This window comes from Pseudomonas sp. N040 (assembly GCF_015637705.1).
In the GTDB taxonomy this organism is placed as follows: Bacteria; Pseudomonadota; Gammaproteobacteria; order Pseudomonadales; family Pseudomonadaceae; genus Aquipseudomonas.
This window is the reverse complement of the sequence record NZ_JADOBE010000010.1, coordinates 1-114,436: the sequence shown is the minus strand read 5'-3', so window position 1 is coordinate 114,436 and position 114,436 is coordinate 1. Positions and strand designations below refer to the sequence as shown.

Annotated in this window: 105 protein-coding genes and 1 pseudogene (1 of these 106 cut by a window edge); 36 read left to right on the top strand and 70 right to left on the bottom strand. The window is 63.8% G+C overall.

Features of this window, described 5'->3' with window-relative positions; translation table 11 throughout:
• From ISX93_RS14990 to ISX93_RS14975, 4 genes are all read left to right on the top strand, one after another.
• Positions 1-1,071, top strand: partial view of an alpha/beta fold hydrolase gene (locus ISX93_RS14990; RefSeq protein WP_195779576.1) — the 3' portion only. Its footprint begins 675 nt before the window's first position; 1,071 of the gene's 1,746 nt are visible here — the last part of the coding sequence; its start codon lies beyond the left edge, outside the window; it ends in the stop codon at positions 1,069-1,071.
• Between the two features lie 101 nt (positions 1,072-1,172).
• Positions 1,173-2,405: a polyhydroxyalkanoate depolymerase gene (gene phaZ / locus ISX93_RS14985; RefSeq protein WP_195779575.1), complete on the top strand. Its 1,233-nt coding sequence runs from the start codon at positions 1,173-1,175 to the stop codon at positions 2,403-2,405.
• Between the two features lie 178 nt (positions 2,406-2,583).
• Positions 2,584-3,378, top strand: a complete 795-nt coding sequence (locus ISX93_RS14980) for a cyclase family protein (protein WP_195779574.1) — start codon at positions 2,584-2,586, stop codon at positions 3,376-3,378.
• Positions 3,379-3,530: 152 nt separating this feature from the next.
• Positions 3,531-4,559 (top strand): fumarylacetoacetate hydrolase family protein, encoded by a 1,029-nt coding sequence (locus ISX93_RS14975; protein ID WP_195779573.1) that lies wholly within the window; start codon positions 3,531-3,533, stop codon positions 4,557-4,559.
• A 124-nt stretch (positions 4,560-4,683) separates the two neighbouring features.
• On the opposite strand, the gene ISX93_RS14970 is transcribed toward ISX93_RS14975, so the two are convergent.
• Entirely contained in the window at positions 4,684-5,664 is a 981-nt protein-coding gene (locus ISX93_RS14970) for an AraC family transcriptional regulator (protein WP_195779572.1), read from the bottom strand.
• 178 nt (positions 5,665-5,842) lie between these two features.
• Between ISX93_RS14970 and ISX93_RS17310 the strand changes: the two genes are divergently transcribed.
• The 5 genes from ISX93_RS17310 (at position 5,843) to ISX93_RS14945 (ending at position 10,941) form a co-directional block, all read left to right on the top strand.
• Entirely contained in the window at positions 5,843-6,625 is a 783-nt protein-coding gene (locus ISX93_RS17310; protein ID WP_195779571.1) for a metalloregulator ArsR/SmtB family transcription factor, read from the top strand.
• 53 nt (positions 6,626-6,678) lie between these two features.
• Positions 6,679-7,683, top strand: a complete 1,005-nt coding sequence (locus ISX93_RS14960) for an ArsJ-associated glyceraldehyde-3-phosphate dehydrogenase (protein ID WP_195779570.1) — start codon at positions 6,679-6,681, stop codon at positions 7,681-7,683.
• A gap of 315 nt (positions 7,684-7,998) precedes the next feature.
• Positions 7,999-9,222: an organoarsenical effux MFS transporter ArsJ gene (arsJ, locus tag ISX93_RS14955; protein WP_195779569.1), complete on the top strand. Its 1,224-nt coding sequence runs from the start codon at positions 7,999-8,001 to the stop codon at positions 9,220-9,222.
• Positions 9,223-9,232: 10 nt separating this feature from the next.
• Entirely contained in the window at positions 9,233-10,675 is a 1,443-nt protein-coding gene (locus ISX93_RS14950) for a permease (RefSeq protein ID WP_195779568.1), read from the top strand.
• A 23-nt stretch (positions 10,676-10,698) separates the two neighbouring features.
• Positions 10,699-10,941 (top strand): thioredoxin family protein, encoded by a 243-nt coding sequence (locus ISX93_RS14945; protein ID WP_195779567.1) that lies wholly within the window; start codon positions 10,699-10,701, stop codon positions 10,939-10,941.
• Between the two features lie 133 nt (positions 10,942-11,074).
• On the opposite strand, the gene ISX93_RS14940 is transcribed toward ISX93_RS14945, so the two are convergent.
• From ISX93_RS14940 to ISX93_RS14920, 5 genes are all read right to left on the bottom strand, one after another.
• Positions 11,075-11,449 carry a hypothetical protein gene (locus ISX93_RS14940; protein WP_195779566.1) on the bottom strand — a complete coding sequence of 125 codons (375 nt, stop codon included), beginning with the start codon at positions 11,447-11,449 and terminating at the stop codon, positions 11,075-11,077.
• A 134-nt stretch (positions 11,450-11,583) separates the two neighbouring features.
• Positions 11,584-12,879, bottom strand: a complete 1,296-nt coding sequence (locus tag ISX93_RS14935) for a 2-hydroxychromene-2-carboxylate isomerase (protein ID WP_195779565.1) — start codon at positions 12,877-12,879, stop codon at positions 11,584-11,586.
• A 156-nt stretch (positions 12,880-13,035) separates the two neighbouring features.
• On the bottom strand, positions 13,036-13,452 hold the full coding sequence (locus tag ISX93_RS14930; protein ID WP_195779564.1) for a DUF1330 domain-containing protein: 417 nt from the start codon (positions 13,450-13,452) through the stop codon (positions 13,036-13,038).
• A 10-nt stretch (positions 13,453-13,462) separates the two neighbouring features.
• A complete protein-coding gene (locus tag ISX93_RS14925; RefSeq protein ID WP_195779563.1) occupies positions 13,463-15,121 on the bottom strand; it encodes a sulfatase-like hydrolase/transferase in 1,659 nt (552 codons plus the stop codon).
• A 284-nt stretch (positions 15,122-15,405) separates the two neighbouring features.
• A complete protein-coding gene (locus tag ISX93_RS14920; RefSeq protein ID WP_195779562.1) occupies positions 15,406-16,485 on the bottom strand; it encodes an MBL fold metallo-hydrolase in 1,080 nt (359 codons plus the stop codon).
• A 213-nt stretch (positions 16,486-16,698) separates the two neighbouring features.
• On the opposite strand from ISX93_RS14920, the gene ISX93_RS14915 reads away from it, so the two are divergent.
• On the top strand, positions 16,699-17,298 hold the full coding sequence (locus tag ISX93_RS14915; RefSeq protein WP_195779561.1) for a TetR/AcrR family transcriptional regulator: 600 nt from the start codon (positions 16,699-16,701) through the stop codon (positions 17,296-17,298).
• Positions 17,299-17,356: 58 nt separating this feature from the next.
• Here the strand turns inward: ISX93_RS14915 and ISX93_RS14910 are convergent, their stop codons facing one another.
• The 17 genes from ISX93_RS14910 to ISX93_RS14830 form a co-directional block, all read right to left on the bottom strand.
• Positions 17,357-17,926 carry a DUF1285 domain-containing protein gene (locus ISX93_RS14910; protein WP_195779560.1) on the bottom strand — a complete coding sequence of 190 codons (570 nt, stop codon included), beginning with the start codon at positions 17,924-17,926 and terminating at the stop codon, positions 17,357-17,359.
• Positions 17,927-18,008: 82 nt separating this feature from the next.
• Positions 18,009-18,905, bottom strand: a complete 897-nt coding sequence (locus ISX93_RS14905) for a radical SAM protein (protein ID WP_195779559.1) — start codon at positions 18,903-18,905, stop codon at positions 18,009-18,011.
• A gap of 11 nt (positions 18,906-18,916) precedes the next feature.
• Positions 18,917-19,885: a GTP 3',8-cyclase MoaA gene (locus ISX93_RS14900; RefSeq protein WP_195779558.1), complete on the bottom strand. Its 969-nt coding sequence runs from the start codon at positions 19,883-19,885 to the stop codon at positions 18,917-18,919.
• 96 nt (positions 19,886-19,981) lie between these two features.
• Positions 19,982-20,620 (bottom strand): TetR/AcrR family transcriptional regulator, encoded by a 639-nt coding sequence (locus ISX93_RS14895; protein ID WP_195779557.1) that lies wholly within the window; start codon positions 20,618-20,620, stop codon positions 19,982-19,984.
• 422 nt (positions 20,621-21,042) lie between these two features.
• Positions 21,043-21,834, bottom strand: coding sequence for a TatD family hydrolase (locus ISX93_RS14890; protein ID WP_195779556.1), 792 nt, complete (start codon positions 21,832-21,834; stop codon positions 21,043-21,045).
• Between the two features lie 68 nt (positions 21,835-21,902).
• Complete coding sequence (locus ISX93_RS14885; protein ID WP_195779555.1) at positions 21,903-22,259, bottom strand: PilZ domain-containing protein; 357 nt, start codon at positions 22,257-22,259, stop codon at positions 21,903-21,905.
• Positions 22,260-22,294: 35 nt separating this feature from the next.
• Complete coding sequence (locus tag ISX93_RS14880) at positions 22,295-23,281, bottom strand: DNA polymerase III subunit delta' (protein WP_195779554.1); 987 nt, start codon at positions 23,279-23,281, stop codon at positions 22,295-22,297.
• Positions 23,274-23,906 carry a dTMP kinase gene (gene tmk, locus ISX93_RS14875; protein ID WP_195779553.1) on the bottom strand — a complete coding sequence of 211 codons (633 nt, stop codon included), beginning with the start codon at positions 23,904-23,906 and terminating at the stop codon, positions 23,274-23,276. The genes ISX93_RS14880 and tmk overlap by 8 nt, the downstream gene beginning before the upstream one ends.
• Complete coding sequence (gene mltG / locus ISX93_RS14870) at positions 23,903-24,955, bottom strand: endolytic transglycosylase MltG (protein WP_195779552.1); 1,053 nt, start codon at positions 24,953-24,955, stop codon at positions 23,903-23,905. Before mltG ends, tmk begins: the two co-directional genes overlap by 4 nt.
• Positions 24,956-24,961: 6 nt before the next feature.
• Positions 24,962-25,777 carry an aminodeoxychorismate lyase gene (pabC, locus tag ISX93_RS14865; RefSeq protein ID WP_195779550.1) on the bottom strand — a complete coding sequence of 272 codons (816 nt, stop codon included), beginning with the start codon at positions 25,775-25,777 and terminating at the stop codon, positions 24,962-24,964.
• Positions 25,777-27,021, bottom strand: a complete 1,245-nt coding sequence (gene fabF, locus ISX93_RS14860) for a beta-ketoacyl-ACP synthase II (protein ID WP_195779548.1) — start codon at positions 27,019-27,021, stop codon at positions 25,777-25,779. The genes pabC and fabF overlap by 1 nt, the downstream gene beginning before the upstream one ends.
• Before the next feature lie 95 nt (positions 27,022-27,116).
• Complete coding sequence (gene acpP, locus ISX93_RS14855; RefSeq protein WP_090194993.1) at positions 27,117-27,350, bottom strand: acyl carrier protein; 234 nt, start codon at positions 27,348-27,350, stop codon at positions 27,117-27,119.
• Positions 27,351-27,545: 195 nt separating this feature from the next.
• Positions 27,546-28,289 (bottom strand): 3-oxoacyl-ACP reductase FabG, encoded by a 744-nt coding sequence (fabG, locus tag ISX93_RS14850; RefSeq protein ID WP_195779540.1) that lies wholly within the window; start codon positions 28,287-28,289, stop codon positions 27,546-27,548.
• 14 nt (positions 28,290-28,303) lie between these two features.
• Entirely contained in the window at positions 28,304-29,242 is a 939-nt protein-coding gene (gene fabD, locus ISX93_RS14845; RefSeq protein WP_195779538.1) for an ACP S-malonyltransferase, read from the bottom strand.
• A 104-nt stretch (positions 29,243-29,346) separates the two neighbouring features.
• On the bottom strand, positions 29,347-30,357 hold the full coding sequence (plsX, locus tag ISX93_RS14840) for a phosphate acyltransferase PlsX (protein WP_195779531.1): 1,011 nt from the start codon (positions 30,355-30,357) through the stop codon (positions 29,347-29,349).
• Positions 30,358-30,360: 3 nt separating this feature from the next.
• Positions 30,361-30,543, bottom strand: coding sequence for a 50S ribosomal protein L32 (gene rpmF / locus ISX93_RS14835; RefSeq protein ID WP_009406838.1), 183 nt, complete (start codon positions 30,541-30,543; stop codon positions 30,361-30,363).
• Between the two features lie 13 nt (positions 30,544-30,556).
• On the bottom strand, positions 30,557-31,084 hold the full coding sequence (locus tag ISX93_RS14830; protein ID WP_195779529.1) for a YceD family protein: 528 nt from the start codon (positions 31,082-31,084) through the stop codon (positions 30,557-30,559).
• A gap of 99 nt (positions 31,085-31,183) precedes the next feature.
• On the opposite strand from ISX93_RS14830, the gene ISX93_RS14825 reads away from it, so the two are divergent.
• Positions 31,184-31,762 carry a Maf family protein gene (locus tag ISX93_RS14825; RefSeq protein ID WP_195779527.1) on the top strand — a complete coding sequence of 193 codons (579 nt, stop codon included), beginning with the start codon at positions 31,184-31,186 and terminating at the stop codon, positions 31,760-31,762.
• Between the two features lie 21 nt (positions 31,763-31,783).
• Here the strand turns inward: ISX93_RS14825 and ISX93_RS14820 are convergent, their stop codons facing one another.
• The 3 genes from ISX93_RS14820 to rluC are packed head-to-tail and all read right to left on the bottom strand — an operon-like array spanning position 31,784 to position 34,359.
• Positions 31,784-32,731, bottom strand: coding sequence for a S49 family peptidase (locus ISX93_RS14820; RefSeq protein WP_195779526.1), 948 nt, complete (start codon positions 32,729-32,731; stop codon positions 31,784-31,786).
• Positions 32,721-33,413, bottom strand: a complete 693-nt coding sequence (locus tag ISX93_RS14815; RefSeq protein ID WP_195779525.1) for an HAD-IA family hydrolase — start codon at positions 33,411-33,413, stop codon at positions 32,721-32,723. Before ISX93_RS14815 ends, ISX93_RS14820 begins: the two co-directional genes overlap by 11 nt.
• Positions 33,406-34,359, bottom strand: a complete 954-nt coding sequence (gene rluC, locus ISX93_RS14810) for a 23S rRNA pseudouridine(955/2504/2580) synthase RluC (protein ID WP_195779523.1) — start codon at positions 34,357-34,359, stop codon at positions 33,406-33,408. The genes ISX93_RS14815 and rluC overlap by 8 nt, the downstream gene beginning before the upstream one ends.
• Positions 34,360-34,935: 576 nt before the next feature.
• Here rluC and rne point away from each other — a divergent pair.
• The gene (rne, locus tag ISX93_RS14805; protein WP_195779521.1) at positions 34,936-37,887 is read left to right on the top strand and encodes a ribonuclease E; all 2,952 of its coding nucleotides are present in this window, start codon (positions 34,936-34,938) and stop codon (positions 37,885-37,887) included.
• Between the two features lie 82 nt (positions 37,888-37,969).
• Here rne and ISX93_RS14800 read toward each other — a convergent pair whose 3' ends face one another.
• Entirely contained in the window at positions 37,970-38,785 is an 816-nt protein-coding gene (locus tag ISX93_RS14800; protein WP_219841033.1) for an alpha/beta fold hydrolase, read from the bottom strand.
• A gap of 126 nt (positions 38,786-38,911) precedes the next feature.
• Between ISX93_RS14800 and ISX93_RS14795 the strand changes: the two genes are divergently transcribed.
• A complete protein-coding gene (locus tag ISX93_RS14795; protein ID WP_195779517.1) occupies positions 38,912-39,349 on the top strand; it encodes a YqaA family protein in 438 nt (145 codons plus the stop codon).
• Positions 39,350-39,355: 6 nt separating this feature from the next.
• Here the strand turns inward: ISX93_RS14795 and murB are convergent, their stop codons facing one another.
• The 11 genes from murB to ISX93_RS14740 form a co-directional block, all read right to left on the bottom strand.
• A complete protein-coding gene (gene murB, locus ISX93_RS14790) occupies positions 39,356-40,375 on the bottom strand; it encodes a UDP-N-acetylmuramate dehydrogenase (RefSeq protein WP_195779515.1) in 1,020 nt (339 codons plus the stop codon).
• Positions 40,372-40,836: a low molecular weight protein-tyrosine-phosphatase gene (locus ISX93_RS14785; protein ID WP_195779514.1), complete on the bottom strand. Its 465-nt coding sequence runs from the start codon at positions 40,834-40,836 to the stop codon at positions 40,372-40,374. Before ISX93_RS14785 ends, murB begins: the two co-directional genes overlap by 4 nt.
• A gap of 24 nt (positions 40,837-40,860) precedes the next feature.
• Positions 40,861-41,625, bottom strand: a complete 765-nt coding sequence (gene kdsB, locus ISX93_RS14780; RefSeq protein ID WP_195779513.1) for a 3-deoxy-manno-octulosonate cytidylyltransferase — start codon at positions 41,623-41,625, stop codon at positions 40,861-40,863.
• Entirely contained in the window at positions 41,622-41,807 is a 186-nt protein-coding gene (locus ISX93_RS14775) for a Trm112 family protein (RefSeq protein WP_195779512.1), read from the bottom strand. Before ISX93_RS14775 ends, kdsB begins: the two co-directional genes overlap by 4 nt.
• Positions 41,808-41,858: 51 nt before the next feature.
• Positions 41,859-42,857 carry a tetraacyldisaccharide 4'-kinase gene (lpxK, locus tag ISX93_RS14770; RefSeq protein WP_195779511.1) on the bottom strand — a complete coding sequence of 333 codons (999 nt, stop codon included), beginning with the start codon at positions 42,855-42,857 and terminating at the stop codon, positions 41,859-41,861.
• 2 nt (positions 42,858-42,859) lie between these two features.
• Positions 42,860-43,297 (bottom strand): ExbD/TolR family protein, encoded by a 438-nt coding sequence (locus ISX93_RS14765; protein WP_195779510.1) that lies wholly within the window; start codon positions 43,295-43,297, stop codon positions 42,860-42,862.
• On the bottom strand, positions 43,294-43,983 hold the full coding sequence (locus ISX93_RS14760) for a MotA/TolQ/ExbB proton channel family protein (protein ID WP_195779509.1): 690 nt from the start codon (positions 43,981-43,983) through the stop codon (positions 43,294-43,296). The genes ISX93_RS14765 and ISX93_RS14760 overlap by 4 nt, the downstream gene beginning before the upstream one ends.
• 73 nt (positions 43,984-44,056) lie before the next feature.
• Positions 44,057-46,282, bottom strand: a complete 2,226-nt coding sequence (locus ISX93_RS14755) for a DNA internalization-related competence protein ComEC/Rec2 (RefSeq protein WP_195779508.1) — start codon at positions 46,280-46,282, stop codon at positions 44,057-44,059.
• A 62-nt stretch (positions 46,283-46,344) separates the two neighbouring features.
• The gene (locus ISX93_RS14750; protein WP_195779507.1) at positions 46,345-47,589 is read right to left on the bottom strand and encodes a lipoprotein-releasing ABC transporter permease subunit; all 1,245 of its coding nucleotides are present in this window, start codon (positions 47,587-47,589) and stop codon (positions 46,345-46,347) included.
• Between the two features lies 1 nt (position 47,590).
• Positions 47,591-48,274 carry a lipoprotein-releasing ABC transporter ATP-binding protein LolD gene (gene lolD, locus ISX93_RS14745; protein ID WP_195779506.1) on the bottom strand — a complete coding sequence of 228 codons (684 nt, stop codon included), beginning with the start codon at positions 48,272-48,274 and terminating at the stop codon, positions 47,591-47,593.
• Complete coding sequence (locus ISX93_RS14740) at positions 48,267-49,517, bottom strand: lipoprotein-releasing ABC transporter permease subunit (RefSeq protein WP_195779505.1); 1,251 nt, start codon at positions 49,515-49,517, stop codon at positions 48,267-48,269. Before ISX93_RS14740 ends, lolD begins: the two co-directional genes overlap by 8 nt.
• 272 nt (positions 49,518-49,789) lie before the next feature.
• Between ISX93_RS14740 and ISX93_RS14735 the strand changes: the two genes are divergently transcribed.
• Positions 49,790-50,512: a glycerophosphodiester phosphodiesterase gene (locus ISX93_RS14735; RefSeq protein WP_195779504.1), complete on the top strand. Its 723-nt coding sequence runs from the start codon at positions 49,790-49,792 to the stop codon at positions 50,510-50,512.
• A gap of 35 nt (positions 50,513-50,547) precedes the next feature.
• Here ISX93_RS14735 and sthA read toward each other — a convergent pair whose 3' ends face one another.
• The 9 genes from sthA to ISX93_RS14690 form a co-directional block, all read right to left on the bottom strand.
• Entirely contained in the window at positions 50,548-51,942 is a 1,395-nt protein-coding gene (sthA, locus tag ISX93_RS14730) for a Si-specific NAD(P)(+) transhydrogenase (protein WP_195779503.1), read from the bottom strand.
• 155 nt (positions 51,943-52,097) lie between these two features.
• A complete protein-coding gene (nqrM, locus tag ISX93_RS14725; RefSeq protein WP_195779502.1) occupies positions 52,098-52,331 on the bottom strand; it encodes a (Na+)-NQR maturation NqrM in 234 nt (77 codons plus the stop codon).
• Positions 52,328-53,353: an FAD:protein FMN transferase gene (locus tag ISX93_RS14720; protein WP_374987701.1), complete on the bottom strand. Its 1,026-nt coding sequence runs from the start codon at positions 53,351-53,353 to the stop codon at positions 52,328-52,330. Before ISX93_RS14720 ends, nqrM begins: the two co-directional genes overlap by 4 nt.
• 16 nt (positions 53,354-53,369) lie before the next feature.
• A complete protein-coding gene (gene nqrF / locus ISX93_RS14715) occupies positions 53,370-54,593 on the bottom strand; it encodes an NADH:ubiquinone reductase (Na(+)-transporting) subunit F (RefSeq protein ID WP_195779500.1) in 1,224 nt (407 codons plus the stop codon).
• Positions 54,594-54,603: 10 nt separating this feature from the next.
• Positions 54,604-55,212 (bottom strand): NADH:ubiquinone reductase (Na(+)-transporting) subunit E, encoded by a 609-nt coding sequence (gene nqrE / locus ISX93_RS14710; protein ID WP_195779499.1) that lies wholly within the window; start codon positions 55,210-55,212, stop codon positions 54,604-54,606.
• Complete coding sequence (locus ISX93_RS14705; protein WP_195779644.1) at positions 55,212-55,886, bottom strand: NADH:ubiquinone reductase (Na(+)-transporting) subunit D; 675 nt, start codon at positions 55,884-55,886, stop codon at positions 55,212-55,214. The genes nqrE and ISX93_RS14705 overlap by 1 nt, the downstream gene beginning before the upstream one ends.
• The gene (locus ISX93_RS14700) at positions 55,883-56,671 is read right to left on the bottom strand and encodes a Na(+)-translocating NADH-quinone reductase subunit C (RefSeq protein WP_195779498.1); all 789 of its coding nucleotides are present in this window, start codon (positions 56,669-56,671) and stop codon (positions 55,883-55,885) included. The genes ISX93_RS14705 and ISX93_RS14700 overlap by 4 nt, the downstream gene beginning before the upstream one ends.
• A complete protein-coding gene (locus tag ISX93_RS14695) occupies positions 56,664-57,875 on the bottom strand; it encodes an NADH:ubiquinone reductase (Na(+)-transporting) subunit B (RefSeq protein ID WP_195779497.1) in 1,212 nt (403 codons plus the stop codon). The genes ISX93_RS14700 and ISX93_RS14695 overlap by 8 nt, the downstream gene beginning before the upstream one ends.
• Before the next feature lie 3 nt (positions 57,876-57,878).
• Positions 57,879-59,216 (bottom strand): Na(+)-translocating NADH-quinone reductase subunit A, encoded by a 1,338-nt coding sequence (locus ISX93_RS14690; RefSeq protein WP_195779496.1) that lies wholly within the window; start codon positions 59,214-59,216, stop codon positions 57,879-57,881.
• Between the two features lie 208 nt (positions 59,217-59,424).
• Here ISX93_RS14690 and ISX93_RS14685 point away from each other — a divergent pair, with 208 nt between their 5' ends.
• On the top strand, positions 59,425-59,982 hold the full coding sequence (locus tag ISX93_RS14685) for a chalcone isomerase family protein (RefSeq protein WP_195779495.1): 558 nt from the start codon (positions 59,425-59,427) through the stop codon (positions 59,980-59,982).
• A 20-nt stretch (positions 59,983-60,002) separates the two neighbouring features.
• On the opposite strand, the gene ISX93_RS14680 is transcribed toward ISX93_RS14685, so the two are convergent.
• Positions 60,003-61,421, bottom strand: a complete 1,419-nt coding sequence (locus ISX93_RS14680; protein ID WP_195779494.1) for an amino acid permease — start codon at positions 61,419-61,421, stop codon at positions 60,003-60,005.
• 206 nt (positions 61,422-61,627) lie between these two features.
• Between ISX93_RS14680 and ISX93_RS14675 the strand changes: the two genes are divergently transcribed.
• The gene (locus tag ISX93_RS14675) at positions 61,628-62,746 is read left to right on the top strand and encodes a hypothetical protein (RefSeq protein ID WP_195779493.1); all 1,119 of its coding nucleotides are present in this window, start codon (positions 61,628-61,630) and stop codon (positions 62,744-62,746) included.
• Between the two features lie 373 nt (positions 62,747-63,119).
• Here the strand turns inward: ISX93_RS14675 and ISX93_RS14670 are convergent, their stop codons facing one another.
• Positions 63,120-64,097 (bottom strand): NAD-dependent epimerase/dehydratase family protein, encoded by a 978-nt coding sequence (locus ISX93_RS14670; RefSeq protein ID WP_195779492.1) that lies wholly within the window; start codon positions 64,095-64,097, stop codon positions 63,120-63,122.
• 145 nt (positions 64,098-64,242) lie between these two features.
• Positions 64,243-65,312, bottom strand: a pseudogene (locus ISX93_RS14665) (integron integrase).
• A gap of 202 nt (positions 65,313-65,514) precedes the next feature.
• Here ISX93_RS14665 and ISX93_RS14660 point away from each other — a divergent pair.
• The gene (locus ISX93_RS14660) at positions 65,515-65,823 is read left to right on the top strand and encodes a hypothetical protein (RefSeq protein ID WP_195779490.1); all 309 of its coding nucleotides are present in this window, start codon (positions 65,515-65,517) and stop codon (positions 65,821-65,823) included.
• A gap of 263 nt (positions 65,824-66,086) precedes the next feature.
• Here ISX93_RS14660 and ISX93_RS14655 read toward each other — a convergent pair whose 3' ends face one another.
• Positions 66,087-67,130, bottom strand: coding sequence for an IS110 family transposase (locus ISX93_RS14655; protein ID WP_195779489.1), 1,044 nt, complete (start codon positions 67,128-67,130; stop codon positions 66,087-66,089).
• A gap of 85 nt (positions 67,131-67,215) precedes the next feature.
• On the opposite strand from ISX93_RS14655, the gene ISX93_RS14650 reads away from it, so the two are divergent.
• The 5 genes from ISX93_RS14650 (at position 67,216) to ISX93_RS14630 (ending at position 70,001) form a co-directional block, all read left to right on the top strand.
• On the top strand, positions 67,216-67,575 hold the full coding sequence (locus ISX93_RS14650; RefSeq protein WP_195779488.1) for a hypothetical protein: 360 nt from the start codon (positions 67,216-67,218) through the stop codon (positions 67,573-67,575).
• A 102-nt stretch (positions 67,576-67,677) separates the two neighbouring features.
• Positions 67,678-68,082, top strand: a complete 405-nt coding sequence (locus ISX93_RS17340; protein WP_195779487.1) for a YceK/YidQ family lipoprotein — start codon at positions 67,678-67,680, stop codon at positions 68,080-68,082.
• A 230-nt stretch (positions 68,083-68,312) separates the two neighbouring features.
• On the top strand, positions 68,313-68,585 hold the full coding sequence (locus ISX93_RS14640; protein WP_195779486.1) for a CopG family ribbon-helix-helix protein: 273 nt from the start codon (positions 68,313-68,315) through the stop codon (positions 68,583-68,585).
• The gene (locus ISX93_RS14635; RefSeq protein WP_195779485.1) at positions 68,582-68,872 is read left to right on the top strand and encodes a type II toxin-antitoxin system RelE/ParE family toxin; all 291 of its coding nucleotides are present in this window, start codon (positions 68,582-68,584) and stop codon (positions 68,870-68,872) included. Before ISX93_RS14640 ends, ISX93_RS14635 begins: the two co-directional genes overlap by 4 nt.
• Positions 68,873-69,026: 154 nt before the next feature.
• On the top strand, positions 69,027-70,001 hold the full coding sequence (locus ISX93_RS14630; protein WP_195779484.1) for a sensor domain-containing diguanylate cyclase: 975 nt from the start codon (positions 69,027-69,029) through the stop codon (positions 69,999-70,001).
• 100 nt (positions 70,002-70,101) lie between these two features.
• Here the strand turns inward: ISX93_RS14630 and ISX93_RS14625 are convergent, their stop codons facing one another.
• From ISX93_RS14625 to ISX93_RS14615, 3 genes are all read right to left on the bottom strand, one after another.
• Positions 70,102-70,848 (bottom strand): class I SAM-dependent DNA methyltransferase, encoded by a 747-nt coding sequence (locus tag ISX93_RS14625; RefSeq protein ID WP_195779483.1) that lies wholly within the window; start codon positions 70,846-70,848, stop codon positions 70,102-70,104.
• A gap of 69 nt (positions 70,849-70,917) precedes the next feature.
• Positions 70,918-71,349, bottom strand: coding sequence for an ABA4-like family protein (locus ISX93_RS14620; RefSeq protein WP_195779482.1), 432 nt, complete (start codon positions 71,347-71,349; stop codon positions 70,918-70,920).
• Between the two features lie 203 nt (positions 71,350-71,552).
• Complete coding sequence (locus tag ISX93_RS14615; protein ID WP_308705344.1) at positions 71,553-73,007, bottom strand: glyceraldehyde-3-phosphate dehydrogenase; 1,455 nt, start codon at positions 73,005-73,007, stop codon at positions 71,553-71,555.
• Positions 73,008-73,238: 231 nt separating this feature from the next.
• Here ISX93_RS14615 and mfd point away from each other — a divergent pair, with 231 nt between their 5' ends.
• Positions 73,239-76,679 carry a transcription-repair coupling factor gene (gene mfd / locus ISX93_RS14610; protein WP_195779480.1) on the top strand — a complete coding sequence of 1,147 codons (3,441 nt, stop codon included), beginning with the start codon at positions 73,239-73,241 and terminating at the stop codon, positions 76,677-76,679.
• An 11-nt stretch (positions 76,680-76,690) separates the two neighbouring features.
• Positions 76,691-77,215, top strand: a complete 525-nt coding sequence (locus tag ISX93_RS14605; RefSeq protein ID WP_195779479.1) for a CsiV family protein — start codon at positions 76,691-76,693, stop codon at positions 77,213-77,215.
• A 129-nt stretch (positions 77,216-77,344) separates the two neighbouring features.
• Here the strand turns inward: ISX93_RS14605 and ISX93_RS14600 are convergent, their stop codons facing one another.
• The 4 genes from ISX93_RS14600 to ISX93_RS14585 are packed head-to-tail and all read right to left on the bottom strand — an operon-like array spanning position 77,345 to position 80,394.
• Positions 77,345-78,088, bottom strand: coding sequence for an S-methyl-5'-thioinosine phosphorylase (locus ISX93_RS14600; protein WP_195779478.1), 744 nt, complete (start codon positions 78,086-78,088; stop codon positions 77,345-77,347).
• A gap of 10 nt (positions 78,089-78,098) precedes the next feature.
• Positions 78,099-79,097 (bottom strand): beta-N-acetylhexosaminidase, encoded by a 999-nt coding sequence (gene nagZ, locus ISX93_RS14595; protein ID WP_195779643.1) that lies wholly within the window; start codon positions 79,095-79,097, stop codon positions 78,099-78,101.
• Positions 79,098-79,121: 24 nt separating this feature from the next.
• Positions 79,122-79,646: a L,D-transpeptidase gene (locus tag ISX93_RS14590; RefSeq protein ID WP_195779477.1), complete on the bottom strand. Its 525-nt coding sequence runs from the start codon at positions 79,644-79,646 to the stop codon at positions 79,122-79,124.
• 40 nt (positions 79,647-79,686) lie between these two features.
• Complete coding sequence (locus ISX93_RS14585; RefSeq protein WP_195779476.1) at positions 79,687-80,394, bottom strand: TetR/AcrR family transcriptional regulator; 708 nt, start codon at positions 80,392-80,394, stop codon at positions 79,687-79,689.
• A gap of 270 nt (positions 80,395-80,664) precedes the next feature.
• Here ISX93_RS14585 and lexA point away from each other — a divergent pair, with 270 nt between their 5' ends.
• Both lexA and sulA read left to right on the top strand, forming a co-directional pair.
• On the top strand, positions 80,665-81,273 hold the full coding sequence (gene lexA, locus ISX93_RS14580) for a transcriptional repressor LexA (protein ID WP_195779475.1): 609 nt from the start codon (positions 80,665-80,667) through the stop codon (positions 81,271-81,273).
• A gap of 277 nt (positions 81,274-81,550) precedes the next feature.
• A complete protein-coding gene (gene sulA, locus ISX93_RS14575; protein ID WP_195779474.1) occupies positions 81,551-82,027 on the top strand; it encodes an SOS-induced cell division inhibitor SulA in 477 nt (158 codons plus the stop codon).
• A 245-nt stretch (positions 82,028-82,272) separates the two neighbouring features.
• On the opposite strand, the gene ISX93_RS14570 is transcribed toward sulA, so the two are convergent.
• The 7 genes from ISX93_RS14570 to ISX93_RS14540 all read right to left on the bottom strand — a co-directional run bounded on the left by ISX93_RS14570 (position 82,273) and on the right by ISX93_RS14540 (position 90,427).
• Entirely contained in the window at positions 82,273-82,506 is a 234-nt protein-coding gene (locus ISX93_RS14570; protein ID WP_195779473.1) for a hypothetical protein, read from the bottom strand.
• Between the two features lie 119 nt (positions 82,507-82,625).
• The gene (locus ISX93_RS14565; RefSeq protein WP_195779472.1) at positions 82,626-83,144 is read right to left on the bottom strand and encodes a DUF6586 family protein; all 519 of its coding nucleotides are present in this window, start codon (positions 83,142-83,144) and stop codon (positions 82,626-82,628) included.
• A 130-nt stretch (positions 83,145-83,274) separates the two neighbouring features.
• A complete protein-coding gene (gene topA / locus ISX93_RS14560) occupies positions 83,275-85,884 on the bottom strand; it encodes a type I DNA topoisomerase (protein ID WP_195779471.1) in 2,610 nt (869 codons plus the stop codon).
• Positions 85,885-85,995: 111 nt separating this feature from the next.
• Positions 85,996-86,235, bottom strand: a complete 240-nt coding sequence (locus ISX93_RS14555) for a DUF1653 domain-containing protein (protein ID WP_195779470.1) — start codon at positions 86,233-86,235, stop codon at positions 85,996-85,998.
• A gap of 79 nt (positions 86,236-86,314) precedes the next feature.
• Entirely contained in the window at positions 86,315-87,490 is a 1,176-nt protein-coding gene (fadA, locus tag ISX93_RS14550) for an acetyl-CoA C-acyltransferase FadA (RefSeq protein WP_195779469.1), read from the bottom strand.
• A gap of 30 nt (positions 87,491-87,520) precedes the next feature.
• Positions 87,521-89,668 carry a fatty acid oxidation complex subunit alpha FadB gene (gene fadB, locus ISX93_RS14545; protein ID WP_195779468.1) on the bottom strand — a complete coding sequence of 716 codons (2,148 nt, stop codon included), beginning with the start codon at positions 89,666-89,668 and terminating at the stop codon, positions 87,521-87,523.
• 321 nt (positions 89,669-89,989) lie between these two features.
• Complete coding sequence (locus ISX93_RS14540; protein ID WP_195779467.1) at positions 89,990-90,427, bottom strand: hypothetical protein; 438 nt, start codon at positions 90,425-90,427, stop codon at positions 89,990-89,992.
• Between the two features lie 80 nt (positions 90,428-90,507).
• Here ISX93_RS14540 and ISX93_RS14535 point away from each other — a divergent pair, with 80 nt between their 5' ends.
• Positions 90,508-90,948, top strand: a complete 441-nt coding sequence (locus ISX93_RS14535) for a universal stress protein (protein WP_195779466.1) — start codon at positions 90,508-90,510, stop codon at positions 90,946-90,948.
• 24 nt (positions 90,949-90,972) lie between these two features.
• On the opposite strand, the gene ISX93_RS14530 is transcribed toward ISX93_RS14535, so the two are convergent.
• Entirely contained in the window at positions 90,973-91,656 is a 684-nt protein-coding gene (locus ISX93_RS14530; protein ID WP_195779465.1) for a DUF6901 family protein, read from the bottom strand.
• Between the two features lie 13 nt (positions 91,657-91,669).
• Entirely contained in the window at positions 91,670-93,577 is a 1,908-nt protein-coding gene (locus tag ISX93_RS14525; protein ID WP_195779464.1) for an ATP-binding cassette domain-containing protein, read from the bottom strand.
• A gap of 193 nt (positions 93,578-93,770) precedes the next feature.
• Between ISX93_RS14525 and ISX93_RS14520 the strand changes: the two genes are divergently transcribed.
• The gene (locus ISX93_RS14520) at positions 93,771-95,717 is read left to right on the top strand and encodes a transglycosylase SLT domain-containing protein (RefSeq protein WP_195779463.1); all 1,947 of its coding nucleotides are present in this window, start codon (positions 93,771-93,773) and stop codon (positions 95,715-95,717) included.
• Positions 95,718-96,069: 352 nt separating this feature from the next.
• Here the strand turns inward: ISX93_RS14520 and rlmKL are convergent, their stop codons facing one another.
• Positions 96,070-98,280, bottom strand: a complete 2,211-nt coding sequence (gene rlmKL, locus ISX93_RS14515) for a bifunctional 23S rRNA (guanine(2069)-N(7))-methyltransferase RlmK/23S rRNA (guanine(2445)-N(2))-methyltransferase RlmL (RefSeq protein WP_195779462.1) — start codon at positions 98,278-98,280, stop codon at positions 96,070-96,072.
• A gap of 413 nt (positions 98,281-98,693) precedes the next feature.
• On the opposite strand from rlmKL, the gene rmf reads away from it, so the two are divergent.
• A complete protein-coding gene (gene rmf, locus ISX93_RS14510; protein ID WP_195779461.1) occupies positions 98,694-98,906 on the top strand; it encodes a ribosome modulation factor in 213 nt (70 codons plus the stop codon).
• A gap of 217 nt (positions 98,907-99,123) precedes the next feature.
• Here rmf and ISX93_RS14505 read toward each other — a convergent pair whose 3' ends face one another.
• On the bottom strand, positions 99,124-100,149 hold the full coding sequence (locus ISX93_RS14505) for a quinone-dependent dihydroorotate dehydrogenase (RefSeq protein ID WP_195779460.1): 1,026 nt from the start codon (positions 100,147-100,149) through the stop codon (positions 99,124-99,126).
• Between the two features lie 222 nt (positions 100,150-100,371).
• Between ISX93_RS14505 and ISX93_RS14500 the strand changes: the two genes are divergently transcribed.
• Complete coding sequence (locus tag ISX93_RS14500) at positions 100,372-101,241, top strand: DUF6685 family protein (RefSeq protein WP_195779459.1); 870 nt, start codon at positions 100,372-100,374, stop codon at positions 101,239-101,241.
• Between the two features lie 127 nt (positions 101,242-101,368).
• On the opposite strand, the gene ISX93_RS14495 is transcribed toward ISX93_RS14500, so the two are convergent.
• Entirely contained in the window at positions 101,369-106,234 is a 4,866-nt protein-coding gene (locus tag ISX93_RS14495; protein ID WP_195779458.1) for an NAD-glutamate dehydrogenase, read from the bottom strand.
• Positions 106,235-106,564: 330 nt separating this feature from the next.
• On the opposite strand from ISX93_RS14495, the gene ISX93_RS14490 reads away from it, so the two are divergent.
• The 6 genes from ISX93_RS14490 (at position 106,565) to ISX93_RS14465 (ending at position 113,687) form a co-directional block, all read left to right on the top strand.
• A complete protein-coding gene (locus ISX93_RS14490) occupies positions 106,565-107,524 on the top strand; it encodes an AAA family ATPase (RefSeq protein ID WP_195779457.1) in 960 nt (319 codons plus the stop codon).
• Between the two features lie 144 nt (positions 107,525-107,668).
• Complete coding sequence (locus tag ISX93_RS14485; RefSeq protein ID WP_195779456.1) at positions 107,669-108,607, top strand: DUF58 domain-containing protein; 939 nt, start codon at positions 107,669-107,671, stop codon at positions 108,605-108,607.
• The gene (locus ISX93_RS14480) at positions 108,604-109,098 is read left to right on the top strand and encodes a DUF4381 domain-containing protein (protein WP_195779455.1); all 495 of its coding nucleotides are present in this window, start codon (positions 108,604-108,606) and stop codon (positions 109,096-109,098) included. Before ISX93_RS14485 ends, ISX93_RS14480 begins: the two co-directional genes overlap by 4 nt.
• Positions 109,091-110,122 (top strand): vWA domain-containing protein, encoded by a 1,032-nt coding sequence (locus ISX93_RS14475; RefSeq protein ID WP_195779454.1) that lies wholly within the window; start codon positions 109,091-109,093, stop codon positions 110,120-110,122. The genes ISX93_RS14480 and ISX93_RS14475 overlap by 8 nt, the downstream gene beginning before the upstream one ends.
• The gene (locus ISX93_RS14470) at positions 110,119-112,050 is read left to right on the top strand and encodes a VWA domain-containing protein (RefSeq protein WP_229732223.1); all 1,932 of its coding nucleotides are present in this window, start codon (positions 110,119-110,121) and stop codon (positions 112,048-112,050) included. The genes ISX93_RS14475 and ISX93_RS14470 overlap by 4 nt, the downstream gene beginning before the upstream one ends.
• Positions 112,047-113,687 (top strand): BatD family protein, encoded by a 1,641-nt coding sequence (locus tag ISX93_RS14465; protein WP_195779453.1) that lies wholly within the window; start codon positions 112,047-112,049, stop codon positions 113,685-113,687. Before ISX93_RS14470 ends, ISX93_RS14465 begins: the two co-directional genes overlap by 4 nt.
• The last annotated feature ends 749 nt before the right edge of the window (positions 113,688-114,436 follow it).

Here is a 114,436-nt window from a genome sequence, read left to right as displayed (position 1 = left end):
ACCACCGCAGAGGTCTACCAGCGGCCAGTGGTGATGTCGCCGCCGCAAATCAACAAGTACTACGCCATTGATCTGGCCGCCGAAAAAAGTCTGATCAAGTGGGCGCAGGACAGTGGCGTGCAACTGTTTATCGTCAGCTGGCGCAACCCGACCGCCGAGCACCGCCATTGGGGTCTGTCCGACTACGCCTTGTGCCTCGATCAGGCGGTGGACGTTGCCCGGGAAATCACCGGTAGCGCCGACGTCAATATGTGGGGCACCTGCTCCGGCGGCATGACCCTGGCTGCCTACCTGGCCTGGCTGGCCGGCACCGGCAAGCAACAGAAAGTGGTCAATACCACCTGGGCCGTCTGCGTACTCAACACCAAGGCCTCGCTCGATCAAACCACCCTGGGGCTATTCACCACCCCGGCTACGCTGCGCAAGGCCAAGGCCGCCTCGCAGAAAAAAGGCGTGATCAGCGGCCCCGAGATGGCCCGGATGTTCGCCTGGATGCGCCCCAACGACCTGATCTGGAATTACTGGGTCAACAACTACCTGCTGGGCAACAAGCCGCCGGCCTTCGACATCCTTGCCTGGAATAACGACACCACGCGCCTGCCCGCACAACTGCACGCCGACTACCTCGATCTGGCCGACTGCAACCCCTTCGTCAACCCCGGTGTCATGAGCATCGCCGGGGTACCGATCGACATGCGCAAGGTCAAGGTCGGGGCCTACGTGGTCGGCGGCATCACCGACCACATCACCCCTTGGCCGGGCTGCTATGGGACGGCACGTCTGTTCGGCGCCGACACCACCTATGTGCTGGCCAACGCCGGGCACCTGCAGAGCCTGGTCAACCCGCCCGGCTCGGGAAAATCCTATTACTTCTGCGCCCCGGCCAAACAGAAGGATCCCCAGCGCTGGCTCAAGCAGGCTGGTGAGCGCACTGCAGGCAGTTGGTGGATACATTGGCGCAGCTGGATCCAGGCGCGCTCAGGGGAACTGCTGCCGGCACCAAAACACTGCGGCTCGCAACAGTACCCGCCGCTCTGCTCAGCGCCAGGTACCTATGTGCACGAACAGTGAAAACCCGGATAGCCGCCGACTGTCCACGGCAGCTAGGTGCTGTACTTTTATTTGCTGAACTTTCTGCCACCCCTCTTTCATTCACCAAGGAATGACTCTGCATGCGTTATCGCTTACGCACCCTCGCTGAATACTCGCTGCGTCCACTGCACGCCGCACTCACACTGCAACACCGCGTGGTTACCCACCCGCGTCATCCGCTCGCCGGTTCACCTTTCAATCGCTACCGGGCAGCGGCAGTGGAATCGCTGCTACGCCTGACCAAGGACTATCCCAAGCAACGCTTTGACTACGCGCCCATTGAAGTCGACGGCCAGACGCTGCCGGTGCGCGAAGAGGTGGTAGTGCACAAGCCGTTCTGCGAGCTGCGCCGCTTCTCCACCACGCGCACGGCTAAGGCGCCCAAGCTGCTGTTCGTCGCCGCCATGTCCGGACACCACGCCACGCTGTCGAAAGACACCCTGCGCGAGTTCCTGCCCGACTTCGACGTCTATATCACCGACTGGGTAGACGCGCGCCTGGTACCGCTGGCCGCTGGCAACTTCGGGCTGGACGATTACATCCAGTACCTGATCGAGTTCCTCGAAACCCTCGGCCCCGACGTGCACCTGGTCGGTCTGTGCCAGGCCGCCGTGCCCGCGCTCTGCGCCGCCGCGGTGATGGCCGAGGACCGGCACCGCTGCCGTCCACGCACGCTGTCGCTGCTCGCCGGGCCGATCGACGTGCGGGTCAATCCGAACAGCATCTCCAGGCTCACCGAGCACGTACCCCTGGCCGTGATGCGCCTGAACATCCACAAGGTTCCGCGCAAGTATCCCGGCGCCGGCCGCCGGGTCTTTCCGGGCTACCTGCAACTGATGAACTTCATCTCGCTCAACCCGCGCACGCACCTGAAGAAGCACCTGCAGTTCTTCCGGGACGTCAGCCAGGGCAACGACGCGGCGGCCGCCAAGCACCGCGACTTCTACGACGAATACAACGCGGTGATGGATGCCACCGCCGAGTTCTACCTGGAAACCCTGGAGCGGGTGTTCTTCGACCAGCAGCTGGCCAAGGGCACCCTGCAGTACAAGGGGCGCACGGTGAACTGCGCGGCGATCAGGGACATTGCCCTGCTGACCCTGGAGGGCGAGGACGACGACATGGTCGCCATCGGTGTCACCGGCGCCGCCCAGGGGTTGTGCAGCAGCCTGCCCGAGCGGCTGCGCGAACATCATGTGCAGAGCGGCGTCGGCCACTACGGCGTGTTCAACGGCTCGATCTTCAAGGCACAGATCGCGCCGCGCATGCGGGCCTTCATGCAGCGCCATGGCCAGGCCGCCCGGCGCGCCTGAAAGCCGCCAGGCCATGGCCCGCTCGCGGCGCCCTGGCCTGGCGACAGCTTGCCTAAAGCTTGCGGAATTTCGATAGTTGGCAGCCGGAACTGCGCCATAGACTCACAACAACACCCTCGCTCGACAGCACGCTCGACTAAAAGTGGCGCGTGTTGCAACCAACCAACGGAGAATGACCATGCGACTGATCGACCTGACCCAGATTCTCGACCCCGCCAACCGCGCCAAATTGCCTCCGGCTATGGCCAGCGTGGCACCGGTCATATCCCCAGCCATTGATTACTATCACCCCACCGAAAAGGGTGCGGACGAGTTCTGCCGTTATTTCGGCTGCAGCCACGATGACATGCCCAATGGCGAGGGCTGGGGTGCAGAATTGCTGACCGATATGTCCACCCACTGCGGCACCCACGTTGATGCGCCGCTGCACAGCGGCTCGAAGATTGCCGGTGCGCCGGCGCGCACCATCACCGACATCGCCCTCGACGAACTGTATCGTCCCGGTCTGGTGCTGGACGTGCGTCCATGGGTCAAGCCCTGCGAGGAAATCACCATCGAGATGCTCGATGCCGCGCTGGCCGCCACCGGCCAGAAGATCCAGCAGGGCCAGGCCGTGCTGATCCGCACCGGTCAGGAACGCTACACCCTCACCGACCCGCTGTATTACCAGCAGCCGGGCATGAGCCGGGCCGGCACCCTGCACCTGACCAGCCAGGGCGCCACCATCCTCGGCACCGACGCCGTGGGCTGGGATCTGCCGTTTGGCGTGATGGCGCAAAAGTTCCAGCAGAGCAAGGACAAGCAAGTGCTGTGGGACGGACACAAGGCCATCGTCGATCGTGAAGCCTTTATCGTGCAGCAGATGACCAACCTCGGCGCCTTGCCGCTGAGCGGTTTCATGGTCGGCTTCTTCCCGATGAAGCTGGCCAACTGCAGTGCCGCTCCGGCGCGCGTGGTGGCTTTCGTCGACTGATCAGACCGCAGGTTGGGTTGAAGCGCATAGCGCCGAAGCCCAACAGGGCCCGCACGGTGCTCGCGTCGGGCTTCGCGTTGCTCAACCCAACCTGCGGCCTGCAAGCAGCCTGACCACGGCCGGCCAACCCATCACCAAACAGGAATATCCCCATGAAGCTCATCCGTTTTTCCGTGGACACCAGCGCCCCCGCGTTCGGTCTGGTGATTGGCGCGCACGCCGTATCCTTCGCCAGCCTGCAGGCCGGCAGCGGCCAGCAGCATCCTGCCCTGGCCAACAGCCAGAACTACCTCGCCGGCCTGCCGGCCAGCGAACAGGCTGCACGCAGTCTGCAGACCTGGGGCGAAGCCAACCTGAGCAAGCTGGCCGACGCGGACAAGCCGCGCCTGGACAGCGTGCGCCTGCATGCCCCGATCGAAGTCACTGCGCTGTTCGACTTTGGCCTGACCCCGCGCCACCTGGCCAACTCGGCTGACACGCTGATGCACTACGAGAAGGACAACCCGCAGACCGCGCCAATGCTCGAGGCCTTCCGCAAGATGCTGCTGGCGCCGCGCCCCGCAGCTACCCCCGGGGTACCGGAGCGACTGTCCTATTACAAGTGCAATCTCAACTCGGTGGTGGGCGATGACGTCGAGGTACCTTGGCCGGTCTACACCTCGCGCCTGGACATCGAGCCGGAACTGGCGGTGGTCTACGGCAATCCGCAGCAGCCGGTAGCCGGTTACTGCATCTTCAACGACGTGTCGGCCCGCGATGTGCAGGCGGCCGAGGTCGTCGGCGGTTTCTGCCTGACCAAGGACATGGCCAACGGCAACCAGCTCGGCCCCTGGCTGGTGACCGCCGACGAGGTCGGCAATCCGTTCAGCCTGGCAGTCAGCGTGACGGTGGACGGCGCGCCGCGCTTCCAGGGCTCGACCGCGGAGATCAGCCACACGGTGGAAGCGATGTTCGACTGGCTGGGGCTGATCTGCCCGCTGACCCCGGGCACGGTGATGGGCATGGGCACCACGCCGGACTGCACCGGACTGGATCACGATGATTTCCTTGATCCGGGCGCCGAGATCACCATCAGCATCGAGAAGCTCGGCACCCTGCGCTGCCGCTTCGCCGAACCAACCCGCAAGCTGCTGCCGAGCCGCTGGCCGCTGCGCCCGGCGCTGCAGAAGTATCACGGCTGAAGCCTGTTATTGATCCGGCATCATTTAGCCCTGATCTGCGCAACAGGCGGGGCCTCCGCAGGGTGGGTTATGGCACGGGCTGACCCACCCGGCGGCAGCCTCGCCAACGGTTTTCAACGGCCTGCTAGCGGGGCCGGCGCAGGGTGTCCGACGGCAGTTCGCCGAAGCATTTCTTGTAGATGCGGGAGAATTCGCCGAAGTGCCAGAAGCCCCATTCCAGCGCCTCCTGGGTAACGCTGGTGGCCCCCGGGCTGGCGACCAGCAGCGCCTGGTGCACGCGGTGCAGGCGTAACCGCGTCAGGTAGGCGGTCGGGCTCAGGCCCATCACGGCGCGGAAGGCATACTCGAGGGTGCGCTCACTCACCGCGGCAGCCCGGCACAGGTCGGTGACGTACAGCCGTTCATCGGCATGCGCCAGGGCATAGCTCTCGGCCGCGCGCACGATGTTGCTCTGCACCTGGCGGGTACGTTCCTGGCGCTGCGGCTGGTGATCGCGGGTCAGCGCCAGGCTTTCCAGCAACACCTCCAGCAGTTCGGCATGCGCCGCGGCGCGCTGCTCCTGGTTGTGGTTGAACAGCTCCGGCTGCTGCTCGGCCAGCTCCACCAGACGCTTGCCCCAACTGAACAGGCTGCCGGCCCGCGAATGGTCGACATCCAGAGTGGTTACCCCGGTGGGCAGGCGAAAATCTTCGGCGCGGCCGCGTACCTGCAGGTGCGCGCGGATGTCCTCGGGGCGCAGCAGCAGGGTGATGCTCGCGTAGTCGGGGTCGGCGACCAGGCAGATACGGCTGTCCGGCGGGACGATGATCAGCTTGTCGGCCTGCACCGGCAGGCCGTCCGCCGTGCCCGTGGCTTGCGGGGCGAAGCTCATGTAGGCGATCAGGTTCGGATGCAGGGTTGGCCGGGTGCGCACCCGCAGATTGGTCGTGTAGTACACCACGATGCTGCCGCCCAGCCGCACGATCACCTGGCGGGCATGCAACGGTGTGGTCTGCAGCTGCATGACATCCTGCTCCATCAGTTCCAGCCCGGCATTGGCCTGCGCGGGATCATTGATCTCGATCACCTCGACGGCTGGGGTACTGGAAGCGATGACTGCGGGCATGGCGGAATCGGCTGCGCTTGGATAAACGGACAGCGCCGAGTTAACACCACGCAGCGCAGCGCGGCAAGCCGGCAGCCCGGCGCGGACGCCTGGAAGCTGTCGCCGCGCTGAATATTCACTTTACCGGATATACGAAAATCAATATATTCAGCCCTGTACCTCCTGGGCAGGGATCGACATGAGCCAGAAAAAGCGCGTCCTGTTCCTCTGCGTGGCCAACTCCGCCCGCTCGCAGATGGCTGAAGCCCTGCTGCGTCACGCCGATCCGGAGCATTTCGAAGCCTGCAGTGCCGGCAGCGCGCCCACCGCAGTGGACAGCCGCGCACTCGCGGCGCTGGCAGAGCTGGGCATTGCAGCAGCAGGCCTGTACAGCAAATCCGTCGACGAGCTGCGCGAGCAGTCCTTCGACTATGTCATCACCCTGTGTGACAAGTCAGCGCTGGAGTGCCTGGCGCTGCCCGGTGCCGGCGAGTACATCGCCTGGAACTTCGCCGACCCGGCCACCAGCAACCAGCCGGATGCCTACCGCAAGACCCTGGACGAGCTCCGCGCGCGAATCAACCTGTTCGTGCGGCTCAAGCACGGCCAAAACGACGCCAGCGCCGCGCCTGCGGCCAGCAACCCGACCGCCATCTTCAAGTGCCTGGCCGATGAAACCCGCGCGCGCATCGCCCTGCTGGTGACCCTGGAGCAGGAGCTCTGCGTCTGCGAGCTGACGGCCGCGCTGGATGAGATCCAGCCGAAGATTTCCCGCCACCTGGCGCTGCTGCGCAGCTGCGGCCTGCTGGAGGACCGGCGCAATGGCCAGTGGGTGTATTACCGCCTGCAGCCGCAGTTGCCCGAGTGGATAACCGGCATACTCAAACAAACCCTGGAGGCCAATGCCGAATGGTTGCGCGAGGACATCGAGCGCCTCTGGCAAATGCGCCAGCGCCCCGAGCGCAAGCCGGCCTGCGCCTGAACGCAGCCAGCAGGCTGCACACCCAACTCACCCCGACCAGCAGGAACACCCGCATGACGATCAAGATTGGCATCAACGGATTTGGCCGCATCGGCCGCCTGGCCCTGCGCGCCGCCTGGGACTGGCCCGAATTCGAGTTTGTCCGCATCAACGACCCGGCCGGGGATGCCGCGACCCACGCGCATCTGCTCAACTTCGACTCGGTGCACGGCCGCTGGCAGCATGAAGCCAGTAGTGAGGGCAATGACATTGTCATCGACGGCAAGCGCATCAAGGTGACGGCCAACAAGGCCATCGCCGACACCGACTGGTCGGACTGCGACCTGGTGCTCGAGGCCAGCGGCAAGCTGAAGACCGTCGCCGTGCTGCAGGGTTATCTGGACCAGGGCGTCAAGCGCGTGGTGGTCAGCGCGCCGGTCAAGGAAGCCGGCGCGCTCAACGTGGTGCTCGGGGTCAACCAGCAGCTGTTCGACCCGGCCGTGCACCGCATCGTCACCGCCGCCTCCTGCACCACCAACTGCCTGGCGCCGGTGGTCAAGGTGATCCACGAGCACCTGGGCATCCGCCACGGCTCGATCACCACCATCCACGACCTGACCAACACCCAGAGCATCCTCGACACGCCGCACAAGGACCTGCGCCGCGCCCGTGCCAGCAGCATGAGCCTGATCCCCACCAGCACCGGCTCGGCCACGGCGATTGCCGAGATCTTCCCAGAGCTGCGCGGCAAGCTGAACGGCCATGCGGTGCGCGTGCCGCTGGCCAACGCCTCGCTGACCGACTGCGTGTTCGAGGTCGAGCGCGCGACTACCGCGGAAGAGGTCAACGCCCTGCTCAAGGCCGCCGCGGAGGGCCCGCTGCAGGGCATCCTCGGCTACGAGGAACGGCCGCTGGTGTCCATCGACTACCGCAGCGATCCGCGCTCGTCGATCATCGATGCGCTGTCGACCCTGGTGGTCAACGGCACCCAGGTGAAGATCTACGCCTGGTACGACAACGAGTGGGGCTACGCCAACCGCACCGTCGAGCTGGCGCGGCTGGTGGGGATGGCTGATTGAGAGCGCCCGCGATGGGTATCGGCGCCAGGCGCCTCAACCCATCCTGCGACCCGATGAAAATGTAGCCCGGATGCAATCCGGGGAAATTTACGGTCGCAGTCCCGGATTGCATCCGGGCTACAAGCCGCCACCCTCGCCCCCGGCCCCTCTCCCGTGAACGGGAGAGGGGAGCCAAGCCAACGCAACTGGCGAACTGGAGGCCACCCCCTCGCCCCTCTGGGGAGAGGGCTGGGGAGAGGGGTTTTCAAGCCCGCAGGATGGGTTGAGGCGCTTGCGCCGATACCCAGCGAATCAGCCCAAGCACAGGAACCCCCGATGCACGCCTTGTCCCGCCTTGCTCCGGAAGTCCGCCAGTACCTGCTGGTCACCGGCAACTACTGGGCCTTCACCCTCACCGACGGCGCGCTGCGCATGCTGGTGGTGCTGCACTTCCATGCGCTGGGCTACAGCCCGTTGCAGATCGCCCTGCTGTTCCTGTTCTACGAGATCTTCGGCGTCATCACCAACCTGCTGGGCGGCTGGCTGGGTGCGCGGCTGGGGCTGAACCGCACCATGAACCTCGGCCTCGGCCTGCAGGTGCTGGCCCTGCTGATGCTCACGCTGCCGGCGGCGTGGCTGACGGTGCCCTGGGTGATGGGCGCGCAGGCGCTCTCCGGAATTGCCAAGGACCTCAACAAGATGTCGGCCAAGAGCTCGATCAAACTGCTGGTGCCCGCCAGCCAGCAGGGCACGCTGTACCAGTGGGTGGCGATCCTCACCGGCTCGAAGAATGCGCTGAAGGGCGTCGGTTTCTTCCTCGGTGGCGCCCTGCTCGCCCTGCTCGGCTTCAGCGGCGCGGTGCTGGCGATGGCCGGCGTGCTGGCGCTGATCTGGCTGGCCAGCCTGAGCCTGCTGCGCAAGGACCTGGGCAAGGCCACAGCCAAGCCGAAATTCCGCGACATCCTGTCGAAAAGCCGCGCGATCAACATTCTCTCCGCCGCGCGACTGTTCCTGTTTAGCGCGCGCGACGTGTGGTTCGTGGTCGCCCTGCCGGTGTACCTGAGCAGTGTGTTCGGCTGGGACTTCTGGATGGTTGGCGCTTTCCTGGCGAGCTGGGTGATCGGCTACGGCATCGTGCAGGCGCTGGCCCCGGCAGTCACCGGCAAGCGCCGCGGCCAGCTGCCGGACGGACGCGCCGCGCTGTTCTGGGCCCTGCTGCTGGCGGGAATTCCCGCCGCCATTGCGCTGGGCCTGGACCGCGCGGGGGCGGCCCAGCTGGTGCTGATCGGCGGCCTGCTGGCGTTCGGCGCGGTGTTCGCGATCAATTCCTCGTTGCACAGTTACCTGATCGTCAGCTATGCCAAGGAAGACGGGGTGTCGCTGGACGTCGGGTTCTATTACATGTCCAACGCGCTGGGGCGCCTGCTCGGTACACTGTTGTCTGGCTGGGTCTTCCAGCACTACGGCCTGGCGACCTGCCTGTGGGTATCGAGCGCTTTCGTGCTGCTGGCGGCACTGATTTCCAGCGCGCTGCCGCGGCACCCGCCGGTGCACTCCTGAGGGCGCAAGCATGGAACTACTGCTCAAGCTGATCAACGGCGGCGCCGGCAGCCTGGCCGCCTACCTGGCGGCACATGTGCTGCTGTGCCTGCTGCCGGCGTTCTTCATCGCCGGGGCGATGGCCGCGCTGATTCCCAAGGCCAGCATCACCCGCTGGCTTGGCCGGCATGCGCCAGCACGGGTGTCCTACCCGGCGGCCGCGCTGGCCGGCTCGCTGATTGCCGTGTGCTCGTGCACCGTCGTGCCGCTGTTCGCCGGCATCTATCGCAAGGGCGCCGGGATTGGCCCGGCGATCACCTTCCTGTTCTTTGCCCCGGCGGGCAACATCTTGGCCCTGGCCTACACCGGAAACATTCTCGGCGCGGACTTCGCCATCGCCCGCCTGCTGCTGTGCCTGCTGTTCGGCATCGGCATCGGCCTGTTGATGGCCACGATCTTCTGGCAGGACGACCTTGCCCACGATGCCCAGTCGGATGCCCTGTTTGCCGAGCAGGCCAGTGTTTCCGGGCCGGCCCTGGGACTGCTGCTGGCGCTGCTCGCCCTGCTGATTGCCGGCACCCTGCGGCTGTGGCCGCTGACCACCGAGCTGTTCAGCATCGACGTGCCGCTGGCCTGGGCCCAGGCCTGGCAAGCCACCCTGTTCAGCTGGGTGCCCTTCGACCCGGCCAGGGGCGAGGAAGGCGTCAGCTTCCAGGGTTCGCTGCTGATCGTGCTGCTCCTGCTGATTGCCGCCACGGCCAGGCGCGGCCTGGACAACATCACCGAGGGCGCCAATCGCTGGACCTGGATTGCCCTGGGGCTGACCACCACCACCCTGCTGGTGGCCGCGCTGCGGCTCACGCCGGCGCCCGGGGTGCTGACGATTACCCTCACCGGCCGGGCGCTGGGCGTGGCGCTCAGCCTGCTGGCGGTCTGGCAGTTTGCCCGGCGGCTGCCGGCGGATGACTGGCGTGCCTGGTTGTGGGAAGCCTGGCGCTTCGTCAAGCAGATCTTTGTGCTGCTGGTGGTCGGCGTGTTCATTGTCGGCATGCTGCGCCAGCTCATCCGGCCCGAGTGGATCGAGAGCCTGGCCGGCAGCAACAGCGTGCTGGCCAACGCGGTGGCGGTGGGCTTTGGCGTGTTCATGTACTTCCCCACCCTGGTCGAGGTTCCGGTGGCGCGGATGTTCCTCGATCTGGGCATGCACCCCGGGCCACTGCTGGCCTACCTGATGGCCGACCCGGAACTCAGCCTGCAAAGCATGCTGATGGTTGCCGCGATCGTCGGGCGGATCAAGACTGCGGCCTATGTCGGACTGGTGGCGTCGTTCAGCATCGTCGCCGGGCTGCTGTATGGCGCCTGGGTCGACGGCACCGACTGGCTGCACCTGGCTGGCGGACTGCTGGCCTGGCTGGCCGCGGTGACGGCCCTGTATATGCTGATCAGCCGCCAACGCCGGCGGATCGCCAACTGACTACCCGACACAAGGAGTACCGCATGTTGAACATCAAGATTCTTGGCTCAGGCTGCGCCAACTGCCGAAAGCTCGAGGCCGTGGCCCGTGACGCAGCACAGCAGCTGCAGGTTCAGGCCGACTTCGAAAAGGTCACCGACATGGGCAAGATCATGGCTTACGACATCCTCGCCACCCCGGCCCTGGTGATCAACGAGAAGGTGGTCAGCAGCGGCAAGATCCCGACCATCGCCCAGGTGCAGGACTGGATCGCGGCCGCGCAGTGACGCGGTTGCGCTGAGGACGGCGAGCCACCTCGGGCATTCCGTAGGCTGGGCTTCAGCCCACCGGACGCTGCGCTCTGGCGGCGCTGCGCCGAGGCCACCCCAGCCTGGCCCGGCCTGCACGCATTGCCGGGGCTCAGCGCTGCTGGTCGATGGTCTCGCCACGCCGGGCAGCGGGCAGTTCCGGGTTCGAGTTGAGCGCCAGCCAGACGGCGCGCAGGATATTTACCGCGGCCATGCTCAGGTGCTTTTCCGCCGCGTCCAGCGCCAGCAAGGCGGCCTGCTGCTTCTGCTCATTGCTCAGGTGCGCGGTCTTGCGCTCCATCTCGTCGTCGACGCTGGCCAGCAGAAACTGGATTTCGCGCACCGCTTCGTCCGAGGCGCCGCGCAACTCGTCCATGAACTGGGTGAATTCCGCCGGCGTCATGGCCATGGCCCGGGCGCTGCGAAAGGCCAGGCGCGCCGGCATCGTGGCGAGGCTGAAGCCGGTCGAGAGCATTTTCCCGATCATCTGGGGGATTCCTGTCGAAAATTACGCCGGGCGCGCAGTTGCGCCGGGCTGAACAACCGCAACCGGGGCAGAAATGCCCGGCTACAGGGTCAAGGATACCCGCAAAGCGCCGCCAGGGAACCTCGGCGCGACGGCTAGCGCGCCGCAGTCGCCTCGATCAGGTCGCGCTCGATCAGCCACATGCGATCCTGGCCCCAGTGCGCCGGGCGCTGGTCGACACGAAACGAGGGTACGCCCCACAGGCCCAGCGCGAGCATTTCCGCGCGGTTGGCTTCGGCCTGCTGGCGCCAGCCCTGGTCGGCCAGCGCCGCGTCGACGAAGGCCTGGTCCAGCCCGGCGCGCGCGGCGATCTTGCGCAAGCCGGCCGCGCTGCCGGCGTCGATACCCTCGGCCCATACACCCTGCAGGAAGGCTTCGGCAAAGACCGCGCCCTTGCCGGCCTGGAGTGCGCGGAACAGCACGGCAAGGCCGCGCTCGGTGGGCGCGCCGACCGGGTCGGCAATCCGCCCGAACGGCAGGCCGAGGCGTTCGGCGATGCGCTTGCTGTCGCGGATGATGTACAGGCGCTTTTCCAGCGGCACCGGCAGCCCGCGCATGACCATCGGCAGCACCGGCCGCAGTTGCAGCTCGGCGCCATACTGCTCGGCCAGCCGGCGCACCCGCGCGGCGGCCAGGTAGGTGTAGGGACTGCGCAGCGAACAGTAGAAGTACAGCTGCGGGCGCTGGCCGTTCTGCGGGCGCAGGTGGCCGGCCAGCGGCGGGATGGCCGCCAGCGGAGCACAGTCCGCCGTGCGATTGAGTCCGGCCTGCTGCAAGCGCTGCTGCAGGAAGTCCAGGCGGTCGAGGCCCCAGAACCATTCACTCTCGAAATACAGGGTGCCGCCCAGATAGTGCCCCAGCCGCTTGCGCAGGGCGGCACCCTCGGCCAGCAGGCTGGCCACCTGCGGCTCGGCGAGCGGTTGCAGCCCGGCCGGCAACTCGTCCAGCAATTGCCACAGCCAGGCACTGATCAGCGGCGCCAACTGCAGAAAGGCGTCCTGCTGCCGGGCCGCGGCGAGCAGGGCCTGCGCCTGCGCCAACCGCTCGGCCGGCGGCTGCTGGCCGCCATCGCTGAAGCGCAGGCCGGCCTGTGCTGCCAGTTGCGCCGCATCGCGGCGCGACCAGTCCTGCAGGCGCGCACGATCCGGCGCGGCAGTGTCGGCCGGCGCCGGCACCAGGTGCACCTGCAGCTCGATCCGGTAGCGTGCCAGCAGCGCCGGCAGCAGTTGCAACAGCAGGTGGCTGTAGGGATCATCGGCCTGGTGAAAGTAATGCACCCGGGCCGGCGCACCCAGCAGCCGACGTCTGCTGGAGGCCAGCAGACGCCTCAGGTCACGCAACCCCGGGCTGCTCAACACACTGGATACCGCCGTGCCTATGGCTGCTTTCATCTGTCTGCGTACCTGTCATTAACCCAGCGTTTGTAGGTGCGGCGCCCACGCCGCGAGGCGGACCAACCAGCAACGGCAAGAGCTCGCGCCGGGGGCGGTGCTCCCGCAACAGGCTGTTGCGCGCACGGCGCAAGCAACCCTGCCCCGGCAACCGCGCTACTCGACCTGGCTGTTGGGAACCAGCCGCGAATCGGCCAGCGCCGCGCTGCGGTGATGGACGATGGCGCGGTAGGCCGGCGAGCGGATCATGCCGATAAAGGCCTCGCTGCTCGGGTAGCGGACCAGCAGCACCTCGTCCCACTCCTCGCCCGGCGGCGCGATGAGGGCGCCGAACGACTTGCCCACCCACAGCACTTGCGCACCGCAACCGGCCAGGATCGGCTCGATCAGCCGGGAGTACTCGGCATAGGCACGCCGGCCGCTGCACGGGGCGATGCTGGCATCGGCATAGCTGGCCTGCTCGCGAAAACGCAGCAGGTTGAGCATTACCACCGGCTGGCCGGCGGGGAACTGTTCGGCAAAGCGCGCCACGCTCTCGCGGGTAGGCTCAATCGCCGGGGTCAATACACTCATCGCACACTCCTCAGTTGGACCAGTAAATGAACTCATCCGCTGCCGTTTGTGGCCGGTTCAGCGGCTTGTCGATCAGGATCGGGGCCTCCAGCAGCGCCGGCCACAGCGGCGCGTGTTGCTGGCGGTTGAATTCGGCCAGCTGCGCCTGCAGCGCCTTGACCTTTTCCGGCTGGCTGGCGGCCAGGTCATGCTGCTCGGTCGGGTCGTCCGCGAGATTGAACAGCCAGACCTTGTCCCGGGTTTGATTGACCTGCAGCTTCCAGTCGCCGTCACGCGCCACCTGATAGGCACCCGAGCGCCAGAACATCTGCGGGTGCGGGCGGCCGCTCTGGGTGCCCAGCGCGTAGGGCAGCAGATCGACGCCATCGATCACCCGGTCGGTCGGCAGCGGCACCCCGGCCACAGCGGCGGCGGTGGCGAAAATATCGAAATGGCTGACCGGTTGCGTGAAGCGCGAACCGGCTGGAATCACGCCCGGCCACTGCATGAGGAAGGGCACGCGGGTGCCGCCCTCGAAGAAGGTCGCCTTCCAGCCGCGGTATGGCTGGTTCAGCCCATCCAGGCCGATGTAGTTGGCGCCACCGTTGTCGCTGGTGAAGATCACCAGGGTGTTGTCATCCAGGCCCTGGGCCTTGAGTTCGGCCAGCACCCGGCCGATGTTGCGGTCGAGGTTGCGGATCATCGCCGCATACACCCGCCGCGTATGGTCCTCGATCTGCGGCAGCGCGTCGTAGTCCTCGCGGGTGGCCTGCAGCGGCGTGTGCGGCGCGTTGTAGGCCAGGTACATGAAGAACGGGCGGTCCTGGTTGGCCTTGATCGCGTCCACTGCCTCGTCGGTCAGGTAGTCGGTGACATAGCGGGCCGGCTTGAAATGCTCGCTGTTGTTGTAGCTCATGCCGAAGGGTGCCGCGGCCCAGAGGAACTGGTCGATCGGGTCGAAGTCCTGCTGCGCGTTGACCACGTTCGGGTCATCGGCCGGGAGGAACATCATGGCGCCCTGCAGGAAGCCCAGGCTCTCGTCGAAACCATGCGCGTTGGGGCCCATCGAGGCATTCTCGCCCATGTGCCATTTGCCCAGGTGCAGGGTGTGGTAGTCGGCCTGCTTGAGCAGCCGCGCGATGCTGATCTCGCTGGTCGGCACGCCCTGCTGCTCGTACGGCGGCATGCTGGCTTCGCGCTCGGCATGGTAGATCGCCGGGTGCAGGCCCTTGCTCTTGAAGCCGGCGATGACCCGCGAAAAGGTCATCGGCACCGAGGTGAACTCGAAGCCGAAGCGGGTCGGGTAGCGCCCGGTGAGCATCGCCGCGCGCGACGGCGAGCAGGTGGCGTTGCCGGCATAGCCGCCGCTGAAATCGATGCCATTCTGCGCAATCGAATTGATGTTCGGAGTTGGCACGGCGGCCCCGGCGACCCCGCCGCCGTTCAGGCTGATGTCGTTGTAGCCGAGGTCATCGGCGACGATCAGCAGGATGTTCGGCGGCCGCTTGCCGCTCTGCGCCGTGGCGGCTGGCGGGGCAGCCTGCCAGGTGACATCCATGGTGGGCGCCGCTTCGCGGTGCAGGCCGTATTTGACGAACAGCAGGATCACGCCCTGCTTGCCGCCCGCGGCGAAGAAGCCCAGCGTCAGCAGCAGCGCGGCGATGGCCAGGCCCCAGAGCAAGCGTTTCATACAGGTACTCCCGATCATTCAGCTAGGTGGTTGCCTCGCCCCGTGGGGAGAGGGGGTAGTTTCTAAAGGCCATGTCTGCGTTATTGGTTGAACGTGCTTTTGCAGGGTGGGTTAGCCGCCAGCGGCGTAACCCACCATTGATGCCAAAGGCATCGGTCAGCCTGGCCTTGCGGCCGCTTGGTGGGTTACGGCCTTTGGCCTAACCCACCCCACAAAGACCACTGATGCGAGCCAACCCATAACGAGTACAGCGCCTTTCTTGAGTGTGTCGGCCTGCGCAAGGTTTACAGGCGGTTGCTCAGGGTTATCGCATCCGTGCCGGCCGGCAGGCTGACGAAATCGCCGTCCAGGCCGACATGGATCGGGCCGGCATAGATCTGCGCCGAATCCCCGAGAAATACCTGCTCCAGCCCGGGCAGCGGCAGCGGCGGCACCACATGGGTCAGCAGCAGGTAGTCGACCCCTGCAGCGCGGGCGGTTTCTGCCGCCTGCTCGGGCGTGGTGTGGTAGTCCGGGATGTCATGGAAGATCTTCGCCAGGTTGGCGCGCCCAGCCTCCGCGGCAATCTTGCCGATGGGGTCAATCAGGCTGGTGGCCAGGGCTTCGTGGATCAGCAGGTCGACGCCCTTGGCCTCGCGCTCAACCGCTGGCGACTGCCTGGTATCGCCACTGATGACCAAGGTGCGGTCCTTGTAGCGCACCTTGTAGCCAACGGCCGGCTCAACCGGCGAATGATCGACGGCGAAGGCCTCGATGCTCAGGTCCGGCTCGTCGATCAGCACCACGCGCTGCTCCGGCCCGGAGGTGCCAAAGGTCATCGGCGTGCCGCCAAAACCGGAGGGGATCATCACCTCGGTGCCGTGGTGGGCAATGCGGTACAGGTGATCCTGGTAGTAGGCCTGCATGAAGCCCTCGACCACGGCCTTCACCCCGATCGGGCCATACACCGGCAGCGGCGAACTGTTGGGACCGGTCCCCCAGCGGTTGAGCATCACCTCGCCGAGGCCGCCAATGTGGTCGGAATGGAAATGGGTGAGGAACACCGCCTCTATGCTGCCCATGTCGAAGCCCATGCGGTTGATATTGATCGACGCCGTGCTGCCGGTGTCGAAGACGAACAGGCGCTGTCCGGCGATCACCAGGGTGCAGGGCGAGCCGCGCTTGGGATCGGGAAACGGCGAGCCGGCGCCGCAAAGGCCCGCGTGCAGGCCATCCGGCAGCGCCTGCAGGGGCTTATCGGCAAAGCGCTTGGCCATGACCCGTTCGACCAGCGCAACGCTCAGCGCGCCCCGCCAGTGATAGGCCGCCCCGCCAGCCAGCACGGCAACCGCCAACACGCCCGTGAAAAATTTGCGCCCGATCATGACCACTCCTCTCTGCTGCGGAACCCTGCGAGCCTTGAGTAAAGACCTTCAGGAGAATTGAGCTACGATAAATGTTTTGTCACTATTAGTGCCACTATAATCATATTATCGGGCAACTGGCAAAGCTATAATGACGCGCCAAGTGTCACTTCCTGTTGCAACGCCTATCGTTGCAACACTTCTTCTCGTCACTTCGCCAACCGAGACGCGCCGATGAAACCCGCGGACAGCAATGACACCCCGATCGATGGCCGCCGCGCCCGCGGCCAGGCCAACCGCAGCAAGCTGGTTGCCGCGATGATCGAACTGGTGCGCGAAGGCAGCATTGCGCCGACCGCCGAGCAGGTCGCCGCGCGCGCCCAGGTGGCCCTGCGCACGGTGTTCCGGCATTTCGATGACATGGAAAGCCTGTACCGCGAGATCGACACCGAGGTCATGCAGCTGATCGTGCCGCTGATCAATACCCCGTTCAGCGCCAGCAGCTGGCGCGGCCGGCTCGACGAATCCATAGCGCGCCGCGCGCGGTTGTTCGAGACCATCCTGCCGTTTCGGATTGCCACCGAGGCCTTGCGCCACCAGTCAGCTTTCCTGCAGGAAAAACAGCGGATCATCATGCAGATGCAGCACGCCACGCTGCTCAAGATCCTGCCCGGCGCCGCCCTCGAGGATGCCCCTACCCTGGCCGCGCTGAACCTGTTGCTGAGCGTCAATGCCTGGCAGCAACTGCGCATGGATCAGGGCCTGGACACGAACGCCGCAGAACAGGCCATGCGCCAGGCGGCCAAGGCCCTGACCGCCACTTACCCCGACTGAATCACCACGCCGGTGTCCGAGCGCCACCCGCGGCGCGCGCTTTTTTCTTGCGCGAGACTTACCCGGGCGACTGTCCGATCGGAAAGAACTGCCCGCTGCTCCAGACCCCCAGCCAGTCCTGGCCATCCCGCTGTTCGATAACGGCCAGATCAACCAGTTGATAGAACACATTGCGATGGATCAGCGCCTCAAGATTGACCCTGACGTGCAGGTAGGGTGCCGGCTCGCCGGTCAGGGTATCGGTTGCCACGCGCAAGGGATGCTCGGCGCCAGCGACCACCTCGTCCTCGACGTTGGTGGTGAAACGCAGCAGCTGATCGCGTCCGTCTCCTTCAACGCTCAGGCTTACCGCTACAAACGGTGCATCATCGACACGGATGCCGCACTTCTCGACCGGCGTGACCAGGAAATAGTCATCGCCATCGCGCCTGATGATGGTGGAGAACAGCTTGACCATCGGCTTGCGTCCGATTGGCGTGCCCATGTAGTACCAGGTACCGTCGCGCGCAATGCGCATATCGATATCGCCGCAACAGTCGGGATTCCACAGGTGCACCGGTGGCAAGCCCCTGGCCTGGTCCTTGGGAATCTGGCCGAGAAGATCGCCGGCCTTGCCAGTATCAGTCATTCTGCTCCCCTGGGGCTTTAGCCCGGCTTGACGTGCGGCCACCCGGGCAGTGGCCAGCATTAGCGTTCCTGCTGTTCGGCAGTCAAAGACCGCGCTGCCATTCCTGGCGCAGTCCGGCCTGCTGCGGCTGCTCGATAGCCCGACGCACCTGCGCCAGCAGGTCCGGCTTGTCGGCACCCAGCTGCCCTTTGAGGACCAGGTAGTTGGAGGCATGATCGCTGCGGAAAACCGTGTCACGCAACTCGAGGCCCTGCAGCAGGCGCTCAACCTCAATGAACAGCGACTGCTGGTCCAGCTCTTCGAAATCGGCAAAATCCTGTCGAAACCGCTGCAAGCCGGTCGGAAAGCTGACCACCAGGGTGGACAGGTACTCCGGCTGCGCCGCATTCATCAGGCGCGCCGAATTGTCCGCATGCTGCCGGCTCAATTGCTGGCCGCCCAGTCCGTTGAGGATCATCACCGAGCGTGTTATGCCGGCCCTGCCGAGCTTGGTCAGGGCACTCAGCGTGGACTCGTAGGTTTCGCCCTTGCCAACCCTGGCCAGCACCTCGTCATCGCCCGACTCGGCACCGACATAGACCATCTTCAGCCCGGCATCAGCCAACTCCTGCAACTCCTCAACCGACTTCCGGCGCAGGTTGCGCGGCAGGCAGTAGCTGGAGACCCGCGTCACCTCGGGCAGATGCTCGCGGATAGCACGCAGGATGGTAAGCAGCCGATGGGTAGGCAGCACCAGCGCGTCGCCATCCGCCAGAAACACCCGCTGAACGATCAGTTGCTCGCCACAGCGGCGGATCTCCTCGAGCACTTCCGCCTCATCGCGGGCGCGGAAGCGTTTTTGCGGCTGGGTGTACATTTCGCAAAAGCTGCACTTGTTCCACGAGCAGCCGTTGGTGACCGGAAGAATCAGCGAGTGCGCCTCGCTCGGCGGCCTGAAGACCGGCTCTATGTAATCGATGGGAAACCCTGCAGCCGCCATAGTATTTCTCATCAACCGCCAATCAGCTTCATGACTGTCACGCCGCCAGCAAACACCAGCTCCTGCTTATCGGCCAGGGCCGAGACCAGCAGCCGCTGCAAAGCCGGCAAGGCCTCATGGCGCGGCCTGGTTACCAGATCGCCGATATAGTGCCGGTTGCTGGAGGACAGGCAACCATGCAGCCAGCCAGTGGAAGACAGGCGCAGACGCGAGCAGGTTCGGCAAAACGGTACGCTTTCGTTGGCAATCACGCCAAACACTCCGCGGTCACCGATACGGTAACGCAACGCGGTGGCATCTACCGGCGCATCGGTCTGGATGAACTCATGGTGCTGCGCGATCAGCTCCAGCAACTCTGCCAGACCTACGAACTGCTGCTGAAAGCTGCGTCCATCGCGGGCCAGGTGCCCCATGCGCATCAATTCGATGAAGCGCAACTCAAAGCCGCGCTCAAGACAGAAATCCAGCATTGGCAGAACCTGGTCAAGATTCTGCCCGCGCAGTGGCACCATGTTGATTTTCACCTGCAGGCCGGCCTCCTGCGCCAACTGCAGGCCACTCAGCACCGACTGCAAGTCGCCGCCCCGGGCTATCTGGCGAAAGCCCAGCGGATCGAGACTGTCCAGCGACACATTCAGGCGGCGAATGCCGGCATCCAGCAGCATCGGCAATTTCGATTCGAGCAACTGGCCATTGGTGGTCAGGCTGATCTCCTGCAAACCAAGGCTGCCGATTTCTTGCAGGAACGGTTCCAGCCGCGGGCTCACCAGCGGCTCGCCACCGGTGATGCGCAACCGCTCGATCCCGGCGGCCTCGATCAGATAGGCAACACCTTGCGCCAGGTCCCTGGCTGACAACTCGTCCTGCGCTGCGACCAGACGCTTGCCGTCAGGCACGCAGTAGGTGCACGCGTAGTTACAGGCGGCGGTGAGGCTGATGCGCAGGTTGCGAAAGCGCCTGCCCTGACGGTCAACGATCATGAAACACTCCCGCATAGGATGCTTGAGAGTATAAAGCCACAGGCAAGCGTCATGGTTCCGCAGGGCAATGGCATTGACGCCCTGAATATCGGCGCCTCAAGTCCCCGGCGTGTCCACATCGCGCTTGCGCCGGTTGCCCATGCGCACGCCGATATCCATGAGGAACTGGAAGAAGCGATCCTGATCTTCAACCTGCTCGATCCAGAATGGTGAGTGATAGAGACCCACTGCACCATGAACCAGCGCCCAGGCCGCCAGCACATGGAAGCTGGGTGGTACATCTTCCAGCTTGCCTTCGGCGATCCGCCCTTTCACCAGCTGGTTGAGGTAGTCCAGGTTGGACGCACGAATGGCGTGCAACTCTTCGATCATCTTCGGCACCTGATTCACCTTGACGACCTTTTCTTCCAGCCTGGAAAACAGCCGGTAACGCTTTGGATCGCGCATGCGGAACTCGAAGTATGCCCGCGACAGGGCGTCCTTGTCCCGGTCGAAATCGACCGCCTGCAGCAATGCGTTAAGGTCACGCTCATAGTCGAGCATCAGGCGCAGATAGATTTCCGCCTTCGACTTGAAGTGCTTGTATATGGTGCCTTTGCCGATACCTACGGCATCGGCAATCATTTCGACAGTAACAGTGTCCTCACCCTTGTCGAGAAACAGCTTGAGTGAGACATCGAGAATCTCCTGCTCTCGGCGGCGAAATTCTCTGATTTTGCGGGATTCTATCTGCATGGCAGGGCTGCACTGTAAAAAATCAAGATGCCCTATTATCCCGATTCAGTGCCAAATTGCACGGACCAACCAAGCAGACTTCAGGCTAAAACTGACTAAAACCCCGCCACCGGTTCCAGCATCGACATCCTGAATGCCGGATCAAGCTGCCGGCCAACCCTGCAGTCCGAAATCACAGGAGCGCTGCCGGTACTGATCCGACAAAGGTGGGTGCTCAAGGATGGCGCAGGTATTCCAAATACGTTTAAGAATCCAGGCACTACTGGCTGGACGTTCCGGGAAACTGGCCAATACTTGAGCTTACTGGCGCGCGGCATCAACCCCAATGCCCCACCGGTCTAGGTACCGTGGATTGCGTACCTATGTGTTACTCCTAATGGTCTTGACCCGGATTCCCCCCTGAATCCGGGTTTTTTTTGCCTTCACTGCCCGCCAGCCGCACTCACCAGTGGGAACAGGCGGTGAAAATTGGCCCCGGTCTGGCTTATCAGCGTTTCGTAGCTGACCTCGCGGATCCTGGCAACAAACTCGGCCACATCGCGCACATACTCGGGCAGGTTCGGCTTGCCCCGGTGCGGGATCGGTGCCAGGTAGGGCGCATCGGTCTCAAGCAACAGGCGGTCATGCGGGACGCGCCTGGCGACGTCGCGCAACGCATCGGCATTGCGAAAGGTGACAATCCCCGAAAGCGAAATGTAGAAACCCAGCTCCAGGGCCGCCGCAGCGGTCGGCCAATCCTCGGTAAAGCAATGCAGCACCCCGGCCTGCGGCAAGGCTGCCTCGCGCAACAGCCTGAGGGTATCGCTACGGGCTTCCCGGGTATGCACTATCACCGGCTTGCCGGTAATCCTTGCGGCCTGCAGATGCAGGCTGAAGGACGCCTGTTGCAGGGCTGCAGCGTCTGGCTGGTAGTGGTAATCCAGCCCGGTTTCACCAATGGCAACCACGCGCGGATGATCCAGTTCCCCTAACAGCCAGTCCAGCGCAGGCTCCGCACCGGGCTCAAGATCCAGCGGATGCACTCCGACCGAGCAGTAGACATCCGGATAGCGCTCGGCCAGCGCCTTCACCGGGCCGGCATTCGCCGCACTGACGCCGATGCAGAGAAACTTGGCCACGCCTCTGGCCCGTGCAGCAGCAAGCGCCGCATCGAGGGATCCGCCATGAGCGGCGAGGTTCAGACGGTCAAGATGGCAGTGGGAGTCGATCAGCATGATTTCACTTGGAGGGGCAGGCCACGCCGGCTCTGGCCGGCCATTGCGGCCGAACGCTCAGGTCAAGGCTAAAGCGTATGGGTAGGCCGGTCGGACTTCAGTGCACCGGCAAGGTAGGTCTCGATCTTGTTGCGCGCAGTGGAGTCACCATCATTGAATTGCACACCAACACCTGCGGCCCGATTGCCCTGGGCGCCTTTAGGTGTGATCCAGACGACTTTGCCTGCGACCGGGATTTTCTCGGCTTCTTCCATGAGGCTCAGCAACATGAAAACCTCATCGCCGAGCTTGTAGCTCTTGTTGGTCGGAATAAACAGGCCGCCATTCTTGATAAAAGGCATATACGCTGCGTACAGCACGGATTTGTCCTTGATGGTCAGGGACAACATGCCGCTTCTAGGGCTCATGGCAGGTGGCAAGTTCATGCTGCGTTCCACACAAAAGAATTCAGTGGGGGATTCTAGCCTTTAGCAGGCAGGCTTGCCCACTGCACCAGCAAGGCTTCAAGCAACAGGATACGGTTGAGGTTGGCCCTGCCGAGCACTTTTTGCCGCTGCAGCAAAAGCCAGTCCTGCAAAGCCAGCACTTTCGACTGCGCCGCCTTTTCGGCCAGGTACTGCAGAACCGTGCGCATATCCTCCAGCCCGAGGGTCGCTGGGTCGCTGGTCAGTTGATAGCGCAACAGCCCCTGTGACCACTCGCAAAACCAGTCGAACAGCAGTGGCAACGGTAGTGCATTCCAGCTCTCTGCCAGTTGGCTGGGTGAAATGTGCTGCTTCAACAGCTTTTTCACCCCGTCGACCACCTTCTCCCGCTGGCCGATTACATCCTGCCCGAACAGGCGCACTGCCGTCAGTGGCGAACCGCCAGCCAGCAGCAGCAACTCCAGCGCCTTGCGGTCATCCAGTTGCGGTTGTTGCAACTGCAACCAGGCAAGACTTTCAGCTTCGCTGGGCAACGGGCACGCCTGCTGCACACAGCGGCTCCTGATGGTCGGCAGCAGGCGACTGGGCTGGTGACTGATCAGCAGCATGATCGTGTTCCCGGCAGGCTCCTCCAGGCTTTTCAGCAACGCATTTGCCGCATTCGGATTCATCGCTTCCGCCGGCTCGAGCAGCACCAGCTTGCGCCCACCCAGCTGGGGCGTTTGCACGACGAAGTCGACGAGTTCGCGAACCTGATCCACCTTGATCGCCTTGTCCGCCTCTTCTGGTTCCAGCACATACAGGTCCGGATGGGTCGCCGCGGCCAAAAGGTGGCAGGACTTGCACGCCCCACAGGCCGAGAGCTCGAGCGGTTGCAGACATAGCAGGCGCGCAGCCAACTGCTCGGCGAGTACCCGCTTGCCGATACCGGCCGGACCCTGCATCAGATAGGCATGGGCATGTTGCCTGCGCGCCACCAACTGGCGCCAGAGTGGCTGCTGCCAGGGATAGAGCTCAAGCAAGGCAACGCTCCAGCAACTCTGGCAGCAATTGATCCAGCGCCTGCTGAACCTCCGCCAGCGGCTGACCGGCGTCGATTACTCGGTAGCGCGACGGCGCTACAGCCGCACGCTGCAGGTAAGTCTTGCGGACCGCCTCGAAGAAGCCCCGCCCTTCCTGCTCGAAGCGATCCAGGCGCCCACGCGCCGCAGCCCGACTCAGACCGACTTCCACCGGCAAATCAAAAACCAGTGTCAGATCGGGGCGCAACGCCCCCTGGACAAACTCTTCCAGGATAGCGATACGCGCGAAAGACAGTCCCCTGCCACCGCCCTGATAGGCATAAGTGGCATCGGTAAAGCGGTCACACAACACTACCTCGCCGCGCTGCAACGCAGGCCGGATCACTGTTTCAAGATGCTGCGCGCGCGCGGCAAACATCAGCAGCAGTTCGGTATCCGCCGCCATCGGCTCATCAGTCGGCGCCAGCAGCAGTTCGCGGATGCGCTCTGCCAGCGGCGTACCGCCCGGCTCGCGGGTCAGCAGCACGTTGATACCGCGAGCCTGCAGGCAGTTAGCCAGATAGTCGCGATTGGTACTTTTGCCGGCGCCTTCCGGCCCTTCAAGGGTGATAAACAGACCGCTCACTGGGCTTCCTTGTTTGACTGTGTTGCCGGACTTGAACGGTAGTCTGTCCGGCGCTTGAGTTGATATTCGCGCACGGCCCGATTGTGTTCATCGAGGGTTTCGGAGAATACATGGCTGCCGTCCCCGCGGGCGACAAAGTACAAGGATTTGCCGGCGGCCGGGTGCAATGCAGCATGAATGGCCTCACGACCGGCCAAGGCGATGGGCGTAGGTGGCAATCCGGGGTTCAGGTAGGTGTTATAGGCGCTGGGCTGGCGCAGGTCGGCTCTGGTGAGATTGCCGTTGTAGCGCTCTCCCAGTCCGTAGATGACTGTCGGATCAGTCTGCAGCAACATTTTCTTGCCCAGGCGCCGCACGAAGACTCCGGCTATCTGCTCTCGTTCGGCCACCGCACCGGTTTCCTTTTCAATCAGGGAAGCCATCACCAGAGCCTGGTAGGGGTCGCCATAGGGCACATTCGCAGCACGTGCCTGCCACTCTTCATCAAGCACCCGCTGCTGACGCTCGCCGGCCTGCTTGAGCAGGTCGCTGTCGCGCATGCCGCGGGCATACTGGTAAGTATCAGGAAAGAACCAGCCTTCCGGATGTACTCCGGGCCACCCCAGAGCGCGCATCAGCTCCTCATCGGTCAACTGACCGAGGCTTTGTTCAAGCTTGGTGTGACGCCCGAGTTCGGCACGCACCTGCTTGAAGTTCCAGCCCTCGATCAGCGTCAGGCTGTAGTGCACAACCTCGGCCCGATGCCACAAGCCAAGCAAATCAAACGCGGACATACCGGGAAGGAGGCGGTACTCGCCACTGTGCAGGGACTTGTCGGCAAGATTGAAGTTCCAGTACTGACGCAGCCAGAAAGCATCCGTGAGGATGGCTTCCCCTTGCAACTGCTGGAGCAAGCCGCCGGGTGTTGCTCCAGCGGGCACGTCGAGCAGATATTCACTGGATATCTGCAGGGGTTGCTGCAGTGCCTGGCGCTGTAACCAGACACACAGCAGCAAGCTCAGCCCGGCCAGCAACAGACCCGCCTCTAACAGCAACAGCAGTTTGCGCATCACGTCTCAGTCGCCCAGGATATCTTGCAGATTGACCTGCAGTGTACGGGTCAGCTTGCCGACCGGCCAGACATGCCCGGCGAGCTCACGCACCGGCCAGATACCGTACAGGCTGTTGCAGATGAAGAGCTCATCGGCTGTCAGCAATTCGTCGTAGCCGATGTCGCGGACACTGGCCACCAGGCCGAGGCGCTCTGCCCGGTCGATGATTTCCGCCCGCATGACGCCGGCAATACCGCAGCGCGAGAGGTCAGGCGTCAGCAACCGGCCATCACGAACCATGAACAGGTTACTGAAGACCCCTTCGATCACTCTGCCAGAGCAATCCCGTACCAAGCCTTCGGCATACCGCGCATCCTGCCACTCGGCCCGGGCGAGTACCTGTTCAAGCCGATTGAGGTGCTTGATCCCGGCAAGCAAGGGCTGTTCGGCAAGCCGGGTAGCGCAGGGAAACAGGCTGACGCCCTGCTCGGCATTCGCTGCTGGATGGGCCGGCAATGGCGAACTCGTCAGGATGCGCAACGGTCGCTGCGGCTGGGGCAAGGCATAACCACGCTGCCCCTCACCGCGGGTGATGATCAGCTTGACCACGGCATCCGCAACCAGCGCGATATAGGCCGAGACTTCCTGGCGCAGTTGCTGCTCATCAATCGGTATCAGCAACTGCTGGCAACCGCGGATCAATCGCTGCAGATGTCGATCCAGCAAGCGCGCCCGACCGTGTCGTACCGTTATGGTCTCGAAAAGACCATCACCATAGGCAAGGCCGCGATCCCGAACAGACAGATGCTCCGCCGGCAGGCCGTTGATCCAGCATGGCATCAGCCAGCGAACCGGCGGAATACCAGCGAGCCATTGGTCCCACCAAAGCCAAAGGAATTGGACAGCACGGCGTCAATCGCCATCGGCCGGGCTTCATGGGGAACAAAGTCGAGATCACAACCTTCATCCGGATCTTCCAGGTTGATCGTCGGCGGCGCGACCTGGTCACGAATAGCCAACACACTGAAAATGGCTTCAACGGCCCCGGCTGCCCCGAGCAAGTGTCCGGTCATGGACTTGGTTGAACTGACCGAAAGCTTGTAGGCGTGATCGCCAAACACCGACTTGACTGCCGTTGCTTCGGCGATATCGCCAGCCGGCGTGGAAGTACCATGTGCATTGATGTACTGGATCTGCTCGACGTTCAGGCCGGCATCGCGCACGGCATTGCTCATGCAGCGCGCCGCACCGGCACCATCAGCCGGTGGAGAGGTCATGTGGTAGGCGTCGCCACTCATGCCAAAACCGACCAGTTCGGCATAGATGTTGGCACCGCGGGCCTTGGCATGCTCCAACTCTTCAAGAACCAGGGCACCGGCGCCATCGGACAAGACAAACCCATCACGGCCCTTGTCCCAAGGCCGACTGGCCCTGGCGGGCTCGTCATTGCGCGTTGACAGCGCCCGCGCAGCACCAAAACCACCAATGCCCAGACCGCAGGTGGCCATCTCCGAGCCACCGGCAATCATTACATCCGCCTCACCATAGGCAATATTGCGTGCCGCCATGCCGATGCAATGGGTGCCGGTGGTGCACGCTGTGGCAATGGCGTAGTTGGGCCCCTGGGCCCCCAGATGAATCGAAAGGAAACCTGAGATCATGTTGATGATCGAGCCTGGCACCAGGAATGGAGAAATACGCCTTGGCCCCTGCTGGTTCAGTACAACAGCATTGTTCTCGATATTGGTCAGGCCGCCGATACCAGAGCCCATGGCCACACCGACACGCTCGCGATTGGCATCGGTAATTTCCAGCCCTGAATCGCGTACAGCCTGAAAGCTGGCAGCCAGCCCGTACTGAATGAACGGGTCCAGCTTGCGGGCCTCCTTGGCGGACAGGTATTGCTCGACATCAAAACCCCGCACAGAGCCGCCAAAGCGGGTGCCATGGGCTGACAGGTCAATGTGTTCGATCAACCCGACACCACTGCGGCCAGCAAGAACTCCCTGCCATGAACTGGGTACATCCACACCTAACGGCGACAGCATGCCAACACCAGTGACAACGACACGTCTTCGGGACACAGCAACACCCTCATTCTTGTTTTGCGCGTAAAGAAAAGCCGCACGGCTTCATCAGACGTGCGGCTTTTCCAAGTCAGAAATCGACGATTACAGGATTACCCGTGAGCGTTGATGTAATCGATAGCTTCCTGAACGGTGGTAATTTTCTCTGCTTTGTCGTCCGGGATTTCGGTCTCGAACTCTTCTTCCAGAGCCATCACCAGCTCAACGGTGTCAAGCGAGTCGGCACCCAGATCTTCAACGAAGGAAGCACTGTTGGTTACTTCTTCTTCTTTGACGCCCAGCTGCTCGGCTACGATTTTCTTGACGCGCTCTTCGATGGTACTCATACGTTGTTTTCACTCCTATGGATAAAACCAGAACAGCAATGCTGCGTTAAGTTTATAGACTGGGGTTTGCGCATTTCAAGCTGGAAGAAGGTGCGACCAGCTAATCGCTTCAACCATCTGACTATAAAACAGTTACTTTTTTATAACGGAACCTCGGTCAACACACATGGCGCAAACACAAGAATTCCGGCGGACTCAACTCATGTACATCCCGCCGTTAACCGGAATGGTAGCGCCTGTGACATAGGCAGCGCCATCGGAAGCTAAAAATGCCACCACTTTGGCGATTTCTTCAGCCTGCCCCAGACGCCCCAGCGGGATCTGGGCAAGCATTGCTTCACGCTGCGCTTCCGACAACTCGCGGGTCATATCCGTATCAATAAAGCCGGGGGCAACCGCGTTCACCGTGATCGCACGCGAACCAACTTCACGCGCCAGGGCGCGGCCAAAACCTTCCAGGCCAGCCTTTGAAGCTGCGTAGTTGGCCTGACCGCCATTCCCCATGGCACCCACCACCGAACCAATATTGATGATCCGGCCCCAGCGCGCCTTGGTCATGCCACGCAGCACAGCCTTGGACAAGCGAAAAAGACTGTTGAGGTTGGTATTGATCACGTCAAACCACTCGTCGTCTTTCATGCGCAGCATCAGGTTGTCGCGGGTAATCCCGGCATTGTTCACCAGAATCAGGGGTTGGCCGAGGTGCTGCTGAATATGCTCCAGCGTGGTCGCAACGGACTCGTTGCTGCCGACATCCAGCACCAGACCGGCACCCTGAATGCCATTTTCCTTGAGGGTTTCCGCAATCCGTTCGGCGCCGGCGGACGAGGTAGCGGTACCGATAACGACAGCGCCCTGACGACCCAGTTCCAGCGCAATTGCCTGACCTATACCTCGAGTGGCGCCAGTGACCAGCGCGACCTTACCTTGCAGACTCATCGGGTTTCTCCTTATCAGGCCAGCGCTGCTCGAGCAGCCGCGAAAGCATCCGGGGTTTCCAGACTATGGGTATTAATGCCCTTGACACAGCGCTTGTTCAAGCCACCGAGCACCTTGCCCGGCCCGCACTCGACCAGTTCGGTGACGCCGAGCCCGGCCAGGCAGACCATTGACTCCACCCAGCGAACCGGGCTGTACAACTGCGCCAGCAAATCGCTCTTCAGCCTAGCCAGATCAGCGACAACTGCCGCACTGACATTCTGTACCAGGGGAATCTGCGGGGCCTGCCAGAGCAACGCCTCGACTGAAGCGGCAAAGCGCTCGGCGGCCGGCTTCATCAAGGCACAATGCGATGGCACACTGACCGGCAGCGGCATGGCACGCTTTGCCCCACGAGCCTTGCAAGCCTCAATGGCGCGCTCGACTGCCGAGGCCGAACCTGCAATCACCACCTGGCCCGGCGCATTGAAGTTGACCGCACTGACCACCTCACCCTGTGCTGCTTCGGCACAGGCCGCAATGACATCCACATCTTCCAGGCCAAGGATGGCCGCCATTCCACCCTGCCCGACGGGGACGGCCTGTTGCATCAACTGGCCACGCAATTCGACCAGGCGCAGTGCATCGGCAAATCCCAGGCTACCTGCAGCCACCAATGCCGAATACTCGCCCAGGCTATGCCCGGCAACATATGCCGGACGTGCGCCCCCTTCTGCCAGCCAGAGGCGCCAGAGCGCAATCGAGGCCGCCAGAATCGCCGGCTGGGTCTTGTCGGTCTGGTTCAGCAACTCTTCGGGACCTTGCTGGGTCAAAGACCAGAGGTCGTAGCCCAATGCAGCCGATGCTTCGGCAAAAGTATCCGCAATCAGCCGGTGCTGCGCGGCCTGCTCGGCAAGCATGCCTAGCGACTGCGAACCCTGACCGGGAAAAACGAAAGCAATGGATGCGGACATCTGATGCATCTCCTTGAGCGATGGGCTGCAAAAGTGCTTCCGTACCCGACGGAAGCAACAAACTGACACTTGGATGGCGCCTTGCCAAAAGACGTCACACGTTACTACAGCAATAGATCTTCCAACCGGCCATGCAGTCGCTGTGGCAAATTTGCGCGAATCTCGGCAAACGCCAACCTTAACGCGCTGCGAAAGCCTTGCTGATCGGCGGAGCCATGGCTTTTCACCACGATGCCCTGCAGCCCAAGCAGACTGGCACCATTATGGGTTTCCGGGGCCAGTTCGGCATGCAAGCGTTTCAACAGTGGCGACGCAAGGCGTCCGATCAGGCGTGAAGTCAGGCTTTCGGAGAAAAGGGTCTGGGCACGCCCGGCAATCATCGTAGCCAGGCCTTCGCTGGACTTGAGAAAAATGTTGCCGACAAAGCCGTCGCACACAACCACATCAGCCTCGCCTCGATAAACCCCGTCACCTTCGATGTAACCCACATAATTCAGCCCCGGGGCCTGCTGCAGCATGCTGGCTGCGAGCTTGACCTGCTGATTACCCTTGATGTCCTCGGTACCTATATTGAGCAGAGCGACCCGCGGGTTGGCGACACCCAGCGCCTCCACGGCCACTGCCCCCATGACGGCAAACTGATACAGGTGTTCGGCGCTGCAATCGACATTGGCACCCAGATCCAGCAGATGGCAAAGACCCCGGGCAGTTGGAACCGCACTGATCATGGCAGGACGATCAATCCCTGGCAGGGTCTTCAGCAGGTAGCGCGACAAGGCCATCAACGCACCGCTGTTGCCGGCACTGACGCAGGCATTGGCGCGACCGCTGCGCACCAGCTCAAGAGCGATCCGCATCGAGGCGTCCGGCTTTCCACGCAAAGCCTGCGCAGGACGCTCGTCCATGCCGATGACTTCACTGGCATGCTCGATTCGCAGGCGCGCGGAATCCACCGCCGGATTGCTGGCGATCAGACTCTGAAGTAACGGGGCTTGGCCAACCAGGACCAGGTGTAACGAAGGGAACTCAGCCAGACAGGCGATACTGGCCGGAACAATGCAGCGGGGACCCAAGTCCCCGCCCATTGCATCAATCGCGATGACTGGAGCGGACAAGGATTACTCGTCAGCGCCCTTGTCGATCACTTTGCGACCACGATAAACGCCCTCTGGCGATACGTGGTGGCGCAGGTGAACTTCGCCAGTGGTTTTCTCAACCGACAGAGCGTTAGCCTCGAGAGCATCGTGGGAACGACGCATATCACGGGCAGAGCGGGATTTTTTGTTCTGCTGAACAGCCATAACTGATTAACTCCTAAACGTTTGGGTCACGCTTTAACTGCGCCAGTACGCTGAACGGGTTGGACCGCGAAACCTCGTCCGGCTCTGGATCGGGTTCATCAAAACCCGCCAACTGCTGGCAATCTTCTGAGCTGTGAAGCGGAACGATGGGCAAAGCGAGCAACAGCTCGTCTTCCGCCAAGGTCAACAAATCCAGCAACTCTTCACCTACTTCCAGTGCTTCATAACCTTTCGGTACCGTGATGTCGGTAGCGCCTTCCTTGACAACCTGGAAGGAGCTTTCGACATGTACAGGCAGCACCGCCAGCTCAAGACAACGCTGGCATACCATCTTGACCTCGGCATCCAGCTCGCAGCGAATCACTGCGGCTCTACGCTCTGCCCGTTCGAAAACGAATTTCGCCCGAACGACACCAGCTTTGTCTGCCAGTGGCTCGCTAAAACGCGGCAGGCTTTCGAAAGGCAGCTCACCCTCAAGGATGGCAGCACGATCAGCTAGCTTGCGCGGATCAACGTGAGATGGAATAGGGCCTTTCAACATAGGCGCGACATTCTATGGATGCCCCCCTCCGCTGTCAAAACAAATTCAACTTCTGGCCACAGATCGATAGACTCTCCAGGCATTCCTGAAGGGGCCATCATGCTGCCGCTCGTACTCGCTTCCAGCTCAACTTATCGCCGCGAACTGTTGCAGCGCCTGCGCCTGCCCTTCACCTGCTGCAGCCCAGACATCAATGAACAGCCACGCCAGGACGAATCCGCGATACAACTGGTGTGCCGCCTCGCCGAAGAAAAAGCCCGCGCAGTGGGTGCCAGCCATACACAACACCTTGTCATAGGCTCGGATCAGGTTGCCGTGCTGGGCGAACTGATTCTTGGCAAGCCGCATGACCTGCGCCGCGCAACCGCGCAACTGCTGGCCGCCAGCGGCCGCAGCGTGACGTTCCTGACCGGACTGGCCCTGTTCAATAGCGCCAAGGATCGCTGCCAGGTCGACTGCATCCCCTTCACCGTGCATTTCCGCGAATTGGATGAACTGCGCATCAGGCGCTATCTGGAGGCCGAGCAGCCTTTCGACTGTGCCGGCAGCTTCAAGGCGGAGGGCCTGGGCGTCAGCCTGTTTCGCGGCACCGAGGGCAACGATGCGACCAGCCTGATCGGGCTACCGCTGATACGACTGGTCGACATGCTGCTCGAGGAAGGCATTTCAGTTCCCTGAAGCCTTCCGGACAGCTGCTGGTCAGCGCAATGCCGGACCCTGGAAGCCCATCCACAGCGCAAGGTTCTGCGCCACACTGGCGCCAATGCGCTTGGCGAAACGGTCAAAGGGGCTCTCGCGCACCGTATAGTCGACGATTTCCTTCTCGCCAATGACTTCGCGCGCAACTGAACTGGCATTGCCATAGGCGTCGATCAGGCCCAGAGCCAGCGCCTGCTCGCCAGACCAGATCAGGCCACTGAACAGTTCGGGATGCCCCTCGACCTTCAACCGTTCCCCACGCCCCTGGCGGACGCTGTCAATGAACTGCCGATGGGTGGTATCCAGCACGCCCTGCCAGAAGATGGTTTCATCCTCTTTCTGTGGCTGGAACGGATCGAGGAACGCCTTGTGCTCACCCGAGGTATAAATCCGCCGATCAACGCCAAGCTTCTCCATTACCCCGACAAAGCCGAAACCGGATGCGGTGACGCCTATCGAGCCGACCAGACTGCTCTTGTCGGCGTAAATCTGATCGGCTGCACTGGCTATGTAGTAGGCCCCGGACGCCCCGAGATCGGTGATCACCGCGTAAACCTTGATTTGCGGATGCTCGGCACGCAGACGACGTATCTCGTTGTACACGTAGGACGATTGCACCGGACTGCCGCCCGGACTGTTGATACGCAGCACCACGCCCCTGGTCTTGCTGTCCTCGAAGGCAGCCCTCAGGCTGGTGACAATATTGTCCGCACTGGCTTCCTCCTTGTCCGCAATCATGCCGCGCACCTCGATCAGCGCCGTATGATTCTCAGTGCGCGCCGCCTGCTTCTCGAAGTCCATCAGCGGCGAAAACATGGCGAGCGCGACAAACAGGTAGAGAAGTGTCAGGGCCTTGAAGAATATCCCCCAGCGCCGCGCGCGACGCTGCTCCTGCACCCCGGCAAGCACTACCTTCTCGAGCAATTGCCAGCTCTTCTCATCGCTCATAGCCAAACCCCCTCGAATAATCCTTGCCGCCCGAACCGAGCCAGGCGCGCAACTCGTCAAAATGCCCAATCGCCAGCGCTGGCGCCTCTGCCTGCAAGACTGCCAGTGACTGCGCGCCATGGCCAACCGCCACGGAATCCACCTGCGCCTGCCGGGCCATCTGCAGGTCGAACAGCGAATCGCCTACCATCAGCGCTCGCTCGGGCCGCACCCGGCAATGCGCAAGAATTTCATGCAGCATGCGCGGATCAGGCTTGCTGGCCGTCTCGTCAGCGCAGCGGGTGACATCGAAATAGCCCAACCAGCCCCGCCCCGCGAGCACCTTGTCCAGTCCGCTGCGGCTTTTGCCGGTCGCCACGGCCAACCGGTAACCCTGCGCACGAAACGCCTCGAGAGCCGCAGCCACCCCTGGGAACAACGCGGACGGCTGACTTTCCAGCGCCAGATAGTGCTCACCATAGGTAGTACGAAAACGCTCGACCAACGGCGTCGCCCGCAAGCCGGGGTACAGGCAATCGATCGCCTCGACCATACCCAGGCCTATGATGCCCTTCAACCGCTCCTCGCTCAGTTGGGGTAACTCGCAGGCCTCCGCAGCCCGGCGCAACGCAGCGACAATGCGTCCGATCGAGTCAACCAGCGTGCCATCCCAATCAAAGATCAGCAGTTGATACTCACGCACCCAGACGCTCCAGGGTACGCTGCCAGATCTCGTCAACCGGCGCCTCGACCAGCAACTCGACACCATCCGGCAGCTTCACCCGCAGCGAATGGGCATGCAGGAACAGGCGCTTGCCGCCTAGCTCACGTATCTCACGGGTGAATTCTTCATCGCCATACTTGCTGTCGCCGGCAATCGAATGCCCGGCGTGCTTGGCATGCACGCGAATCTGATGGGTGCGCCCGGTGATCGGGCTGGCCTCGACCAGGGTGGCAAAGTCGCCAAACCGGCGCAGCACGCGAAATTCGGTCAATGCATCCTTGCCCTCGACGTTCACTTCAACCATGCGCTCACCCGAACGCAGGTTGTTCTTCATCAAAGGCGCCCGCACCTGCTTCTTGGCCGTTGGCCAGCTACCCCGCACCAGCGCCAGATAGCGCTTGTCGACACCATCACCGCGCAGCGCCTCGTGCAGATGACGCAACATGCTGCGTTTCTTGGCGATCATCAGCAGGCCGGACGTGTCACGATCGAGCCGGTGCACCAGCTCCAGCTCCTTGGCATCCGGACGCAACTGGCGGAAAGCCTCGATCACCCCGTAATTCAAGCCGCTGCCACCGTGCACGGCAATACCGGCCGGCTTGTTGAGCACGATCAGCGCCTTGTCTTCGTAGACAATTGCCGCTTCCAGCCGCTCGAGCAAGCCCTGCGCCAGTGGCGCCGGCTCGTCGCGCTCGGCCAGGCGCAAAGGCGGAACGCGCACCACGTCACCGGCCTGCAGCTTGTATTCCGGCTTGATCCGCCCCTTGTTCACCCGCACTTCGCCCTTGCGCAAGATCCGGTAGATCAGGGTCTTCGGAACACCCTTGAGCTGGGTGCGCAGAAAGTTGTCGATGCGCTGCCCGGCGAGCTCCGGTGCAACCTCGAGCAACTGGACACCGGTAATCGGAGAGTCAGGATTATTCATTTGCGGATGATAACAATTTTTAGGTAATTGAAGCACTTAATGATTGCTGCTATATTCCGGAAGTCGCCAAAAGCGGCCTGGTTCGCGGATGAGTGCCAATCGCAGCATCCCCGTCACCTGCAAGCCATTCAGGACGCCTGGCCGTCCCACGGAAAATCCGCCGAACTGTCGCGAAATTCCGGAAACCAAGCCTTAAGCCATGACGCGCGACACTCAGTGGAGTGATCGCGGTAAATGTAACCCGCTGCGGATTCTGCGAGCGGCACCCGATTTTCAATGGATACGTGTAGGGTGGAGATGCACAACTGTCGGATTGCGTAGCAAAGGCTTTATCAAGACGCTTCATCTCGTCCGCTACCGATGGTTGATTCCTCCTCCTGACTGATTTTGCTTCTGTTTGTACAACTTGTTTTTGCACAACAGATTGCAGGAGATGCTGTCGCGATCCGGCCTTGACGGCCGACTATCGCTAGACACGGAAGCGGCATGCCGCTTCTGCTGCGCACCTGACACCGACCGCGAAAGTCGTGTGTGCCAAACGCCGTTTCCGGCAGCCCCGGAAACCATTGGTACAACATGAAAAGAATGCTGATAAACGCAACTCAACCCGAAGAGTTGCGTGTTGCTCTGGTAGATGGCCAGAAGCTCTATGACCTGGATATCGAATCCGGCGCCCGCGAGCAGAAAAAAGCCAACATCTACAAAGGCAAGATAACCCGCGTAGAACCCAGCCTCGAAGCCGCCTTCGTCGATTTCGGCTCCGAGCGTCACGGCTTCCTGCCGCTCAAGGAAATCTCCCGCGAATACTTCTCCAGGGCTCCCGAAGGGCGCGTCAATATCAAGGACGTACTCAGGGAAGGCCAGGAAGTCATCGTCCAGGTCGAGAAGGAAGAACGTGGCAACAAGGGCGCGGCCCTGACCACCTTCATCAGCCTGGCCGGCCGCTACCTGGTGCTGATGCCGAACAACCCGCGCGCCGGCGGCATTTCGCGCCGCATTGAAGGCGAAGAGCGCAACGAACTGCGCGAAGCCCTGAACGGCCTCAACACCCCGGCCGACATGGGCCTGATCGTCCGCACCGCCGGCCTCGGCCGCTCCAGCGAAGAGATGCAGTGGGACCTGGATTACCTGATGCAGCTGTGGAAAGCCATCAAGGATGCCTCGGAAGACCAGAAGGCGCCGTTCCTGATCTATCAGGAATCCAACGTGATCATCCGCGCCATCCGCGACTACCTGCGCCAGGACATCGGTGAAGTCCTGGTCGACAGCGTGGAAGCCCAGGAAGAAGCCCTGAGCTTCATCAATCAGGTGATGCCGCAGTACGCCAGCAAGATCAAGCTGTATGAAGACAGCGTGCCGCTGTTCAATCGCTTCCAGATCGAAAGCCAGATCGAGACCGCCTTCCAGCGCGTGGTGCAGTTGCCTTCCGGCGGCTCGATCGTGATCGATCCGACCGAGGCCCTGGTGTCCATCGACATCAACTCGGCCCGCGCCACCAAGGGCGGCGACATCGAAGAAACCGCCCTGCAGACCAACCTCGAAGCCGCCGAAGAGATTGCCCGCCAGCTGCGCCTGCGCGACATCGGCGGCCTGATCGTCATCGACTTCATCGACATGACCCCAGCGAAGAACCAGCGCGCCGTGGAAGACCGTGTCCGCGAATGCCTGGAAGCCGACCGTGCGCGCATCCAGGTCGGGCGCATCTCGCGCTTCGGCCTGCTGGAAATGTCCCGCCAGCGCCTGCGTCCCTCGCTGGGCGAAAGCAGCGGCATCGTCTGCCCGCGCTGCAGCGGCCAGGGAATCATCCGTGACGTCGAGTCGCTGTCGCTGGCCATCCTGCGCCTGATCGAGGAAGAAGCCCTGAAGGACCGTACTGCCGAGGTGCGTGCCCAGGTGCCGATCCCGGTGGCTGCCTTCCTGCTCAACGAGAAGCGCAACAACATCACCAAGATCGAACTGCGCACCCGCGCACGCATCGTGATCCTGCCGAACGACCATCTGGAAACGCCGCATTTCGAAGTGCAGCGCCTGCGCGACGACAGCCCGGAAGTGCAGAGCGGTCAATCGAGCTACGAAATGACCCCGACCGAAGTCGAAGACGCCCAGCCAGCCAGCGCAACCCGCACCCTGGTTCGCCAGGAAGCGGCAGTCAAGACCGTGGCCCCCGAGCGTCCGGCACCTGCCGCACCTGTCGCAGCGCCAGCGCCGCAGGCCCCGGCACACAAACCCGAGGCCAGCCTGTTCAAAGGCATGATCAAGTCCCTGGTCAGCCTGTTTGCCGGCAAGCAGGAAGAAGCCGCACCGGTGGTCGCGGAAAAACCCAGCAGCGAGCGCGCCCCACGTAGCGACCGTTCGCGTGGCGATCGCCCGCAGGGCCGGCGCCGCGATGGTCGGGGCGGTAGCAGCGAAGGGCGCAACCGTGACGAAGAGCGCAAGCCACGCGAAGAGCGTCCGGCCCGCGAAGCCAAAGAAGGCCAGGAAGCCCGCGCGCCACGTGGCGAGCGGCCAGCCCGCGAACCCCGCGCGCCACGTGAAGAGCGCCAGCCCCGTGAACTGCGCGAGCCACGTGAAGCCCGTGAGCCTCGCGAACCACGCGAACCACGCGAAGAGCGCCCGGCCGTAACCACGGAAGCCCAGGAGCAGCCACCACGGCGCGAGCGCGGCGAGCGTCCGCCACGCGAACTGCGTGAGCCGCGTGCCGAACAGGCCGCAGCGGCTGCCCAGGAAGAGTTGCCGAACGAAGAGTTGCTGCAGGATGAAGCCACTGAAGACGCAGAGGGTGCCGAGGGTGACCGCCCACGCCGCCGTTCGCGCGGTCAGCGTCGTCGCAGCAACCGCCGTGATCGCCAGCGTGAAGCCGGTGTCGAAGGGCCGGACGACAACAATGAAGCCGCCGAAGCTGTGGAAGCCGAAGCTGGCGAACCGCAGGTTGCCGCCGTTGCTGCACCTGCAGTCGCCGCAGTCGCCGCAGTAGCCGAAGCACTCGTCAGCAGCGTTGCCGAGCCTGCAACCGAGCCGGCAGAAGCAGCCACAACTGCGGTTGTCAGCCCTGAGAGCGAAGCAGCAGAACCTGCACCGGAAGTAGCGCCAGAAGTGGTCAGCGAGCCCGTTGTCAGCGTTGCCGCCGAAGTCGGAGCTGAAGCAGCCGAGGTGGTAGCTGCAGCACCGGCAGCGGTTGTAGCCGAAGCGCCAGCAACACCAAGCGCTGCCGCAATCGACCCGGAAACCGGCCGCGCGCTCAACGATCCGCGCGAGCGGCGTCGCCAGCGTCTGGAAGCCGAGCGTCTGGCCCGCGAAGCTGCAGCCCAGGCCGAGGCCACCCCGGTGGCAGCGGAAGCCGTGGTGGTAGCCGAAGAAGTGCCCGCACCGGCAACCGGGAGCGCTGCCGCTGTTGAAACCGAAGCCGAGCCCGCAGCAGAAACAGAGCCGAGCCCGGTAGTCGAGCAGACTTCTCTGGCGCTGGACAACGAGCCTGCCGTTGCAGCCGTTGAAGAGGCCGCTGAAGACGAGAGCAAACCGCAGGTTTGATCCACTGAAGCAGCCGCAAAAGGAAAGCCCGTCTATTGACGGGCTTTTTGCTTTCTGCAGGAAATCATTCGGCCACTAATGTTCAGGCACCCTGCCGAATCGCCGCACAGACCAGCGGAACTGCCTGCTGCAGGCAGCTGTAATGGGAAAGGCCAGGCATCAGCACCACCGGTTCGCCACCCGCCAGCGCTGCCCGCAGATACTCGGCCATACCCTGGGGCGACCAGTTATCTTCGGCCCCCTGCCAGATCCTGGTGTTTACCGTGACTGCCGCAAGGCTTGCCGCCCATGGCAGGACATAGCTGCACACCTCGCGCACATAGCCCGCCAGCCGACCGGCAAAGCAGCTGCGCAATTGCGCCATGCTCTGCGCCTGAAACTCCGGATCGGCGCTCAACTCGCGGTCAGCGCCCTGCGCACTGGCAAACAGCAGGTTGAACAGCAGCTTTGGCGCAAACTTCGCCAGCACGGCTTGCCAGCGGGAAAGCAGGCGGAACAGCATGGGCCACCGGCGCGCCAGCGAAAACACCTGCCGCCCGGCCATGCCCTGCAGAAAGTCACCGGCCTCCAGCGGTGCCGCCGCTGAAATCAGGTTCAGACTGGCCACTTGATCCGGCAGATGCCTGCAGACCTGCAGCGCGACAAAGGCACCAATGGAGAAGCCCACCAGATGCACCTGCGCCGTGCCGGCACAGGCGAGAATCTCCGCCGCCAGCGCGCGATAGTAAGCCTCGCCGCGCAAGGAACTGTCCGCACTGAAGCGGTCCAGGCAGACGAAACTCAGGCCGTCCACCTGGCCTTGAAGATCAAACAGCGCGCACTCGGCTGGCGCTCCCGGCACCCCGTGAAAATACACCACCAGCTGACCGTCAGCGGCACCACAACTGAACAATTTCAAGCCCTGCGCTCCTTGTAGCGAATTCATTTCCGGAAACACCGCCCGGGCGGCAGAATGTTAACCCACAGTCCTGCCGGGCTCACTTGCTTGCCTGCACCACCACTACCGGACCAAGAGCGCCAACCCGTGCTGGAACTCTCGCATTACCTCGGGCTGTTTATCAGCGCCTTCACGGCTGCCAGCCTGCTGCCGGTGCAATCCGAGGCGCTGCTGGTCGGCCTGCTACTCGCCGACCGCGAAGCCATCTGGTGGCTGCTGGGCATCGCCAGCGCCGGCAATGTGCTGGGCTCCATGCTGAACTGGCTGCTGGGCCGCTACCTGCTGCATTTCCGTGACCGCCGCTGGTTTCCCGCCAGTGAGCAGCAATTGCAGCGTGCCGAACGCAGCTATCGCCGCTTTGGCCACTGGTCGCTGCTGCTGAGCTGGCTGCCGGTTGTCGGCGACCCCCTCACCCTGATCGCCGGCGTCCTGCGCGAGCCGCTCTGGCGCTTCACCGTGCTGGTCGGCGTGGCCAAGACCGGGCGCTATCTGCTGCTGGCCGCGCTGACGCTCGGCTGGAACTGAGCGCAGCTAGAGCAGGTTCGGCTCCATTTCCAGTTCGACGCCAAAGCGCCGGAAAATGTCGGCCTGGATGCGCCGGGCCAGGGCCAGCAATTGCGGCCCAGTGGCGCTGCCGTAATTGACCAGCACCAAGGCCTGCAAGCGGTGCACGCCGGCATCACCCTCGCGAAAGCCTTTCCAGCCAGCCTTGTCGATCAGCCAGCCAGCCGCCAGCTTGACCTGCCCGGTGCCGGCCGGATACGCCACCAGATCCGCATGTTGCGCACGGATCTGCTCAGCCAATGCAGCCGGCACCAGCGGATTCTTGAAAAAACTGCCGGCATTGCCGAGCTGTGCGGGATCCGGCAGCTTTTCCCGGCGAATGCTGCAGATCGCGCGGCTGACATCGCTGGCCGTCGGGCTGGCCACGCCCATCTCGGTCAATCGCTGGCGCAGCGGACCGTAGTCCAGCTGCAGCGTGCCGGCCTGCTGCAGGGCAAAGCGCACACGCAGGATCAGCCAGCGCCCGGCTTCGCGCTTGAAGCGGCTGTCACGGTAGGCAAACTGGCACTCTTCCAGGCTGAAGTCGCGCAGTTCACCGCTGCGCCGATCCAGCGCGGTGAGACCGGCAAAGCAATCCTTGACCTCCACCCCGTAGGCCCCGACATTCTGCATCGGCGCAGCGCCTACGGTGCCGGGAATCAGGCTGAGGTTTTCCAGCCCCTGCAAGCCCTGCTGCAGCGTCCACTGCACGAAGGGATGCCAGGGCTCGCCCGCCTCGGCCTCGACCAGCACCCGCCCGCCCTGCTCGCCCAGCACGCGCAGGCCGCGACTGGCCATGCGCAGTACCAGCGCGTCGACATCGCGGGTCAGCAGCAGGTTGCTGCCACCGCCGATCACCAGCAAATTCACGCCGAGCCGTTCTGCCTCGACAAGGGCCGCGCGCACCTCGGCTTCGCTGTGCGCCTCGGCAAACCAGCGCGCCCGCACCTCGACCGCAAAGGTATTGAACGGCTTGAGGGAAACGTCCTGCTGCACCAGGAGACTCACAGGCGCCCCCTGATTTCCTGCAACAAGCCGTCACAGGCCTGCTCGATCAGGTCCAGCACCTGCTCGAAGCCCGCCGCGCCGCCGTGATAGGGATCGGGAACTTCATCCACGGCCAGCTGGTAGCGGCGCAGGAACAGGTCGAGCGCAGCCGGCGCGCCGGCCGGGCGCAAGCGCTGCAGGTCGGCCAGGTTGTCCCGGTCCATCGCCAGGATCAGGTCAAAGTGCTGAAAGTCTGCCGGCTCGACCTGGCGCGCACGCAAGTCCTCGAGGGCATAACCACGGCGCTGCGCCGCCAGGCGCGTGCGCTGGTCGGGCGCCTTGCCCACATGCCAGTCCCCGGTCCCGGCCGAATCGACCCGCACCCACTGCTCCAGCCCGGCTGCGCGCAGCTTGTGGCGCAGCACCCCTTCGGCAGTCGGCGAGCGACAGATATTGCCCAGACAAACGAACAGCACGCGCATCAGCACACCTCGGCAAGTGGATTCTCAGGCACCCAGCAAGCGCCGTACGCGCTCAAGGTCTTCAGCGGTATCCACCCCGGCCGGTGGCGACTGCAGGGCATCGGCCACATGGATGCGGACGCCGCGCCAGAGCGCGCGCAGCTGCTCCAGGCACTCGGTATTTTCCAGCTGGCAGGGGCCCCAGGCCACGAAGTCATGCAGGAACCCGGCACGATAGGCATAGATACCGATGTGCCGGCGATAGGGCACGCCCTCCGGCAGCACCGTGCGATCCTGCGCCAGCGCATCGCGCGCCCAGGGCAGCGGCGCCCGGCTGAAGGTCAGCGCCAGGCCGTTGATATCGCTGCAGACCTTGACCACATTGGGATTGAACAGGGCCTCCACATCATCGATCGGCTCAGCCAGGGTGGCGATCCCCGCTTCCGGGTGGGCTGCCAGGTTGCGCGCCACCTGATCGATGATCGCCGGTGGAATCAGCGGCTCGTCTCCTTGCACATTGACCACGATGGCCTCCGCCGCCAGGCCCAGCCGGGTGGCCACTTCGGCCAGGCGATCGGTGCCGGAATTGTGCTCGGCGCGGGTCAGCAACACTTGGGCGCCAAACGCCTCGCAGGCGCTGACGATGCGCGCATCGTCCGTCGCCACCACCACCTGCTGCGCAGCGCTCTTGCACGCCTGCTCCCAGACATGCTGGATCATCGGCTTGCCGGCAATCTCCTGCAGCGGCTTGCCGGGCAGGCGGGTCGAGGCATAGCGCGCCGGAATGACGACGGTAAAGGCGCTACTCATTGATCCAGGCGCTCGTCCACGCTGAGGGTGCGTGCCTCGCCTTCGAGCATGACCGGAATACCCTCGCGCACCGGGAAAGCCAGCGCATCGTGCTTGCAGATCAGCTCGGACTTGTCGCTGCTGAGCTTGAGCGGGCCCTTGCACAGCGGGCAAGCCAGAATGTCGAGTAGTTTCGGGTCCATGACGGGTTCCTTGAGAGTGGCCCGGGCACCCATGCGCCCGGGCGGGATGAATCAGTGCACGAGCAGGCGCTGCAACTGGCGGTCAAACCAGGCCACGAAGGCTGGCGAAAGCTGTGCATCAACCGCCAGGTACCACCAGTCCGGGCCGGCGAAAGGCCGGCACTTGACCGCATCCTTTTCCGTCATCAGCAGCGGCAGGCGCGGCTCGAACTGCAGCGCCGCGGCGCTGTAGACCGCATGATCGGCAAACGCGTGCACCAGCGGGCGCCAGTTTAGCGCTTCGAGGGTGTTGAAGAAACGCTGCGGGTTACCGATGCCGGCCAGCGCATGCAGCACCTGGCCGGCGGGGAAATGCTCCAGCGCCACCGGCTGGTTGCTGAGCAGATTGACCAGCGCGCGCGGCTGCAACTGCATGGCATAGGTGGTTGGCGTATCGTCGCTGGCGCCATTGCACAGCAGCGCATCAATGCTCTGCAGGCGCTCGACCGGTTCGCGCAGCGGCCCGGCCGGCAGGCAGCGGCCGTTGCCCAGGCCGCGCGCGGCATCCAGCAGCACCAGTTCCAGATCGCGTGCCAGGCGGTAATGCTGCAGGCCATCGTCACTCAGGATCAGATCCAGCGGCTCGCTGGCCAGCAGCGCACGCACGGCCCGGGCGCGGTCCGGATCGATCATCAGCGGCACGCCGGTGCGCTGCACGATCAACAGCGGCTCATCGCCGCTGACGGCGGCCGACTGGTCGGCGCGCACCCGCCAGGGCAAGGCTGGCGGGAGGGCTCCGTAGCCGCGACTGACCACGCCCACGCGCAAGCCGCGCGCGCGGCAATGCTCGATCAGCCAGAGAATCAGCGGGGTCTTGCCGGTGCCGCCAAGGGTGATATTGCCAACCACGATGACCGGCACCGGGGCCCGGTAAATCGCGCCACGGCCTTCGACGAAGGCCCGGCGCCGGCGGCCGACCACCCAGCGGTAGAGCAGCTCCAGCGGGCGCAACAGCAACAGCAGCGGATGTCCCCGGTACCAGGCCTGCAACAGGCGTTCGGAAAAGGCCATGGTCAGGGCTTGGCCGGCGCCGCTGGCTGCTCGACCGTGGTGATGCGCAGGTGCGAAAAGCCCAGCTTGCCGGCTGCATCCATGGCCGTGATGACCGCCTGATGGGGCGCCTGGCCATCGGCACTGATGATCAGCGGCAGACTGTTGTCCCCCTCCGACTCCTTTTGCAGCGCGCGCATCAGGTTGTCCAGGTCGGACTTCAGCAGCGCCTGGCCATTGAGCAGATAGCTGCTGTCGGCACCTATGACGATTTCCAGCTGCTTCAGCTCGGTAGGTTCCGGGAGCGTGCCGCTGCTGGCTTCGGGCAACTCGACCTTGAGCTGGGTTTCGCGGGTAAAGGTGGTGGTGACCACGAAGAACAGCAGCAGGATGAACACCACGTCGATCAGGGAAATCAGCGGAATATCGACGTTATCCCGCTCCTTGCGCCGGAACTTCACGCTTTGCGGCCCTCTTTGCGCGGCTCGGCCTTCGCTGCCTGCCTGGGCGCAGGGGCTGACGGCGGGTTGCCCAGATCGACATCCCGGTCACCCTGCATCACTTCCACCAGCTTGATCGCTTCCTGCTCCATGCCCACCACCAGTTCTTCGATCCGCCGCTGCAGGAAACGGTGGAAGAACAGCGCCGGGATCGCCACGATCAGGCCGGCTGCCGTGGTGATCAGTGCCGTGGCGATACCGCCGGCGAGCACCGAGGCATTGGCCATGTTGGCGCCCATGAAGGCGCTGAATATCTGGATCATGCCCAGCACGGTGCCAAGCAGGCCGAGCATCGGCGCCATCGCGGCTATGGTGCCCAGTGCATTCAGGTAGCGCTCCATGTCATGAATGACCCGGGCCGCGGCCTCCTGGATGCACTCCTTCATGATCTCGCGGCCGTGCCGGGTATTGGCCAGCCCGGCAGCCAGCACCTCGCCTAGCGGCGACGCTGCGCGCAACTCCTTGAGCTTCTGCGCATTGAGCTTCTTTTCCTTGATCAGCAACCACACCTGACCGAGCAGATGGGGCGGCATGACCCGGCTGGCACGCAAGGTCCAGAGCCGCTCGGCAACAATGCCGGCAGCCGCGATGGAACTCAGTATGATTGGCAGCATCATCCAGCCGCCCGACTTGACCAGTTCCCACACGGTGGCGCATCCCTCTGTAAAAATTTCGCGCCACTCTAGCATAGGGGCGACCCCGCGCCGACCAGCCGGGCACTCATTTTTCCCGCCAGAAACGTGCCTCATTGCGCATTCCGCGTACAGCCTGCCTGGCGCCCAGATCAATCTGCAGCGCCCCTTCCAGCACCGTGTCATGAACAGTCAGGCCGAGCTGGCGGTAACGCTGCATGACCAGTGGATGCGGATGGCCATAGGGATTGTGGTTGCCCCGCGAAATCAGCACGGCCTGCGGCCCGACCGCCCGCAGAAAGGCCGGCGAGGAAGAGCTGCGGCTGCCGTGATGGGGCGACAGCAGCCAGTCACTCTGCAGTGGCCAGCCCGACTTCTGCAGGGCCCGTTCCGCGGCCTGGTCGATGTCCCCGGTGAGCAGTACGCTCTCGCCGTGCGCCTGCACGCGCAGCACACAGGATGAGGGGTTGCCCTCGGGTGCCTGCGGCCAGCGCCACAGGCGGAACTGCACGCCATCCCAGCTCCAGCCGGCATCCTCCGCACAGGCCTGTGCATTCAGCTGCGGCGGCAAGGCCGCGGCTTCGCCACTGAGCACCTGCGCCACCGGCAGCCCGGCGAAGACGGCCGGTGCGCCGCCACTGTGATCGGCATCCGCATGGCTGAGCAGCAGCCGGTCCAGGCGGCGGATGCCCAAGTGCCGCAATGCCGGCAGCACCGTGCGTGCTCCCTGGTCGAAATCACCACTGCGCGGTCCGGCATCGTACAACAGGGTATGCCCGGCGGTGCGCACCAGCACCGCCGACCCCTGCCCGACATCCAGCACCCAGACCTCGGCGCGGCCAGGCCGGGGCGACTGCAGCGGCGGCCACAACAACGGCAGCAGCAACGCCAGGCCCAGCAAGCGCAGAGGCACGCCCGCCGGCAGCAGCAGTAGCAGCACACCAGCCATTCCCGAGAGCCAGGCCCACAGCGGGACTGCCGGAAAGATCCAGGCCGGGCTGAGCTGCGCCAGCGCCCCGAGCACCTCGAACAATACGACCAGCAAGCCGCCGGCCAGCCAGAGCAAGGCGTCGCCCAGTGGCGGCAGTGACAACAGCAGGCAGCCAAGCAACGCCAGCGGTACCACCAGCACACTGACCCAGGGCACCGCCAGCAGGTTGGCCAGTGGCGCGCTGAGGCTGATCGGCAGCTGCAGCGCGAGCAACAGCGGCAGCAGGCCCAGGCTCAGCGCCCACTGGGCGCGCCACCAGCTGTGCCACCAGCGCCAGCCACCCAGGCGGCCGCTGAATACCAGCGCCAGCACCGCCACCGCCGCGAAGGACAGCCAGAAGCCCGCCTGCAGGCTGGCCAGCGGCTCGACCAGCAACACTGCCAGCAGTGCCAGCAGCAGCGGCGTCCACACCCCCAGATGACGGAAACGCAGGCGCCAGAGCAGCACCACCGCCAGCATCACGCAGGCCCGCCGCACCGGCACCTCGAAACCGGCCAGCAGGCCGTAACCCAGGGCGCCGGCAAACGCCAGGCCGCAGGCCGCCGGCAGCCAGGGCATTCGCGGCGGCCAGAGCCCCAGGCGCGCCAGACCGGCGACCAGCGCATACAGCAGCCCCGCCAGTAGCACGATGTGCTGGCCGGAAATCACCAGCAGGTGCACCGTGCCGGTGTCCTGCAACAGCCGCCAGTCCGCCGCACTCAGGCCGGAATCATCGCCCAGCACCAGCGCGGCCAGCGTGCCGCCACGGCCCTGTGCCGGCGCCTGCAGCAGCCGCTGGCGCACGGCATCGCGCCAGCCGCCCGCGCCGCTGGCCCGCTGCAGCAACTCACCGGCCTTGACGCTGCCGGTCGCACCGATGCGTTGCGCCAGCAACCAGGCCTCGTAATCGAAGCCCTGCGGATTGACCAGCCCGCGCGGCCGCTTGAGCTTGACCGCCAGCCGCCAGCGCTCACCGGCATGCACCGGTGGCCCGCCATACCAGCCCAGCCGCAGGCGCGACGGCAACCGCTGACGCCGGCTGCCGACCTGTTCCAGCTGGAAACGCTGTACGCCGTCGGCCTGCTCCGGCAAGCCACTGACGCGGCCTTCCAGCCACAGCGTGCGGCCATCCAGCGCCGGGCTCAGGCGCTCGTCAAGGGCCGACTGCGCGGACAAGCAGGCCCAGCTGAAGCCGAACAGAAACAAAGCCAGCGGGTAGCTGCGATAGGGCAACAGCATCAGGCCCAGCACTGGCAGGCAAAGCAGCAGCCAGGTGGGTGGCAGGTCAGGCAGGAAGCGCAGGGACAGGAGCCCTGCGGCGAGTGCAAGCAATCCGGTGCGCATCGGCGTCAACCCCGAGAAATCCGTTTCTCCGGGTCAACTATGGCTGCAAAAGGCGTGTTTGCCTATTCGTAACGCATGGCTTCGGCCGGCGGTGTACGCGAGGCGCGCCAGGCCGGCAAGAGGGTCGCCAGGAAGCTCAGGAGCAAGCCGGCGGAGCACACCAGCAGCACGTCACGCCATTCCAGCAGCGACGGCAGGTAGCTGATGTAATACAGGTCGCCGCTGAAAATCCGCGCCCCGAGCAGGTTCTCCAGCGCCGACACCCAGGGCGTCAGGTTGAGCGCCAGCAGCACGCCGAGCACGCCGCCGGTCAGCACCCCGACCAGGCCGATCACCGAGCCCTGCACCATGAACACGGCCATCACCTGCTGCGGGGTCATGCCGAGGGTGCGCAGGATGGCGATGTCGGTGCGTTTGTCGGCCACCACCATGATCAGCGTGGAAACGATGTTGAACGCCGCCACCGCAATGATCAGCAGCAGCAACAAGGCGATCATGGTCTTTTCCATCTGCATGGCCTGGAACAGGCTGCCCTGGGTCTTGGTCCAGTCGGTCGCGCTGAAGCCCTGGCCCAGGCCACTGGCGATCTGCGCCGCCACCTGTGGCGCCTGATACAGGTCCTGCAGGGTCAGGCGCACGCTCTGCACCTGATCCAGCGGCCAGCGCTTGAGCTGCGCCGCATCGGCGACGTGAATCAGCGCCAGCGAGCTGTCCAGCTCGGCACCCACCTTGAACACCCCAACCAGGGTGAAGGACTGCAGCCTTGGGGTGATGGTCGCCGAGCCCTTGGTCGCTTCCGGCACGATCAGCGAAACCTTGTCACCGACCTGCACGCCAAAGCGCCGCGCACTGGTCTCGCCGAGCAGGATGCCGAACGCCCCGGGCTTGAGCGCCGCCAGGCTGCCGCGCTGCATGTGCTCGGCGAGGATCGAGACCTTTTCCTCGGCCTCGGGCAACACGCCGCTGACCAGCACCGGCTGCATCACGCCCTTGCGCGAGAGCATGCCCTGAATCTCGGTGTGCGGCGCCGCGGCGAGCACCTGGGGATTCTGCCGGGCCTGCTGCGCCAGCTGTTGCCAGTCGCGCAACGGCGCGCTGCCGGACAGGGTGGCGTGCGGGATCATGCCGAGGATGCGCGTGCGCATCTCCTCCTGCAGGCCATTCATCACCGACAGCACCACGATCATCGCCAGCACCCCCAGGCCCATGCCGATCATCGAGGTCAGCGAGATGAACGAGATGAACTGATTGCGGCGCTTGGCCCGGGTGTAGCGGGTGCCGATGAAGATGCTCAGGGGGCGATACATGTCAGGCCACCACCAGCCGGCCCTGCTCCAGGCGCAGGATGCGATCCATCTGCTGCGCCAGGCGTGGCTCGTGGGTGACCACCAGGAAGGCCGTGTGCAGCGAACTGCTCAGCTCGAGCATCAGCTCCTGGATGCCCAGCGCGGTCTGCTGGTCGAGGTTGCCGGTCGGCTCGTCGAGCATCACCAGCTTGGGCTGGTTGATCAGCGCCCGGGCAATCGCCACGCGCTGCCGCTCGCCGCCGGACAGCTCGGCCGGCTTGTGCTGCAGGCGATGACCCAGACCGACCCGCGTGAGCAGGGCGGCGGCCATCTCGCGGGCCTGCGGGATCGGCGTGCGGCCGATCAGCAGCGGCATGCAGACGTTTTCCAGCGCACTGAACTCGGGCAACAGGTGATGGAACTGGTAGACGAAGCCCAGCGCACGGTTGCGCAGCAGGCCGCGATCCTTTTCGCTGAGGCGCGCCAGGTCCTGGCCATCCAGCCAGACACTGCCCTGGGTCGGGTTATCCAGACCACCCAACAGGTTGAGCAAGGTGCTTTTGCCGGAACCGGAGCTGCCGACAATCGCCACGCGCTCGCCGGCCAGCAGCTCCAGCTCGACGCCCGCCAGCACTTCCACCGACTGCGGACCTTCTTCATAACGCTTGCCCAGGTTACGGCAGCTGAGGACGGCCATCTCACTCATAACGCAAAGCCTCCGCGGGCTGGGTGCGCGCCGCACGCCAGGCCGGATACAGGGTGGCAAGAAAACTCAGCAGCAAGGCCGCCGAGCAGACCATGATCAGGTCAGCAGACAGCAACTGCGATGGCAGGTAGCTGATGAAATACACATCTTCATTGAGAAAGCGCGTGCCCAGCAGCCCTTCCAGCCAGGCCACCGCGGCACTCACGTTGAGCGCCGCGAGAATCCCCAGCAGCGCCCCGGCGAGGGTCCCGACCACGCCGATGATGGTGCCCTGCACCATGAAGGTGGCCATGATCTGCCGTGGCGTCAGCCCCAGGGTACGCAGGATGGCAATGTCAGCACGCTTGTCGTTGACCACCATGACCAGCGTGGAAATGATGTTGAACGCGGCGACCGCGACAATCAGCAACAGCAGCAGGCCGATCATCGCCTTCTGCATGCCGATGGCGCGGTACAGGTTGCCGTGCGAGCGGGTCCAGTCGCGGCTGTAGAAATCCTGATCCTGCAGCTCGCGGCTGAGCTCCCAGGCGACCTGCGGGGCCTGGAACAGGTCATCCAGCCTGAAACGCAGGCCCTGCACATCGCTGGCCTTCCAGCGCTGCAGGCGCGCGGCATCGCTGATATGGACCAGCGCCAGGCCGCCATCCAGCTCGCCCGCGCCGACCTTGAACAGGCCGACCACGGTGAAGCGCTTCATCCGCGGAAACAGCCCCGCCGGCGTCACCACCACATCCGGGGCGATGAAGGTCACCTTGTCGCCAACCTTCACCCCCAGGCGTTCGGCCGCCAGTGTGCCGAGGAGGATGCCGAATGCGCCCGGCTGGAGGCTCTGCAGGCTGCCCGCGCGGAAGTAGTTGCCGATCACCGAGACCTTGGCTTCCTCGGCCGGATCAATGCCGTCGATCATCACCGGCAGGATCTGCTCGTCATGGCTGAGCATGCCCTGGCTCTGCACGAACGGCGCCACCGCCTGCACGTGCGCATGCTGGCCCAGTCGCCCGGCCAGGGCCTGCCAGTCGCGGATCGGCTTGAACGACTGCACCGCCACATGCGGCACCATGCCGAGAATGCGCGTGCGCAACTCGCGGTCGAAGCCGTTCATCACCGACAGCACCAGGATCATCACCATGACGCCGAGGGCCAGGCCGAGCATGGACGTCAGGGAGATGAACGAGATGAAATGGCTGCGACGCTTGGCACGGGTGTAGCGCATGCCAATGAAGACGGACAGGGGTCTGAACATTTAGAGACTGGTTCGCAGAGGGAAATACATCCTTGTGGCGGGCGCTGGCCGGCGGCTTTACACTCGAAAAATCTTCGCCGCCGCGGACCTGGCTTGCCGACACAAGACAGCAATGGTGGCGGCGAATACTACCGTATAGAGGACACGATGGCACTGGATTTTAAGTGGCCGGCGGGCTGCGCAGCCCTTGACCCACGGCCAGTCGCCGGTTGCCCGGGAACGCGCGGCCAGCCTTGCTGGCGATCATTCAGCCGACAACCACAGGAACAGCCATGACAGTGATCTACGGTCACCGCGGCGCCAAGGGCGAAGCCCCGGAAAACACCCTCGCCAGCTTCCAGCGCTGCCTGGAACACGGCGTGCGCCGCTGCGAGCTGGACCTGCACCTGTCCCGCGACAGCGAACTGATGGTGATCCACGATCCCACGCTCAAGCGCACCACCGGCCACCGCGGCCGGGTGGCGCAGCATGATGCTGCCGAGCTGGCTAGCTTCGACGCCCGCGCAGGCGGTCCCGGCTGGCATCAGCCCTGTCCGATCCCGCGCCTCGCCGAGCTGTTCGAGCAATGCCCGTTCGAGCACTGGCAACTGGAAGTCAAGAGCGCCTCGCGGATCCGCGCGGCCCGCAGCGTGCTGGCGATCAAGGCACTGGTGACGCGCTTCGGCCTGCAGGACAAGGTCACCGTCACCTCCAGCTCGCGGGAAGTCCTGCGCGCGCTGAACCGGCTGACCCCGGAGCTGCCCTGCGGCCTGATCGCCGAGTATGCCTGGCTTGATCCGCTGAAGATTGCCCGGCATTACCGTTGCGAGCTGCTGGCACTGAACTGGACCCTGTGCACCCCGGAGCGCCTGTTGAAGGCGCAGAAGCAGGGGCTGCACGTGTCGGTGTGGACGGTCAACGAACCGGCGCTGATGCGCCGGCTGGCCGACTTTGGCGCGGACAGCATCATCACTGATTTTCCGGGGCTGGCCTGCAGCACCCTTGGCCATCCGTGAAGACCGGGTGACTGCAGCAGCTTGACGCGCGAGATTCAGAACAACCGGTTCAACCCGTCGAACGCCGCCACCCGGTAGGCTTCGGCCATGGTCGGGTAGTTGAAGGTGGTATTGACGAAGTACTTGATGGTATTCGCCTCGCCCTTCTGGTTCATGATCGCCTGGCCGATGTGCACGATCTCCGAGGCCTGATAGCCGAAGCAGTGCACGCCGAGGATCTGCAGGGTTTCGCGGTGAAAGAGGATTTTCAGCATGCCCACCGGCTCGACCGCGATCTGCGCCCGCGCCATGCCCTTGAAGAACGCCTTGCCGACCTCGTAGGGGATCTGCTCCAGGGTCAGCTCGCGCTCGGTCTTGCCCAGCGAACTGATTTCCGGAATGGTGTAGATGCCGGTCGGCACGTCATCGATAAAGCGCCAGCTGTTGTTTTCGACGATGCTGCCGGCCGCCGAGCGGCCCTGGTCGTAGGCGGCGCTGGCCAGGCTTGGCCAGCCGATCACATCCCCCGCCGCATAGATATTCGGCACCGAGGTGCAGTAGTTCTGGTCGACCTGCAACTGCCCGCGGCCATTCACGCTCAGGCCGATATTCTCCAGCGCCAGCTTGTCGGTGTTGCCGGTGCGGCCGTTGCACCACAGCAGGGCATCGGCGCGCAGCTTCTTGCCCGACTTCAGGTGCAGCACCACCCCGTTATCCAGCCCCTCGATCCGCTCGTACTCCTCGTTGTGGCGGATCACCACATTGTTGCCGCGCAGGTGGTAACTCAGCGCATCGGAGATTTCGTCATCGAGGAAGCTGAGCAGCTGGTCGCGGTTGTCGATCAGGTCTACCAGCACGCCCAGGCCGCTGAAGATCGAGGCGTATTCGCAGCCGATCACCCCGGCGCCGTAGATGATCAGCCGCCGCGGCGTATGGCTCAGCGAGAGAATGGTGTCGCTGTCGTAGACCCGCGGATGGCTGAAGTCGACATCCGCCGGGCGGTACGGGCGGGAACCGGTGGCAATGATGAACTGCTCGGCCACCAGGGTTTCCTGCAGGCCGTTCAGGCAGTCGACCTGCACCGTTTGCGCATCGCTGAAGCTGGCCATGCCGAAGAAGGTGTCGATCCGGTTGTGCGCGTAGTAACTGGTGCGCGAGGTCACCTGCTTGGCGATGACCCGCTCGGCGCTCTTGAGCACATCGGGAAAGGCAAACCAGCGTGGTTCGCCGATCTGGCGGAACAACGGGTTGGTGTTGTACTGCATAATCTGCCGCACCGAATGGCGCAGCGCCTTCGACGGGATGGTGCCCAGGTGGGTGCAGTTGCCGCCAACCAGCGCGCGACTGTCGACCATTGCCACCCTGCGTCCGGCCTTGGCTGCGTTGATTGCCGCGCCCTCCCCGGCAGGACCGGAACCCAGCACCACCACGTCATAGTTGTAGACCGCCATACTTACTCCTTGAAAACCACCGCTGCGCCAGCAAGCGCAAGCAAAAATGCCATGACCGGCCAAGCCATGACCGGAAAGAATCTGCTCTGGATGACTGCGCCACAGATGCCGGTAGCACGCCCTGTCAGGCTAACCGGATGCATGCGCCCTGACCATTAGCGCTTGGTCGCATCCTCGGCCAGTTCTGTGCCAACTGCGCCGGTTCCCTGGTCTCGGTTGACTTCCTCGCACTTCTCGCGGCTACCGCCGCAGATCGAGCATTCCTTTTCGATGCCCAGATTGGCGATGCCGCCACATGAACCAGCAATCGGCTGGCGGCCGAAGATCACGCCAATCGACATGCCCAGCACCACCAGCAGCATGATGAGAAACACCAGCAACCAAGTCATCTTCCGGCTCCTTTGGCGAAACGACTGTCGAATGCACGAGTACCCCGACTGACGAAGCCCTTGTCGGTTCGACTGATAAACAGCGCCGCAATATCCCGCTGCTGGGCAAATTCGAAGCCCTGCTCCGGGCCCAGCAACAGCAACACGGTCGACAGCCCGTCGGCGCGCATGGCCGAAGGGTCCACCACGCTGACCGAAGCCAGGCGATGACTGATCGGCGCGCCGCTGCGGGCGTCAATGCTGTGTGAATAGCGCTGGCCGTCCTGCTCAAAGTAGTTACGGTAATCCCCCGAGGTCGATACCGCCAGATCATCCAGCGCGAGCACCCTGGCGGCCACCGGCTGGCCAGGCTGGGGCTCTTCGATGCCGATCTGCCAGAAAGAGCCATCCGGCTTGCGCCCATGGGCGCGCAACTCACCGGTGATATCCACCAGATAGCTGGTGATCCCCTGCTGTTCGAGCAGCGCGGCAACCCGGTCCACCGCGTAGCCGGCACCGATGCTGTTGAAGTCCAGCTGGAGCGCCCGCTGCTTGCACAGCTGCCGGCCATCCACCTGCAGATACTGGTGGCCCATCTGCGTACGGGCGGCGGCAATCTGTTCTGCCGACGGCACCTGCTCGCCGCGCGATTGCGGCCCGAAGCCCCACAGGTTGATCAGCGGCTCGATGGTAAGGTCGAACGCACCCTCACTCTCGTGCGACAGCTGCTCGCCAGCCTTGACCAGACTCAGCACGGCTTCCGGCATAGCCATGCAGCTGCCGCTCGGCAGGGCATTGAAGCGCGACACCAATGAGTCGGCCCGGTAGGTGGACAGCTGCTGGTCGACCTCTGCCAGAATCGCCAGCACCCCGGCCTGAATGCCGGCGCGATCGGCGCTCGCCTGAGCCGGTACGTACTTGATCGAGTAGGTGCTGCCCATGGTCGGGCCGCTCAGCTCCTCGAGCGCCGGTCCACAGCCGCCGAGCAGCAGGCTGGCCAGCACGGTGCAAACCCGGCACCAAGGCTGGCGCGCGCACGCCAGCCAGGCCGTCCAAGGTCTAGCCACCAAAGTCATCCAGCAGGATGTTGTCGCGCTCGACCCCCAGGTCCAGCAGCATCTTGATCACCGCGGCATTCATCATCGGCGGGCCGCACATGTAGAACTCGCAATCTTCCGGGGCCGGATGCTCCTTCAGGTAGTTCTCGTACAGCACGTTGTGAATGAAGCCCTTGAGGCCGGTCCAGTTGTCCTCCGGCTGCGGATCGGAGAGCGCCAGATGCCACTGGAAGTTCGGGTTCTCGGCCTGCAACTGGTCGTACTCTTCCACATAGAAGGCCTCGCGCAGTGAACGCGCGCCGTACCAGAAGCTGATCTTGCGCCTGGACCCCAGGCGCTTGAGCTGGTCGAAGATGTGCGAGCGCATTGGCGCCATGCCGGCACCGCCGCCGATGAAGATCATCTCGGCATCGGTGTCCTTGGCAAAGAATTCGCCAAACGGCCCGTACACCGTGACCTTGTCGCCCGGCTTCAGGCCGAATACCCACGAGGACATCTGGCCAGCCGGCAGGTGATCCTTGCCCGGCGGTGGCGAGGCAATGCGGATGTTGAATTTGACGATGCCCTTCTCGTCCGGGTAGTTGGCCATGGAGTAGGCGCGGATCACCGTCTCGTCGACCTTGGACACGTACTTCCACTGGTTGAACTTGTCCCAGTCGCCGCGGTACTCGGGCTGGATGTCGAAGTCCTTGTAGTGCACCTCGTGCGGCGGGCATTCCAGTTGCACATAGCCACCGGCACGGAAGTCCACGCTCTCGCCTTCCGGCAGGCGCAGGGTCAGTTCCTTGATGAAGGTGGCCACGTTGGGATTGGACTCCACCGTGCACTCCCACTTCTTCACGCCGAAGACCTCTTCCGGCACCTCGATGCGCATGTCCTGCTTGACCGGGGTCTGGCAGGACAGGCGCCAGCCGGCCCTGGCCTGGCGCTTGGTGAAATGCGACTCCTCGGTTGGCAGCATCTCGCCGCCACCCGACTCGACGATGCACTTGCACTGCGCGCAGGTACCACCGCCTCCACAGGCGGACGAGAGGAACACCTGGTTCGACGCCAGGGTCTGCAGCAGCTTGCCGCCAGCGGGCACGGTGATGGTTCTTTCGCCGTTGATCAGAATGCTCACATCACCGCTGGAAACCAGCTTGGCACGGGCCGCCAGAATGATCAGCACCAGCGCCAGGACGATGCCGGTGAACATGCCGATGGCAAGTAATATTTCAAAGCCCATCCTGCTCTCCCTACAGCTTGATGCCGCCGAATGACATGAAGCCGAGTGACATCAGGCCGATGGTAATGAAGGTGATGCCCAGGCCCTGCAAGCCTTCGGGGACATCGCTGTATTTGAGCTTTTCGCGAATGCCGGCCAGCAGGGCGATGGCAATCGCCCAGGACAACCCGGAACCAAAGCCGTAGACCACGCTCTCGCCGAGGTTGTAGTCACGCTCCACCATGAACAGCGAGCCGGCCATGATCACGCAGTTCACCGTGATCAGCGGCAGGAACACGCCGAGCGCGTTGTACAGCGCCGGCATGTACTTATCCAGGACCATCTCGAGGATCTGCACGATGGCGGCGATCACCCCGATGTAGCTGAGCAGACCGAGAAACGACAGGTCCACCTCCGGCAGCCCGGCCCAGGCCAGCGCACCGTCCTTGAGCAGCCAGGTGTACAGCAGGTTGTTGGCCGGCACGGTGATGGCCTGCACCAGGACCACCGCGATGCCCAGGCCGATGGCGGTTTCGACTTTCTTGGAGATGGCGATGAAGCTGCACATGCCGAGAAAGAAGGCCAGTGCCATGTTCTCGATGAACACCGAGCGGACGAACAGGCTGATGTAATGTTCCATCAGTAGGCCTCCTTGTTGCTGACATGCGGCGCCATCTTGAACGCCGGCGCCTCTTTCTGTTCGGTCTTCCAGGTACGCAGGGCCCAGATGATCAGGCCGATCAGGAAGAACGCCGAGGGCGGCAGCAGCAACAGGCCGTTGGGCTGGTACCAGCCGCCGTCATTCACCGTCGGCAGGACGGTATAGCCCAGCAGCTTGCCGGCGCCGAACAGCTCGCGGAACACCCCCAGCACGATCAGCATGGCGCTGTAGCCCAGGCCATTGCCGATGCCATCGAAGAACGACAGCAGTGGCGGGTTCTGCATGGCAAAGGCTTCGGCGCGGCCCATCACGATGCAGTTGGTGATGATCAGGCCGACGAATACCGAGAGCTGTTTCGACAGGCTGTAGGCGAAGGCCTTGAGCACCTGGTCGACCACGATCACCAGCGAGGCGATGATCACCATCTGCACGATCATGCGGATCGAGCTGGGAATCTGGCTGCGCACCATGGAAATGAACAGGTTGGAGAAACCGGTGACCACGGTCAGGCCGATGGCCATGACCAGCGCCGTCTTCAGGCTCGAAGTCACCGCCAGCGCCGAGCAGATCCCGAGGATCTGCAGGCCGATGGGGTTGTTGTGCACGATCGGATCGAGCAGCACGCTCTTGATGGTTGGTTGCGACATGCTTATGCCTCCCCTTTGCCAAGGTTGACCAGGAACGGCCCGAAGCCACCCTCACCCAGCCAGTAGTGCAGCAGGTTGTTCACCCCGTTGCTGGTCAGCGTCGCGCCAGCCAGAGCATCGACCTGATGGGTTGCTTGCGGGCTGTGCGGATCGACCCCGCCCTTGACCACCTGCACCGCCAGCGCCCCATCGGCATCGAACAGGGTCTTGCCGACCCACAGCGACTTCCACTTCGGATTGTCGACTTCGCCACCCAGGCCGGGCGTCTCGGCATGCTGGTAGAAGCCCAGGCCGACCACGGTGTTCAGGTCGCCCTGCAATGCCATGAAGCCATACAGCGTCGACCACAGGCCGTAGCCACGCACCGGCAGGATGAGCTTCTCGAGCTTGCCCTGGTTTTCCACCAGGTACACGGTGGCGAAGCGTTCGCGGCGCTTGATCGAGGCAATATCCTCGGCGCCCGGCACCGCATCGGACAACTGCGGATCCTTGGCTGCCTTCTGCTGGTCGAATACCTGCGGATCCAGCTCGCTGGTGTACTTGCCGGTGCTCAGGTCGACCACCCGGGTGACGATACGCTCCTTGAACAGCGCCTTGACCTGCTTGCCGGAGAGTGACGGATCACCGAGTCCGGCAATCGCCAGGATGCTGCGCTGCTTGTCGAGCAGGCGGTTTTCCACCTGCACCGGCTTCAGCGCGATGGCACCACCAGCGACGAACACCGAGCAGACCAGGCAAACGATCAGCGCCACCATCAGGGTGCGCAGCGTCGATTCTTTCTGACTAGACATTGCGCGCGAGCCTCCGCTTGATGTTGGCCTGTACTACGAAATGGTCGACCAGGGGCGCACACAGGTTGGCAAACAGGATTGCCAGCATCATGCCCTCGGGAAAGGCCGGATTGACCACGCGGATCAGCATCACCATCACGCCGATCAGGGCGCCGAAGATCCACTTGCCGGTGTTGGTCATGGATGCCGACACCGGATCAGTCGCCATGAAGATCATGCCGAAGGCAAAGCCACCAACCACCAGGTGCCAGTACCAGGGCATGGCGAACATCGGGTTGGTGGCCGAGCCGATGCCGTTGAACAGCAGGCTCATGCCGATCATGCCGAGCATGACCCCGGCGACGATGCGCCAGGAGGCGATCTTGCTCAGCAGCAGCACCGCCCCACCAATGAAAATCGCCAGCACGCTGGTCTCGCCCATTGAGCCGTGCTCGAGGCCGATAAAGGCATCCCACCAGCTCAGGCCATTGGCCATCACCTGTTCGATACCGCCGGCCGCCGCCGTACTCAGTGCGGTGGCAGCGGCAAAGCCGTCCACCGACGTCCACACCGCATCCCCGGACAGCTGCGCTGGGTAGGCGAAGAACAGGAAGGCACGGCCGACCAGTGCCGGATTGAGGAAGTTCTTGCCGGTACCACCGAATACTTCCTTGCCGATCACCACGCCGAAGCTGATGCCCAGCGCCACCTGCCACAGCGGCACGCTTGGCGGCAGGGTCAGGGCAAACAGCACCGAGGTGACGAAGAAGCCTTCATTCACCTCATGCTTGCGGATCGAGGCAAACAGTACTTCCCAGAAGCCGCCGACGATGAAGGTGGTCAGGTATACCGGCAGGAAGTAGGCCGCACCCTGGATGAAGTTGTCCCACAGGCTGTGCGGATCAAAGCCGGCCAGCGTACCGATCAGCGCGAAACGCCAGCCTTCCTGGCTGGCCAGCAACTCGGGATTGCCGGCAAAGATGCTGTTGGCCTGGTAGCCGATGTTCCACATGCCAAACAGCATGGCCGGGAAGGTGCACAACCAGACGGTGATCATGATGCGCTTGAGATCGATGCCGTCGCGTACATGGGCAGTGGTCCTGGTGACGCTGCCCGGGCGATAGAAAAAGGTATCCACCGCCTCATACAGGGCATACCACTTCTCGAAGCGCCCGCCCTTGTCAAAATTGTGTTCGATCCTGTCGAGGAATTTGCGCAATGCCATCGATCAGCCCTCCTTCTCGATCAGGTTGAGGTTATCCCGCAGGATCGGGCCGTATTCATACTTGCCAGGGCAGACATAGGTGCACAGCGCCAGGTCTTCCTCATCGAGTTCCAGGCAGCCGAGCTTCTGCGCCATTTCCGTATCGCCGACAATCAGGTAGCGCAGCAGCTGGGTGGGCAGGATGTCCAGCGGCATGACTTGCTCGTATGTACCGACCGGCACCATGGCCCGGGCGCTGCCGTTGGTGCTGGTATCCAGGGCAAATTTCTTCGCCCCGGCCAGCCGCGAGACAAACACATTGAGCACCGAGTGCTTGTTCACCCCGGGGCGCAGGTAATGCAGGAATTCACGCTCGTCACCTTCGTGCAGGCAGGACACCTGCTGGTGATAACGGCCCAGATAGGCAAAGGCGCCACGTGCCGTCCGCCCGCCCAGCACCGACCCCGAAATCACCCGGTTATAGCCCGGCTTCAGCTCGCCCGCGCAAAGCGCTTCGAGGTTGACCCCCAGGCGGCTGCGCAGCAGCCGCGGCTTTTCCACTACCGGTCCGGCCAGCGCAATCACGCGCTCCACCGACAGGCGACCGCTGATGAACAGCTTGCCGATCGCGATAACGTCCTGGTAGCCGATGCTCCAGACACTCTTGCCGGCACTCACCGGATCCAGAAAATGAATGTGCGTGCCGGCCAGCCCGGCCGGATGCGGACCGCCGAAGGAGGCCACCTGCACCTGCGGCAACTCCTCGCCCGGCAGGCTCACGCCGTCGGCCTTGCATAGAAACACCTTGGCCAGGCGGGTCAGCACTTGCAGGCCGCAGGCGAAATCGGCGGCCTGCTCGGCAATCACCAGCGCCGGGTCGGCTGCCAGTGGCTGGGTATCGATGGCAGTGACGAAAATCGAACTGGGGGTGGCATCCACCGCCGGAATCTTGCTGAACGGCCGGCTGCGCAAGGCCGTCCACAGGCCCGACTGCAGCAGGTTGTCGCGCACCAGCGCCGGATCGAGGCTGGCCAGCTGCGCCGGCGCATACCGGGCAAAGGTCACCTCATCCTCACCGTCCAGATCAATCACCAGTGACTGCAGCACCCGCTGCTCGCCACGGTGAATGGCGCTGACCACTCCGGCAGCCGGGGCGGTGAAGTGCACCCCCGGATTGCGCTTGTCGGAAAAGAGGATCTGCCCGAGCTTGACCCTGTCCCCGACCTGGACTGCCATGGTCGGCTTCATGCCGTGGTAGTCCTTGCCGATCAGCGCCACGCTGCGTGCTGCTCGTGCCGGTTCAATCTGCTGCACCGGAGCGCCTGCGATGGGCAAATCCAGACCTTTTTTTATTCTAATCATTCGCTTCCCCTCGCCCGGCAGCCTTGCTCACGCATACCGGCGCATGCCGCATGAAATACATAACCCGTTGAGTATAAAAGCCTTTAATAAGCAATCACCAGCGTGAAAACCCCACTCCCGAGTAAAAGCAACATCAGGCAACACAGCCAGGATTGACGCTCAAGCCCCGATTACCGCGAAATCGGCGGACATCATCCAGGAACACGCCATGCAACGACTGATCCTCCTGCTCTGCCTGTATGCCGGCACCGCGCTGGCCAGCGACAGCGAGCGCCTGCAGCAGGCCGGTTTTGCCCCGACACTGGAAAGCTCCGGCAGCCGCCTGCACCTGAAGAACCAGGCGGTACTGGAATACCTGTGGCTCGACGTCTACGCCGCGGCCTTCTACAGCGAAGCCCGGCTGACCCCGCGCCAGGCCCTGCAGGCACAAGCCAGCCAGCGCCTGGAGCTGTACTACTTCCAGAGCATCCGCCGTGACGACGTGCTCGAGGCCGCCTGGACCACGCTGCAACGCCAGCACAGCCCGGCCACCCTCGACGCCCTGCGGCCGGAACTGGAGCGCCTGCACGAGAGCTTCCGCGACATTGCCCCCGGTGACCGTTACGCCCTGATCTACAGCAAGCCGCATGGCCTGCAGCTGGAGCGCAATGGCCAGGTGGTGTTCAGCAGCCCGGACAGCCGCCTGGCGCAGGCCTATTTCGGCATCTGGCTGGCGCCACAAGGGCTGTCGGATGAACTCCGCGAAGCCCTGCTGGCGCAGCGCTAGCAGCCGGCCGGGCCTTTCGGCTAACCGCCCGCAGCAGGCGAACGGGGCCTGCGCTGGCGGATCCGGTAGCACAGCCAGAGCAGCCCCAGCCAGACCGGCAGCAACAGGATCGACACGCGGATACCCGGCATGTTCAGCATGACGCAGGCGATCCCGACGATGAACAGCAGGCACAGGTAGTTGCTGAACGGGTACCAGAACGCCTTGAAGCCCGGCTCGATATGCCGCGCGCGCATGGCCCGGCGAAACTTCAGGTGAGTCAGGCTGATCATCGCCCAGTTGATCAACAGCGCCGCCACCGCCAGAGACATCAGCAACTCCAGCGCCTGCTGCGGCGCCAGGTAGTTGACCAGCACACAGAGCAGCGTCATCAGCGCCGAGACGCCGATCGCCAGTACCGGCACCCCGCGCCGGTTGACCCGGGTCAGCCGGCGCGGCGCATCGCCCTGCTCGGCCAGGCCGTAGAGCATCCGGCTGTTGCAGTAGACCCCGCTGTTGTAGACCGACAGCGCCGCCGTCAGCACCACGAAGTTGAGCAGATTGGCCGCCTGATCACGGCCCAGCAGCGAGAACACCAGGACGAACGGGCTACCGCTGTAGGGATCGCCCGCCGCATTGATCGACTCCAGCAGCAGTGGCCACGGATACAGCACCAGCAGCACCCCCAGCGCGCCGACGTAGAAGATCAGGATGCGGTAAACCACCTGATTGATCGCCCGTGGAATCACCTCGCGCGGATTTTCCGCCTCGGCCGCGGTGATGCCGACCAGCTCCAGTCCGCCAAAGGAAAACATGATGATGGCCAGCACCATCACCAGCCCGTGCAGGCCGTTGGGAAAGAACCCGCCGTGACTCCACAGGTTGCTCAGCGCGGCCTGCGGCCCGCCGGTGCCGGTGGCCAGGAGCAGCAGGCCGAGAATGATCATGCCGAGAATGGCCATCACCTTGACCAGGGCAAACCAGAACTCGGTCTCGCCAAACAGGCGCACGCTGGACAGGTTGAGCAGATTGATCAGCACGAAGAACACCGCGGCCGTCAGCCATGACGGAATCTCCGGCCACCAGAACTGCACATACTTGCCAACCGCCGTCAGTTCGGCCATCCCCACCAGCAGGTACAGCACCCAGTAGTTCCAGCCGGAAAGGAAACCGGCATAGCTGCCCCAATAGTTGTGCGCAAAGTGGCTGAAGGAGCCGGCGACCGGCTCCTCGACAATCATTTCGCCGAGCTGGCGCATGATCAGGAAAGCGATACAGCCGGCAATCGCATAACCGAGGATCATCGACGGCCCGGCGGACTTGAGCACCCCGGCCGAGCCGAGAAACAGTCCGGTGCCGATGGCGCCGCCCAGCGCGATCAGCTGGATATGGCGGTTCTGCAAGCCGCGCGTCAGGCTGCCCTGGTGCAGCACAGGTGTGTGCAGCGGTGTCTGGTGCATGGGTCTACTCCGCAAGCCTTGAGCGGCAGCGCCTGCCAGCGTGGCCGGACGAACTGCACGGGGAGGGGGTCATGGCTGCCAGTCTATCTGTCGCGGCCGGACGCGGCATCCAGATTAACCGGCCCTGCCGGCAGGACGCAGAAACAGCTACAGTGAATGACAGCCCACCGCCCGCCTGCGGGGCACCGTAAAAGGACTTGCCAGCCATGCACAGCACCAGACTGCTCCTGCCAATCGGCGCCGCCCTGCTCGGCCTGCTCGGCGCCTGCAACAGTGATATCCCGCCGATCAGCGATTGCCTGGCCAGGGACGGCATGCAGCCGATCTGCCAGTTCAGCAACCCCGAGGACATCGTCCTGCTGCCCGACCGCCGCACCCTGCTGGTCAGCCAGATGGGCACCAACATGGAGCAGGCCGACCCCGGCTCGCTGGTGTTCTTCGACACCCTGAGCGGCACGCTCACCCCCGCGTTTCCGGCTGACCAGGCGACAACCCCGCTGGCCGACAGCGACAACTGGGGCAGCGCCGACTGCCCCGGCAACCCGGGCCAGGCCCTCGCCCCGCACGGCATTGCCCTGCGCCAGCGCAACGACCAGCGCTGGCAGGTGGCCGCGGTCAATCACGGCGGGCGCGAAACCATCGAGATGTTCGAGCTGCTGACCGACCAGCCGGCGCCCCGCCTGCAGTGGCGCGGCTGCGTCGTGCCGCCCGAAGGCAGCTTCGTCAACGATGTGGCACTGCTGAAGAACGGCGGCTTCGTCGCCAGCCAGATGTTCGACAAGCGCTCGGGCCACCTGTTCGGCATGAACCGCGGCATCCTCAAGGCCATGCTCGGGATGGACACCGGCTACGTCTTCGAATGGCAGCCGGCCAGCGGCTTCCGCGTGCTGGAGGACAGCCGCGGCCGCTTCATCAATGGCGTCGAGATCAGCGCGAACGATCAGGCGGTGTTTGCCAATGTGTACTTTGGCGGCGAGATCCGGAAACTCGACCGGATCAGCGGCAAGCAACTGGGCAGCACCCCGGCGGAGCGCGCGGACAATCTGGCCTGGGACGACCAGGGCCGGTTGCTGGCCGTCCTGCATGGCGGCACCATGCGCGAGCAGATGGCCTGCATGGGCCAGCCAGGCCAGACCTGCAGCCTCGCCTACAGCATCCTGCGGATCGACCCGCTGAGCATGCAAGGCGAAGTCATCCTCAGCCACAGCGGAGCGCCGATGGGCGCCGCCACGGTGGCGCGCGAGGTCAACGGCAACCTCTATCTCGGTTCGTTCTCCGGCGACCGCATCGTCAAGCTGAAATACCCCATCGAGCCGGCGCGCTAACGGCTTGCTCCCAACAACCTGCAGGAGCAACTGTCTTCTGTAGGAGCGCCGCCCTCGCTGCGACAAGGCCCACGGCGGGCCTCCGGGCATAATCGGGGGCGATGCTCCTGCAACCGGGCAAAGCCAGCTGCACCTCGGCCGGACTGCCCTTGATGCTTCTGTAGGAGCGGCGCCCTCGCCGCGATAAGCCCGGCTCCGGGCGGCCAGCCCAGCAGCAAAGCTCGCGCCGGGGGCGACGCTCCTACAGCAAGGCCACGCCAGCACCGCTGCGGGAAGCGCTTGATCTCCACCGATGCCGCAGGGTGGAAAAGGCTGCCGGCGTTTTCCACCCTACGGCGAAACTCAACGATAAACCGCCAGCAACCGACAGACGCTACCCGGCCAGACTCGCGCGCAAGCGGCGCAAACCTTCCTCGACACTCACCCGCGGCACATAACCCAGCTCGACCCTGGCCTTGTCCCCCACCAGCGTGCACTCGCGGCGCATGACCATGGCCGCATGCCGGGTCAGCGGCGGCGCACCCTTGAGCGAAAAGGTCCGCCACAACCATTCACTGAGCGCCCCGACGCAGGCCGCCAGCCAGCCCGGAATCGACTTGTCGCCCAGCGTCACGCCCGCCGTGGCTGCCATGCCTGAAATGATCTCGCGCAAGCTGCGATTACCTTCATCGAGAATGAAATAGGCCCCGCCGGGCTGGCCCGCAGTCAGCGCCAGCACGATGGCATCCACCAGGTTGTCGATGAAGGTGGTCGAGGTCATGGCCCGACCCTGGTCAATCCAGCTCCAGCGCCCGGCCTTGGCCAGCTCGAGAATGACCGGCAGCAAGGTGGCATCCCCCGGCCCCCAGATAAAGCGCGGGCGCAGCACCAGGGTGACAAAACCGCCCGCCACATCATTGGCCGCAAGCACCGCCTGTTCCGCCCGCGCCTTGGTCGCGCAGTACGGATAGGGGCTGTCGAAGGCCAATGGGTAGCTTTCGTCCACCTGATGCAGGTCCTGGCCACGCACCAGCGCCGCCTCGGTACCGATGTGAATGAAGCGCTGCACCCCGGCCGCGCGCGCCGCCTTGAGCATGTTGCGGGTGCCGCCGACATTGGCGCGTTCCCAGGCGTCCGCTTCGCCCCAGGCCTCGACGAAGGCCGCAGCATGGATCACCACCGCGCAACCCTGCAGATGCCCGGCGCTGACGTCGTCCAGATCGCAGCGCACCGGCTCGGCGCCCAGCTGGCTGATAAGCGCATCGCTCTTGGGCGAGCGTGACATCGCATGCACCTCATGCCCGGCCGCAACCAGACGCCGGGTAGCCGCACCGCCGACAAAGCCGGAAGCACCGGTGATAAAAATCTTCATGGGGGTATTTACCTCGCAGGACTAACTGACAGGGGCGGAAATGCAGTGTGGATGGCTGCAAGCTGATCTGCCAATGCCCATGCCGGATACTCTCAGCACAGCATGCCCATCCCGCGCACAGGTCGAGACAAGAAACCATCCATTCTCAAACTGACCGATCCAGCGGACTCAATACCGCCAGCCCACCCCGATTGAGCACATGGGTGTAGATCATCGTTGTCTTGACGTCAGCATGACCCAGCACTTTGCCGCTCTCGCCTCAGGCTTCGCGGCAAAGCCCGGCCCAGGCCATCCATGGCCAGGGCGCTCGGCGGGCCAAGGCAACGCCTTGGCATATTCCTCCTCGCCCTGCACCGTGCGAATGTCCTGGCCACTTTCCAGCAGATGCGTGGCAAACGAGTGACGTAACGTATGCGGGGTGGCTGGTTTTACCAGGCCGGCTCGGCGTACCGCATCACGCACATGGCGCTGAATGGTCTTGTCATGCAGATGATGGCGAAAAATCCCTGCGCCACGCGGGTCTTGCGAGCGATTGGCCGAAGGAAAGACAAACTGCCAGCCCCATTCAGCTGCTGCATTGGGGTACTTGCGCGCCAAGGCAAAGGGCAAGTTCGTCCGCCCAAAGCCCTCAGCCAGATCGCGTTTGTGCAAGCTCCTGACCTTGTCCAGATGCACCTGTAGAGCGGGGATCACACTGGTCGGCAAAACTGTTACCCGGTCCTTCTGCCCCTTGCCGTCGCGCACCACAATCTCACGTCTGGCAAAGTCCACATCCTTGACCCGCAAACGCAATCCCTCACTCAGTCGCAGACCTGCGCCGTACAGCAAACCGGACACCAGCCAGGGCACCCCGGAAAGTTGGCCAAGCAGCACCTGCACCTCATCGCGCGTGAGCACGACCGGCCGATGCTGTGGCCGCTTGGCGCGTACGATGTTTTCCAGCCACGGCAACTCCTGCTTCAGTACCTCCTTGTAGAGGAACAGCAAAGCAGCCAAAGCCTGGTTCTGGGTTGACGCTGCGACGTTGCGCCTGACCGCCAGATGGGTCAGGAAAGCCTCAATTTCTGCGGCACCCATCTCCACTGGATGTCGGTACGCATGAAACCGAATAAACCTTTTTATCCACTCGGCGTAGACACGCTCGGTGCGAATCGAATAGTTTCTGAGACGAATTTGCTGCCGAACCTGATCAAGCAGCTTGGGCTTGCCATCCATGTCGTAGTTCTCCCTGAGGGTGTCGCATTCCCTGCGACTGCCTCAGGCTAGACAAGGACTTAACGGACGACAAGGAATGTTATCCGACATCCTTCTGGATGTTATGCGACAGCAATGTCGTCTAATAGTAGTTAGGGGCCACATGCGTAGTCGCAGAGAACTTGTCTCCGAGCTAATCCGGAACCCACGTATCGAGACTACCTTGCTCGACGAGCTGGCTAGCTATGGTTGGGATTCAGAAGTAGAACTTGGCACTATTAAGCAAGATGACGTGTGCGCTGTACTCGCCCAGCTTCAATCAGGTGCCTTGTCCGCCCAAGAGGTTCACGCTTGGGCCAACAGAATCGAAGGTAGAGATGACGTCGCATATCAATTTGGCAGTGAAGGGGTAGTAAACGAAGCCGTATTCTGGCTTGCTAATCCGCAAATCAATTGGCCAATTAACAACGATTTATGCCAGAAAATTGAGTCCATGTTCTTAACAGGTCGTTACGAGTTGAGCGGCCCCTAACAATGCGTATATGGACTCTCCCCACAAGTAGTGAGCAAAGCTTTTCCCAACCCTGTCGTCAGTGCGGTTGCATTCGTATATCCGGCCTGTGCTGGGCTCTTTGCCCTGGCCATTCTGTAGTTCGCGCAACGGGGGCCAAGCGTTCAATCGATCACCAGGATCAGTATTGTTATCGGCCTTGATCCGTTGCAGGACTCACCTGTTCCGACAGTGTTTTGCTCTCACCACAACCACGTGAAGTTGCTGCTCATTTCTCCTGCCGGCTAAGCCGGCAGACTGCTTTGCCAGTTGCCGCTGAAGCGCCGCTCATGGCACCACACGGCCCAGCAAATTCTCACCATTTTGTTCGCCAGCGCCACCGCCGCTTTGTTGTGCCCAATGCGGGCCGCCGTTTGTGTAGCCCAGCGCTGCAAGGCGGTTAAGCGTTCGGGCGTTTTCGCCTGACAGCGCTGGGCTGCCAGCAAAGCGGTGCGGGCGCCATGGATAAACAAGGTTCGTACATAGGTGTTGCCCTGGCAGCTGATGCGCCCCAATTTACGGTGATTACCGCTGCTGAATTCGCGCGGGGTCATACCAAGCCAGGCACTGAGTTGGCGACCATTGTGAAACCGTTCGGGTTGCCCAACGGCGGCCTTAAACGCACTTGCGGTGAGCACGCCGATGCCGCTCACCTCATCCAGTTTGTGCACGATGGCGTCATCCTGATGCCAGCGTTTGAGCTGCTGTTCGCACTCAACCATGCATTGTTCGGTCAGGTTGATCTCAGCCAGCACGATATGCAGCATTTTGCTCAGTAGCGCCAACTCGGGGCGCTCGACCAGATCATGGGCGGCTCGGACAAACGCAGCCGTCGCCGCCGGCGCGTCGATGCCGGCTTCCCGCAAGATGCCACGCAGCAGGTTGATCCGCTGGGTGCGGGTTTTCTTCCAGGTTTCGCGCAAACCGTGTAGCTGCTGGACTTGTTGTTGCTCATGGCTTTTCACCGGCACCGGATGCATATCCTTGCAACGCGAGGCTTCCAGCATTGCGCCGCAATCGTTGCGGTCGGTTTTGTTACGGCGGCGATAGGGGCGAACGTAGCGCGGATGAATCAGCCGTACCCGATGCCCCAGGGACTGCGCTACGCGGCCCCAATAGTGAGCAGTACCACAGGCCTCCATGACCCACTCGACTGGCTCAGCCTGCTCCTGTATATATCGCCTGAACGCCTCTCGATTCAGCCGCTTGCGCTGAACCACCTGGCCGGAATGGACACTCTCGGCAACTTGGTAAACGGACTTGGCCAGATCAACTGAAATTCGCTTCATAACGGCTCTCCCAACATTCAGCCACCACCGTTCTCGGTATAGAACGGTGGCGCGGGGAGAGTCCATTACAGCATTAGAGGTATCTATGCGTTTCATACCAGCCATGTTGTTATCAGCCCTTCTCAGTGCGTGCGCCACGCCGGTTAGCCACACGAATGTTCCTCTGTCCACTTACGACAAAGACACCGAATATGGCCTAGAAGATCGCCCTGACGGTTTTGGAATTACCGTCTATTACTCCCGCTACCAATTCATCCCAGAAAGTGAAGCTGTTGCAACCGCATGTAAATCTGCTCTGACTTCTATCGCGTGGGAAATCGCAGAGAAGAAAGGTAAGCAAATCGAGCCAATTAACGAGCAACGCATAAGAATTTCCATGGGGCGGAACGGCATTTCTGGGATTACATCTTGCCAAGCGTTCGCGGTGGCAAAGTGGAAACAATGACGATACCTCTAACATGGCGCTCAACCTCGCTCCCTTCGGTCGCTGGACGCTGCTCGATAAAGCCGCGCAGCGCCGGTTAGCTCTACGTTAGGCATACAAGTTATGAAAAAACATTTAACTTATTTAATTCTAATTTCTCTAATTCACGGCTGCGCATCAGTACATGAGACTTTTATTTCAAAGGATCAAAGCTCAACATATGGACCGTACGGATATAGAAGCAAAGTATATGCTGGCGTTAAAACTGACGCATCCAAGGTTTCGCTTTGCTTTGCAGGAACAGGGTGGGAATTTATAACTTGTCCATTTGCGCTCTTCGCAGCAATTGACATGCCATTTAGCATGGTTAGCGATACAATACTACTGCCATATACGATGACAGACAAACAAAGAAATGACGATCTCAAAGAAAAATGTATTGCACATAAACGCGTGGAGGCAAGGAATGCCAATATAAGTGGTAAGCCTTGGGAAGATAATGATAGATGGTGTGTTAAAGCGTACTAATTCGTCAGTTTCAAGAAAACTCTTCGCGCAGCTTTGCTCTTGAGGTCACACATTACAAGCCGAGGCACGGCAGCCTAACAACGTGCTTAACTTCGCTCACTTCGTTCGCCGAACATCATGTTGCCGGTTAGCTTAATCGTTAGATGCTTTAGCCCACCATCCGTCAACGCCCGCTTGCCCCATTGAATACGATGTAATACATTGCATTCAACAGTATGGAGGGCACCCTAATGAGCGTCACAACCGTCCGGCTACAACCTGAACTCGAAGAAAATCTTGGAGCCATGGCCGAGAAGCTTCATCGGAGTAAAAGCTGGCTTATTAATCAAGCACTTAGAGAGTTTTTTGAACGCCAGGCACTGGAGCAGAACCGGTGGCAGGAAACGCTGCAGGCTATGGAGTCCGTTGCACAGGGCAGAGTCGTGTCCGGTGAAGCAGTAAACACCTGGCTCCAAAGCTGGGGCAGTACCAATGAACTGCCACCACCGAAGGCGGGCCAATGAAGCTGGTCTACTCAGAAGAGTCCGTGGCAGATTTGGTTCGTCTCCGGGCATTCATTGCTGAGAAAGATCCCCTTGCTGCTGCACGTGTAGCAACAGAACTCATTGCGCGCATCGAAAATCTTCGTCTATTCCCAACAATGGGCCGCGCAGTTGAACTAGCTCCAGACCCAAAGGCTATTCGTGACGCAATCTTCGGAAAATACGTAATTCGGTATACAAATCATACCGAAACTGTCGTTATTCTTCGTATATGGCACCACTATGAAGACCGCATGCAAAGCACCTAACTACATATATGGACTCTCCCCACAAGTAGTGAGCAAAGCTTTTTCCAACCCTGTGCGCCTGGACAACTCGGGGCCGCGTTCCACGGCCCACTGGCTTAATCTTACGGCGCACGCCAGCCACGCGCACCCATGAGTTCAATATAGGGATACTGCCTTGAAAGCACCTGATACTCCGCAGGATGAGCAGGCCCGGCTCGAGACGCTGCGGTCACTCGGCATTCTGGATTCCCCGGCGGAGGAACGATTCGATCGCCTGACACGCATGGCGAAAAGGTTGTTCGGTGTGCCTATCGCGCTTGTCAGTCTTATCGATGAGAACCGCCAGTGGTTCAAGTCCTGCTTCGGGCTGAGCGTGAATGAAACATCGCGGGATATCTCGTTTTGTGGCCATGCGATTCTGGGAAACGATCTGTTCCTGATTCCCGACACCCTCGCGGATGAACGCTTCGCCGATAACCCGCTGGTTTTGAACGATCCGTATATTCGTTTTTATGCCGGATGCCCGCTCAGAGCCCCGAACGGGAACAAGCTGGGGACTTTGTGCATTATTGATCGTCAGCCAAGAAACTTCGGAAGGGATGAACTCGAGGCACTGATTGACCTTGCGGCAATGGTGGAGCGTGAAATTTCGGCGGTTCAACTGGCAACGCTGGATGAACTTACCAAGATATCAAACAGGCGCGGCTTCATGATGCTGGCCCAACACAGCCTGCATCTCTGTGCGCGACAGAAATTGGCTGCGTCGCTGGTATACATGGACCTGGACAAGTTCAAACCAATCAACGACACCTTCGGACATGCAGAAGGCGATCGGGCGCTGACGGTGTTTGCCGAACAGCTAAAGGCCGCGTGCCGGGGTTCAGACATCCTGGCCCGACTGGGGGGCGATGAGTTTGCCATTTTGCTCATCGATACATCCAGGGAACGCACCGGCAATGTTGTCTCAAGGCTCTGTGAGTCTGTCGAGAATTACAATCGGGAAGCCCGGCGCGGATACGCTATTGCGTTTTCCCATGGAATTGTCGAGTTCGATCCCGAGAAACACCCCACGCTGGATGCCATGATGGCCGAGGGCGACGCGCTGATGTATGGCCTCAAAAGATCAAAAGCTCAACTTCAACAACGATGAGCAGCGTGTGCTTCCTGCACGCGGTTAAAATCGTTTGCCTGGTTCATTCCGGCCTGCATTTCGCGGGCCCGGAAATCCCGGCCCCCTTGGGTTTTTTGGTTTAAACCTTCACGCAAACAAATACTGCGTTACCGGAAACCCCATCCCAGGGGATGATCTTTTCATAGTCATGTTCAAGGACATGCACTTCGAAGCGCGCCGCCTGCAACAGCCGTTTCAATTCGTCAAAACCGACAGCAACCATCGCATGTTCATCCTCCCAGCGCTGAGTCAGATCCTGCGTGGTCTTTTCGATACTGACCTTCAGTGATTGCCGCTCACCGTGACCGCAATAATTCCAGCCCGAGCCGAAGGAAAACCGGCTGCCATCCTGTTCCACCGTATGCCTTGCGAACGAGTGGTTGTCGATCCGGTTCTTGTCCACGGCATTGAAGCAAAAGACACCCTTTGCCTTGAGCGCCGCATGCGCACTGGCGATGCACGCTTGCAGCCGCTCAATGCCGCCGCTGTAGTGAATGGAATACAGCAAACAGGTGATCAGATCGACTGGCGCGCCAACCGTGAAACCGCACATGTCCTGCAAACTGAAGTGCGCTTCCGGGCAGCGCAGTTTGGCTCTATCCAGCATGGGCTGATTGATATCCAGCCCGCTGCTGCTGTAGCCAAAATCGATGAAGTGCCGGACGTGCGGCCCGGTGCCGCAGGCCAGGTCGAGGTGCGTGTTGCCATTATTGCCAAATAGCTGATGCAGCCTGCGCACGCTATGGCTTTGCGCCTGGTAGTTGATGTCCGCGCAGAGCAGATCGTAGTAGCCGGACAAATCCGTATATAAAGCATTATTCGACATGGCGGTTCTGGAGTACTCGCGTAAATAGTGAAGTTGCCAGGGCACTGCCGGTGGCCGGCCTCTATAGCCCTATACGCCCATCCACCAGCGCAAACCAAGGAACGCCAGCAAACCCAGCGGACCGAACATCAGCGTCAGCGCGTAGCACGGCAGCAACGCCCAGTGGCTGATCCCGGCCAGCGCGCCCTCATGGCGGATATACACGCCGACCATCAAGTCGAACGCCAGGATGTGGATCCAGGCGGCCAGCGCGGCAGTGGGCTGGCGCAGCAACGCCAGCACCCCGCCAAGGCTGAAGAACCCTGGCTTGCCGCTGCCCGGCTCGGGCCGCTGGCGCAGGGCGGCAACCAGCAGCCAGGCATAGATGAACGTCAGCAGCACCACCACGACGCCGACCACAACGTCTGCGGTATGGGCCCACGAAGGCAGTGCTACCAGCATCAGCCAGCCGAGCAGGGCAATCAGCGAAGCGAGTTTGAACAGCGGTTTCAACGGGGGCATGGAATCCTCCTTGCGCGAATCAAGGCAATGTCCGCGTTAGTGGTTGAACGTGTTTTTGTGGCCGGCCTTGCGACCGCTTGGTGGGTTACGGCCCCTGGCCTAACCCACCCTACAAAAGCCCACGTCCATGAACCAACCCATAACGAGTACAGCGCCAATAAAAACGGGAGCCGCAGCTCCCGTTCCTGTTTGCAGCCCGGCGTTTAGCGCGGGAAGACTGGCGGGTTGACCCCGGCCATGTCTTCCATCACGCGAATCACCTGGCAGCTGTAGCCGAACTCGTTGTCGTACCAGACGTACAGCACCACGCGGTTGTCGGTGCAGATGGTGGCTTCGGCATCGACCACGCCGGCATGCCGCGAGCCAACAAAGTCGGTGGAAACCACTTCCTGCGACTGGATGAAGTCGATCTGCTTCTGCAGCTCGGAGTGCATGGCCATCTGGCGCAGGTACTCGTTGACTTCCTCGCGGGTGGTGGCTTTCTCCAGGTTCAGGTTGAGAATGGCCATCGACACGTTCGGCGTCGGCACGCGGATGGCGTTGCCGGTCAACTTGCCCTTGAGCACTGGCAGGGCCTTGGCGGCGGCAGTGGCGGCACCGGTTTCGGTGATCACCATGTTCAGCGGCGCCGAACGGCCGCGACGGTCGCCCTTGTGGAAATTGTCGATCAGGTTCTGGTCGTTGGTGTACGAGTGCACGGTCTCGACGTGGCCGTTGGCGATGCCGAACTTGTCGTTGATGGCCTTGAGCACCGGCACGATGGCGTTGGTGGTGCAAGAAGCCGCGGAGATGATCTTGTCGTCCGGGCTGATCTCGCTGTGGTTGATGCCGTGCACGATGTTCTTCAGCGCGCCCTTGCCCGGCGCGGTAAGCACGACGCGACCGACACCCGGACAGGCCAGGTGCTGGCCGAGGCCCTCGGCATCGCGCCAGACGCCGGTGTTGTCCACCAGCAGGGCGTTCTCGATGCCGTACTGGGTGTAGTCCACTTCGGTCGGCGACTTGGCGTAGATCACCTGGATCAGGTTGCCGTTGGCGGTAATGGTGTTGTTGGCTTCATCGATGGTGATGGTGCCGGCAAACGGACCATGCACCGAATCACGCCGCAGCAGGCTGGCACGCTTGACCAGGTCATTGGTCGCGCCCTTGCGCACCACGATGGCACGCAGACGCAGACGGTCGCCGCCACCGGTCTTCTCGATCAGGATGCGCGCCAGCAGGCGACCGATGCGGCCGAAACCGTACAGCACGACGTCGGTGCCCTTGTGGCCGTTGCTGCTGCGCTGGCCAACTACCGGTGCCAGTTCCTCGCGCAGGAACTGTTCGTGGCTGCGGCCGTTGCCTTCCAGCTTGAACTTGACCGCCAGCTTGCCCACGTCAATGGACGCTGCTCCCAGGTCGAGTTCGGTCAGGGTCTTGATGATCGGGTAGGTTTCCAGCACGGTCAGTTCGTCGACCCCCATCCCGACCAGGCGGTGACGGGCGAAGCGGTGGGCCTTGAGTACGCCGATGACCGAATGGTTGATCAGGCCGCGACCATAGATCGAGGTGATCACCTTGTTGTTGCGGTAGAGCTGGCCAATCATCGGGATCATCGATTCTGCAAGAGATTCGCGTTCGATCCATTCACCGAGACACTGGTCGGAGTTCTGATTCACGGGGCAGTACCTTCCACAATGTAGGGGGGAGAAAAAAGGGGCTGTATTATGCCGCCACCGCCCCCAACCGGCAATCCACGCCCGTCGCGGGCCGCCCGGAGGATTTTTCCGCGCCATCCGGGGCTTGCCGGCCCGGATAACCACTCAATCTCGCGCGGCACTCGCCTGTTTATGGCTCGGCTCGCTACAATCGCCGCCCTGCCCGTCATTCATCAGCGAGCCTTGCCGCCTGTGTCCGTATTGCGCCTTCCGAAACTTCCCGCAGCCAGCGGCAAACAGCACTGGGGCAACCTGCCCGGGGCGGCGCTGAGTCTGGCGATTGCCGAGGCTGCCAGCAGCGCCAAGCGTTTCACCCTGCTGCTGACAGCTGACAGCCAGAGCGCCGAGCGCCTGCAGGAAGAGCTGGGATTCTTTGCCCCGGACTTGCCGGTACTGCATTTTCCCGACTGGGAAACCCTGCCCTACGATATTTTCTCGCCGCACCAGGACATCATTTCCCAGCGCATCGCCGCGCTCTATCGCCTGCCGGAGCTGCAGCATGGCGTGCTGGTGGTGCCGATCACCACCGCCCTGCACCGCCTGGCGCCGACCCGTTTTCTGCTGGGCAGTGGTCTGGTGCTGGATGTCGGCCAGAAACTCAATGTCGAATCCATGCGCCTGCGTCTGGAAGCAGCCGGCTATCGCTGCGTTGATACCGTTTACGAGCACGGCGAATTCGCCGTGCGTGGCGCGCTGGTCGATCTGTTCCCGATGGGCAGCGAGCAGCCGTTCCGCATTGATCTGTTCGACGATGAAATCGAAACGCTGCGCACCTTTGATCCGGACACCCAGCGTTCGATCGAAAAGGTCGAGTCGATCCGCCTGCTGCCGGCACGCGAGTTCCCGCTGGACAAGAAGTCGGTCACCGACTTCCGCGGGCGCTTCCGTGAGCGCTTCGACGTGGATTTCCGCCGCTGTCCGATCTACCAGGACCTGTCCACCGGCATCACCCCGGCCGGCATCGAGTATTACCTGCCGCTGTTCTTCGAAGAGTCCGCCACGCTGTTCGACTACCTGCCGCAGGACACCCAGGTGTTCTCCCTGCCCGGTATCGAGCAGGCCGCCGAGCAGTTCTGGCATGACGTGCGCAACCGTTATGAAGATCGCCGCGGGGATATTGAACGACCGCTGATGCCGCCAGCCGACTTGTTCCTGCCGGTGGAAGACTGCTTTGGCCGGCTGAAGAACTGGCCGCGGGTGGTGGTCAGCCAGGAAGACATCGAAGCCGGTGTCGGCCGTGAGCGCTTTAACGCGCAAAGCCTGCCCGATCTGGCCATTCAGTCCAAAGCCGGCGAACCGCTGGCCGCGCTGCGCCGCTTCATCGAGAGTTACCCGGGACGCATCCTGTTCTGCGCCGAATCGGCCGGGCGCCGCGAGGTGCTGCTGGAACTGCTGGCGCGGCTCAAGCTCAAGCCGCCGGAAGTTGCCGGGTGGGCGGAGTTTGCGCAGAGCAAGGAACGCCTGGGCATCACCATCGCGCCGCTGGACGATGGCCTGCTGCTCGACAATATCGCCCTGATCGCCGAAAGCCCGCTGTTCGGCCAGCGCGTGATGCAGCGCCGCCGCCGCGAGAAGTCGCGCGATGGCGGCGACAACGTCATCAAGAACCTCACCGAATTGCGCGAAGGCGCGCCGGTGGTGCATATCGACCACGGGGTTGGCCGTTATCTGGGGTTGATCACCCTGGAAATCGACGGGCAGGCCGCCGAGTTCCTCTCGCTGCAATACGCCGAGGAAGCCAAACTTTACGTGCCAGTGGCCAGCCTGCACCTGATCGCCCGCTACACCGGCAGCGACGATGCACTGGCGCCACTGCACCGGCTGGGCTCGGAAACCTGGCAGAAAGCCAAGCGCAAAGCCGCTGAACAGGTGCGCGACGTGGCCGCCGAACTGCTGGACATCTATGCCCGCCGCGCAGCCCGCGAAGGCTATGCGTTTGCCGACCCGACGGTGGATTACGCGACCTTCTGCGCCGGTTTCCCGTTCGAGGAAACCCAGGACCAGCAGACCGCCATCGACGCGGTGCGCGACGACATGCTCTCGCCCCGCCCGATGGACCGCCTGATCTGCGGCGATGTCGGCTTCGGCAAGACCGAAGTGGCCATGCGCGCCGCCTTTATCGCCGTGCACGGCGGCAAGCAGGTCGCCGTGCTGGTGCCGACCACCCTGCTCGCCCAGCAGCACTACAACAGCTTCCGCGACCGTTTCGCCGACTGGCCGGTGAAGGTCGAGGTAATGAGCCGCTTCAAATCGGCCAAGGAAGTCAATGAGGCGGTGCAGCAATTGGCCGAGGGCAAGATCGACATCGTCATCGGCACCCACAAACTGTTGCAGGACGATGTGAAGTTCCACAATCTGGGACTGGCCATCATCGACGAGGAACACCGCTTCGGCGTGCGCCAGAAGGAGCAGATGAAAGCCCTGCGCAGCGAGGTGGACATCCTCACGCTGACCGCCACGCCGATTCCGCGCACGCTGAACATGGCCGTATCGGGCATGCGCGACCTGTCGATCATTGCCACGCCGCCGGCGCGCCGGCTGTCGGTGCGCACCTTCGTCATGGAGCAGAACCAGCCGACCATCAAGGAAGCCCTGCTGCGTGAGCTGCTGCGCGGCGGGCAGGTGTATTACCTGCACAACGACGTGAAAACCATCGAGAAGTGCGCCGCCGACCTGGCCGAACTGGTGCCCGAAGCGCGCATCGGCATCGGCCACGGGCAGATGCGCGAACGCGACCTCGAACAGGTGATGAGCGACTTCTACCATAAGCGCTTCAACGTGCTGATCGCCTCGACCATCATCGAGACCGGTATCGACGTGCCAAGCGCGAACACCATTATCATCGAGCGCGCCGACAAGTTCGGCCTGGCACAGTTGCACCAGCTGCGCGGCCGCGTCGGCCGCAGTCACCATCAGGCCTACGCCTACTTGCTGACCCCGCCGCGCAAGCAGCTGAGCGACGACGCACAGAAGCGCCTGGAAGCCATCAGCAATGCGCAGGATCTGGGTGCCGGCTTCGTCCTGGCTACCCACGACCTGGAAATTCGCGGCGCCGGCGAACTGCTCGGCGACGGCCAGAGCGGGCAGATCCAGGCGGTCGGCTTCACCCTCTACATGGAAATGCTCGAGCGCGCAGTGAAGGCTATTCGCAAGGGCGAGCAACCCAATCTCGAGCAGCCGCTGGGCGGCGGTCCGGAAGTCAACCTGCGCCTGGCCGCGCTGATTCCCGAGGACTACCTGCCTGATGTGCACGCGCGGCTGATCCTCTACAAGCGCATTGCCAACGCCGCCGACGAAGACGGCCTGAAGGAGCTGCAGGTCGAGATGATCGACCGTTTCGGCCTGCTGCCGGAGCCGACCAAGAACCTGGTGCGCATCACCCTGCTCAAGCTGCAGGCGGAAAAGCTCGGCATCAGGAAGATCGATGCCGGTCCGCAGGGCGGGCGCATCGAATTCGCCGCCGACACCTGCGTCGACCCGCTGACCCTGATCAAGCTGATTCAAAGCCAGCCCAAGCGCTACAAGTTCGAGGGCGCCACCCTGTTCAAATTTTCCGTGCCGATGGAGCGCCCGGAAGAACGTTTCAATACACTGGAGGCGCTGCTCGAGCGCCTGACCCCGAAATCTGCCTGAAGGAACAACCCATGCGACTGCTCCGCACCCTGACCCTGCTGCTCGGCCTGTTTTCCCCACTGGCCATGGCCGCTGCCCAGTACCAGGTCGAAGTGATCTTTTTCCGCCAGGCCGGCGAGGTCATCCCGGCCAGCCAGCCAGCCCCCGAGGACTGGGCCGCCGGCAGCCAGCAGCTACCGGCCGGCAGCGAGCGCGGCACCGCGCTGAATGGTGAAGCGGCCAAACTGATTCCGGCCAACGGCTATCAGGTATTGCTGCATCAGGCCTGGGCCCAGGACATTGGCGCCAGCCCGCTGAAAATCAGCCTGAGCAGCGGCAATCAGGTGTTCGGCCATTATCCGATCGAAGGCACTCTGGCCCTGAGCCAGGAGCGCTGGATCGATGTGCAGGCCAATCTGTGGATCAACCAGTTCGATGCCGACGGCGTGGTGAGCGGCAGCGAGCAGCTCAAACAAACCACGCGCCTGCAGCCGGGCAAGCTCACCTACATCGACCATGGCAGCCTGGGCCTGCTGATCCGCGTCAGCCCGCTGTAAGGCTGCAGCCGTCAGGTTGTTGCAGGTCGATTTTGCAGGGTGGGCGTAGGGTGGGCTTCAGCCCACCGAAAGCAGCAACGCAACAAGGTTCGGCAACCACTGGTTGGCCGCGGTGGGCTAAAGCCCACTCTACTGTCCGACTGCCAGCAGGCGTGCCAGCACGGCGCGCGCCTGGCCCATGCCGTCACGCATCGCCTGTTCCATATCGGTCAGGCTGATCGGCCCGGCAGCCTTGCCGGCGGCCGGATTGACCACCAGTGCCAGGCAGGCATAGGGCAGGCCCAGTTCGCGCGCCAGCGCCGCCTCGGGCATGCCGGTCATGCCAACGATGTCGCAGCCGTCACGCTCGAGGCGGATAATCTCCGCTGCCGTTTCCAGCCGCGGGCCCTGGGTACAACCGTACACGCCTCCAGCGCTGTAGCTGCAACCTTCGGCCCGCAAGGCCTGCACCAGCTGGGCGCGCAAATCGGCGGTGTAGGGTGCACTGAAATCGATATGGGTGACCTGCTCCAGCTCGCCCTCGAAGAAGGTCTGCACCCGCCCCCAGCTGTAATCGATCAACTGGTCTGGAACACAGAAGTGTCCGGTGCCCATGGCAGAGTTGATCCCGCCAACGGCATTCACCGCAATCACTGCCTCGGCACCCGCCTGCTGCAGTGCCCACAGATTGGCGCGGTAGTTGACCTGATGCGGCGGAATCCGGTGCGGCCGGCCATGCCGGGCGAGAAACACTACTTCGCGCCCGGCACAGGTACCGCGGACCAGGGCTGCCGAGGGCTGGCCGTAGGGGGTTTCCAGGCGCAGCTCGGTACAGCGGCCGAGCCCGTCAAGCTCCGTCAGCCCGCTGCCACCAATGATCGCCAGTGTGCTCATCTGCTGCTCCTCACGCCACCAGGCCGGCCTGCCGCAGCGCGCCAAGCGCAGCCAGCCAGCGCGGATCCTGACGATACTCGGTGCCCGGGAACGCACGCCGGCGCATGACCTGCAGGCCCTCGGGCGGCTTGACCTGCAACTGCTGCAGGCGACTCAGGGCCAGCTCCGCCGCCGCGCGGTCGTTGCACACCAGGCCCATGTCACAACCAGCCCGCAGGGCGGCCTCGATGCGCTCGGCAGCGTCGCCGGCGACATGCGCCCCGGCCATCGACAGGTCATCGCTGAAGATCACCCCACGGTAGCCCAGCTCGCCGCGGAGGATTTCCTGCAGCCAGCGCCGCGAGAAACCCGCCGGCAACTCATCCACCTGCGGATAGATGACATGCGCCGGCATCACTGCGGCGAGCTGGCCGAGCAGGCGGACAAAAGGCAGCAGATCACTGGCGCGGATCTGCTCCAGGCTGCGCTCGTCGCGCGGAATGGCCACGTGCGAATCCGCCTCGGCCCAGCCATGCCCGGGGAAATGCTTGCCGGTAGCCGCCATCCCCGCGGCATTCAGGCCCTGGATAAAGGCACCGGCCAGCACTGCGGCACGCTGCGGATCGCTTTCAAAGGCGCGGCTGCCGACCACCGCGCTGCGCTGGTGGTCCAGGTCGAGGACCGGGGCAAAGCTGAGATCCAGTCCGGCGGCGAGCACTTCGGTGGCCATCAGCCAGCCACAGTGTTCGGCCAGCTCGACGGCATTGGAATGCCCGGCAATGCTACGCATGGCCGGCAAGCGCACAAAGCCCTGGCGCAGGCGCTGTACCCGCCCGCCTTCCTGGTCTACCGCCAGCAGCAGATCCGGGCGCACCGCGCGAATGGCGGCGGCCAGCTCGCGAACCTGCTGCGGGTGTTCGATATTGCGGGCAAAGATGATCAGCCCCGCCACCTCGGGCTGGCGCAGGATCTGCCGATCCTCGGCCGTCAGCCAGGTACCTTCGACGTCCAGCATCAAAGAGCCATGCAAGCTCGCACTCATACAAAGCAATCCTTAAGTCGGTTCGGCCGTCGCCCACTGCGGGCAGGCGGCTTCGGCAATCTGCACGGAGCAATGCAGCGGTACCCGAGGAAACAGCCGCAGCATGTCGGCATTGCGCAAACGCACGCAGCCGTGAGAGCGCGGCACACCCATGGGTTCACAGTCCGGCGTGCCGTGCAGGTAGATGTAGCGCTGCAAGGTATCGACTTCACCGCCCTGGTTGCGCTGCGGCTCGCAGCCGGACAGCCAGAGGATGCGCGTCAGGATCCAGTCTCGCTCGGGGTATTGTTCATGCAGTTCTTGTGACCAGATCTCGCCGGTCCACTGCCGGGCCTTGAACACGGCGCCCAGCGGCAACTGGTCACCAATCTTCTGCTCGACCCGGTGCAGGCCGCGCGGCGTGCAGAACGACCCCTGCACTTCACCCGCGCCCCTGAGCGCAGTGGAAACCGGCAGGCGAAGCTGCAGCTGCCCGCCGGAAAACCCGTACAGGCACTGATCGGCCAGAGAGATGTGCAGCAGGTCGAGATCGCGCATGGGCCGCTAGCTTAGCGGATCAGCCCATGCGCGCGCACCTTCAAGATTTGCCCGGAACCGGCGCTGACTTGAGCCGTGGGCGCAGCGTTGCGTTGATCAGCACCTCGTCGCTCAGGCCGCTTTCTGCACGCATGCCCGCGGCCAGAAAGGGCACCATCTGGCGCATTACCTGCTCGAGCGAGGTATTCACCCCGTAATCGGTCTCGGCCATTGCCCGCAACGCCTTGATCCCGGACATGCTGAAGGCGGCAGCGCCAAGCATGAAGTGCACCCGCCAGAACAGCTCGAGGGGTGGCAGGCGCGGCGCAGCCTCGATAACCAGCAGCATGTAGCGGCGGAAAACCTTGCCGTACACCTCATCCAGATACTTGCGCAGGTGGCCCTGGCTCTGGCTGAACGCCAGGCCGAGCAGGCGCATGAAGATCGACAGGTCCTCGCCAATCCGTGGCTTGATCACCAGCGCCTGCTCGACCAGCAGCTCGAGCAACTCCTCGAGGGACGCCTTGTGCTCGGGGTGGGCCTGGCGGTTGTCCAGTTCGCGCTCGAGACTCAGGCAGAAAGGACCGAGAAACCGCGAGAACACGGCCTGGATCAGGGCCTTCTTGGAACCGAAGTGGTAATTGACCGCAGCCAGATTCACTTCTGCCCGACTGGTGATCAGCCGCAGTGAAGTCTCGGCAAAGCCCTTTTCGGCAAACAACTGCTCTGCCGCATCCAGAATACGCTCGACTGTTTCCGACTGAGCCATGATCTCTTTACCTAGCAAACAATCGTTTGAAACATACGTTTCATACTGGAGTCTTGTCAAGTTTACCCGAGGCGGTGCACGTGTTTCGAGAGAACCGCGGCGTAGCGGGCTATAGCCCAGTGCTGGGTGCTCCGCAGGCAGCCTGCGTAACGACTGGGCACCGGCAAACACGCTTGCCGGACTTACGACTGGGCACGCTGGAAAAACTCATTGCCACAACGTAATCACTGTATATAATCACAGCACCTGTATAAACAAACAGAGAACGCCATGCTCAAGCTGACCCCGCGCCAAGCTGAAATCCTCGGTTTCATCAAGCGTTGCCTGGAAGATAACGGTTACCCGCCGACCCGCGCGGAAATCGCCCAGGAACTGGGCTTCAAGTCGCCCAATGCCGCCGAGGAGCATCTCAAGGCCCTGGCGCGCAAGGGTGCCATCGAGATGACTCCCGGCGCGTCCCGCGGCATCCGCATCCCCGGTTTTGAAACCAGCAATGAGGAAGAAGGCCTGCCGATCATCGGCCGGGTCGCCGCCGGTGCGCCGATCCTTGCCCAGCAGCACATCGAGGAGTCGTGCAAGATCAACCCGGCGTTCTTTCACCCCAGGGCCGACTACCTGTTGCGGGTCCGCGGCATGAGCATGAAGGACATCGGCATTTTCGATGGCGACCTGCTTGCCGTGCATACCTGCCGCGAGGCGCGCAACGGACAAGTGGTCGTGGCCCGGCTGGATGACGAAGTGACCGTCAAGCGCTTCAAGCGCGAGGGCGACAAGGTCTGGCTACTCGCGGAGAACCCCGAGTTCGCCCCGATCGAGGTCAACCTGCAGGAGCAGGAGTTGGTTATCGAAGGTTTGAGTGTCGGCGTGATTCGCCGCTAGGGTCTGTTGACGTTTGGTCACGGCCGCGACGGCGACCCGCTTGACGCAGGACTAGGCGCGAGGAGAGAGATTTGCTTATTGCCAATGAACGACGAGTAACAACGGCCTGCGTCAAGCGGGTCCCGTCCCTTCGGGTTGCGCGGCAAATCGCGCCAAGCGTTGTTGCGGGACTTGGCAAGGGAATAACCATTGCCTGCGTCCCACGCCTAGCCTGGCGCGATTTGCCGCAGCAACGCGGTTCGCGACCAAACGTCAACAGACCCTAGAGGTATTTCCCATGCAATTCCCGCAAACCACTGCGCGCACGCAACTGCCATTGTTCCATGCTGCCCTGCTGACGAGTCCGCCTGCAGCACCGTGCATGAACGCAGTCGAAACGCCCTGGACCGAATCAGTAGAGTCTTTCAGTGAACTGACCCTCTCCGGCTCCACCGAGAACTGCCTGCTGCTGCTTGCCCCGGTACTGCGCGAACTCAGCCAGCAGGCCGGTGACCGCTGGCTGACCCTGGTTGACGCGCCGGCCCAACTGACCCAGGCATGGCTGCGCAAAAACGGGCTCAAGCGCGAAACGATCCTGCTGTTGCAGTCACGCGGTACACAGACAGCCGTCGAACTGGTCAGCGAGGCACTGCGCCTGGGCCGCAGCCATACGGTGGTGAGCTGGATCAATCAGCTGGGAGCCCACTCACGCCAGAAGCTCACTGCCGCCGCCCTGCAAGGTCAAACCCAGAGCCTGAATATTTGTTTGAGCTGAACCAGACAGGCAACAACCCGAAGACGCTGTACCCGTTATGGGTTGGTGCAGACAAGTGGGCTTTTGCGGGGTGTGGGTCATGCCATAGGTCGTGATCCACCCACCGGTCGCAAGGCAGGCCACAGCGATGCCGTTGGCATCAATGGTGGGTTACCCCGCTACGCGACTGATCCACCCTGCAACAGCACGTTCAACCACTAACGCAGCCATAGCCAACCTGAAGGCGGTAATGCGGCTGCGCGTGATCAATGCAGAACGCGGGAAGCCTCGTCATTGAGCAAATCACCTTCGGCCAGCCGGCCAGCCATCTGCACACCGACATTCAGCATGGCCTTGGCGACTTCGACATGCTGCCCCTGCAGGAAGCCGCGCGCATCAGCCGAGAACTCCAGGGTAACCAGCGACTCCTGGTCATCGCCCCGGCGCAGAACGATGCGGCCATCGGGCAGTTCGACAATTTCGAGAAACGCTGTTGGCATGACTGCTCCCCCTTAACCAAAGCTGCCAAGTGTAACAGCCGATCCGGACGCTCCCTAGGGCCGGCTGACGTTCGGGCATGGCTACAACACCCCTGATGCCCTCGCCGCAGGTTCTGCGGCTACCACTCGGTAAGGGTTTCGCGAAAGCGCATGGCGAGGCCCTTGAGCTGCTGCCGCCAGTCCTCCAGCTGCGCCAGTGACAACGCCGGCTCAACCTCCTGCAGGCTTACCGACTCGATCAGCGCCATCCTCGGATCAAGCTTGGCCACCGTTGGCTCGCGTGGCGGCTGAAACAGCGTCTGATACGCTGCCAGCAGCTGCGCCAGCCAGCTGCCGGGCTGCGCCGCGAGCTCGATCAGTTCGGCTAGCTCCGGGCTTGGCGCTGCCGCCAGCACCTGCGGATCGAGCAGCAATTCGGCCTGCGCCACATCGGCTTGCGGCAGGCGGTAATAACCGGCAATTTCATGGCAGAGGCCCAGCAAGGCGCCATACAGGTGAAATATCGCCGCCTCGCGCTCAGCCTGGATCAAGGCCATCGCATTGGCCTGCCGTGCAGCCTCGGCCTTGCGGCAGGCATCCAGCGCCAGGCCGGCGAAGTACATTTTCTGGTTGGTTCGGGTATAGCGTTCGTTGGCCATGCAACAGCTCTCCACTCACGCGCGGCAGCAGAATCCGCTGCGCGTCTCCAGCACAATCTTGCGCTTATCGGCCTGAATCGTCCCGACCGCTGCGGCGCCGTAGCGGCAGCCCAGCACTGCCGCCCTCCGTTTAGCGCTTGTCTTCGACCTGCCACTTGCTGCCGGTATAGAACGCACGCCAGCCAGTGGGCTTGCCCTCGATTTCCGACTGCACATACTGCTCCTTGGTCTTGCGGCTGTAGCGAATCACTGCCGGCCGGCCATCCGGATCCTTGCGCGGTGCCTCCAGCAGGAACTGGTACTTGGGATCCAGCTCATCCTTGTGCGGCAGCAGCTCAAGTACCAGCGGGGCGCGCGTCTCGCGGTTCTTCGGAAACAGACTGGCGGCCAGGAACAGACCCGAGGCGCCATCGCGCAGCACGTAGACATCATCCACCTTCTCGCAGCGCAACTCGGGCATCTTGATCGGATCGCACTTGGGTGGCGCGGCCTCACCACTTTTCAGCAGCTTGCGGGTGTTCTTGCAGGTGGCATTGGTGCAACCGAAGAACTTGCCAAAGCGGCCGGTCTTCAACTGCATCTCGCTGCCACACTTGTCGCACTCCAGGCGCGGACCCTCATAGCCCTTGATCCGGTACTGGCCCTGCTCCACTTCGTAACCCGGGCAATCCGGGTTGTTGCCACAGATATGCAGCTTGCGGGTTTCATCCAGCAGATAGGCATCCATCGCCGTATCGCAGATCTTGCAGCGGTGCTTGCCCAGCAGCACCCGCGACTCGGACTCGCCCTCGTCGTCGGCGGCAATCTCGTCGCCCGGGACCAGGTTCAGGGTGGACTTGCAGCGCTCCTTGGGTGGCAGCGCATAGCCGGAACAGCCGAGGAACACACCCGTCGAGGCCGTGCGAATCATCATCGGCCGGCCGCACTCGCGACAGGGGATATCGGTCGGCGTCGGATCATTGGCACGCATGCCACTGTCGGCGGCACCGGCCAGGTCGAGCTTCTTCTTGAAGTCGCCGTAAAACTCGTCAAGCACGTTCTTCCAGTCGCGCTGGCCCTGCGCCACATCATCCAGATGCTCTTCCATGCCGGCGGTAAACCCGTAGTCCATCAGGTTGGCAAAGCTTTCACTGAGGCGCTCGGTAACGATATCGCCCATCTTCTCGGCATAGAAACGGCGGTTATGCACCGTCACATAGCCCCGTTCCTGAATGGTCGAAATAATCGCCGCGTAGGTGGAGGGCCGGCCAATCCCGCGTTTTTCCAGCTCCTTGACCAGACTGGCCTCGGAATAGCGGGCCAGTGGCTTGGTGAAATGCTGGCTCGGATCGAGCTTGACCAGCTTGAGTGTCTCGCCTTCCTGCATTTCCGGCAGGACGTCATCCTCGCCCGGCTTGCTCTGCTGCGGCAGCACGCGGGTATAGCCGTCGAACTTGAGGATGCGGCCCTTGGCACGCAGCTCGAAGTTGCCGGCAGCCACCGTCACGCTGGTGGAGAGGTACTCTGCGGGCGGCATCTGGCAGGCCACGAACTGGCGCCAGATCAGCTCGTACAGGCGCTCGGCATCGCGCTCCATGCCCGACAGCTGGGTCGGCCGCGTAGTGACCTCGGACGGCCGGATCGCCTCGTGGGCCTCCTGCGCGCCTTCCTTGCTGGAATAGACGTTCGGCTTGGCCGGCAAGTACTGCTGGCCATATTCGCTGTCGATAAAGCCGCGCACCATCTCGATCGAGTCTGCCGACAGGTTGGTCGAGTCGGTACGCATATAGGTGATGTAGCCGGCCTCGTAGAGGCGCTGCGCCATCATCATGGTCTTCTTCACGCCGAAGCCCAGGCGCGTGCTGGCCGCCTGCTGCAGGGTCGAGGTAATGAAGGGTGCCGAAGGCTTGCTGCTGGTCGGCTTGTCTTCACGCTTGCGCAGCTGGTAGCTGGCTGCCTTGAGTTTTTCCAGCGCGGCCCGCGTGCTCGCCTCATTCAGCGGCTTGAACACCTGGCCATTCTCGCGCGCCACCTCGAAGCGCACATTGGCGCCCTTGGCGGTGCCCAGATCGGCATGCACTTCCCAGTATTCTTCGGGAACGAAGGCGCGGATTTCCTTTTCGCGCTCGACCACCAGCTTCGCCGCGACCGATTGCACGCGCCCGGCGGACAGGCCCCGGGCAACCTTCTGCCAGAGCAGGGGCGAGACCATGTAACCGACGACCCGGTCGAGGAACCGCCGCGCCTGCTGCGCATTGACCCGGTCGATATCCAGTTCGCCCGGCTTGGAGAAGGCCTCCTGGATGGCCTTCTTGGTGATCTCGTTGAACACCACGCGCTTGTAGCGCGTTTCATCGCCACCAATGGCTTCGCGCAGGTGCCAGGCGATGGCTTCCCCCTCGCGGTCCAAGTCGGTTGCGAGATAGATGGTGTCGGCATCCTTGGCCAGCCGGCGCAATTCTTCGATGACCTTTTCCTTGCCGGGCAGGATTTCGTACTTGGCCTTCCAGCCATGCTCGGGATCAATCCCCATGCGCGCAAACAGCTGGCGCTTGGCCTTGTCCTTGGGCGACAGCGCCGGCGCTTCGGCAGCGGCCGCCTTGCCGCGTTTGACCGGCTCCTTGGCCGCACTGGCAGAGCCACTGGTTGGCAAGTCACGGATATGACCAATACTCGACTTCACCACAAACTGGTTGCCCAGGTATTTGTTGATGGTCTTGGCCTTGGCCGGGGATTCCACGATGACCAGCGATTTGCCCATGGAGGGAAAACTTCCTGAATTCAGTAAAAAAGGCGGGAGCCGCAGGATGCGGCACCGCTATATATAGTGGGCAGACGAGCAAGGTCAAGCTCGCATATAGCCTGCCACGCGCTAGTCTGGCCGGCGGAAGGCCTCCGGCTCGGGGCTCAGCAGGGCAAAACGGGCGATTTGCTCACCCTCGACCTCTACCGTTTCGCGAAACATCTCGAGCGGCCGCACCCACAACCCGTACTCGCCATACAGGGCCTGGTAAACCACCAGCCACTCCGCGGTTTCCGAGTGCTGCGCGACGCCGATGACCCGGTATTGCTGCCCCTTGTAATGCCTGTAGATACCCGGCTGCAGTGTCATCAGAAGCTTCCCGTGAGGGTTTATCCGTAGAAAAACAAAAGCCGGGGCACCAGGCCCCGGCTTGTCCATCCCGAAACGCTTAGACGCGCTCGAAGACGGTGGTGATGCCCTGGCCGAGGCCAATACACATGGTGGAGACACCCAGGGTGCCGCCATTCTGCTTCATCACGTTCAACAGGGTGCCGGAAATACGCGCACCGGAGCACCCGAACGGGTGACCCAGGGCGATCGCGCCACCGTGCAGGTTGACCTTCTGCTCCATCTGGTCGAGGAGTTTCAGATCCTTCAGCACCGGCAGGGCCTGGGCGGCAAAGGCTTCGTTGAGTTCAACGAAGTCAATGTCGGCCATGCTCAGGCCGGCACGCTTGAGGGCTTTCTGGGTCGACGGCACCGGGCCGTAACCCATGATCGCCGGATCAACCCCGGCCAGGGCCATGGCGCGGACCACGCCCAATGGCTCGATACCGAGATCCTTGGCGCGCTGGGCCGACATGACGATCATGCAGGAAGCACCGTCGGTGATCTGCGAGGAAGTACCTGCGGTCACAGTGCCGCCTTTCGGGTTGAACGCCGGCTTGAGAGCCGCCAGGCTTTCCAGGGTAGTCTCCGGACGAATGGTTTCGTCGTAGTCGAAGACTTTCAGGAAGCCATTCTCGTCGTAGCCTTGCATCGGGATGATTTCATCCTTGAACTTGCCTTCGACGGTGGCCTTGTGCGCCAGCCGGTGCGAACGCTCACCGAAGGCGTCCTGCGCCTCACGGCTGATGCCGTGCATCTTGCCGAGCATTTCCGCGGTCAGACCCATCATGCCGGACGCCTTGGCAGCGTACAGCGACAGGTGCGGGTTTGGATCGACGCCGTGCATCATGCTGACGTGGCCCATGTGCTCCACACCGCCGATGACGAACACGTCGCCATTGCCGGTCTGGATCGCCTGCACGGCAGTGTGCAGGGCGCTCATCGACGAGCCGCACAGGCGGCTGACGGTCTGGGCCGCGCTGGTGTGCGGGATCTGCGTCATCAGCGACGCCATGCGCGCAACGTTCCAGCCTTGTTCCAGGGTCTGGTTTACGCAGCCCCAGATGACGTCCTCGACTTCCGCCGGATCGATCTTCGGGTTGCGTGCCAGCAGGCTGCTGATCAGGTGCGCCGACATGTTCTCGGCACGGGTGTTGCGGTGCATGCCGCCTTTGGAACGCCCCATCGGGGTACGGCCGAAGTCGACAATGACTGCATCTCTAGGATTCAGGCTCATATTTCTAGTCTCGCTCTGTTCGTTCCGCGATTAACCGAAAAACTTCTGGCCGTTCTTGGCCATTTCACGAAGCTTGGCGGTCGGGTGGTACAGCGCGCCCTGGTCGGCATATTTGTCAGCCAGCGCGACGAATTCCGCGACACCGATGGAGTCGATGTAACGCAACGCACCACCACGGAAGGGCGGGAAGCCAATGCCGTAGATCAGGCCCATATCGGCCTCGGCGGCGGTTTCGACAATGCCGTCTTCCAGGCAACGAACGGTTTCCAGGCACAGGGGAATCATCGTGTAGTTGATGATGTCCTCGTCGCTCAGCTCGCGCTGCTCGTACACGATCGGCGCCAGCAGTTCGGCAACCCCGGCATCAGCCACTTTCTTCGGCTTGCCGCGCTTGTCCATCTCGTAGGCGTAGAAGCCCTTGCCGCTCTTCTGGCCGAAACGCCCGGCTTCGTACATGACGTCAACAGCAGTCTTGCGCTCATCCTTCATGCGATCCGGGAAGCCTTCGGCCATCACTTCGCGCGCGTGGTGCGCGGTATCCATGCCGACCACGTCCATCAGGTAGGCCGGACCCATGGGCCAGCCGAACTTCTCCATCACCTTGTCGATGCGCGCGAAGTCGACGCCAGCACCGACCAAACGGGCAAAGCCGCCGAAGTACGGGAACAGGATACGGTTGACCAGGAAGCCCGGGCAGTCGTTGACCACGATCGGCGTCTTGCCCATCTTGGTGGCGTAGGCCACGGTGGTGGCAATCGCCTTGTCGCTGGATTTCTCGCCACGGATGACTTCAACCAGCGGCATCATGTGCACCGGATTGAAGAAGTGCATGCCGACGAAGTTTTCCGGACGCTTGAGCGCCTTGGCCAGCAGGCTGATGGAAATGGTCGAGGTGTTGGAGGCCAGAATGGCGTCATCCTTCACCTGCGCTTCCACTTCGGCCAGCACGATCTGCTTGACCTTGGGGTTCTCGACCACGGCTTCGACGACGATGTCGACGTTGCCGAAATCGCCATAGGACATGGTCGGACGGATGGCTGTCAGCGCCGCGGCCATCTTGGCCGGGTTCATGCGGCCCTTGGCAACCTGGTTGCCGAGCAGCTTGGAAGCCTCGGCCAGGCCCATCTGGATGCCTTCCTCGCGGATATCCTTCATCAGGATCGGCGTGCCCTTGGAGGCTGACTGGTAGGCGATGCCGCCACCCATGATGCCGGCGCCCAGCACGGAAGCCAGCTTCACGTCGCCAGCAATGTCGGCGTAACCCTTGGCTTTCTTCTTCAGTTCCTGGTCATTCAGGAACAGGCCGATCAGGCTCTGTGCCACCGAGGTTTTCGCCAGCTTGACGAAACCGGCGGCTTCACATTCAAGACCCTTGTCGCGGCCCTGGCCAGCGGCTTTCTGGATGATCTTGATGGCTTCGACCGGCGCCGGATAGTTCGGGCCAGCCTGGCCGGCGACGAAACCCTTGGCAGTTTCGAAGCACATCATTTGTTCGATCTGGTTCAGCTTGAGCTTTTCCAGCTTCGGCTGACGCTTGGCCTTGAAATCCAGCTCGCCGGAGATGGCACGCTGGACCAGATCCAGCGCTGCATCACGCAGCTTGTCAGCTTTTACGACGGCATCGACGGCAGCCAGCTTGAGGGCGTCTTCGGCACGGTTTTCCTTGCCCGAAGCGATCCACTCGATGGCATTGTCGCAACCGATGACGCGCGGCAGGCGGTAGGTGCCGCCAAAACCGGGGCAGATGCCCAGCTTGACTTCCGGGAGACCGACCTTGGCGCTTTCGCTCATGACGCGATAATCACCCGCCAGGCACATCTCGAAACCACCGCCCAGGGCGATGCCGTTGATCGCGACCACGGTTGGCACGGCCAGGTCTTCGAAGTCACTGAAAATGCGGTTGGCTTCCAGGTTCCCGGCGACCAATGCTTCGTCGGGCAGCTTGAAGCTCTCGGTGAACTCGGTGATATCGGCACCGACGATGAACACGTCCTTGCCACTGGTCACGATCACGCCCTTGACCGAAGCATCAGCCTTGATGGCATCGACTGCCTGGCGGAGCTCATTCAGAGTGAGACGGTTGAATTTATTGACGGATTCACCCTTGAGATCGAACTTCAGTTCGACGACACCGCCCTCAAGAGCATTAACCGTGATGGCTTTACCTTCGTAAATCATCAACTGAACTCCACGGTTATGGATGCTGAACAATACACATCGAACACCAAGCGCAGGGCTTGCGGACGGTTTGGCCGCCGAGCAAAGCCCCAAATTGTCTGGCACACCCGCCGACGCGATAATCGGGCGCTTTCCAGTTGCCACATGGCTTTCCTGAAAATTCATACGCCCGTTTGATTTGGGTTTGCGCACCTTCGTGGAAAAGGCCTGAATTGTCAATCAGGGCAGTGTGATTTTTCTTTGGCCAAGCCGCGCAAACCGCTCTGGAACGGGCTTTACGCCCTGTCTCATCACTCGCCCGGATAGCGACTTATCAGCCAATCAGAGCCACTGCCGGAGAAAAGCATGGATGCGTTGCAGGTCTTCCGGCCCGCCTTTCTCGCCCCAGTACACGGCCACCAGCTGCACGCCGGCTTCCGCCTTGAAGACATCGGCGGGCAGGCGGCTGAGCTGCTCCAGCAGGCCGGCATCACTGCAGGGCTCGCGCCACTTGTCCAGCCACTGGCCCGGTGCTGCCTGCCAGAAACACCACTGCCGGCTGCTGGCACCACTTCTGACCAGGTAATACTGGGCACAGGACGCCGGCAGCGAGCGCTCCAGCCAGTGCGGCCAGTCCTGCCGCGACAATTGCATCGACAACCCCATGCGGCGCGCCTGCAGGCGTACCTCCATGGAGCCCAGCTGGCGCCGCGAGGGTACCAGCCAGGCCAGCGGACTGAGCATCACGGCGATCAGGAAAAGTACAAACCATGCGTTCATCAACTATTCCACTGCCGGTTTACTACCGCGAATGGTAAATCTGGCCATAATCAACAGATTCCCTATGAAGGAGCAACCCAATGTCTTACCAGCACATCCTGATCGCCATCGACCTCACTGAAGAATGCACTCCGGTGATTGAGCGCGCGGTGGAAATTGCCCGCAGCACCGACGCACGGATTTCAATTGTGCATGTCATTGAGCCGATGGCCATGGCCTTTGGCGGGGATGTGCCGATGGATCTGACGCTGATCCAGCAACAGCAATTCGAACAGGCCCGCGCCGCGCTGGAAAAACTCGCCGCACGCTACCCCGGCATCAGCGAACAGCAGCGGCATCTGCTCAGCGGCCAGCCGCGCCATGAAATCCACCACCTGGCCGTCGAGCAGAGCTGCGACCTGATCGTGGTCGGCAGCCATGGCCGGCATGGCCTGGCGCTGCTGCTGGGCTCCACCGCCAATGACCTGCTGCATGGCGCACCGTGCGACGTGCTTTCGGTACGCCTGAAAACCTCCAGCTGAGTTCATCCGCAGCACCGGCGCGGGTCACAGGCCCTCGCCGGCACTCATCACCAGGGGGCGAATCTTCTGCAGCTGGACTTCCAGCGAGTAGCTCATGCTGGAGGCCATCGAGAAAAAGCTGAGGAAGGCCTTGAGGTTGGAGTCGCCCTCGCAGGTGTCGTGAATCCGCTGCCAGAATGCCTGATTGACCAGCTGCAACTGCTGGAACGTCGCAATCAGCCCCTTGAGGTCCCAGTCGGCCGTATGCCCTTCACGCAGGTTGAAATACTGCCGCGTGAGATACAGCGAGATGCTGCGCAAGGCGAATTCCTGAGGGCTGGCGAAAGGCAGGTGCTGCTCGGCCATCGGCCGCAGACGCCCGAGCACCGGGCAGCCACTGGTGGCCATGATCACCCCCAGCAGCGAGCGCAAGCCTTCCTCGAGGCTGACCTGCTTGCTGTAATCGCGCGCCGGCGTGTGCACCTTGACCAGCGCCTTCTTGATCGCCGGCAGGCCCTGGAAGTCCTCGATCACCCGGTACAGGTCGATGGCCGCCGGACAATGGCTGAACTGTTCCTTCTGCAACGGGCAGTTGCTGCATTGCTGGCAGTCAAGGCGCGTCCACTTGGGCGCATCGGGCAGTGCCGCGGCGTCATAGCTGCGTTCGAGCTCGATGCGATAATTCAGCTGATGGGTTGCGTCCAGGGTGAAGCTGTATTCGATGGCCATCCTTTTCTCCGTTTCAGGCTTCCAGTTCTGCCCAGCGCTCCAGCACCTTGTCCAGCTGCAGCTGCAGGTCCTGCATGCGCGCCAGTACCGCTTGGGTTTCCGCCGCCGGGCGCTGGTAGAACGCCGGCGCGGCGATGTCCTGCTGCAGGGCGGCCAGCTGCGTCTCCAGCTGGTCGATCTGCGCCGGGATCGCCTCAAGCTCGCGCTGTAGCTTGTAGCTCAGTTTTTTCTTCGGTGCTTCGAGATTCACCGCAGCGCCTGCCGGAGCGGCTTGCGCGGGAGCGGCCGGCGGCTTGCTCTCGCGCGCCTCGACCACGCCGAGCAGGCGCGGCGAGCCGCCCTGGCGCAACCAGTCCTGATAGCCGCCGACATACTCGCGCACCACGCCATCGCCTTCGAAGACCAGGGTGCTGGTCACCACATTGTCGAGGAAGGCCCGGTCGTGGCTGACCATCAGCACCGTGCCCTGGAACCCCAGCAACACCTCTTCCAGCAATTCGAGGGTTTCTACGTCGAGGTCGTTGGTCGGCTCATCCAGCACCAGCAGGTTGGCCGGCTTGCTGAACAGCTTGGCCAGCAGCAGGCGCGCGCGCTCGCCGCCGGACAACGCCTTGACCGGCGTGCGTGCCCGCTGCGGGCTGAACAGGAAATCGCCCAGGTAGCTCAGCACGTGCCGGCTCTGGCCGTCGATGGTGATGAAGTCGCGGCCCTCGGCGACGTTGTCGACCACGGTCTTTTCCGGCTCCAGCTGGTGCCGCAGCTGATCGAAATAGGCCACCTCCAGCTTGGTGCCGACCTCGATCTTGCCACTGGTCGGTTGCAGGTCGCCAAGCAGCAGCTTGAGCAGGCTGGTCTTGCCGGTGCCGTTGGCGCCGAGCAGGCCAATGCGGTCCTGGCGCTGCAGGACGAAGGAAAAATCGCGCACCAGCGGCGCTTCGCCGGGATAGGCGAAGCTGACGTGGTCGACCACCATCACCTGCTTGCCCGACTTGTCCGCGGTTTCCAGCTGGATATTCGCCTTGCCCTGGCGCTCGCGGCGTTCGCTGCGCTCCTTGCGCAGCTCCTTCAGGGCCCGTACCCGGCCTTCGTTGCGCGTGCGCCGGGCCTTGATGCCCTGGCGAATCCACACTTCCTCCTGGGCCAGGCGCTTGTCGAACAGGGCATTGGCGGTTTCTTCGGCGGCCAGCTGATGGTCCTTGTGCACCAGGAAGCTGGCGTAGTCGCCATTCCAGTCGATCAGCCCGCCGCGATCCAGTTCGAGAATGCGCGTGGCCAGACTCTGCAGGAAGGCCCGGTCGTGGGTGATGAACAGCACGGCGCCGTTGAAATTGAGCAGCGCATCTTCCAGCCAGGCGATGGCACCGATATCCAGGTGGTTGGTCGGCTCGTCGAGCAACAGCAGGTCCGGCTCGGACACCAGCGCCTGCGCCAGCAGCACGCGGCGCCGCCAGCCACCGGACAGCTCGGCCAGGGTCTTGTCGGCCGGCAGCTGCAGGCGGCTCAGGGTGCTGTCCACCAGTTGCTGCAGGCGCCAGCCATCTTTCGCCTCCAGCTCCTGCTGCACATGCATCAGCTGGTTGAGGTCTTCGTCGGTATGGATGTTCTGGCTCAGGTGATGGTAGCGGGCGAGCAGCTCGCCGACCCCGGCCAGGCCCTCGGCCACCACATCGAACACCGTCCGTTCGTCGGCCGGCGGCAGTTCCTGCGGCAATTCGCCGATCTTCAGCCCGGGCGCGCGCCAGATTTCGCCGTCATCGGCCGCCTGTTCACCCTTGACCAGCCGCAGCAGGCTGGACTTGCCGGTGCCGTTGCGACCGATGATGCAGACCCGCTCGCCACGGGCGATCTGCCAGGACACCCGGTCCAGCAGCGGCATGGCGCCGAAGGCCAGCGATACATCGGTGAATTTGAGCAGGGTCATGGGCGTCTCCGAAAACAGGGCGCGCATTCTAACCGAGTTGCCCGCCGCCAAGGCCGGCATTTTTGCAAGTTGCACCAGCGGTTCATCCGGCGCTTTCAACCCTGGCGGGCAACCGGCTAAGCTAGCCGCCTGCTCAACTGCCGCCGGCCATTTCTGGCCAGGCAGCTGCCTTTACCCCGTTTCCGGAAGTGTCATGCACGTTCGTCTGCCCGCTTTTAATTTATATGCCTGTTGGCTGCTCTGCCTGCTGCTCTGCCCCGTCCTTGTCAGCGAAGTACAGGCAGCCAGCCTGGCCCAGCAACGGCAGATGTACGACGAAGCCAAACGCGCCCTGGCCAAGGGCAACAATGGTCCCTACCGGCTGTACGCCAACGCCCTGCGCAGCTACCCGCTGGAACCCTACCTGGCCTACGACGAGCTGACCGCCCGCCTGAAGCAGGCGAGCAACGCGGAAATCGAGAAGTTCCTCGCCGAGCATGGCGACCTGCCGCAGGTCGGCTGGATGAAACTGCGCTGGCTGCGCTGGCTGGCCGAGCGTGGCGAATGGACGACCTTTGCCAACCATTACGACCCGGCGCTGAATTTCACCGAACTGGACTGCCTCTACGGCCAGTACCTGTTCCGCAGCAACCTGCCGGCAGAAGCCAGCGCCCAGGCGCAAAAGCTCTGGCTGGTCGGCAAGTCCCAGCCGGAAGCCTGCGATGCCCTGTTCAGCCAGTGGCAACAGCGCGGCGGCCTGAGCGACGCCCTGCGTTGGCAACGCGCCAAGCTGGCCGCCGAAGCCGGCCAGTACGGCCTGGCCAGCTCCCTGGTGCGCAATGCGCCGGCCCTCGCCAGCCCCGGCAAACTGCTGGTCGAGGTCGCGCAGAAACCGCAGATGCTGCGCCAGAGCGGCACCTTCGTCCCCGCCGACCGGCAGATGGCCGACATCGTCGGCCTCGGCCTGCGCCGCCTGGCCCGGCAAAACCCCGAACAGGCGATCGACCTGCTGGAGGTGTATGGCGCCCGCCTGCCCTTCTCCGCCGAGGAAAAGGTCGCCATCGCCCGCGCCATCGGCCTGACCCTGGCCAAGCGCTTCGACGCCCGCGCGCTGAAGGTCATGGTGCAATACGACCCCGAACTGCGCGACAACACGGTCAGCGAATGGCGCGCGCGCCTGCTGCTGCGCCTGGGCCGCTGGAACGATGCCTATGCCCTGACCCGCCAGTTGCCGGCAGACCTCGCGCAAACGCCGCGCTGGCGCTACTGGCAGGCGCGCAGCCTGCAACTGGCACAGCCGCAGAACCCGCTGTCGGCCGGGATCTACCAGCCGCTGGCCGGCGAGCGCGACTTCTACGGCTTCCTGGCAGCGGATCAGGTCAAGCAGCCCTACCAGTTGAACAACCAGCCAATGCTGATTCCACCCAAGGTCATACAGAAGGTCCGCAACACCGCCGGCATCCGCCGCGCCCTGGAGTTCCATGCCCGCGGCCAGATCGTCGATGGCCGCCGCGAGTGGTACCACGTCAGCCGCCTGTTCAGCCGCGAGGAACTGGTGGCCCAGGCGCGCCTGGCCTACGAGCAGCAATGGTATTTCCCGGCGATCCGCAGCATCAGCCAGGCGCAGTACTGGGACGACCTGGATATCCGCTTCCCGATGGCCTACCAGGCCACCCTGACCCGCGAGGCGCGCAACCGCAACCTGCATTCCAGCTGGGTGTTCGCCATTACCCGCCAGGAAAGCGCGTTCATGGCCGATGCCAAGTCGGGGGTCGGCGCCATGGGCCTGATGCAGCTGATGCCGGCCACCGCCAAGGAAACTGCCAAGCGCTTCGGCATCCCGCTGTCCTCGCCGCAACAGGTGCTCAACCCCAACGTCAATATCCAGCTCGGCGCGGCCTACCTGAGCCAGGTCTACGGCCAGTTCAACGGCAACCGCGTGCTGGCCTCGGCCGCCTACAACGCCGGCGCGGGGAACGTGCGCAAGTGGCTGAAAAATGCCGACCACCTGCCGGCCGATGTGTGGGTGGAAACCATCCCCTTTGACGAAACTCGCCAGTATGTGCAGAACGTGCTGGCCTACTCGGTGATCTACGGCAAGAAGCTGGATGCGCCGGTGCCGGTGCTGGAGTGGCACGAGCGGTTCTTTGACGACCAGTGAGTCGGTGGGTCAGGCTGGCCTGGTCTGGTGTGCAGGGTGAATTGGCAAGCAGATGCTTTTGTTTCGGCTGCGCCAGGCAATGCCGGGCGCTTGCGCAGGCCGGGTGCAACCCGCCCTACCGGACTGCACAGCGCCTGCACTACTCGCTGCGCTCGCCCAGCCTGCGGCTGCTACTCCGCTGCGCTGCGTTTGCTTGGGTAAAGAAAGCCAGGCAAAGAAACACACCCCGGCATCCGGGTTTCGCGCCGGCACGCAACCCCTAGCCGGGTGTCGGGGAATAGGCGGCGGCAATGCTCGGTGCCGACGCCACGCAGAACAAAATCCGCCGCGGATTACCCATTCGCTACAACCCTCAGCCCTGGAAACGCCACGCGCGATGGATCTTCGGATTGCGCGCAAAATCCGGATCCAGCGTCGCAGCACTGATGTCCTCCACGCGGTAGCGGCTCAGCAACCCCGGATCCAGCTCGAACTTGCGGAAGTTGTTGGAGAAATACAGCACCCCGCCTGGCGCCAGCCGCGCCATGGCCAGGTCGATCAACAACACCTGGTCGCGTTGCACATCGAACACCCCCTCGACGCGCTTGGAGTTGGAGAAGGTCGGCGGGTCGATGAAGATCAGGTCGTACTCGCCGCGATCCGCCGCCAGCCAGGCCATCACGTCGGCATGCTCGAGCTTCTGCTTGTCGGAGAAGCCGTTCAGCGACAGGTTGCGCCGCGCCCAGTCCAGGTAGGTTTTCGACAGGTCGACGCTGGTGGTGCTGCGCGCGCCACCCTTGGCGGCATGCACGGTAGCGGTCGCGGTGTAGCAGAACAGGTTGAGGAAGCGCTTGCCGGCGGCTTCTTTCTGAATGCGCAGGCGCAGCGGCCGGTGGTCGAGAAACAGCCCGGTATCCAGATAGTCGGTCAGGTTGACCAGCAGCTTCACCCCGCCCTCGCTGACCTCCAGGAAGTTGCCCTGGGTGCCCTGGCGCTGATACTGCTTGGGGCCGGACTGGCGCTCACGACGCTTGATCACCACCTTGTCCGAGGAAATACCGAGGGCCACCGGAATCGCCGCCAGCGCATCGAGCAGACGGCCCTGCGCCTTGTCCGGGTCAATGCTGCGCGGCGGCGCGTATTCCTGCACGTGCACCCAGTCGCCGTACAGGTCGACGGCCACCGCGTATTCCGGCATGTCGGCGTCGTACAGGCGGTAGCACTGCACGCCTTCCTTGCGCGCCCACTTGCCCAGTTGCTTGAGGTTCTTCTGCAGGCGATTGGCAAACATCTGCCCGCCTTCGGACAACCGCGCCTGCTGCGGCGCGGCTGGAACCTGCGTTTCGGGCTTTTCCGCCGGCTGCGTTTCGCCGGCGACCGCGCGCTCGGCCGGGCGCCGCTCGCCGGTGACGAACTGTTCCAGCTGCACCTTGAACAGCAACAGCTTGCATGGCAGCGCGCCGTTCCAGAAGGCGTATTGCTTGTGGCTGCGCAGGCCCATGCGCTTGCCCAGTTCGGGCGCGCCGGTAAACACCGCGGCCTCCCAGCCCAGGCAGGCCTGGCGCAGGCGCTCGCCCAGGTGCTGATAGAGGTACAGCAGGCTGGCTTCATCGCCCAAACGCTCGCCATAGGGCGGGTTGCACACCACCAGGCCGGTCTGGTTGTGGTCGGGACGCGGCTCGAAGGTTGCCAGTTCGCCCTGGTAGACCTTGATCCAGTGGCTCAGTCCGGCGCGCTCGATGTTGTTGCGCGCCGGCTGGATCAGCCGCGGATCGGCCTCGTAGCCGCGAATCCACGATGGCGCCCTGGCCAGGCCAACCGCCGCGCGCTCGACGGCTTCGGCGTGCAGCTTGCTCCACAGCGCCGGCACATGGCCGAGCCAGTGGGTGAAGCCCCACAGCTCGCGCTTGAGATTCGGCGCGATGTCGGCGGCAATCATGCCGGCCTCGACCAGGAAGGTGCCCACCCCGCACATCGGGTCGGCCAGCGCCGCGCCTTCGGCGGCCAGCTTCGGCCAGCCGGCGCGAATCAGGATCGCCGCGGCGAGGTTTTCCTTCAGCGGCGCAGCGCCCTGCTGCAAGCGGTAACCACGCTGGTGCAGGCTGTGCCCGGAGAGATCGATCGACAACACCGCCTCGCCACGATCCAGGCGCAGGTGGATGCGCAGGTCCGGGTTGAGCTTCTCCACGCTGGGCCGCTCGCCACTGGCCGTGCGCAGCTTGTCGACCACCGCATCCTTGACCTTCAGCGCACCGAAGTGGGTGTTGTCGATGCCCGAGCCCATGCCGCTGAATTCCACCGCCAAGGTACTGCTCGGCAGCATGTGCTCGAACCAGTCCACTTCCAGCACGCCCTCGTAGAGGCTTTGCGCATCGCTGACCGGAAAACGCCTGAGCACCAGCAGCACGCGGTTGGCCAGGCGCGACCAGAGGCACAGGCGATAGGCCGTGGCCATGTCGGCAAAGCCGCGAATCGCCGCGGTCTGCTCGCGGGCGTCTTCCAGCCCGAGGCTGGTCGCCTCTTCGAGCAACAGGCCTTCCAGGCTTTTCGGGCAGGTCAGGATAAGTTCGCAACGGTCCGACATGAATGCTTCCAGTGCCTTAGGCAGTCAGTCCCGGCGACCAGGGCCGCAGGGCGAAAAATAAGCGACCAAGGAATCCCATGACCCTTCGTCGGAATCAACCCTCCGACGAACCGCCGCCGGAGAGTTGTGTCAGCCATGCCCGGTGCAGCGTAAAGCCCCAAATGGCCGGGACTTGTGCATGACCGGGCGAGCAAGGCTACCCTCACCAGAGCAACTCCGGCCTTAGACGGGCACCTTTTATTACAAATCAATCATTCCATTGCCCGCGGGCTTTGGTTAGAACTCAGCTTAACCCGTCGGCGCAATACCGATGGCTGGAGATTCGCAACGCCGGCAGCGAACTCCACTGGCAGCCTGCCAGACCCTGCTACAGGGTAAATGGGGTACATAGTCAATAATGAGGGCAACACCCTATGAAGAGACTTAAGCGTGATCCGTTAGAAAGAGCTTTTTTGCGTGGTTATCAGTACGGCGTTCATGGTAAATCCCGCGATCTGTGTCCTTTATCCAATCCCTCTGCCCGGCAAGCCTGGATCAACGGCTGGCGTGAAGGCCGTGGCGACCAGTGGGACGGTTTCACCGGCACTGCCGGCATCCATCGTCTGAACGAACTTCACGCTGTCTGACCAGGACATTCCCGACTTCAAAGCGCGCCCCAATCGGGCGGCGGGCGCAAGCCCAGAGGGCTCCCACGAGGAGCCCTTTTTATTGCCTGTCTCTCTGTTCGCGGGTAAGCCTGTTCGTAGGAGCGCGCTTGCTCGCGATGCTCTTGCATTGCCCATTTCGCCAGCAAGCTGGCTCCTGCAGAATGCGCGCTTGCGTTTTCCCACCAGTCCTGCGCGCTCAAGCCTTGTGCGGCAGCGCCGCAATCGCATCCACGGCCTCGCCGATCAGCGCCGGCCCGCGGTAGATGAAGCCGGAATAGACCTGCACCAGGCTGGCGCCGGCGGCGATCTTCTCCGCCGCATGCCGGCCTTCGGTGATCCCGCCGGCGGCAATGATCGGCAAGCGGCCGCCCAGTTCCGCCGCCAGTACCCGGACCACATGGGTGCTCTGCTCGCGCACCGGCGCACCCGACAGGCCGCCGGCCTCATCGGCGAACCGCAGGCCTTCGACGCCAACCCGGCTCAGCGTGGTGTTGGTGGCAATCACCCCGTCCATGCCGGATTCCAGCAACGCCCGGGCCACCTCGACGGTTTCCTCGTCGCTCATGTCCGGGGCAATCTTGATCGCCAGCGGCACGCGTTTGCCGTGCTCGGCAGCCAGGTCTTCCTGGCGCCGGCGCAGGGCTTCGAGCAACTGCTTGAGCGAATCGCCGAACTGCAGGCTGCGCAGGCCCGGAGTATTGGGCGAGCTGACGTTGACCGTGACATAGCTGGCGTGCGCGTAGACCTTGTCCAGGCACAGCAGGTAGTCATCCACCGCGCGCTCGACCGGGGTATCGAAATTCTTGCCGATATTGATCCCCAGCACGCCGCGATACCTGGCGGCCTTGACCCGCGCCAGCAGGTGATCGACGCCATGGTTGTTGAAACCCATGCGGTTGATGATCGCCGTCGCCTCCGGCAGGCGGAACAGCCGGGGCTTGGGATTGCCCGGCTGCGGGCGCGGGGTGACGGTGCCGATCTCGATAAAGCCGAAACCCAGCTGGGCAAAGCCGTCGATGGCATCGCCGTTCTTGTCCAGGCCGGCGGCCAGGCCAACCGGATTGGCAAACTGCAGCCCCATCACCGTCACTGGCAGGCGCGGGGTATTGCACAGCAGACCGTTAAGCCCGAGCCGGCCAGCGGCGCCGATCAGGTCGATCGACAGCTCATGGGAAGTCTCCGGGGACAGCTTGAACAGCAACTCGCGGGCCAGGGAATACATGGACGGACAATGCTCGACACCAGGGGGAAGGCGATTATAGCCGCCAGCCGGCCGTTCCGGCGAGGCGCCGCGCTGCGGCAGGCACCCGCAGAGGCCCCTGCCCACGGCGGCAAGCCGCGCCGGCCGGCCCGCCAGCCCCGCCAATTGCAGCGGCTGCCCCCTGTGCGCCACAGTATTGCTCTGGCACACTTGCGCCGACGCAGCAGGAGCTATTGTCTGGTCATGAGCAGCACACCCACCCCAAGCATGAGTTCACGACTCGGCGCCCTGACCCAGCGCCTGGGCCTCAGCGGCCGTTCCGCGCGCCTGCTGCTGGAGCGTGCGGCCGCCCTGCAGCTGCCCTTCGGGCCGGTCACGCTGCCGCCAGCGAACATCTGGTGGCTCAGCGGCCCGCGCCTGCAGCTGTTGCCGGAACTGCCGCGCAGCGCACTGTCCGGCCCGGTGCAGGATGACAAGAGCGCCGCCCATGCGGCACTGGTCGAACTGATCGAGCAGGACACCGAGCAGCTCGAGGCTTTTGATCTGCGCCTGATCGACGGCCTGGCTGGCGGCAAGGACAACCCGCCAGCCTGTGCCAGTTTCGAGGATTACCTGGCCGGGCTGGAACAGCGTCAGGTGCGCATCATCAGCTACAAGGACTTCGTCAAGGCGATCAGCCAGGCACTGCCGCGCTTCGCCCTGCGCGAGCCAATCCACCTGCTGCAGGCGAGCTGGCATGGCAACCGGGTGTTCTGGAATGGCGAGCAGCAGGTCGAAGCCTTTGCCAACGCCATCGCCTATGCCCGGCGGCGCGGCCTGGAAGTGACCCTGCCGGCAGCACTCACCCGCTACCGGATCAGCCCGTCCGGGCTGGCCCGGCTCGAGGCGAACTACCATGTCCTGGCCATGCCTCTGCAGAGCTGGAGCCATGCCCCGTTCATGAGCCTGCTGGTGGACAGTGGCATCCCCTATGCGCGCCTGAGCCTGATGTCCGCGGCGGACGCCGCGGAATTCCTCCTGCTGCCCAAGTCCAGTGCCGAGGCCAGCGCCCTGGGCGAAGGCCTGCTGCTGGCCGGCGCCCCCGACATCTGCGTCTTCCTGCGCCAGCTGTAGGGTCAGCGCAGGGTGGGCGTAGGGTGGGCTTCAGCCCACCAAACCGGGCAGCGCCAAAGGGTGGGCTGAAGCCCACCCTACGCCGACCTTGCGCTGCACCGGCAACCGCCCAGGCAAAATCCCGGACTCAGGGTATGCACACCCCGTGCTGGCCACTCTGCGCCAGGTCGACCAGTTCGCGGTTGGCCACGGCATACATCGCATGGTCGATGCTGGTCGCCGCGCGCAGTTCGGCCAGCATTGCCTGCCAGCGCGCCACCGCCACCCGGTGCTGCTGCAGCCAGTCGTCCACGTGCTGCTCGACGGTTTTCGGGCCATTTTGCAACTGCAGCACCGACACGGTGATCGCCCGCTGCTGCCAGTCCAGGTCGTCGCGGAAGGCTTCCCGCGCCAGCGCCTGCCAGTTGCTGTCCACCGGCAGCGCGTTGATCTGCTGCAGGTACCAGGACAACTCCAGACGGCTGCCCACGCTGAAGTAGGCCACCGCCACCGCGGCGGCATCCTGTCCGGTGACATCCGCCGCCTCGATGATCGGCAGCAGGGTGTACAGGTGGCTGGTTCCGGCGACCATCCGTGCCAGCTCTTCCGGCACCCCGGCTTCGACGAAGGACTGGTACCGCGCCAGCCATTGCTCGCGCGCCGGGCCTTCGAGCAGCTCATCCAGCTTGCCCGCCAGCTCGACGATCTTCGGCGCGAAATGCGCCACATCGCGCGCCGCATCCAGCTCGTTGCGCCGGCTGCGGAGGAACCAGCGGGTCGCCCGCCGGCCCAGGCGCATCAGGTCGTCCATCAGGGCCATCTGCAGGGCGGCCGGCACCTGGTAGTCGAGCGCCTCGATCTGCTGCCACCAGCGCGGCAGGTGGAACACGTCACGCACGATCACATAGGCACCGGCCACGTTGGCCGCGCTCATGCCGGTGGACTCCTTCAGGCGCTGCACGAAGGTGATGCCCATGTGGTTGACCAGGTCGTTGGCCAGTTGCGTGCTGACGATCTCGCGCTTCAGCCGGTGGCGGCGCATGGCCTCGCCAAAGCTGCTGGTCAGGCGTGCCGGGAAGGCAGTTTCCATCTCGCGGGCCAGGTACTCGTCGTCCGGCACGCGCGATTTCAGCAGGGCTTCCTTGAGGTCGATCTTGCTGTAGGAAATCAGCACCGACAGCTCCGGCCGGGTCAGGCCCTTGCCGTTGCTGGCGCGCTCGCTGAGCTCATCGTCGGCGGGCAGGAACTCCAGCGCGCGGTCGAGCTTGCCGTCGGCTTCCAGCGCCGCCATCAGGCGCTTGTACTCGGACAGCCGCTCATGCGCCAGACGCTCGGCCAGCGACAACGCCTGGGTCTGCTTGTAGTTGTTGGCCAGCACCAGGCTGCCCACCGCATCGGTCATCTCGGCCAGCAGCTGGTTGCGCTGCTTGCCGGTCATGTCGCCGGCGCCGACCACCTCGTTGAGCAGGATCTTGATGTTCACTTCATGGTCGGAGCAGTCGACGCCGGCGGCGTTGTCGATGAAGTCGGTATTTCCCGCCCCGCCATTGAGGCAGTATTCGACCCGGCCCAGCTGGGTCATGCCCAGGTTGCCGCCCTCGCCCACCACCCTCGCGCGCAGCTCGCAGCCATTCACGCGCAGGCCGTCGTTGGCCTTGTCGCCGACATCGGCGTGGCTTTCGCGGCTGGATTTCACGTAGGTGCCGATACCGCCATTCCACAGCAGGTCGACCGGCGCCTTGAGCAAGGCATTGAGCAGTTCATTGGGCGCCAGCTTGTCGGCACGGATGTCGAAGCGCGCCTGCATCTGCGCTGAAATCGGGATGCTCTTGGCACTGCGCAGGAAGATCCCGCCGCCGGCGGAAATCAGCGCAGCGTCGTAATCGGCCCAGCTCGAACGCGGCAGGTCGAACAGGCGCTGACGTTCGGCGAAGCTCTTGGCCGGATCCGGATCGGGGTCGATGAAGATGTGCTGGTGGTTGAACGCGGCCACCAGCTGCAGCTTGTCCGACAGCAGCAGGCCATTGCCGAACACGTCGCCGGCCATGTCACCGATGCCGATCACCGTGGTCAGGTCCTTCTGCACGTCGATGCCGCGCTCGCGGAAGTGCCGCTGCACCGAGACCCAGGCACCCTTGGCGGTGATGCCCATGCCCTTGTGGTCGTAGCCGGCCGAGCCGCCCGAGGCGAAGGCATCGCCGAGCCAGAAACCGTAGTCGAGGGCGATGCCGTTGGCGATATCGGAGAAGGTCGCGGTGCCCTTGTCGGCTGCCACCACCAGGTAGGGGTCGTCAGCGTCGTGGCGGACCACATTGGCCGGCGGCACTACCTTGCCGTCCTTGAGGTTGTCGGTGATGTCGAGCAGGCCGCTGATGAAGATGCGGTAGCAGGCGATGCCCTCGGCCTGGATCTCGTCGCGACTGCCTCCCACCGGCAGGCGCCGCGGGATGAAGCCGCCCTTGGCGCCCATCGGCACGATTACCGCGTTCTTCACCTGCTGCGCCTTGACCAGGCCGAGCACCTCGGTGCGGAAGTCCTCCTCGCGGTCGGACCAGCGCAGGCCGCCGCGCGCCACGTCGCCGAAGCGCAGGTGCACGCCCTCGACGCGCGGGCAGTAGACGAAGATCTCGTACTTGGGCACCGGCCGCGGAATCTCCGGAATCGCCCGCGGATCAAGCTTGAAGCTGAAATAGCCTTTTGCCTGACCGTGGGCATCGGCCTGGTAGAAGTTGGTGCGCAGGGTGGCCTTGATCAGGTCCAGGTAGCGCCGCAGGATACGGTCCTCGTTGAGGACCGCGACATTGTCCAGGGCGGCGAGGATCGCCTGCTCGAGCTTCTGCTGCTTCGCCTCCAGATCCGCGCTGGTCAGCTTGCGGGCCAGGTAGAAGCGGGTCTTGAACAGGCGCACCAGCTCACCGGCAATTTCGGCATGGTTGAGCAGGGCACTGGCGATATAGCTGAGGTCGAAGCCCAGGCGGATCTGCTTGAGGTAGCGCGCATAGGCACGCAGCAGCGCCACCTCGCGCCAGGGCATGGCGGCAGTCAGCACCAGGCGGTTGAAGGCATCGTTCTCGGCCTGGCCGTTGACGATATGAATGAACGCATCCTGCAGGGTGTCGTTGAGCTGCTGGATATCCAGGTCCAGCCCGGCGACCGTGGTGAAGGCGAAGTCGTGGATCCAGAACTCGCGGCCGTCGGCGCGGCGCAGGCGGAAGGGAAACTCGCCGAGTACGCGCAGGCCGAGGTTTTCCAGGATCGGCAGCACATCCGACAGCGGCAGCGGCGTGTCGGCGTGGTACAGCTTGCAGTGCAGCTGCTGCTCGCCCTGGCTGAGCGGCTGGTAGAAGCTCATCACCAGCGAACGCTGCTCGGACAGGCTGAGCAGGTGCTGCATGTCGACCACCGCGAAGTTCGGTGCGAAGCGCTCGCGATAGCCGGCCGGGAAGCCCCCGGGGAACTCGCCCAGCACATGCATGCCCTGGGCTTCGCCGAAGCTCTCGACGATCAGGTCGGCGAAATCGTCCTTCCACGAGCGGCAGGCCAGCACCACCTCCTTTTCCAGCAGCGGCACATCGATCTGCACGCGGTTCTTCGGATCGACCCGCAGGATGAACTGCACCCGCGCCAGCAGCGACTCGGAGAAGAACGTCCAGAACTCGCAGTCGGTGGCCTGCAGGCGCTCCATCAGGATCTGCTGGATCTTCAGGCGCGTCTCGGTGGAATAGACATCGCGCGGCACATACACCAGCGCATAGACGAAGCGCCCGTAGGGATCGCGCCGCAGGAACAGGCGCAGCTTGTTGCGCTCCTGGATCTGCACGATGCTGATGGCGGTGGCAAACAGGTCGTCGACCGGGGTCTGGAACAGGTCGTCGCGCGGCAGCACCTCGAGTACCTGCTCCAGCTCCTTGCCCAGGTGGCCCTTGCTGTCGAAACCGGAACGCTCGGCAATTTCCGCCACCTTGCCGCGGATATAGGGGATCTGCTTGACGCTCGCGGAATAGGCGCCCGAGGTGAACAGGCCCATGAAGCGGCATTCCTTGACCACCCGGCCCTTGCTGTCGATCTCGCGCAGCGAGACATAGTCCGGATAGGCCGGCCGGTGCACCCGGCTCGGCTGCGCGGCCTTGGCAAACGACAGGCGCAGCGGCTCGCGCAGGTAGGCCAGGGCCTGCGCCTCGACATGCAGGTCAGCCGGGGTCAGGCCGCTGCGCATCTGCCGGGACAGCCCGAGCAGGGAATCCTCGGCGTAAATCACCCGGCCACCCTCGGCCTCGTCGACCACGCTGAATTCTTCGTAGCCGAGGAAGGTGAAATGGTCATCCAGCAGCCAGGCCAGGAAGGTGTTGATCTCGCCCTGCTCCGCCTTGTCGCGGGCCTTGCCGCCGGCCTTCTGCATGGCGTCCAGCAGTGACTGCGCCTTGGCCTTGATCGGGGCAAAACTGGCCACCACCACCCGCACATCGCCGAGCACGTCCTGCAGGGCCTTTTCCAGCGTGCGCTGGGCACCGGTGCTGGCGCAGCGGTCGATCTCCAGGAACATCAGCGCCTCGGCCGCCAGGCCGGGCTCCTCGGCACTGCGCGGATACAGTTCGAGCAACTCGCCCTGGGCATTGCGGCGCACCTTGAACACGCTGTTCTGCAGGGTATGGATGCTGTAGCCGCGCCGGCTCAGCTCCATGCGCACCGAGTCGACCAGGAACGGGATATCCGGGTGCAAGACTTCCACCGCGGCATGCGTCGACTGCCAGCCGTGCTTTTCGAAATCCGGGTTGAACACATGCACTTGCGGCTCGGCCGGGTTGAAGTTCTGGATCAGCCGCCAGGCCGACAGGGTGGAGCCCACCAGGTCGGACAGGCGTCGCTGGGTCAGCTCTTCCAGCGCCACGATGCCGAAGAAGCCCTCGGCGAACAGGGCCAGCTGCGGCAGGATCTGCTCGCTGACATGCGGCGCCAGGGCGGCGCGCAACTGTTGCTGGAAATCGGATTTGCTGGCTGCTGTGAAGAACGCCATGGTGGTACTCCGCCGGGCTGGGTGATTGACCGGTAAGTGTAGGTGAGCCGGCAGAATCATCCCGCCGGGCGCACCATGACCAAGCGGTCACGCTGGACACAGAGCTTAGCGAGGCGCGGCCGGGCGGGCTTGCCTGCGCGCGACATTTTGTTGCACCGGCGGCACGCCGGGCCGGGCGCGCGGATACCCGCAGCGCTCGCCGCGCCGGCATTACCCGGGCAAATGAAACTTGCAGCACAGCGGTTGGTCGAAGCGACCCGTATTGCTTTAAAGTGACGGCGCGCGCCTGCGCCCAACCCCTGTCAGCTACCCGTGGTGGAAGAACAACACATGGAACACCGAGAAGCCCTCGTTGCACTGCGGCACTTCCTCAGCAGCCAGATCCTCGGCCAGGAAAAGCTGGTCGAACGCCTGCTGATCGCCCTGATCGCCGACGGCCACCTGCTGGTCGAAGGCGCCCCGGGGCTGGCCAAGACCAAGGCGATCAAGGAACTCGCAGAAGGCCTGGAAGCCGAATTCCACCGCATCCAGTTCACCCCCGACCTGCTGCCCTCCGACATCACCGGTACGGAAATCTACCGCCCGGAAACCGGCAGCTTCGTGTTTCAGCAGGGGCCGATCTTCCACAACCTGGTGCTGGCCGACGAAATCAACCGCGCCCCGGCCAAGGTGCAGTCGGCGCTGCTCGAGGCGATGGCCGAGCGTCAGGTGTCGATCGGCCGCAGCACCTATGACCTGCCGCCGCTATTCCTGGTGATGGCCACGCAGAACCCGATCGAGCAGGAAGGCACCTACCCGCTGCCCGAGGCCCAGCTCGACCGCTTCCTCATGCACGTGCGCATCGGCTTCCCGGACGCCGCGGTCGAGCGGCGCATCCTGCACCTGGCCCGCGGCGTGGCGCTCAACGGCGAGGCACACCCGGAACAGAAGGTCACCCAGGAAACCATCTTCGCCGCGCGCAAGGAAATCCTCGGCCTGCACATGGCCGATGCGGTGGAGGAATACATGGTGCAGCTGGTGATGGCCTCGCGCACCCCGGCCAAGTTCGATGCCGAGCTGGCCGAATGGCTGTCCTACGGCGCCAGCCCGCGCGGCACCATCTCGCTGGACCGCTGCGCCCGCGCGCATGCCTGGCTGGCCGGACGCGACTTCGTCAGCCCGGAAGACATCCAGGCGGTACTGTTCGACGTGCTGCGCCACCGCCTGATTCTCTCCTTCGAGGCGGAAGCCGCCGGCATCGACCAGGACCGGGTGATCCAGCGCATTCTTGATGTGGTGGCAGTGGCGTGAGGCGGCTGGTTCTATTGCACTGGCCCTGTAGGAGCCAGCTTGCTGGCGATCAACCGGGGAAAGTGCATCGCCAGCAAGCTGGCTCCTACAAGCAACGCTGGCTGCTGCGCGCCTGCCGACTCTCCGCCCTGAGCACCTGGCGCCATGCATAGCCTACCCGCCCAAGCGGGCATCCGCGTCAGCCTCGCCGAGCTGATCAACATGCGCCATCACGTGCACGAGGTGCAGATCTTCTCCACCCCGGCACGGCGCAGCCCGCTGATCGGCCTGCACCATTCCAAGCTGCGCGGGCGCGGCATCGACTTCGACCAGGTGCGCGCCTACCAGCCCGGCGACGACGTGCGCACCATCGACTGGCGCGTCACCGCGCGCACCCAGGAACCGCACACCAAGGTCTTCCACGAGGAACGCGAACGGCCGATCTTCCTCATCGTCGAGCAAAGCCGGCGGCTGTTCTTCGGTTCCGGACTGGCCCTCAAGTCGGTGATTGCCGCCCACGCGGCGAGCCTGCTCGGCTGGGCGGCGCTGGGGCACAACGACCGTATCGGCGGGCTGGTGTTCAACGACAGCGAGCAGCATGAGGTGCGCCCGCGGCGCAGCAAGCAGAGCCTGCTGCAACTGCTCAACTGGCTGGTACGCGCCAACCAGCACCTCAGCGCCGGCACGCCTGCCAGCGAGCGCGACGGTTTCAGCCTGGCCCTGCGCCGTGCCCGCGAGGTGCTGCGGCCCGGCTCGCTGGTGGTGATCCTGTGTGACGAGCGCGCGCTCAGCGACACCGCCGAGCAGCAACTCAGCCTGCTGGCGCGGCACACCGACCTGCTCCTGCTGCCGCTCTCCGACGCGCTCGACCATGCCCTGCCCGCGGCCGGCCTGCTGCGCTTTGCCGAACGCAGCGCAGAGCTGGAACTGGACACCCAGGACGCCGACCTGCGCCAGCGCTACCAGGCCCTCGGCGAGGCCCGCCAGGCCCGCTGGCAGCGCCTGGCGCAGAAACTCGGCGTACTGCTGTTGCCGCTGCACACCCGCGCCGGGGTGATCGAACAGCTGCGCGAGCAGTTGCAGCAGCGCGGTAGCGGCCAGTGAACCCGCTCGACCAGCTGCAGCCGCCGATCACGCCACCGGCCATCGCCTGGTGGCCGCCCGCGCCCGGCTGGTGGCTGCTGCTGATCGGCCTGCCGCTGCTGTTCTGCGGCCTCTGGTGGCTGCGTGGCCGGCTCCGGCGCAAGCCGCGCCAGCCGACCCGCGCCGAGGAACTCGATCCGCTGCGCCAGGCCGCCCTGCACGAACTGGCGCAACTGCAACCGCCGGCGCCGGGCGAACCGGCCGGGCTCTGGCTGCAGCAACTGAATGCCCTGCTCAAGCGCCTGTGCCGCGAGCACTACCCCAACCAGCACAGCCACACCCTCAGCGGCCGTGCCTGGCTGGCCTTCCTCGACAGCCGCTGCCCGGCTGCCGGCCTGACGCGCTGGATGGTGCTGGTCGACGGCGGCTATCGTGCCCAGTGCAAGCTCGATGCCGGCGCCATCGAGGGGCTGAACAAGTCCGTGGACACCTGGATTCGCAAGCATGTTTGAGTTCACCTGGCCGTGGGTCTTCCTGCTCGCGCCGCTGCCCTGGCTGCTGCGCCGGCTGCTGCCGCCGGCCGACAGCGGCGAAGCCGCGCTGCAGGTAAGTTTCCTCGCCGAGCTGGAAAGCCTGGCCGGCCGGCGCGCCCGCAAGACCCTGCCGGACCTGCGCCAGCACGCCCCGCTGGTACTGGTCTGGCTGCTCCTGGTGCTGGCCGCGGCGCGCCCGGAATGGGTCGGCGAGCCCCTGCCGGTGCCGTCCAGCGGACGCGACCTGATGCTCGCGGTGGATGTCTCCGGCTCCATGGATTACACCGACATGCGCTGGCACGGCGAGGAAGTCAGCCGCCTGGAACTGGTCAAGGGGCTGATCGGCGAGTTCATCGACGGCCGCCAGGGTGATCGCCTCGGGCTGATCCTGTTCGGCACCCAGGCCTACCTGCAGGCGCCGCTGACCTTCGACCGGCAGACGGTGAAGACCTGGCTGGAGGAAGCGCTGATCGGCATCGCCGGGAAGAACACCGCCATCGGCGATGCCATCGGCCTGGGCGTCAAGCGCCTGCGCGAACGCCCGGCGCAGAGCCGCGTGCTGGTGCTGGTGACCGATGGCGCCAACACCGCCGGCCAGATCGAGCCGCTGACCGCCGCCCAGCTGGCCGCCGAACAAGGGGTGAAGATCTACACCATCGGCATCGGTGCCGACCCCGCCAGCGGCGGCATTGGCGGGTTGCTCGGGATGAATCCGGGCCTTGATCTCGACGAGCCGCAACTCACTGCGATTGCCGCCGCCACCGGTGGCCAGTACTTCCGCGCCCGCGATGCCGGCGAACTGGCGCAGATCAGCCAGGTCCTCGACCAACTGGAGCCGGTCGCCCAGCAACCCACCCAGGCGCGCCCGGCGCAACCGCTGTTTCCCTGGCCGCTGGGCCTGGCCATGCTGCTGAGCATGCTGCTGGTGGCCGGCGAACTGTGGCCGCAGGCCTGGCACAAAGCCCGCGGCCAGGCCCGCCGGTTACTGCGGAGGCAGCCATGAGCGCACTCTGGCCGCACTGGTTGCGCCCCGGCTGGCTGCTCCTGCTGCCGCTGCTGCTCTGGCTGGGCTGGCAGCTGTGGCACCGCCCGCACCGCAGCGGCCGCTGGCAGGCACTGATCCCGCCAGCCTTCCAGCCGATCCTGCTGCTCGGTGGCGACCAGCGCCGCAGTCGCCTGCCCTGGCTGGCGCTGGCCGCCGCCTGGCTGCTCGGCCTGCTGGCCCTGCTCGGGCCGAGCTGGCAGCAGGTCGAGGAGCACCCGCAGAAACGCGCCGACCCACTGGTGGTGGTACTCGACCTCAGCGCCGAAATGCTCGCCAGCGACACCCCGCCGAGCCGCCTGGAACAGGCCCGGCGCAAGCTGCTCGACCTGCTCGAGGCACGCGGCGACGCGCAGACCGCGATCGTCGTGTATGCCGGCAGCGCGCACAGCCTGGTACCGCTTTCCGATGACCTGCTGACCGCGCGCAACCTGCTCGAAGCGTTGAAGCCGTCGATCATGCCGGTGCCCGGCCGGCGCGCCGACCTCGGCGTGGCCAGGGCCTTGCAGCTGCTGCAGCAGGGCGCCAACGGCGAGGGCCGCATCCTGCTGATCAGCGCCCGCCTGGATGACGCCGAACAGCAGGCGATCCGCCAGCTGCTCGACAAGCCGCACAACCGCCTGGACATCCTCGGCGTCGGCACCCCCGAAGGCGCGCCGATCCTCCAGGCCGACGGCAGCTTCCTCAAGGACGAGAACGGCGGCATCCTCCTGCCGCGCCTGGACGAAGGCGCCCTGCAGCGCTTCGCCAGCGACATCGGCGGCCGTTACAGCCGTGCCAGCCTGGACAACCGCGACCTCGATCGCCTGCACTTGCTCGAGCGCGCGCAGAGCACCCGCCAGGCCAGCGAACCGACCCGCCTGCAGCTGTGGGCCGACGCCGGCCACTGGCTGCTGCTGCCGCTGCTGCTGCTCGCCGCCTGCGCCGGCCGCCGTGGCTGGCTGCTGGTGCTGCCGCTGCTGCTGGTCATGCCGCGCCCGGTGTATGCCTTCGAGTTCATCGACCTGTGGCTGACCCCCGACCAGCAGGGTGCCCGGCTGCTGCAGAAACAGCAGCCAGCCGCGGCCGCCGAGCAGTTTGCCGACCCGCAATGGCAAGGTATCGCGCTGTACCAGGCGGGCAAATACACGGATGCCGCCAGCCGCTTCAATCAAGGTGACAGCAGCGCCGACCACTACAACCGCGGCAACGCGCTGGCGCAAAATGGCGACCTGGAAGCGGCACTGGACGCCTACGACACCGCGCTGGAGCGCGATCCGGAGCTGGCCCAGGCACGGCAGAACAGGGCCCTGGTCGAAGACCTGCTGCGCCAGCAGAAAGAACAGCAGCAGGCGCAGGAAGCAGCCGCCGGGCAGCCGGGCGAGGACGCCCGGCAACCGCCATCTGCCTCGCCAGGTTCGTCGCCGTCACCGTCGCCGGGCAAGGCTGACCGGCCGCAGGCGCAGACGCCGGAGGCTCCCGCCAGCACACCGCAGGCAGCCGCCGCCGGGCCGGCGCAGGCGGGCGCCGAGGCCGGGCAGCCGGCCCAGCCAGGCACGCCGCCGGCAACGCCAGAGCCAGCCGGCAAGCAGCCGGCGGCGGCAGCGGAAAACGCCACCGACCCGACCACCGGCGCCGGCCAGGCCGGGGCCGACGCCGCCAGCGAGAGCCTTGACGGCAATCCCGGCCAGGCCCCGCGCGGACGCCCGTCCCACACCCCGAGCGCAACCGGCGCCGGGTTGCCCGGCCAGCCGGGCGACGCCGAACCGGGCAACAGCGCCCCACCGCTGGACGAGGAAAGTCGCCAGGCCCTCGAACAATGGCTGCGGCAGATTCCGGATGATCCGGCAGAACTGCTGCGCCGCAAGTTCTGGTATGAACAGCAACAACGCCAGGAAAATTTGCCATGATGCGTTCCCCCAGAGCCCTGCTCGCCAGCAGCCTGCTGCTCCTTCTGCTGACCGCCCAGGCCGGCGCCGCCAGCTTCACCGCCAGCGTCGAGCGCAGCCACCTGAGCCAGGGCGAAACCGTCGAGCTGCGCCTGCAGTCGGATGACCCGACACTGTTCGGCAAACCCGACCTGGCACCGCTGGAGCAGGACTTCGAAGTGCTCGGCAGTCGCCAGCTGAACCAGCTCAGCAGCATCAATGGCAGCACCAGCGCCACCACCACCTGGACGGTCAGCCTGCGGCCGCGGCGCAGCGGCGAGCTGGAAATACCGCCACTGCAACTGGGTGAACTGCGCAGCCAGCCGATCCGCCTGCAGGTCAGCCAGGACGACGGTAGCGCCAGCGCCTCCAGCGCACCGATCTTCATCGACGCCAGCCTCGACCACGACAGTGTTTATGTGCAGGCGCAGGCCGTGCTGACCCTGCGCATCTACCACTCGGTATCGCTGTACAACGACAGCAGCCTGACCCCGCTGAAAATGCCCGACGCGCGCGTCGAGCAACTGGGTGCCGCGCGCACCTACGAGAAGGACATCAACGGCGTGCGGCATGGCGTGATCGAACTCAACTACGCGATCTTCCCGCAGAAGAGTGGCGAGCTGAGCATCCCCGCGCTGACCTTCAGCGCCACCCTGGCGAATCGCTCGAACAGTTCCGGCTTCATGTCCTTCGGCAAGCCGACCCAGCTGAAGTCGCCGAGCATCCCGCTGCAGGTCAAGGCCAAACCGGCCGGCTACCCGGCCGACGCGGCCTGGTTGCCGGCGCGCGCACTGAGCCTGAACGAGGCCTGGAACCCGGAGCCGGACAACCTGCAAGTCGGTGAATCGGTGACCCGCAGCCTGCTGCTGAAGGTCGACGGCCTGTCGGCCGCGCAACTGCCGCCGCTGCCGGAGAACCTGCCCGGCGGCCTGCGCCACTATCCGGAACAGCCCAAGTTGGCCAGCCAGACCAGCGCCAACGGGGTGATCGGCAGCCGCGAAGAACGCCAGGCGCTGGTACCGACCCAGAGTGGCGAGCTGCTCCTGCCGGCCATCGAGGTGGTCTGGTGGAACACCGAGGAAGATCGCCTGATCCGTACCGCACTGCCGGCCCGCACCCTCAGGATCGGCGACAACCCGAGCCTGTTGCTGGGCCAGGCACCCAGCGGCGATCCGGCCACGCTGGTGGCCGGCAACCAGCCCCTGCTGTGGCCCTGGCAGCTGGCCAGCGGCCTGTTGCTGTGCACCACCCTGCTCGGCTTCGGCCTCTGGTGGCGGGCGCGCCGGCAGCCGGCGATCGTCGCCACGGTGCAGACCGGGCCCAGCCCGCGCACCCTGCTCGATGAACTCAAGCGCGCCTGCCAGGCCAACGATGCCGCCCTCACCCGCCAGGCCCTGGATGCCTGGGCGCGCCAGCAACCGGAAACCCTGGCCGACATGGCGGCGCGCTTTGCGCCGCTGTCGGAAGCCCTCGACGGGCTCAACGGGGTGCTGTACAGCCCCAGCGAGGTGAGCTGGGATGGCAAGGACCTGTGGCAGGCCATCCGCAACATGCCGCCGGCCACCGCCACCACCACCCAGGCCGAAACCAGCCCGCTGCCGCCGCTGTATCCGCGCTGAGGCTGGGCGGCTGCGCTCGCCCTGCGCAATCTGGCCGGGCGGCTGCAACCCGCCCGGCAACCTGGCGCCGGACTGGCCATGCCGAGGGGCTTGGGTTTAGAGGCCATGCCGATTGTCGTGGCGGGCCGAGCCGGTGGGTTGCGCCCTCCTGGGCGCCTCACTTTTCTTTGCTTGTGCAAAGAAAAGTAAGCAAAAGAAACACCCCCCGGCATCCGGGTCTCGCTGCGCTCGACTGCCCTCGCTCCGGCGCTGTTCCGAGGGTCGTCGCGAAGGGCCATCCCTGGCCCATCGTTCCTCATTTGGCATCCCTGCCAAATGCCCCTCTGCACAGCACCTGCACTCGGCCTCCTGACGGGGCCTGGTCGCCAGCCGAACCAGCTAACCCGCCGTTGCCGCGCGGGTTGCACCCGCCCTACCAAACCGATCGATATATTTCCGGGTGCGCACGGACTGGAAGTCCCGTCAGGAGGGTGAGCGGAATCGGTGCGGAGGGGGTTGAGTCGCATGGATGCGACGAAAGCTGCGCTGGGCCATGGACGGCCCATCGCAGCGGGCCCCTGGAGCAGCGATGGATCGAACGCACCCCGAGCGCGCAGCGCTCGGGGCCGGATGCCGGGGGTGCTTTCTCTTTGGTTACTTTCTCTTTGCACAAGCTGTATAGACCGGACACATAGCTGACAGGTGTGCGGGGACATGGTTGACACTTCCGGCGAGCCAACCTTGCCGGGAAACCACTATGCCCTGGAATG

Bases quoted from the DNA above. Each gene is read 5' to 3' on its own strand.
- phaZ (WP_195779575.1), top strand. From the start codon at position 1,173: ATGCGTTATCGCTTACGCACCCTCGCTGAATACTCGCTGCGTCCACTG.
- ISX93_RS14980 (WP_195779574.1), top strand. From the start codon at position 2,584: ATGCGACTGATCGACCTGACCCAGATTCTCGACCCCGCCAACCGCGCC.
- ISX93_RS14975 (WP_195779573.1), top strand. From the start codon at position 3,531: ATGAAGCTCATCCGTTTTTCCGTGGACACCAGCGCCCCCGCGTTCGGT.
- ISX93_RS14970 (WP_195779572.1), bottom strand. From the start codon at position 5,664: ATGCCCGCAGTCATCGCTTCCAGTACCCCAGCCGTCGAGGTGATCGAG.
- ISX93_RS17310 (WP_195779571.1), top strand. From the start codon at position 5,843: ATGAGCCAGAAAAAGCGCGTCCTGTTCCTCTGCGTGGCCAACTCCGCC.
- ISX93_RS14960 (WP_195779570.1), top strand. From the start codon at position 6,679: ATGACGATCAAGATTGGCATCAACGGATTTGGCCGCATCGGCCGCCTG.
- arsJ (WP_195779569.1), top strand. From the start codon at position 7,999: ATGCACGCCTTGTCCCGCCTTGCTCCGGAAGTCCGCCAGTACCTGCTG.
- ISX93_RS14950 (WP_195779568.1), top strand. From the start codon at position 9,233: ATGGAACTACTGCTCAAGCTGATCAACGGCGGCGCCGGCAGCCTGGCC.
- ISX93_RS14945 (WP_195779567.1), top strand. From the start codon at position 10,699: ATGTTGAACATCAAGATTCTTGGCTCAGGCTGCGCCAACTGCCGAAAG.
- ISX93_RS14940 (WP_195779566.1), bottom strand. From the start codon at position 11,449: ATGATCGGGAAAATGCTCTCGACCGGCTTCAGCCTCGCCACGATGCCG.
- ISX93_RS14935 (WP_195779565.1), bottom strand. From the start codon at position 12,879: ATGAAAGCAGCCATAGGCACGGCGGTATCCAGTGTGTTGAGCAGCCCG.
- ISX93_RS14930 (WP_195779564.1), bottom strand. From the start codon at position 13,452: ATGAGTGTATTGACCCCGGCGATTGAGCCTACCCGCGAGAGCGTGGCG.
- ISX93_RS14925 (WP_195779563.1), bottom strand. From the start codon at position 15,121: ATGAAACGCTTGCTCTGGGGCCTGGCCATCGCCGCGCTGCTGCTGACG.
- ISX93_RS14920 (WP_195779562.1), bottom strand. From the start codon at position 16,485: ATGATCGGGCGCAAATTTTTCACGGGCGTGTTGGCGGTTGCCGTGCTG.
- ISX93_RS14915 (WP_195779561.1), top strand. From the start codon at position 16,699: ATGAAACCCGCGGACAGCAATGACACCCCGATCGATGGCCGCCGCGCC.
- ISX93_RS14910 (WP_195779560.1), bottom strand. From the start codon at position 17,926: ATGACTGATACTGGCAAGGCCGGCGATCTTCTCGGCCAGATTCCCAAG.
- ISX93_RS14905 (WP_195779559.1), bottom strand. From the start codon at position 18,905: ATGGCGGCTGCAGGGTTTCCCATCGATTACATAGAGCCGGTCTTCAGG.
- ISX93_RS14900 (WP_195779558.1), bottom strand. From the start codon at position 19,885: ATGATCGTTGACCGTCAGGGCAGGCGCTTTCGCAACCTGCGCATCAGC.
- ISX93_RS14895 (WP_195779557.1), bottom strand. From the start codon at position 20,620: ATGCAGATAGAATCCCGCAAAATCAGAGAATTTCGCCGCCGAGAGCAG.
- ISX93_RS14890 (WP_195779556.1), bottom strand. From the start codon at position 21,834: ATGCTGATCGACTCCCACTGCCATCTTGACCGTCTGAACCTCGCCGCT.
- ISX93_RS14885 (WP_195779555.1), bottom strand. From the start codon at position 22,259: ATGAACTTGCCACCTGCCATGAGCCCTAGAAGCGGCATGTTGTCCCTG.
- mltG (WP_195779552.1), bottom strand. From the start codon at position 24,955: ATGCGCAAACTGCTGTTGCTGTTAGAGGCGGGTCTGTTGCTGGCCGGG.
- pabC (WP_195779550.1), bottom strand. From the start codon at position 25,777: ATGCCATGCTGGATCAACGGCCTGCCGGCGGAGCATCTGTCTGTTCGG.
- acpP (WP_090194993.1), bottom strand. From the start codon at position 27,350: ATGAGTACCATCGAAGAGCGCGTCAAGAAAATCGTAGCCGAGCAGCTG.
- fabG (WP_195779540.1), bottom strand. From the start codon at position 28,289: ATGAGTCTGCAAGGTAAGGTCGCGCTGGTCACTGGCGCCACTCGAGGT.
- fabD (WP_195779538.1), bottom strand. From the start codon at position 29,242: ATGTCCGCATCCATTGCTTTCGTTTTTCCCGGTCAGGGTTCGCAGTCG.
- rpmF (WP_009406838.1), bottom strand. From the start codon at position 30,543: ATGGCTGTTCAGCAGAACAAAAAATCCCGCTCTGCCCGTGATATGCGT.
- ISX93_RS14830 (WP_195779529.1), bottom strand. From the start codon at position 31,084: ATGTTGAAAGGCCCTATTCCATCTCACGTTGATCCGCGCAAGCTAGCT.
- ISX93_RS14825 (WP_195779527.1), top strand. From the start codon at position 31,184: ATGCTGCCGCTCGTACTCGCTTCCAGCTCAACTTATCGCCGCGAACTG.
- ISX93_RS14820 (WP_195779526.1), bottom strand. From the start codon at position 32,731: ATGAGCGATGAGAAGAGCTGGCAATTGCTCGAGAAGGTAGTGCTTGCC.
- rluC (WP_195779523.1), bottom strand. From the start codon at position 34,359: ATGAATAATCCTGACTCTCCGATTACCGGTGTCCAGTTGCTCGAGGTT.
- rne (WP_195779521.1), top strand. From the start codon at position 34,936: ATGAAAAGAATGCTGATAAACGCAACTCAACCCGAAGAGTTGCGTGTT.
- ISX93_RS14785 (WP_195779514.1), bottom strand. From the start codon at position 40,836: ATGCGCGTGCTGTTCGTTTGTCTGGGCAATATCTGTCGCTCGCCGACT.
- kdsB (WP_195779513.1), bottom strand. From the start codon at position 41,625: ATGAGTAGCGCCTTTACCGTCGTCATTCCGGCGCGCTATGCCTCGACC.
- ISX93_RS14775 (WP_195779512.1), bottom strand. From the start codon at position 41,807: ATGGACCCGAAACTACTCGACATTCTGGCTTGCCCGCTGTGCAAGGGC.
- lpxK (WP_195779511.1), bottom strand. From the start codon at position 42,857: ATGGCCTTTTCCGAACGCCTGTTGCAGGCCTGGTACCGGGGACATCCG.
- ISX93_RS14755 (WP_195779508.1), bottom strand. From the start codon at position 46,282: ATGCGCACCGGATTGCTTGCACTCGCCGCAGGGCTCCTGTCCCTGCGC.
- ISX93_RS14750 (WP_195779507.1), bottom strand. From the start codon at position 47,589: ATGTATCGCCCCCTGAGCATCTTCATCGGCACCCGCTACACCCGGGCC.
- lolD (WP_195779506.1), bottom strand. From the start codon at position 48,274: ATGAGTGAGATGGCCGTCCTCAGCTGCCGTAACCTGGGCAAGCGTTAT.
- ISX93_RS14740 (WP_195779505.1), bottom strand. From the start codon at position 49,517: ATGTTCAGACCCCTGTCCGTCTTCATTGGCATGCGCTACACCCGTGCC.
- ISX93_RS14735 (WP_195779504.1), top strand. From the start codon at position 49,790: ATGACAGTGATCTACGGTCACCGCGGCGCCAAGGGCGAAGCCCCGGAA.
- sthA (WP_195779503.1), bottom strand. From the start codon at position 51,942: ATGGCGGTCTACAACTATGACGTGGTGGTGCTGGGTTCCGGTCCTGCC.
- nqrM (WP_195779502.1), bottom strand. From the start codon at position 52,331: ATGACTTGGTTGCTGGTGTTTCTCATCATGCTGCTGGTGGTGCTGGGC.
- nqrF (WP_195779500.1), bottom strand. From the start codon at position 54,593: ATGGGCTTTGAAATATTACTTGCCATCGGCATGTTCACCGGCATCGTC.
- nqrE (WP_195779499.1), bottom strand. From the start codon at position 55,212: ATGGAACATTACATCAGCCTGTTCGTCCGCTCGGTGTTCATCGAGAAC.
- ISX93_RS14700 (WP_195779498.1), bottom strand. From the start codon at position 56,671: ATGTCTAGTCAGAAAGAATCGACGCTGCGCACCCTGATGGTGGCGCTG.
- ISX93_RS14695 (WP_195779497.1), bottom strand. From the start codon at position 57,875: ATGGCATTGCGCAAATTCCTCGACAGGATCGAACACAATTTTGACAAG.
- ISX93_RS14690 (WP_195779496.1), bottom strand. From the start codon at position 59,216: ATGATTAGAATAAAAAAAGGTCTGGATTTGCCCATCGCAGGCGCTCCG.
- ISX93_RS14685 (WP_195779495.1), top strand. From the start codon at position 59,425: ATGCAACGACTGATCCTCCTGCTCTGCCTGTATGCCGGCACCGCGCTG.
- ISX93_RS14680 (WP_195779494.1), bottom strand. From the start codon at position 61,421: ATGCACCAGACACCGCTGCACACACCTGTGCTGCACCAGGGCAGCCTG.
- ISX93_RS14675 (WP_195779493.1), top strand. From the start codon at position 61,628: ATGCACAGCACCAGACTGCTCCTGCCAATCGGCGCCGCCCTGCTCGGC.
- ISX93_RS14670 (WP_195779492.1), bottom strand. From the start codon at position 64,097: ATGAAGATTTTTATCACCGGTGCTTCCGGCTTTGTCGGCGGTGCGGCT.
- ISX93_RS14655 (WP_195779489.1), bottom strand. From the start codon at position 67,130: ATGAAGCGAATTTCAGTTGATCTGGCCAAGTCCGTTTACCAAGTTGCC.
- ISX93_RS14650 (WP_195779488.1), top strand. From the start codon at position 67,216: ATGCGTTTCATACCAGCCATGTTGTTATCAGCCCTTCTCAGTGCGTGC.
- ISX93_RS17340 (WP_195779487.1), top strand. From the start codon at position 67,678: ATGAAAAAACATTTAACTTATTTAATTCTAATTTCTCTAATTCACGGC.
- ISX93_RS14640 (WP_195779486.1), top strand. From the start codon at position 68,313: ATGAGCGTCACAACCGTCCGGCTACAACCTGAACTCGAAGAAAATCTT.
- ISX93_RS14635 (WP_195779485.1), top strand. From the start codon at position 68,582: ATGAAGCTGGTCTACTCAGAAGAGTCCGTGGCAGATTTGGTTCGTCTC.
- ISX93_RS14625 (WP_195779483.1), bottom strand. From the start codon at position 70,848: ATGTCGAATAATGCTTTATATACGGATTTGTCCGGCTACTACGATCTG.
- ISX93_RS14620 (WP_195779482.1), bottom strand. From the start codon at position 71,349: ATGCCCCCGTTGAAACCGCTGTTCAAACTCGCTTCGCTGATTGCCCTG.
- ISX93_RS14605 (WP_195779479.1), top strand. From the start codon at position 76,691: ATGCGACTGCTCCGCACCCTGACCCTGCTGCTCGGCCTGTTTTCCCCA.
- ISX93_RS14600 (WP_195779478.1), bottom strand. From the start codon at position 78,088: ATGAGCACACTGGCGATCATTGGTGGCAGCGGGCTGACGGAGCTTGAC.
- ISX93_RS14590 (WP_195779477.1), bottom strand. From the start codon at position 79,646: ATGCGCGATCTCGACCTGCTGCACATCTCTCTGGCCGATCAGTGCCTG.
- ISX93_RS14585 (WP_195779476.1), bottom strand. From the start codon at position 80,394: ATGGCTCAGTCGGAAACAGTCGAGCGTATTCTGGATGCGGCAGAGCAG.
- lexA (WP_195779475.1), top strand. From the start codon at position 80,665: ATGCTCAAGCTGACCCCGCGCCAAGCTGAAATCCTCGGTTTCATCAAG.
- sulA (WP_195779474.1), top strand. From the start codon at position 81,551: ATGCAATTCCCGCAAACCACTGCGCGCACGCAACTGCCATTGTTCCAT.
- ISX93_RS14570 (WP_195779473.1), bottom strand. From the start codon at position 82,506: ATGCCAACAGCGTTTCTCGAAATTGTCGAACTGCCCGATGGCCGCATC.
- ISX93_RS14565 (WP_195779472.1), bottom strand. From the start codon at position 83,144: ATGGCCAACGAACGCTATACCCGAACCAACCAGAAAATGTACTTCGCC.
- topA (WP_195779471.1), bottom strand. From the start codon at position 85,884: ATGGGCAAATCGCTGGTCATCGTGGAATCCCCGGCCAAGGCCAAGACC.
- ISX93_RS14555 (WP_195779470.1), bottom strand. From the start codon at position 86,235: ATGACACTGCAGCCGGGTATCTACAGGCATTACAAGGGGCAGCAATAC.
- fadA (WP_195779469.1), bottom strand. From the start codon at position 87,490: ATGAGCCTGAATCCTAGAGATGCAGTCATTGTCGACTTCGGCCGTACC.
- fadB (WP_195779468.1), bottom strand. From the start codon at position 89,668: ATGATTTACGAAGGTAAAGCCATCACGGTTAATGCTCTTGAGGGCGGT.
- ISX93_RS14540 (WP_195779467.1), bottom strand. From the start codon at position 90,427: ATGAACGCATGGTTTGTACTTTTCCTGATCGCCGTGATGCTCAGTCCG.
- ISX93_RS14535 (WP_195779466.1), top strand. From the start codon at position 90,508: ATGTCTTACCAGCACATCCTGATCGCCATCGACCTCACTGAAGAATGC.
- ISX93_RS14530 (WP_195779465.1), bottom strand. From the start codon at position 91,656: ATGGCCATCGAATACAGCTTCACCCTGGACGCAACCCATCAGCTGAAT.
- ISX93_RS14525 (WP_195779464.1), bottom strand. From the start codon at position 93,577: ATGACCCTGCTCAAATTCACCGATGTATCGCTGGCCTTCGGCGCCATG.
- ISX93_RS14520 (WP_195779463.1), top strand. From the start codon at position 93,771: ATGCACGTTCGTCTGCCCGCTTTTAATTTATATGCCTGTTGGCTGCTC.
- rlmKL (WP_195779462.1), bottom strand. From the start codon at position 98,280: ATGTCGGACCGTTGCGAACTTATCCTGACCTGCCCGAAAAGCCTGGAA.
- rmf (WP_195779461.1), top strand. From the start codon at position 98,694: ATGAAGAGACTTAAGCGTGATCCGTTAGAAAGAGCTTTTTTGCGTGGT.
- ISX93_RS14505 (WP_195779460.1), bottom strand. From the start codon at position 100,149: ATGTATTCCCTGGCCCGCGAGTTGCTGTTCAAGCTGTCCCCGGAGACT.
- ISX93_RS14500 (WP_195779459.1), top strand. From the start codon at position 100,372: ATGAGCAGCACACCCACCCCAAGCATGAGTTCACGACTCGGCGCCCTG.
- ISX93_RS14495 (WP_195779458.1), bottom strand. From the start codon at position 106,234: ATGGCGTTCTTCACAGCAGCCAGCAAATCCGATTTCCAGCAACAGTTG.
- ISX93_RS14490 (WP_195779457.1), top strand. From the start codon at position 106,565: ATGGAACACCGAGAAGCCCTCGTTGCACTGCGGCACTTCCTCAGCAGC.
- ISX93_RS14485 (WP_195779456.1), top strand. From the start codon at position 107,669: ATGCATAGCCTACCCGCCCAAGCGGGCATCCGCGTCAGCCTCGCCGAG.
- ISX93_RS14475 (WP_195779454.1), top strand. From the start codon at position 109,091: ATGTTTGAGTTCACCTGGCCGTGGGTCTTCCTGCTCGCGCCGCTGCCC.
- ISX93_RS14470 (WP_229732223.1), top strand. From the start codon at position 110,119: ATGAGCGCACTCTGGCCGCACTGGTTGCGCCCCGGCTGGCTGCTCCTG.
- ISX93_RS14465 (WP_195779453.1), top strand. From the start codon at position 112,047: ATGATGCGTTCCCCCAGAGCCCTGCTCGCCAGCAGCCTGCTGCTCCTT.